This window comes from Clostridium sp. LS3, from assembly GCF_055330225.1.
This window is the reverse complement of sequence record NZ_CM143921.1, coordinates 2,251,685-2,367,027: the sequence shown is the minus strand read 5'-3', so window position 1 is coordinate 2,367,027 and position 115,343 is coordinate 2,251,685. Positions and strand designations below refer to the sequence as shown.

Annotated in this window: 132 protein-coding genes and 1 pseudogene (1 of these 133 cut by a window edge); 127 read left to right on the top strand and 6 right to left on the bottom strand. The window is 28.4% G+C overall.

Features of this window, described 5'->3' with window-relative positions; genetic code table 11:
• From ACZJV1_RS11115 to ACZJV1_RS11060, 12 genes and pseudogenes are all read left to right on the top strand, one after another.
• Positions 1-362, top strand: partial view of a carbohydrate ABC transporter permease gene (locus tag ACZJV1_RS11115; RefSeq protein ID WP_463650163.1) — the 3' portion only. It extends 541 nt beyond the left edge of the window; the window shows 362 of its 903 coding nt (coding positions 542-903); its start codon lies off the left edge, out of view; its stop codon occupies positions 360-362.
• Positions 363-1,106: 744 nt separating this feature from the next.
• Positions 1,107-6,242: an endo-alpha-N-acetylgalactosaminidase family protein gene (locus ACZJV1_RS11110; RefSeq protein WP_463650162.1), complete on the top strand. Its 5,136-nt coding sequence runs from the start codon at positions 1,107-1,109 to the stop codon at positions 6,240-6,242.
• Between the two features lie 261 nt (positions 6,243-6,503).
• Positions 6,504-9,542, top strand: coding sequence for a beta-galactosidase, LacZ type (lacZ, locus tag ACZJV1_RS11105; RefSeq protein WP_463650161.1), 3,039 nt, complete (start codon positions 6,504-6,506; stop codon positions 9,540-9,542).
• Positions 9,543-10,104: 562 nt separating this feature from the next.
• On the top strand, positions 10,105-11,622 hold the full coding sequence (locus ACZJV1_RS11100; protein ID WP_460287398.1) for a thiol-activated cytolysin family protein: 1,518 nt from the start codon (positions 10,105-10,107) through the stop codon (positions 11,620-11,622).
• A gap of 81 nt (positions 11,623-11,703) precedes the next feature.
• A pseudogene (locus ACZJV1_RS11095) lies at positions 11,704-11,850 on the top strand (transposase); the annotation flags it as partial.
• Between the two features lie 54 nt (positions 11,851-11,904).
• The gene (locus ACZJV1_RS11090; RefSeq protein ID WP_411167969.1) at positions 11,905-12,045 is read left to right on the top strand and encodes a hypothetical protein; all 141 of its coding nucleotides are present in this window, start codon (positions 11,905-11,907) and stop codon (positions 12,043-12,045) included.
• Between the two features lie 530 nt (positions 12,046-12,575).
• Positions 12,576-13,664 (top strand): tetratricopeptide repeat protein, encoded by a 1,089-nt coding sequence (locus ACZJV1_RS11085; RefSeq protein ID WP_460287397.1) that lies wholly within the window; start codon positions 12,576-12,578, stop codon positions 13,662-13,664.
• Positions 13,665-13,791: 127 nt separating this feature from the next.
• Positions 13,792-14,532, top strand: a complete 741-nt coding sequence (locus ACZJV1_RS11080; RefSeq protein ID WP_463650160.1) for a WecB/TagA/CpsF family glycosyltransferase — start codon at positions 13,792-13,794, stop codon at positions 14,530-14,532.
• Positions 14,519-16,051 carry a murein biosynthesis integral membrane protein MurJ gene (gene murJ, locus ACZJV1_RS11075; protein WP_460287395.1) on the top strand — a complete coding sequence of 511 codons (1,533 nt, stop codon included), beginning with the start codon at positions 14,519-14,521 and terminating at the stop codon, positions 16,049-16,051. Before ACZJV1_RS11080 ends, murJ begins: the two co-directional genes overlap by 14 nt.
• A gap of 9 nt (positions 16,052-16,060) precedes the next feature.
• Complete coding sequence (locus ACZJV1_RS11070; RefSeq protein WP_460287394.1) at positions 16,061-17,341, top strand: glycosyltransferase; 1,281 nt, start codon at positions 16,061-16,063, stop codon at positions 17,339-17,341.
• Positions 17,342-17,343: 2 nt separating this feature from the next.
• Complete coding sequence (locus tag ACZJV1_RS11065) at positions 17,344-18,492, top strand: glycosyltransferase (protein ID WP_460287392.1); 1,149 nt, start codon at positions 17,344-17,346, stop codon at positions 18,490-18,492.
• 2 nt (positions 18,493-18,494) lie between these two features.
• Positions 18,495-19,148, top strand: a complete 654-nt coding sequence (locus ACZJV1_RS11060; protein WP_460287391.1) for a cyclodeaminase/cyclohydrolase family protein — start codon at positions 18,495-18,497, stop codon at positions 19,146-19,148.
• 22 nt (positions 19,149-19,170) lie between these two features.
• Here ACZJV1_RS11060 and pdaA read toward each other — a convergent pair whose 3' ends face one another.
• Positions 19,171-19,953, bottom strand: coding sequence for a delta-lactam-biosynthetic de-N-acetylase (pdaA, locus tag ACZJV1_RS11055; protein ID WP_460287389.1), 783 nt, complete (start codon positions 19,951-19,953; stop codon positions 19,171-19,173).
• A gap of 325 nt (positions 19,954-20,278) precedes the next feature.
• On the opposite strand from pdaA, the gene ychF reads away from it, so the two are divergent.
• From ychF to ACZJV1_RS10950, 21 genes are all read left to right on the top strand, one after another.
• Positions 20,279-21,376: a redox-regulated ATPase YchF gene (gene ychF, locus ACZJV1_RS11050; RefSeq protein WP_460287388.1), complete on the top strand. Its 1,098-nt coding sequence runs from the start codon at positions 20,279-20,281 to the stop codon at positions 21,374-21,376.
• A 200-nt stretch (positions 21,377-21,576) separates the two neighbouring features.
• Positions 21,577-22,005, top strand: a complete 429-nt coding sequence (mraZ, locus tag ACZJV1_RS11045) for a division/cell wall cluster transcriptional repressor MraZ (RefSeq protein ID WP_411167959.1) — start codon at positions 21,577-21,579, stop codon at positions 22,003-22,005.
• A gap of 11 nt (positions 22,006-22,016) precedes the next feature.
• Positions 22,017-22,949 (top strand): 16S rRNA (cytosine(1402)-N(4))-methyltransferase RsmH, encoded by a 933-nt coding sequence (gene rsmH, locus ACZJV1_RS11040; protein WP_463650159.1) that lies wholly within the window; start codon positions 22,017-22,019, stop codon positions 22,947-22,949.
• A gap of 35 nt (positions 22,950-22,984) precedes the next feature.
• A complete protein-coding gene (locus ACZJV1_RS11035) occupies positions 22,985-23,422 on the top strand; it encodes a cell division protein FtsL (RefSeq protein WP_463650158.1) in 438 nt (145 codons plus the stop codon).
• A 90-nt stretch (positions 23,423-23,512) separates the two neighbouring features.
• Positions 23,513-25,708 (top strand): stage V sporulation protein D, encoded by a 2,196-nt coding sequence (locus ACZJV1_RS11030; RefSeq protein WP_463650157.1) that lies wholly within the window; start codon positions 23,513-23,515, stop codon positions 25,706-25,708.
• Between the two features lie 101 nt (positions 25,709-25,809).
• Entirely contained in the window at positions 25,810-27,261 is a 1,452-nt protein-coding gene (locus tag ACZJV1_RS11025) for a UDP-N-acetylmuramoyl-L-alanyl-D-glutamate--2,6-diaminopimelate ligase (protein WP_411167955.1), read from the top strand.
• 15 nt (positions 27,262-27,276) lie between these two features.
• Positions 27,277-28,638, top strand: a complete 1,362-nt coding sequence (locus tag ACZJV1_RS11020) for a UDP-N-acetylmuramoyl-tripeptide--D-alanyl-D-alanine ligase (RefSeq protein WP_460287384.1) — start codon at positions 27,277-27,279, stop codon at positions 28,636-28,638.
• A 34-nt stretch (positions 28,639-28,672) separates the two neighbouring features.
• A complete protein-coding gene (gene mraY, locus ACZJV1_RS11015) occupies positions 28,673-29,647 on the top strand; it encodes a phospho-N-acetylmuramoyl-pentapeptide-transferase (RefSeq protein ID WP_411167953.1) in 975 nt (324 codons plus the stop codon).
• A 22-nt stretch (positions 29,648-29,669) separates the two neighbouring features.
• On the top strand, positions 29,670-30,788 hold the full coding sequence (spoVE, locus tag ACZJV1_RS11010; RefSeq protein WP_411167952.1) for a stage V sporulation protein E: 1,119 nt from the start codon (positions 29,670-29,672) through the stop codon (positions 30,786-30,788).
• Positions 30,789-30,973: 185 nt separating this feature from the next.
• Positions 30,974-31,723 carry a cell division protein FtsQ/DivIB gene (locus ACZJV1_RS11005; protein WP_460287383.1) on the top strand — a complete coding sequence of 250 codons (750 nt, stop codon included), beginning with the start codon at positions 30,974-30,976 and terminating at the stop codon, positions 31,721-31,723.
• A gap of 16 nt (positions 31,724-31,739) precedes the next feature.
• Positions 31,740-32,459 carry a DUF881 domain-containing protein gene (locus ACZJV1_RS11000; protein WP_460287382.1) on the top strand — a complete coding sequence of 240 codons (720 nt, stop codon included), beginning with the start codon at positions 31,740-31,742 and terminating at the stop codon, positions 32,457-32,459.
• Between the two features lie 15 nt (positions 32,460-32,474).
• Positions 32,475-32,825 carry a small basic family protein gene (locus tag ACZJV1_RS10995; RefSeq protein WP_411167949.1) on the top strand — a complete coding sequence of 117 codons (351 nt, stop codon included), beginning with the start codon at positions 32,475-32,477 and terminating at the stop codon, positions 32,823-32,825.
• Entirely contained in the window at positions 32,826-33,560 is a 735-nt protein-coding gene (locus ACZJV1_RS10990) for a DUF881 domain-containing protein (RefSeq protein WP_460287381.1), read from the top strand.
• Between the two features lie 93 nt (positions 33,561-33,653).
• Positions 33,654-34,331 (top strand): YggS family pyridoxal phosphate-dependent enzyme, encoded by a 678-nt coding sequence (locus ACZJV1_RS10985; RefSeq protein WP_463650156.1) that lies wholly within the window; start codon positions 33,654-33,656, stop codon positions 34,329-34,331.
• Positions 34,324-34,773 (top strand): cell division protein SepF, encoded by a 450-nt coding sequence (locus ACZJV1_RS10980; protein ID WP_411167946.1) that lies wholly within the window; start codon positions 34,324-34,326, stop codon positions 34,771-34,773. Before ACZJV1_RS10985 ends, ACZJV1_RS10980 begins: the two co-directional genes overlap by 8 nt.
• Positions 34,774-34,779: 6 nt before the next feature.
• On the top strand, positions 34,780-35,034 hold the full coding sequence (locus ACZJV1_RS10975; RefSeq protein WP_460287686.1) for a YggT family protein: 255 nt from the start codon (positions 34,780-34,782) through the stop codon (positions 35,032-35,034).
• On the top strand, positions 35,034-35,804 hold the full coding sequence (locus tag ACZJV1_RS10970; protein ID WP_460287377.1) for a YlmH/Sll1252 family protein: 771 nt from the start codon (positions 35,034-35,036) through the stop codon (positions 35,802-35,804). Before ACZJV1_RS10975 ends, ACZJV1_RS10970 begins: the two co-directional genes overlap by 1 nt.
• Positions 35,805-35,819: 15 nt before the next feature.
• A complete protein-coding gene (locus tag ACZJV1_RS10965; protein WP_460287376.1) occupies positions 35,820-36,413 on the top strand; it encodes a DivIVA domain-containing protein in 594 nt (197 codons plus the stop codon).
• A gap of 118 nt (positions 36,414-36,531) precedes the next feature.
• Positions 36,532-37,446 (top strand): RluA family pseudouridine synthase, encoded by a 915-nt coding sequence (locus ACZJV1_RS10960; protein ID WP_460287375.1) that lies wholly within the window; start codon positions 36,532-36,534, stop codon positions 37,444-37,446.
• 11 nt (positions 37,447-37,457) lie between these two features.
• A complete protein-coding gene (gene pyrR, locus ACZJV1_RS10955) occupies positions 37,458-37,994 on the top strand; it encodes a bifunctional pyr operon transcriptional regulator/uracil phosphoribosyltransferase PyrR (protein ID WP_460287374.1) in 537 nt (178 codons plus the stop codon).
• A gap of 11 nt (positions 37,995-38,005) precedes the next feature.
• A complete protein-coding gene (locus ACZJV1_RS10950; RefSeq protein ID WP_460287373.1) occupies positions 38,006-39,163 on the top strand; it encodes a THUMP domain-containing class I SAM-dependent RNA methyltransferase in 1,158 nt (385 codons plus the stop codon).
• Between the two features lie 53 nt (positions 39,164-39,216).
• On the opposite strand, the gene ACZJV1_RS10945 is transcribed toward ACZJV1_RS10950, so the two are convergent.
• A complete protein-coding gene (locus tag ACZJV1_RS10945) occupies positions 39,217-40,962 on the bottom strand; it encodes an Rqc2 family fibronectin-binding protein (protein WP_460287372.1) in 1,746 nt (581 codons plus the stop codon).
• A gap of 278 nt (positions 40,963-41,240) precedes the next feature.
• Here ACZJV1_RS10945 and ACZJV1_RS10940 point away from each other — a divergent pair, with 278 nt between their 5' ends.
• Positions 41,241-42,227 carry a hypothetical protein gene (locus tag ACZJV1_RS10940; protein ID WP_460287371.1) on the top strand — a complete coding sequence of 329 codons (987 nt, stop codon included), beginning with the start codon at positions 41,241-41,243 and terminating at the stop codon, positions 42,225-42,227.
• Between the two features lie 192 nt (positions 42,228-42,419).
• Positions 42,420-42,878 (top strand): ATPase, T2SS/T4P/T4SS family, encoded by a 459-nt coding sequence (locus tag ACZJV1_RS10935; protein ID WP_463650155.1) that lies wholly within the window; start codon positions 42,420-42,422, stop codon positions 42,876-42,878.
• Positions 42,879-42,945: 67 nt separating this feature from the next.
• Here ACZJV1_RS10935 and ACZJV1_RS10930 read toward each other — a convergent pair whose 3' ends face one another.
• Genes ACZJV1_RS10930 through ACZJV1_RS10920 form a run of 3 tightly spaced genes read right to left on the bottom strand, consistent with a single transcriptional unit; the run spans position 42,946 to position 45,002 of the window.
• Positions 42,946-44,034, bottom strand: a complete 1,089-nt coding sequence (locus tag ACZJV1_RS10930) for a site-specific integrase (RefSeq protein ID WP_463650154.1) — start codon at positions 44,032-44,034, stop codon at positions 42,946-42,948.
• Positions 44,035-44,092: 58 nt separating this feature from the next.
• The gene (locus tag ACZJV1_RS10925; RefSeq protein WP_463650153.1) at positions 44,093-44,557 is read right to left on the bottom strand and encodes an ImmA/IrrE family metallo-endopeptidase; all 465 of its coding nucleotides are present in this window, start codon (positions 44,555-44,557) and stop codon (positions 44,093-44,095) included.
• A gap of 25 nt (positions 44,558-44,582) precedes the next feature.
• Complete coding sequence (locus ACZJV1_RS10920; protein ID WP_463650152.1) at positions 44,583-45,002, bottom strand: helix-turn-helix domain-containing protein; 420 nt, start codon at positions 45,000-45,002, stop codon at positions 44,583-44,585.
• A 236-nt stretch (positions 45,003-45,238) separates the two neighbouring features.
• Here ACZJV1_RS10920 and ACZJV1_RS10915 point away from each other — a divergent pair, with 236 nt between their 5' ends.
• From ACZJV1_RS10915 to ACZJV1_RS10460, 92 genes are all read left to right on the top strand, one after another.
• Positions 45,239-45,448, top strand: a complete 210-nt coding sequence (locus tag ACZJV1_RS10915; RefSeq protein WP_463650151.1) for a helix-turn-helix domain-containing protein — start codon at positions 45,239-45,241, stop codon at positions 45,446-45,448.
• Between the two features lie 8 nt (positions 45,449-45,456).
• The gene (locus ACZJV1_RS10910; protein WP_463650150.1) at positions 45,457-45,768 is read left to right on the top strand and encodes a transcription factor; all 312 of its coding nucleotides are present in this window, start codon (positions 45,457-45,459) and stop codon (positions 45,766-45,768) included.
• Between the two features lie 37 nt (positions 45,769-45,805).
• Positions 45,806-46,534: an ORF6C domain-containing protein gene (locus ACZJV1_RS10905; RefSeq protein WP_463650149.1), complete on the top strand. Its 729-nt coding sequence runs from the start codon at positions 45,806-45,808 to the stop codon at positions 46,532-46,534.
• Positions 46,535-46,699, top strand: a complete 165-nt coding sequence (locus ACZJV1_RS10900) for a hypothetical protein (protein ID WP_463650148.1) — start codon at positions 46,535-46,537, stop codon at positions 46,697-46,699. It abuts the gene before it with no gap.
• On the top strand, positions 46,677-46,874 hold the full coding sequence (locus tag ACZJV1_RS10895) for a hypothetical protein (RefSeq protein WP_463650147.1): 198 nt from the start codon (positions 46,677-46,679) through the stop codon (positions 46,872-46,874). Before ACZJV1_RS10900 ends, ACZJV1_RS10895 begins: the two co-directional genes overlap by 23 nt.
• Positions 46,846-47,094, top strand: a complete 249-nt coding sequence (locus ACZJV1_RS10890; RefSeq protein ID WP_463650146.1) for a hypothetical protein — start codon at positions 46,846-46,848, stop codon at positions 47,092-47,094. Before ACZJV1_RS10895 ends, ACZJV1_RS10890 begins: the two co-directional genes overlap by 29 nt.
• An 8-nt stretch (positions 47,095-47,102) precedes the next feature.
• Positions 47,103-47,270: a hypothetical protein gene (locus ACZJV1_RS10885; protein WP_463650145.1), complete on the top strand. Its 168-nt coding sequence runs from the start codon at positions 47,103-47,105 to the stop codon at positions 47,268-47,270.
• Positions 47,271-47,927, top strand: a complete 657-nt coding sequence (locus ACZJV1_RS10880; RefSeq protein WP_463650144.1) for an ERF family protein — start codon at positions 47,271-47,273, stop codon at positions 47,925-47,927.
• Positions 47,928-47,939: 12 nt separating this feature from the next.
• Positions 47,940-48,881, top strand: a complete 942-nt coding sequence (locus ACZJV1_RS10875) for a DUF1351 domain-containing protein (RefSeq protein ID WP_463650143.1) — start codon at positions 47,940-47,942, stop codon at positions 48,879-48,881.
• A gap of 11 nt (positions 48,882-48,892) precedes the next feature.
• Positions 48,893-49,642 (top strand): hypothetical protein, encoded by a 750-nt coding sequence (locus tag ACZJV1_RS10870; RefSeq protein WP_463650142.1) that lies wholly within the window; start codon positions 48,893-48,895, stop codon positions 49,640-49,642.
• Positions 49,635-50,048 carry a hypothetical protein gene (locus ACZJV1_RS10865; RefSeq protein ID WP_463650141.1) on the top strand — a complete coding sequence of 138 codons (414 nt, stop codon included), beginning with the start codon at positions 49,635-49,637 and terminating at the stop codon, positions 50,046-50,048. The genes ACZJV1_RS10870 and ACZJV1_RS10865 overlap by 8 nt, the downstream gene beginning before the upstream one ends.
• Positions 50,026-50,331, top strand: a complete 306-nt coding sequence (locus ACZJV1_RS10860) for a hypothetical protein (RefSeq protein WP_463650140.1) — start codon at positions 50,026-50,028, stop codon at positions 50,329-50,331. Before ACZJV1_RS10865 ends, ACZJV1_RS10860 begins: the two co-directional genes overlap by 23 nt.
• Positions 50,332-51,084, top strand: a complete 753-nt coding sequence (locus ACZJV1_RS10855) for a hypothetical protein (protein ID WP_463650139.1) — start codon at positions 50,332-50,334, stop codon at positions 51,082-51,084.
• A 17-nt stretch (positions 51,085-51,101) separates the two neighbouring features.
• Positions 51,102-51,275 (top strand): hypothetical protein, encoded by a 174-nt coding sequence (locus ACZJV1_RS10850; RefSeq protein WP_463650138.1) that lies wholly within the window; start codon positions 51,102-51,104, stop codon positions 51,273-51,275.
• Positions 51,276-51,301: 26 nt separating this feature from the next.
• Positions 51,302-51,616 (top strand): beta barrel domain-containing protein, encoded by a 315-nt coding sequence (locus tag ACZJV1_RS10845; protein WP_463650137.1) that lies wholly within the window; start codon positions 51,302-51,304, stop codon positions 51,614-51,616.
• A 417-nt stretch (positions 51,617-52,033) separates the two neighbouring features.
• Positions 52,034-52,363: a PDDEXK family nuclease gene (locus ACZJV1_RS10840; protein ID WP_463650136.1), complete on the top strand. Its 330-nt coding sequence runs from the start codon at positions 52,034-52,036 to the stop codon at positions 52,361-52,363.
• The gene (locus tag ACZJV1_RS10835) at positions 52,350-52,502 is read left to right on the top strand and encodes a hypothetical protein (RefSeq protein WP_463650135.1); all 153 of its coding nucleotides are present in this window, start codon (positions 52,350-52,352) and stop codon (positions 52,500-52,502) included. Before ACZJV1_RS10840 ends, ACZJV1_RS10835 begins: the two co-directional genes overlap by 14 nt.
• On the top strand, positions 52,492-52,800 hold the full coding sequence (locus ACZJV1_RS10830; RefSeq protein WP_463650134.1) for a hypothetical protein: 309 nt from the start codon (positions 52,492-52,494) through the stop codon (positions 52,798-52,800). Before ACZJV1_RS10835 ends, ACZJV1_RS10830 begins: the two co-directional genes overlap by 11 nt.
• Positions 52,800-53,207, top strand: a complete 408-nt coding sequence (locus ACZJV1_RS10825) for a single-stranded DNA-binding protein (RefSeq protein ID WP_463650133.1) — start codon at positions 52,800-52,802, stop codon at positions 53,205-53,207. The genes ACZJV1_RS10830 and ACZJV1_RS10825 overlap by 1 nt, the downstream gene beginning before the upstream one ends.
• A gap of 84 nt (positions 53,208-53,291) precedes the next feature.
• Complete coding sequence (locus ACZJV1_RS10820) at positions 53,292-54,089, top strand: adenine nucleotide alpha hydrolase family protein (protein ID WP_463650132.1); 798 nt, start codon at positions 53,292-53,294, stop codon at positions 54,087-54,089.
• A gap of 26 nt (positions 54,090-54,115) precedes the next feature.
• Positions 54,116-54,325 (top strand): hypothetical protein, encoded by a 210-nt coding sequence (locus ACZJV1_RS10815; protein WP_463650131.1) that lies wholly within the window; start codon positions 54,116-54,118, stop codon positions 54,323-54,325.
• Positions 54,326-54,491: 166 nt separating this feature from the next.
• Positions 54,492-55,046, top strand: a complete 555-nt coding sequence (locus tag ACZJV1_RS10810) for a hypothetical protein (RefSeq protein WP_463650130.1) — start codon at positions 54,492-54,494, stop codon at positions 55,044-55,046.
• 33 nt (positions 55,047-55,079) lie between these two features.
• Positions 55,080-55,256, top strand: a complete 177-nt coding sequence (locus ACZJV1_RS10805) for a hypothetical protein (protein ID WP_463650129.1) — start codon at positions 55,080-55,082, stop codon at positions 55,254-55,256.
• 99 nt (positions 55,257-55,355) lie between these two features.
• Positions 55,356-55,871 (top strand): transcriptional regulator, encoded by a 516-nt coding sequence (locus tag ACZJV1_RS10800; protein WP_463650128.1) that lies wholly within the window; start codon positions 55,356-55,358, stop codon positions 55,869-55,871.
• Between the two features lie 235 nt (positions 55,872-56,106).
• Positions 56,107-57,219, top strand: a complete 1,113-nt coding sequence (locus ACZJV1_RS10795) for an Ig-like domain-containing protein (RefSeq protein WP_463650127.1) — start codon at positions 56,107-56,109, stop codon at positions 57,217-57,219.
• Positions 57,220-57,363: 144 nt separating this feature from the next.
• On the top strand, positions 57,364-58,149 hold the full coding sequence (locus ACZJV1_RS10790) for a hypothetical protein (protein WP_463650126.1): 786 nt from the start codon (positions 57,364-57,366) through the stop codon (positions 58,147-58,149).
• 229 nt (positions 58,150-58,378) lie between these two features.
• A complete protein-coding gene (locus ACZJV1_RS10785) occupies positions 58,379-59,098 on the top strand; it encodes a hypothetical protein (protein WP_463650125.1) in 720 nt (239 codons plus the stop codon).
• A gap of 40 nt (positions 59,099-59,138) precedes the next feature.
• Positions 59,139-59,633, top strand: coding sequence for a terminase small subunit (locus tag ACZJV1_RS10780; RefSeq protein WP_463650124.1), 495 nt, complete (start codon positions 59,139-59,141; stop codon positions 59,631-59,633).
• Positions 59,626-60,909 (top strand): PBSX family phage terminase large subunit, encoded by a 1,284-nt coding sequence (locus tag ACZJV1_RS10775; protein WP_463650123.1) that lies wholly within the window; start codon positions 59,626-59,628, stop codon positions 60,907-60,909. Before ACZJV1_RS10780 ends, ACZJV1_RS10775 begins: the two co-directional genes overlap by 8 nt.
• A gap of 450 nt (positions 60,910-61,359) precedes the next feature.
• Positions 61,360-62,754, top strand: coding sequence for a phage portal protein (locus tag ACZJV1_RS10770; RefSeq protein WP_463650122.1), 1,395 nt, complete (start codon positions 61,360-61,362; stop codon positions 62,752-62,754).
• Positions 62,738-64,291, top strand: a complete 1,554-nt coding sequence (locus ACZJV1_RS10765) for a minor capsid protein (protein WP_463650121.1) — start codon at positions 62,738-62,740, stop codon at positions 64,289-64,291. The genes ACZJV1_RS10770 and ACZJV1_RS10765 overlap by 17 nt, the downstream gene beginning before the upstream one ends.
• Complete coding sequence (locus ACZJV1_RS10760; protein WP_463650120.1) at positions 64,284-64,550, top strand: hypothetical protein; 267 nt, start codon at positions 64,284-64,286, stop codon at positions 64,548-64,550. Before ACZJV1_RS10765 ends, ACZJV1_RS10760 begins: the two co-directional genes overlap by 8 nt.
• A gap of 105 nt (positions 64,551-64,655) precedes the next feature.
• Entirely contained in the window at positions 64,656-65,108 is a 453-nt protein-coding gene (locus ACZJV1_RS10755; protein ID WP_463650119.1) for a hypothetical protein, read from the top strand.
• Between the two features lie 92 nt (positions 65,109-65,200).
• Entirely contained in the window at positions 65,201-65,836 is a 636-nt protein-coding gene (locus ACZJV1_RS10750; protein WP_463650118.1) for a DUF4355 domain-containing protein, read from the top strand.
• Positions 65,837-65,853: 17 nt separating this feature from the next.
• The gene (locus ACZJV1_RS10745) at positions 65,854-66,948 is read left to right on the top strand and encodes a phage coat protein (RefSeq protein ID WP_463650117.1); all 1,095 of its coding nucleotides are present in this window, start codon (positions 65,854-65,856) and stop codon (positions 66,946-66,948) included.
• A 40-nt stretch (positions 66,949-66,988) separates the two neighbouring features.
• On the top strand, positions 66,989-67,318 hold the full coding sequence (locus ACZJV1_RS10740) for a phage head-tail connector protein (protein WP_463650116.1): 330 nt from the start codon (positions 66,989-66,991) through the stop codon (positions 67,316-67,318).
• Positions 67,302-67,616 (top strand): hypothetical protein, encoded by a 315-nt coding sequence (locus tag ACZJV1_RS10735; RefSeq protein ID WP_463650115.1) that lies wholly within the window; start codon positions 67,302-67,304, stop codon positions 67,614-67,616. The genes ACZJV1_RS10740 and ACZJV1_RS10735 overlap by 17 nt, the downstream gene beginning before the upstream one ends.
• 2 nt (positions 67,617-67,618) lie before the next feature.
• Positions 67,619-68,092 (top strand): HK97-gp10 family putative phage morphogenesis protein, encoded by a 474-nt coding sequence (locus ACZJV1_RS10730; RefSeq protein WP_463650114.1) that lies wholly within the window; start codon positions 67,619-67,621, stop codon positions 68,090-68,092.
• Entirely contained in the window at positions 68,089-68,445 is a 357-nt protein-coding gene (locus ACZJV1_RS10725) for a hypothetical protein (RefSeq protein ID WP_463650113.1), read from the top strand. Before ACZJV1_RS10730 ends, ACZJV1_RS10725 begins: the two co-directional genes overlap by 4 nt.
• Before the next feature lie 19 nt (positions 68,446-68,464).
• Complete coding sequence (locus tag ACZJV1_RS10720; RefSeq protein WP_463650112.1) at positions 68,465-68,887, top strand: phage tail tube protein; 423 nt, start codon at positions 68,465-68,467, stop codon at positions 68,885-68,887.
• A gap of 76 nt (positions 68,888-68,963) precedes the next feature.
• The gene (locus ACZJV1_RS10715) at positions 68,964-69,548 is read left to right on the top strand and encodes a hypothetical protein (RefSeq protein WP_463650111.1); all 585 of its coding nucleotides are present in this window, start codon (positions 68,964-68,966) and stop codon (positions 69,546-69,548) included.
• A 71-nt stretch (positions 69,549-69,619) separates the two neighbouring features.
• The gene (locus ACZJV1_RS10710; RefSeq protein WP_463650110.1) at positions 69,620-70,018 is read left to right on the top strand and encodes a DUF6096 family protein; all 399 of its coding nucleotides are present in this window, start codon (positions 69,620-69,622) and stop codon (positions 70,016-70,018) included.
• A 32-nt stretch (positions 70,019-70,050) separates the two neighbouring features.
• Complete coding sequence (locus ACZJV1_RS10705; RefSeq protein WP_463650109.1) at positions 70,051-70,428, top strand: hypothetical protein; 378 nt, start codon at positions 70,051-70,053, stop codon at positions 70,426-70,428.
• 20 nt (positions 70,429-70,448) lie between these two features.
• Positions 70,449-74,420 carry a hypothetical protein gene (locus ACZJV1_RS10700; RefSeq protein WP_463650108.1) on the top strand — a complete coding sequence of 1,324 codons (3,972 nt, stop codon included), beginning with the start codon at positions 70,449-70,451 and terminating at the stop codon, positions 74,418-74,420.
• Between the two features lie 11 nt (positions 74,421-74,431).
• Positions 74,432-74,776 (top strand): DUF6711 family protein, encoded by a 345-nt coding sequence (locus ACZJV1_RS10695; RefSeq protein ID WP_463650107.1) that lies wholly within the window; start codon positions 74,432-74,434, stop codon positions 74,774-74,776.
• A gap of 12 nt (positions 74,777-74,788) precedes the next feature.
• On the top strand, positions 74,789-74,980 hold the full coding sequence (locus ACZJV1_RS10690; RefSeq protein ID WP_463650106.1) for a hypothetical protein: 192 nt from the start codon (positions 74,789-74,791) through the stop codon (positions 74,978-74,980).
• 12 nt (positions 74,981-74,992) lie between these two features.
• Positions 74,993-78,871: a hypothetical protein gene (locus tag ACZJV1_RS10685; protein WP_463650105.1), complete on the top strand. Its 3,879-nt coding sequence runs from the start codon at positions 74,993-74,995 to the stop codon at positions 78,869-78,871.
• Between the two features lie 13 nt (positions 78,872-78,884).
• The gene (locus tag ACZJV1_RS10680; RefSeq protein WP_463650104.1) at positions 78,885-79,133 is read left to right on the top strand and encodes a hypothetical protein; all 249 of its coding nucleotides are present in this window, start codon (positions 78,885-78,887) and stop codon (positions 79,131-79,133) included.
• Between the two features lie 157 nt (positions 79,134-79,290).
• Entirely contained in the window at positions 79,291-79,500 is a 210-nt protein-coding gene (locus tag ACZJV1_RS10675) for a BhlA/UviB family holin-like peptide (RefSeq protein ID WP_463650103.1), read from the top strand.
• Positions 79,501-79,502: 2 nt separating this feature from the next.
• Positions 79,503-79,697, top strand: coding sequence for a hypothetical protein (locus ACZJV1_RS10670; protein ID WP_463650102.1), 195 nt, complete (start codon positions 79,503-79,505; stop codon positions 79,695-79,697).
• A gap of 34 nt (positions 79,698-79,731) precedes the next feature.
• Positions 79,732-80,553, top strand: a complete 822-nt coding sequence (locus tag ACZJV1_RS10665; protein WP_463650101.1) for an N-acetylmuramoyl-L-alanine amidase — start codon at positions 79,732-79,734, stop codon at positions 80,551-80,553.
• A 153-nt stretch (positions 80,554-80,706) separates the two neighbouring features.
• Positions 80,707-82,233 (top strand): NlpC/P60 family protein, encoded by a 1,527-nt coding sequence (locus tag ACZJV1_RS10660; RefSeq protein ID WP_463650100.1) that lies wholly within the window; start codon positions 80,707-80,709, stop codon positions 82,231-82,233.
• A gap of 164 nt (positions 82,234-82,397) precedes the next feature.
• Positions 82,398-83,300, top strand: a complete 903-nt coding sequence (locus tag ACZJV1_RS10655) for an NlpC/P60 family protein (protein ID WP_463650099.1) — start codon at positions 82,398-82,400, stop codon at positions 83,298-83,300.
• A 210-nt stretch (positions 83,301-83,510) separates the two neighbouring features.
• Positions 83,511-85,769, top strand: coding sequence for a triple tyrosine motif-containing protein (locus ACZJV1_RS10650; protein ID WP_463650098.1), 2,259 nt, complete (start codon positions 83,511-83,513; stop codon positions 85,767-85,769).
• Positions 85,770-86,043: 274 nt separating this feature from the next.
• Positions 86,044-86,220: a hypothetical protein gene (locus ACZJV1_RS10645; RefSeq protein WP_463650097.1), complete on the top strand. Its 177-nt coding sequence runs from the start codon at positions 86,044-86,046 to the stop codon at positions 86,218-86,220.
• A gap of 91 nt (positions 86,221-86,311) precedes the next feature.
• Positions 86,312-86,515, top strand: a complete 204-nt coding sequence (locus ACZJV1_RS10640; protein ID WP_463650096.1) for a DUF6290 family protein — start codon at positions 86,312-86,314, stop codon at positions 86,513-86,515.
• A gap of 440 nt (positions 86,516-86,955) precedes the next feature.
• Positions 86,956-87,924: a GspE/PulE family protein gene (locus tag ACZJV1_RS10635; protein WP_463650095.1), complete on the top strand. Its 969-nt coding sequence runs from the start codon at positions 86,956-86,958 to the stop codon at positions 87,922-87,924.
• A complete protein-coding gene (locus tag ACZJV1_RS10630; protein WP_460287369.1) occupies positions 87,899-88,951 on the top strand; it encodes a type II secretion system F family protein in 1,053 nt (350 codons plus the stop codon). Before ACZJV1_RS10635 ends, ACZJV1_RS10630 begins: the two co-directional genes overlap by 26 nt.
• Positions 88,952-89,413: a prepilin-type N-terminal cleavage/methylation domain-containing protein gene (locus ACZJV1_RS10625; RefSeq protein ID WP_460287367.1), complete on the top strand. Its 462-nt coding sequence runs from the start codon at positions 88,952-88,954 to the stop codon at positions 89,411-89,413.
• The gene (locus ACZJV1_RS10620) at positions 89,410-89,847 is read left to right on the top strand and encodes a type II secretion system protein (RefSeq protein WP_460287366.1); all 438 of its coding nucleotides are present in this window, start codon (positions 89,410-89,412) and stop codon (positions 89,845-89,847) included. The genes ACZJV1_RS10625 and ACZJV1_RS10620 overlap by 4 nt, the downstream gene beginning before the upstream one ends.
• Complete coding sequence (locus tag ACZJV1_RS10615; protein WP_460287365.1) at positions 89,807-90,322, top strand: prepilin-type cleavage/methylation domain-containing protein; 516 nt, start codon at positions 89,807-89,809, stop codon at positions 90,320-90,322. The genes ACZJV1_RS10620 and ACZJV1_RS10615 overlap by 41 nt, the downstream gene beginning before the upstream one ends.
• The gene (locus tag ACZJV1_RS10610) at positions 90,313-90,756 is read left to right on the top strand and encodes a hypothetical protein (protein ID WP_460287364.1); all 444 of its coding nucleotides are present in this window, start codon (positions 90,313-90,315) and stop codon (positions 90,754-90,756) included. Before ACZJV1_RS10615 ends, ACZJV1_RS10610 begins: the two co-directional genes overlap by 10 nt.
• Positions 90,757-90,767: 11 nt before the next feature.
• Positions 90,768-91,382 (top strand): hypothetical protein, encoded by a 615-nt coding sequence (locus tag ACZJV1_RS10605; protein WP_460287363.1) that lies wholly within the window; start codon positions 90,768-90,770, stop codon positions 91,380-91,382.
• Positions 91,360-91,758, top strand: a complete 399-nt coding sequence (locus ACZJV1_RS10600; protein ID WP_460287362.1) for a hypothetical protein — start codon at positions 91,360-91,362, stop codon at positions 91,756-91,758. The genes ACZJV1_RS10605 and ACZJV1_RS10600 overlap by 23 nt, the downstream gene beginning before the upstream one ends.
• Positions 91,755-92,123 carry a hypothetical protein gene (locus ACZJV1_RS10595; RefSeq protein ID WP_460287360.1) on the top strand — a complete coding sequence of 123 codons (369 nt, stop codon included), beginning with the start codon at positions 91,755-91,757 and terminating at the stop codon, positions 92,121-92,123. Before ACZJV1_RS10600 ends, ACZJV1_RS10595 begins: the two co-directional genes overlap by 4 nt.
• A 156-nt stretch (positions 92,124-92,279) precedes the next feature.
• Positions 92,280-92,837 carry an elongation factor P gene (gene efp / locus ACZJV1_RS10590; RefSeq protein ID WP_460287358.1) on the top strand — a complete coding sequence of 186 codons (558 nt, stop codon included), beginning with the start codon at positions 92,280-92,282 and terminating at the stop codon, positions 92,835-92,837.
• A 95-nt stretch (positions 92,838-92,932) separates the two neighbouring features.
• Complete coding sequence (locus tag ACZJV1_RS10585; protein ID WP_460287357.1) at positions 92,933-93,295, top strand: CD1247 N-terminal domain-containing protein; 363 nt, start codon at positions 92,933-92,935, stop codon at positions 93,293-93,295.
• Positions 93,296-93,449: 154 nt separating this feature from the next.
• Entirely contained in the window at positions 93,450-94,373 is a 924-nt protein-coding gene (gene spoIIIAA, locus ACZJV1_RS10580; RefSeq protein ID WP_460287356.1) for a stage III sporulation protein AA, read from the top strand.
• Positions 94,361-94,879 (top strand): stage III sporulation protein SpoIIIAB, encoded by a 519-nt coding sequence (spoIIIAB, locus tag ACZJV1_RS10575; RefSeq protein WP_460287354.1) that lies wholly within the window; start codon positions 94,361-94,363, stop codon positions 94,877-94,879. The genes spoIIIAA and spoIIIAB overlap by 13 nt, the downstream gene beginning before the upstream one ends.
• A gap of 14 nt (positions 94,880-94,893) precedes the next feature.
• Entirely contained in the window at positions 94,894-95,091 is a 198-nt protein-coding gene (gene spoIIIAC, locus ACZJV1_RS10570; protein ID WP_460287353.1) for a stage III sporulation protein AC, read from the top strand.
• A gap of 8 nt (positions 95,092-95,099) precedes the next feature.
• A complete protein-coding gene (gene spoIIIAD, locus ACZJV1_RS10565) occupies positions 95,100-95,483 on the top strand; it encodes a stage III sporulation protein AD (protein ID WP_463650094.1) in 384 nt (127 codons plus the stop codon).
• A 10-nt stretch (positions 95,484-95,493) separates the two neighbouring features.
• Positions 95,494-96,723 carry a stage III sporulation protein AE gene (gene spoIIIAE / locus ACZJV1_RS10560; RefSeq protein WP_460287350.1) on the top strand — a complete coding sequence of 410 codons (1,230 nt, stop codon included), beginning with the start codon at positions 95,494-95,496 and terminating at the stop codon, positions 96,721-96,723.
• Between the two features lie 8 nt (positions 96,724-96,731).
• On the top strand, positions 96,732-97,310 hold the full coding sequence (gene spoIIIAF / locus ACZJV1_RS10555; protein WP_460287349.1) for a stage III sporulation protein AF: 579 nt from the start codon (positions 96,732-96,734) through the stop codon (positions 97,308-97,310).
• A gap of 13 nt (positions 97,311-97,323) precedes the next feature.
• Positions 97,324-97,932: a stage III sporulation protein AG gene (gene spoIIIAG, locus ACZJV1_RS10550; RefSeq protein WP_460287348.1), complete on the top strand. Its 609-nt coding sequence runs from the start codon at positions 97,324-97,326 to the stop codon at positions 97,930-97,932.
• 38 nt (positions 97,933-97,970) lie between these two features.
• A complete protein-coding gene (locus tag ACZJV1_RS10545) occupies positions 97,971-98,501 on the top strand; it encodes a SpoIIIAH-like family protein (RefSeq protein ID WP_460287347.1) in 531 nt (176 codons plus the stop codon).
• An 84-nt stretch (positions 98,502-98,585) separates the two neighbouring features.
• Positions 98,586-98,972: an Asp23/Gls24 family envelope stress response protein gene (locus ACZJV1_RS10540; protein WP_460287346.1), complete on the top strand. Its 387-nt coding sequence runs from the start codon at positions 98,586-98,588 to the stop codon at positions 98,970-98,972.
• A 125-nt stretch (positions 98,973-99,097) separates the two neighbouring features.
• Positions 99,098-99,502, top strand: coding sequence for a transcription antitermination factor NusB (gene nusB / locus ACZJV1_RS10535; protein ID WP_460287345.1), 405 nt, complete (start codon positions 99,098-99,100; stop codon positions 99,500-99,502).
• 23 nt (positions 99,503-99,525) lie between these two features.
• Positions 99,526-100,374 (top strand): tetrahydrofolate dehydrogenase/cyclohydrolase catalytic domain-containing protein, encoded by an 849-nt coding sequence (locus ACZJV1_RS10530; protein WP_463650093.1) that lies wholly within the window; start codon positions 99,526-99,528, stop codon positions 100,372-100,374.
• The gene (gene xseA / locus ACZJV1_RS10525) at positions 100,364-101,563 is read left to right on the top strand and encodes an exodeoxyribonuclease VII large subunit (RefSeq protein ID WP_411167917.1); all 1,200 of its coding nucleotides are present in this window, start codon (positions 100,364-100,366) and stop codon (positions 101,561-101,563) included. Before ACZJV1_RS10530 ends, xseA begins: the two co-directional genes overlap by 11 nt.
• A 15-nt stretch (positions 101,564-101,578) precedes the next feature.
• Entirely contained in the window at positions 101,579-101,791 is a 213-nt protein-coding gene (xseB, locus tag ACZJV1_RS10520; protein WP_411167916.1) for an exodeoxyribonuclease VII small subunit, read from the top strand.
• Entirely contained in the window at positions 101,784-102,659 is an 876-nt protein-coding gene (locus ACZJV1_RS10515; protein ID WP_460287341.1) for a polyprenyl synthetase family protein, read from the top strand. The genes xseB and ACZJV1_RS10515 overlap by 8 nt, the downstream gene beginning before the upstream one ends.
• 19 nt (positions 102,660-102,678) lie before the next feature.
• Positions 102,679-104,535, top strand: a complete 1,857-nt coding sequence (dxs, locus tag ACZJV1_RS10510; protein ID WP_460287340.1) for a 1-deoxy-D-xylulose-5-phosphate synthase — start codon at positions 102,679-102,681, stop codon at positions 104,533-104,535.
• Positions 104,536-104,549: 14 nt separating this feature from the next.
• Positions 104,550-105,359: a TlyA family RNA methyltransferase gene (locus tag ACZJV1_RS10505; protein ID WP_463650092.1), complete on the top strand. Its 810-nt coding sequence runs from the start codon at positions 104,550-104,552 to the stop codon at positions 105,357-105,359.
• A 105-nt stretch (positions 105,360-105,464) separates the two neighbouring features.
• On the top strand, positions 105,465-106,316 hold the full coding sequence (locus ACZJV1_RS10500; RefSeq protein WP_463650091.1) for an NAD(+)/NADH kinase: 852 nt from the start codon (positions 105,465-105,467) through the stop codon (positions 106,314-106,316).
• A gap of 1 nt (position 106,317) precedes the next feature.
• On the top strand, positions 106,318-106,767 hold the full coding sequence (locus ACZJV1_RS10495) for an arginine repressor (RefSeq protein WP_411167911.1): 450 nt from the start codon (positions 106,318-106,320) through the stop codon (positions 106,765-106,767).
• 18 nt (positions 106,768-106,785) lie between these two features.
• Positions 106,786-108,486, top strand: coding sequence for a DNA repair protein RecN (gene recN, locus ACZJV1_RS10490; RefSeq protein ID WP_460287334.1), 1,701 nt, complete (start codon positions 106,786-106,788; stop codon positions 108,484-108,486).
• A gap of 181 nt (positions 108,487-108,667) precedes the next feature.
• Positions 108,668-109,858, top strand: coding sequence for a SpoIVB peptidase (spoIVB, locus tag ACZJV1_RS10485; protein ID WP_460287332.1), 1,191 nt, complete (start codon positions 108,668-108,670; stop codon positions 109,856-109,858).
• A gap of 340 nt (positions 109,859-110,198) precedes the next feature.
• Entirely contained in the window at positions 110,199-111,005 is an 807-nt protein-coding gene (gene spo0A, locus ACZJV1_RS10480; protein ID WP_460287331.1) for a sporulation transcription factor Spo0A, read from the top strand.
• Between the two features lie 172 nt (positions 111,006-111,177).
• Entirely contained in the window at positions 111,178-112,188 is a 1,011-nt protein-coding gene (locus ACZJV1_RS10475) for a tyrosine-type recombinase/integrase (RefSeq protein WP_463650090.1), read from the top strand.
• Between the two features lie 932 nt (positions 112,189-113,120).
• Positions 113,121-113,303: a hypothetical protein gene (locus ACZJV1_RS10470; protein ID WP_463650089.1), complete on the top strand. Its 183-nt coding sequence runs from the start codon at positions 113,121-113,123 to the stop codon at positions 113,301-113,303.
• Positions 113,293-114,222, top strand: a complete 930-nt coding sequence (locus tag ACZJV1_RS10465; RefSeq protein ID WP_463650088.1) for a hypothetical protein — start codon at positions 113,293-113,295, stop codon at positions 114,220-114,222. The genes ACZJV1_RS10470 and ACZJV1_RS10465 overlap by 11 nt, the downstream gene beginning before the upstream one ends.
• Positions 114,223-114,356: 134 nt before the next feature.
• On the top strand, positions 114,357-114,599 hold the full coding sequence (locus tag ACZJV1_RS10460) for a hypothetical protein (protein WP_463650087.1): 243 nt from the start codon (positions 114,357-114,359) through the stop codon (positions 114,597-114,599).
• Between the two features lie 542 nt (positions 114,600-115,141).
• Here the strand turns inward: ACZJV1_RS10460 and ACZJV1_RS10455 are convergent.
• A complete protein-coding gene (locus ACZJV1_RS10455; protein WP_463650086.1) occupies positions 115,142-115,285 on the bottom strand; it encodes a hypothetical protein in 144 nt (47 codons plus the stop codon).
• Between the last annotated feature and the right edge of the window lie 58 nt (positions 115,286-115,343).

Sequence of the window (115,343 nt, the reverse complement as noted above, 5' to 3'; positions counted from 1 at the left end):
ATCAATTTTTAGAGCAGATACCTCTTTCTATAGACGAAAGTGCTATGATTGATGGGGCATCATATTTTACTATATATTGGAAAATAATATTCCCTATGGTTATTCCAGCAACAGCAACACTTGGCATACTTAAGGCTGTTGATGTTTTAAATGACATGTATATTCCTTTCCTATATATGCCAGGGGTAGAGCACCGTACATTAAGTACTTTACTGTTTAATTATGTACAGAATCCTCAGACATCTTCTATGCCTAAGTTAAGTGCGGCAACAATAGTTGTTATGATTCCAACAGTAGTAATATATTTTATATTCCAAAAATATATTTTTAGCGGTGTTGCAGCTGGAGCGGTAAAGGAGTAATTAAAGAAAAATTATTTTAAGCTGAATCCTCTTAGATTTAAAGATGATTCAGCATTATTTTAAAATATCAATGTTAATTAATTCAGATTATGGGATATTATATAAAGTTAATATGTGTTAAAAACTTAATTAAAATAATTTTGGAGTATGTTGGATTTGCTAAAAATTAAAAAGAGTATCGATAGGAGGTGAATTAATTATTAAATACTCTTTTTGTATATTAGGATAAATTAAAGGGGTAATGAAATTTTAACTAAATGCCCCCTATGTAAAGAAATTTGCATAGAAAACCACTCTAATTGCTGGAAGTTCCTAAAGCTAACTAAACCACAACATGATTATGAAATAAGGGTGAGTGTGAAGGTTACGAAAGTAAAAAAAATTAGTTGGATGACATATGGTTAAATCCTAAGTGTTTTAATAATGGATAATCAGCAGCCAAGATCTGAATAGGATAAGGTTCAACGACTAGGTAGAAATACCGTACACTATAAGTTATTGGTAGTGGAAGTGGGTGGCTACCTAAACATAGTTTAAGATTAGTTATAAATTATGTTTAGGTAGGTGATATAGTCTGGACTCATGTGAAAGCATGAGAAGTTCATAAGAGAACTGTAAAGGTTTAGCTAACCTTTATGAACAAGGATAAGATATTATCAATATAGTGATAGTATAATATTATACGTGTTTTTAGTGCAAAAAAAATCAAAAAAAATATTTAAAAGGGTAAGGATACTTGGATTAGTGGTAGCATTTATAGTTACTCAAATTATACCGATATCAACATTATCAGTATTTGCAGAAGAACTTAATACTTATACTCAGAATTTTGATGATGGTAATGTAGGTGGATGGAAACCTGCTAAAGGTACACCAAAAGAACCGTTATCTGTGGTAGGTGGAAACTTAGTTTTTAAGAATAATGGAGATAATATTATAGTAGATGAAAATTCACCAGCTAAAGCAAATGGAGAATATGAATTTCAAATTACACTGCAAGGAGATGCCAGTAGAGTAGGATCAATCTTTAGATATACATCTAAAGACTCATGGGCATTTGCTGGATATAACAATACAGATGGGACATGGTTAATTGAGTGTCCAACTGGTTGGAAGGATGGTATACCGGGTCCAAAATTAGAAGCAGATAAACAATATACAATGAAGGTGAAATATGTAGGAACAAAAATCACAATGTTCCTTGATGGCACAGAAATATTTAATATTGATACATTCTCAGTAGATTCTTTGAAAAAATTTCCAACTGAAGCTGGGAAGATAGGCTTGAGATCGTGGTACAATAGTAAAACAATGCTTATAGATAATATTAAATATTCAGATGTAGCAAGTAATCCAGGTGGTGGTGTTACTAATGGGAGACCGATAACTGACACTGATGTTCTTTCATCAGGAGATATGAAGGTAACAATAGATAAGGATTTCCCTAATGTAGAGAAATATGAAAAAGACGGTAAAATAATGTATGGAACAGAGTACTCTTCAGATAAAGTGCTTATTAATGGAAAAGAATATACTCCTAAAGTAGAATATACAAATCTAGGAGAATATACACTTACTATTAATGAAATTAATGTTGTTATAAAAACAAAATTTACAGTTGATAAAAATATATTTACTATGAATATTATAGAAGTTCAGGAAAATGGAACTGATAAAGTAAAGAGTATAGAATTTGCTAATCAAAACTTATTATCAGTTCGTAGTACACAACCAGGAGCAAAGTTTGCTGGTTCTCGTATGAATAATAAAGTAAATGGTACAGGTGACGTTTTTGAAACTGTTACAGATAAAAGTGCTGTATCTAAGACTCCTACGAATTATTTATATGGTATGTTAAACACAGATGAACTTTCAGGAGCTATTTGGACAAATGCTTATTCAGATTATAGTTCAGATAATGATAATGATAGAATAAGAAAGCAAACAACAAATACTGGTGATTATACTCAAACATCACTTTGGAGTAGTTCATGGGTTTATAGAGCTGAAAATATGCCAACTACATTAGCGGAAGACAATATAATGAAAGAAATGCCAGTGGTTAAAGTTATAATAACAGAAGATGCTAATAAAGATAGTATTGTTGATTGGCAAGATGGAGCTGTAGCATTCCGTGAAATTATGAATGTTCCATTCCGTTCAGAAGATGTTCCAGATTTAGTTGTTATGCGTATTCCATTTAACTTTGCAAGTCAAGCTACAAATCCATTTTTAAAGACTCTTGATGAAACTAAGAAAATGTATCTTGCAACAGATGGATTAGGACAATGGGTAGAACTTAAAGGATATCAAGCAGAAGGACATGACCAAGCTCACTTAGATTATGGTAACCACATTGGAGAGAGACAAGGTGGGGTTGAGGATTTAAATACCTTAGTTAATGAAGGGCATAAATATGGTGGATACTTTGGTGTTCATATATCAGCTACAGGAGCAAATCCAGAAGCAAAGAATTTCTCAGAGGATGTTATAGATATTAAGAAACTAGGATGGGACTGGTTAGATGCTTCTTATGACTTTAATAAAGAAAAAATGAGAAAAGAAGCATCAGAAAATAACAGGTTAGAGAGATTAAAGGTATTAGAAGAGGCAGTACCTAATTTAGATTTTATTTATGCTGATGCATTCTTTGAGCAAGGATTCGATGCAAGAAGATTTGCTAAAGAAGTAAATTCATTAGGTTGGAATCTAACTACAGAATTTCCTTATGTATTAGAGAATGATTCTACATGGTATCATTGGTCAGTAGATTATAAGTATGGTGGCCAAGATATGAAAGGTTATAGTAGTAATATTGCAAGATTTATTAGAAATCATCAAAAGGATTCTTGGATTGTAAGACATCCACTTTTAGGTGGAACCGAGATGGATGATTATGAAGGATGGGTAGGAAGAACAAATTTTGATAATACTATTAAAATGACTTTCGATACTAATCTACCAACAAAATATATGCAACACTTCCCAATAATAAAATGGACAGAGGATACTATTAATTTTGAAAACAACATAACTGTATCAAATAAAACTGGTACAAGAGTTATGTTTAAAGATGGTATTACAATTTTAGATGGTAATAGCTACTTATTACCTTGGGATCCTAAGGAGGAAACTAAGTTATATCATTGGAATAGTGAAGGTGGAAGCACTACTTGGACATTACCAAATAGTTGGGCAGGATTAAGCACTGTTAAATTATATAAATTAACAGATACAGGACGTGTAGAAGCTGGAAATATAATTGTTAATAACAATCAAATTACTATTAATGCAGAGGCCAATGTACCATATGTTATTGATAAAGGTGAAGTAGCACCAAAGGTAATTAATGATTGGGGACAAGGTGGAATAGTTAAGAATCCTGGATTTGAAAGTTCAACATTAGATGGTTGGAATGCAGAAGGTAAGGATTTATCTATAGTAAGAAATGATAGAGGAAATTATGAGTTAAAAACTTCTGGTGAGAATACTTCAGTAGTAAGTCAAAAGCTTACAGGATTAGAACCAGGAACTTATGAAGCTTCTGTAGCTGTAGAAGTAATTGGAGATCGTAAAGCAACTATAGGTGTTAAAGATTATGGTAATGCTGATGTTTCCAATTATGCAGACATATCATTTGCTAAAAATTACATTGCTGCAGATTCGAAGCATGGAAGTTATATGCAAAGAATGTCAGTAGTTTTTGATGTTCCGGAAGGGAAAGATAATGCTACACTTTATTTAGAAGTAAATGATGGATCAGGGACTGTTGTATTTGATGATGTTAGGGTTACTAAGACAGAAAGATTTGCAAATCCTAATAATGTGTATTTCACTCAAGATTTTGAGAATGTTCAACATGGATTATATCCATTTGTAAAAGGTCCAGCTGGTGGAACAAATGATCCAAGAACACATTTATCAGAGTTACATGCACCTTATACTCAAAAGGGATGGAATGGAAAAGAAATTGATGATGTCATAAATGGACATTATTCCTTAAAGGCACACAAAGAGTCAGGTGGATTATTATATCAAACAATACCACAAACATTAAGATTTACCCCAGGAAGAAATTATAAAGTTTCATTCAAGTATGAAAATGCAATAAAAGGAGACTATGCTTTTGTAATTGGTGATGGTAAAAATCAACTTTCAATGCAAAGCTTTGACTTTGCTGATACACCTAAGGATTATATTGTTGAGTTTACAGCACCAGAATCAGGTAACTTATGGATTGGAACAATTGTATTAGGTGGACAGTCAGATTTAGTAATTGATGATCTTGTAGTAGAAGATCTTGGAGTAGGTGAATATATTGAAATACCAAAAGGTGATATAGATCCAGAAGCATCTATTGATCAATCAGATGATATAAGTTTAATACCTCAATCAGGCATGAAAGTTACTGCTTCAAGTGAAGAAACTAGTGGAGAATGGGCACCAGTAAGTAATGCTATCGATGGAGATAATGAGACTTTCTGGCACAGCAAGTGGTCAGGTAAGCCAGCAGTATTACCACATTCAATTACTCTTGATTTAGGGGATACTTATAATATTAATAAAGTAACGGTTGTACCAAGACAAGGTCAAGATAATGGAGTTATTACAAAGTATGAAATTTATACAAGTATGGATGGTGAAAATTATACTAAGGTTGCAGAAGGAGACTGGGTTGCTAATAAAGGGCTAAAGGTTGCAAGGTTTGAAACTACTGAAGCAAAATATGTTAAGCTTATTGCTTTGGAAGGTAAGAATGGATTTGCAACAATTGGGGAGTTGAATGTAGGTAAAGACATCAAAGTTGATTTAAGCAATGCTATAAAGGAAGCTTCTGATACATTGGAAAATGCTGAAATAGGTAATGAAAATGGTCAATATCCACAATCTGCAAAGGATGCTTTAGAGGAAGCTATAAAATTAGCACAAGCTGTTTTAGAAGGTGAAGGAGCAAAAGATAAGCAATTAAATGAGGCTATAGTTGAATTAAATAAGAGTATCGATATATTTAATAATAGCATTATAGAAAAGCCAGTTTACAAAAAGCATTTAGAAATAGCTGTAGAAGTTGCTGAAGAAGTAACTGAAGAAGAACTTAAGGATGTTGTCCCAGCTGTAGTGGAAGAATTCAAGGCTGCTTTAGAAGAAGCTAAGGGAATATTAGGTAATGAAAAAGTTACTCAAACTAAAGTAGATAATTCCTTTGATAGATTAAGTAAGGCTATGCAGATGTTATCATTCAAAAAAGGTGATAAAGCAGCGTTACAAGCTTTAATGGATAAAATAGCTACATTATCAGAAAATGAATTTATCTCTTCTACTTGGGTTAAGTTACAAACAGCTTTAGAAGCTGCAAACAAAGTTATGGCTGACGAAAATGCTATGGTGGAAGAAGTAAATGAAACTTATGATAACTTAATGAGAGCATTCCTAGCGTTAAGATTAAAACCAAATAAAGATATGTTAGAAGATCTAATCAATAAAGTAGAAAATATTGATAGAAATAAATATACTAATAAGAGTTTAAAATCTTTAGATAAGGCTTTAGCAAATGCAAGAACTATATTTGCTAATGAAGAAGCTACTGAAAAAGAAATTGATTCTGCAACTAAGTCTTTAGAATTAGCTTTAGCTAATTTAGAAGAAAAGGGTGGAAACAATAAGCCTGGTGAAGGAAACAAACCATCAGACGACGACAAAGAGCAAGGAGGAAAACCAACAAATGGAGGAAAGCCATCAAATGGAGGAAAACCAAGTGGATCACTTCCTAATACTGGTGGAGTTAATAGTAGCAATTTAGTTATTTTAGCTTTAGCTATAGTTGGAGTAGGCTTATTATTCTTTGTTAAGAGAAAAGATAGAAAGAAAATAAGTGAGTAAAAAGTTTAAAGTTTTTAGTAATTAGGGCAAATAATAAAAGGGATCTTCTTATATTTACTTTGTAAGAAGGTCTCTTTTCTTAATAGAAATATTAATAATAAATTAATATACAGATTGGAGAAGATTACAACATTAGTAAAAGTTAATATATATCAAAAAATACTAATAAAAATCATTCTTTTAATGGGATAAATTTATTAGAATTTAATAAAAGACTTATGAAAGTATAGAAAATTGCAAGTTGAGATAAAGGGGGATATTATGAATAACTTTGATTTGGAATGGTTAGAGGATCCAGAAATTTTTCAAGTGAATAGAATGAAATATCATTCTGATCACAAATATTTTAAAAATATGGAGGAAGCTACTTCTAATAAAACATATATGAAATCTTCATTAAATGGAAGCTGGAAGTTTAATTATGCGAACAATCTATATAATATGCAAAAGGACTTCTATAAAGAAGATTTTAGGGTTGATAACTGGGATACTATAGAGGTTCCAGGGCATATTCAATTACAAGGGTATGGTAAACCTCATTATGTAAATACAATGTATCCTTGGGATGGACATGAGAATCTTATACCTCCACAAATACCAAAGGACTTTAATCCTGTTGGTAGATATGCAAAGGATTTTTATATTAATAATGAATGGAAAGATAAACCTATTTATATATCCTTTCAAGGGGTAGAGTCAGCTTTTTATATATGGCTTAATGGAGAGTTTGTTGGATATAGTGAAGATAGTTTTACTCCAGCTGAATTTGATTTAACACCATATATAAAAGAAGGTAAAAATAGACTTGCTGTAATGGTAGTAAAATTTAGTACAGGTAGTTGGCTAGAAGATCAAGATTTTTGGAGGTTTTCAGGAATTTTTAGAGATGTATATCTTTATACAATACCTAAAACTCATATAAGAGATATGTTCATAAAGACAAGTCTAAAAAATAATTATAAGGATAGTGATCTTAATATACAATTAGATATTTTAGGCGGATTAAAAGGGTCATTAAGATTATCTTTAATAGATTCTAAAGATGCAACTTCTTTAATAAATTCTGAAAATATTATAAATATAGGTAAGAATATAGATAAATCTAAAGAAGACTGCAATTTAGAAATAAAATTTGAAGTAAACAATATAAAATTATGGAGTGCTGAAAAGCCTAATTTATATAATTTAATAATTGAAATTCTTGATGATAATAATGAAATAGTAGAAGTTGTAACTGAAAAAGTTGGGTTTAGAGAGTTTAAAATAATAAATAATATTATGCATATTAATGGAAGAAGAATAGTTTTTAAAGGTGTAAATAGACATGAATTTAGTATGTATAATGGAAGAAATATATCTAAAGAAGAAATGCTTTATGATGTTAAAACTATTAAGCAAAATAATATTAATGCAGTAAGAACATCACATTATCCAAATAACAGTTATTTCTATGAATTGTGTGATGAGTATGGTTTATATTTAATTGATGAAGCAAATTTAGAAACTCATGGAACTTGGCAAAACATTGGTAGAATAGATTATGTAAATGTTATTCCAGATGGGAAAAGTCAATGGCTAGAAGCTGTTCTTTCTAGAGCTAGTGCAATGCTTGAAAGGGATAAGAATCATCCATCAATATTAATTTGGTCCTGTGGTAATGAGTCCTTTGGTGGAGAAAATATATATAAAATGTCTCAGCTTTTTAAAGAAAGAGATGATTCAAGGTTAGTTCATTATGAGGGAGTATTTCAAGATAGAAGATTTAATGATACAAGTGATATGGAAAGCAGGATGTATGCTAAGGTTTGGGATATAGAAAAGTATTTAAATGATAATCCTAAAAAGCCTTTTATATTATGTGAATATACACATTCCATGGGAAATTCAAATGGCGGTATGCACAAATACACAGATCTTTCAGAAAAATATCTAATGTATCAAGGTGGATTTATTTGGGATTATATAGATCAAGGAATATTAACAAAAGATATATATGGAAAAGAATATATTGCTTTTGGTGGAGATTTTGGAGATAGACCAACAGATTATAATTTTTGCACCAATGGAATAGTATATGCAGATAGAAAGGTCTCACCTAAAATGCAAGAGGTTAAATATAATTACCAAAGCTTCATGGTAAATGTAGAGGAAACATCTGCTGTTATAAAAAATAATAATTTATTTATTGATATGAGCAAGTATAAATTAAAGTATTCATTATTAAAAAATGGTGAAGTAAAAGAAGAAGGCTATTTAGAAGTAGAATTATCACCACAAGAAGAAAAGAAAATTCAATTACCTATAAGCAAAGCTAAGGAGAAAGGTGAATATATTGTTAATGTATCTATAGTTTTAAAAGAAGATACATTATGGGCAAATAAAGGGCATGAAGTGGCTTATGGTCAATGTGTTTATAATGTTGAACAAGAAGAAGAGAATAAATTAGAAAAAATAGTAGTAAGTAATTGTGAATTTAATTTTGGAGTAAAGGGAGAATACTTCCAGATAATGTTCTCAAAGGCATATGGTGGGTTGATTTCTTATAAACATAGAGATGTAGAGCTTATAAGTTCAATTCCTAAACCGAATTTTTGGAGAGCTATAACAGATAATGATAACGGTAGTAAGATGGGATTTAAATCATCTATGTGGAAAGGTGCTAGTTTATATCAAAATATAATAGATATAGAAACAAAAATTAGTGATTATAATGCAAGTATATCATATACTTATGAGTTACCGACAATACCAACCACTAACTGTAAGCTTACTTATGTTGTTTATGGTGATGGAAAAATAGAGGTTGAATTAGAATATAAGGGAACTGAAAATTTACCTAATATGCTTGACTTTGGAATGATATTTAAGATTCCATGTTTATATGACAACTTAGAATATTATGGGTATGGAGCAGATGAGAATTATCAAGATAGAAATAAAGGAGCAAGACTCGATGTTTATAAAATAAAGGTTAGTGATAATGTGTCAAAGTATGTTGTACCACAAGAGTGCGGTAATAGAACAGGGGTTAGGTGGGCTAAAATTACTGATAACAAAGGCCATGGAGTAAAGATATTTGGAGATTCATTAGATTTTAGTGCATTGCCATTTACACCTCATGAACTAGATAATGCAAATCATCACTATGAATTGCCGAAAGTCTACAATACTGTTATAAAAGTATCATCAAAACAAACAGGGGTAGGTGGAGATGATAGTTGGGGGGCAACACCTCATGAAGAATATTTATTAAAGGCCAATGAAGATAGATGCTTAAAGTTTAATATAATAGCAATATAGTTTTTATTTAGGATGGTACTAATAAAAAATATTAATGGGATTATATAAAATAATATCAAAGACTTAGAGGTGTTATTTCGCTTCTAGGTCTTTATGTGTTTTAATAGTTATTATATCTGTTAAAAGATGAAATAATGGGATAGTACATACTTTTTAAAAATAGATGATTAATTTTATTGAATTTCTCAATAATTGTTAATTTTTTATTTAATAAAGATAATTTATTACATACTATTGGAGAATAAATTTTTAACTATTATACTCATTTTTTCTAGTTAATATAAATTATATTAATAAATATCATTTCAAATTTAAAAAATTTAATTTGAAATTGTATTAAATAAATAATATAAACAAAATAACAGTAAAATAATGGTAAATAATGCAGAGAAAATTATGAAGATATATAAAAAAATTCATAAAAAATTCAAAAATGGTAAATGAACAGTATTATTGTTAGCAAATGTAAAAATTTCTAAAAAACTATTTATTTTAATAAAGAAAATTGTTAAAATTAAGACAAAGGAGATGAATTTTTAATATTTTAAGGGGGAAATGAAAGATGGAATTCTTAAAACAAATTAATAAAAAAATGTTACTACTTTGCGCAATTTTTAGTTTAAGTATTGTATCTTATCCTGTAAAAGCGATAGACACAAATCTAGTAGCTAAGAATGATAATGCTAGTGATATCGATTTAGGGATATCAAATTTAGACTACAACAAATATGAAGTTTTAGCCTCTAATGGAGATAGGGTAGAAAGCTTTGTTCCAAAAGAAGGCCTATTTTCAAATGATAAATTTATAGTTGTAGAGAGAAATAAAAAATCAATAACAACATCTCCTGTAGACATTTCAATTATTGACTCAGTAACAGATAGAACATACCCAGGTGCATTACAACTTGTTAATGGTGATTTTGTAGATAATAAACCTAATTTATTAACTGCTAAAAGAAAACCATTAAACATAAGTATAGATTTACCAGGTATGGGAAAAGAGAAAATAACCACTGTTAACAATCCAACTTATGGAAATGTATCTGGAGCTATTGATGATTTAGTTTCTTTATGGAACAATAAGTATTCAAATTCACATACATTACCAGCTAGAACACAGTATTCAGAGTCTATGGTCTATAGTAAATCTCAAATAGCTAGTGCTCTTAATGTAAACGCCAATGTACTTAACAATTCTCTTGGAATCGATTTCGATGCAGTTAGTAATGGTGAAAAGAAGGTTATGGTAGCAGCATATAAGCAAATATTTTATACTGTAAGTGCAGAATTACCAAATAATCCTTCAGATCTTTTTGATGAGAGCGTTACATTTAATGAATTAACACGAAAAGGTGTAAGTAATCAAGCACCACCAGTTATGGTATCAAATGTAGCCTACGGTAGAACTATTTATGTAAAGTTAGAAACAAATTCAAAGAGTAAAGATGTACAAGCGGCTTTTAAGGCATTACTAAAAGATGGTAGTATTAATACTAACAATCAATATAAAGATATATATGATGATAGTTCTTTTACAGCTGTAGTTTTAGGTGGTGACTCAAGTGAGCATAATAAGATTATTACTAAGGATTTTGATGAAGTAAGAAATGTAATTAAAAATAATGCAGTGTTTAGTACTAGAAATCCGGGATATCCGATTTCTTATACAAGTGTTTTCTTAAGAGATAATTCAGTTGCAGCTGTTCATAATAAAACAGATTATGTAGAAACTACTTCTACAGAATATTCAAAAGGTAAAATTATTTTAGATCATTATGGAGCGTATGTTGCACAATTTGAAGTATCATGGGATGAAGTTTCTTATGATGAAAATGGAAAAGAGATATTAACACATAAAGAATGGGAAGGAAACGATAAAAATAAAACTGCTCATTTTAATACAGTAATACCATTGCCAGCTAATGCTAAAAATATAAAGATATTAGCTTGGGAATTAACTGGACTAGCATGGGAAGGCTGGAGAAATATAATTAATGAACAAAATGTTCCTTTAACAAATGAAATAAAAGTTACAATTGGAGGAACAACATTATACCCTAGTGCTAATGTTACTTTTTAACAAATAATATAAAGGTCATATTTTGAGAATGTACTCAAAATATGACTTTTTTGTTTTGATAACCACTGGCTATACCAGTAGACAAAATGGAGATGCCGATATCATATAGTATTTGCGTCAAAGTATAGAAGACAGATAATATATGGAAAGTACAAAGTTGAAACAGGTAAGATGTTAAGGGAAATATGCAAAAGAAATGGTGTGGAAATTATCAAAGCGAATGTATGCCTTTATAAGACTTAATCAAGCCACCAGCTCAGCTTTGGGGACTTTACTGGTCAAATGGCATCTCTTTTAAAGGTTGATACAATTGGATCGAATGAATTGGCGAAAGAGTATAGTGTAATTTATTCTATAGTAGCAAGATGTGGAGTTTTTGCTAAAACATATGTTCAGCATCTATTAAATGAAGAAGCTAATTGAATTATTAAATTGTTCTAAAATTTATATAGATAAATTGGTTAAAGAATATGATGGTAATAGCGACGTAAGAGAAGGGGCTTTAAAAAGATATAATTACTTGTTTTTATAGAAAATTGTCTTGTAAAATTATGAAAAGAAAAATATAATTAGAATTATCATGTAGACTTGCAATGATATTTAGAGTTGGGAATATAGAATAAGTAATATTGAAAGTATTATTACAAGAGATAAATGGGTATGTGTGAGTTATTTTAATAACAATGCAGAGGAAAATGAGAGTATTAGCAAATATATCTAAAAAGTCAATTTTAAAGGCGTATAGTTTTAATTAATAAACTTTAAAAGCTATAAACCTTTAAATTTTTAAAAAGCTATTTAAGGTTTTTTTGTCATGCAAATAATTATAAAATTTTATAAATTTATTTCTTACATTTATATATTTTTCAATATATAAAAATAAAAAATAAGTATATTGATTATAATGGGAGATTATCATTTATAATAAAGTTATTTTTAAGGAGGGATCTGTATTGGATTATAATGCAGCATTTAAAGAAAAGTTAGGTAAATTACTATTTTTAGAAATGAATAAAGAAGGATTTAAAGAAAGTATAAATATTCCTAGTTATGTAACTTTTAAAAATAAAGATTTATATTTACCTATATCCCCAGATTACATAACATCAAATGTAAATAATGAAATTAAAATAAAAAATTTACCTATATATTACTTTATAGAAGGAATGTTTTTTGCCTTAGGAGCAGATGAAAATCTGAAGTTTAATGAAGATTATGAAACAATATTAACTTATATAAAAGATACAGAGAATTGTATAAAAAGTATAGTTTCCAAAAAAATAAAAGATGATTTAATGATAGATGCTTACTTATTATTAAAAGGTTTTTACAGATATTCAAAAGATATTGATATTATGAAGAAACTATTATTAGTTGGGGAAAATATAAGAGAAAAGGATAGTACTTTTAAAGAAATGTTATTACAGGATATTGAATATTGTGAGACTAATTTGTTGAAAGTTCCAGAGGCTTATCTTTATAAGGCTTTAATATTAAAAGATGATGGAGATTTCAAAGGAGCAAAGGTTTCAATAAACGAGTATTTAAATAAGGGTGGAGAAGTAACAGAAAATATAAAGATAGTTATTGATGATATTACTAACGTTTCCAATTATGAAATTGCTATAGAGCATTTAAATGATAATCCTAGCAAAACAATAGAACTTCTTTTAAAATTGGTAGAAAAGTTTGAGAAAAATCCATTAATTTATTACTATTTAGGAGTTGCATATAGAAAAATAGAAAATTATGAAAAAGCTATATATTATTTAAATGAAAGCTTACAAAAAGAAAGTGGCATATATGAAGTGGTAGTTGAACTTGGAATAAATTATGCATGTATTAATGATTTCCAAAGCGCAATAAGATATTTTAAAAAGGCATTTGAGGTTACTAAAGAAGTAGAAGTATGTACTAATATAGTTATGTGCTATGTTAATTTAAATAATTTAGAGGAAGCTAAGTTACATTTAAATATAGCTAAAAAGTTAAATCCAGAAGATGAAGTAGTAAAAGATTTAGAGAAAATGTTAAATAAATAAAGTTGAATTGGGAGTTTAAATATTAAACTCCCAAATTTATATATACAATTTATTTCTTTAGTAAAGTAGATAAATATGGTATTATATTTATAAATAATTTTAATAAATATATTATTGAGGAGAAGAAATGAAAGATAATAATTTTATTGATGTCTTGGGATATAAAGTTTATAAAAACACCTTAATAGATGCTTTAAAATATATAGATAAATTTAATAAGGTGCATATTATATCAGGAAATCCCGAGGTGTTATACACAGGATTATACAATGAGGAATTATTAAATAATTTTAAATCTAATAAATCATTTATAATACCTGATGGTGTTGGATTGCAAATTGCAGCCAAGCGTTTAAAAACTCCTGTTAAAGAAAAAATTGCAGGAATAGATTTAATGAAGGAAATAATAAAAAGATGTGAAAGAGAAGATAAAGGAATATATCTTTTAGGAACATCTGATGAAAATATTAAAGCTTGTGTTGCAAATTTAATGGTTAAATATCCAAATATAAATATAGTAGGATATAGAAATGGATTTTTTGATATTAATAATTCTGATGAGATATTAAACGAAATAAAAGAAAAAAAGCCATATGCTATTTTTGTTGCAATGGGATGTCCAAGGCAAGAGAAATTTATAGTTAAATATATGGATGAGTTACCATGCAAAATATTTATGGGGGTTGGAGGAAGCTTTGATGTAATTGCAGAAAAAGTTAATAGAGCTCCTAAATGGATGATAAAACTTGGATTAGAATGGCTTTATAGAGTTGCAAAAGAGCCTTGGAGAATAAAGAGGCTTGTAAGTATTCCTAAATTTTTATTATTAGTATTTAAAAATAAAAAGGTGATGTATGAGCAAAAATAAGATATTTAAAGCAACTTTTATAGTTATGACTATGACTATATTAAGTAGAATAATAGGATTTGGTAGAGATATGCTTGCGGCATATCATTTTGGAGTTGGAGGACCATACGATATATACGTTGCATCAGTTGCAATACCTGAATCAGTTTTTATGATAGTTGGTCTTGCAATATCAACTACATTTATACCGATGCTAAGTGAAATAAGACATAATAAGAATAAGGATGAAATGTTTAAATTTTCAAATAATGTTGTTACTATTTTAGGTATAGCATCATTATTTATAGTATTATTGGGATTAATATTTACAAAGGATATAGTTAATGTATTTGTTCCTAAATTTACAAAAGAACAAATGGATTTAACCATATTTTTAACGAGAATAACTTTAATAAATATAGTATTACTATGTGTTAATGCATGCTTCGCTTCAATATTACAAGTATGTGAAGATTTTATAGTGCCATCATTGTTAGGGCTATTTTTTAATCTTCCTATAATTGTATATTTAGCTTTTTTTGGTGAAGTAAGTATTATTGGTCTTACAATAGCTAATGTTTTAGGAAATCTACTAAGAGTATTAGTTCAAATTCCTTCTCTATATAAGCAAGGATATAAATTTAAATTATATATAGATTTAAAAGATGAAAAACTAAAGACTATGATGATTTTAATAATTCCGGTTATAATTGGAGCGGGAGCAAATTCAATAAATATGCTAGTGGATAAAAGTTTAGCTTCTGGATTAAGTACAGGAAGTATGGCATCTTTAGAATATTCACAAAGAATAGTCCAATTTGCTAATACTGCTATAACAACTTCAATAGTATCAGTGGTTTATCCGTTAATGGCAAATAGGTTGAACTCTGGAGACAAAGAGGGATTTATTAAATATTTAACTAAGTCTATCGTAATTATATGTTTATTTTTAATTCCTATTACTTTTGGTATGTTATTTCTAAGAAAAGAAATAGTTGTAGCCTTTTATGCAAGAGGAAAATTTGATTCAGGAGCTGTTATTATAACATCTATGGCTCTTTTAGGATATTCAATACAACTACCCTTTGCAGGAATAAGAGATATATTGAATTCCTCTTTATTTTCTATGAAAAAGACAAAGGTAACAACGATAAATGGAGTTATTGGTGTTGTAATAAATATTATTTTAAGCATAATACTATCAAAATATATAGGCGTTTTAGGTATAGCTATAGCAACATCTATTTCATCTGGATTAATAGCAATACTCTTATTAAATTCAACTAAGAAAATAATTGGAAAATTTGATGTAAAAGATATGATTATAAAAATAATTAAAGTAACGTTAAGCTCAACTTTAATGCTAGTAGCATTGTATTTTATGAATAATTTATTTAAATTGGAGAATTCTTTTGCAATTATTTTATTAGATGGAATAGTTGGAGCAGTTTTCTTTGTAGTAATATGTAAGTTACTACAAATAGAAGAACTTAATGAAGCTTTAAGCATGATAAAAGGAAAAGTTAGAAGGGAGGTTTAGTTTAATAAAATGAAAATATTATTTATTGCATGTTATTCGCCATTAATAAATAATTCAGCATCTATAGAAACTCTTCAATATTTAAATAATTTAGCAAAAATTGAAGAAAACGAGATTCACTTATTAACTGTAAACTTTCCTGTAAATTCAGTTTATTATGATGAATATATTTTTAAAATGCTAGATAAAAGAATTAACTTACATATAATATCAGGAGGCAAGATATTTGAGCTAATTATGCCTAAAAAAGCTCAAGAAGGAAGTACCATTAAGAAAAATGTGAGCAAAGTTAAAATTAAAAGTGCTTTAAGAAGAGTGAAAAAAATATTTGCAGTTCCAGATATGTATTTGTATTGGGCATTTAAAGCAAGTGAATACGGAATAAAATTAATGGAGAAAGAAAACTTTGATGTTATGTTTTCTATGCATGAACCACCATCAAGTCACATTTGTGCATACAAGATTAAGAAAAAATATCCTAATTTAAAATGGATAACTTATTGGAGCGATCCTTGGCTTAAGGATTCTACTAGAGAAGGATCTAGCTCAATAAGAAGAAACTTTGAAGAAGGATATGAGAAAAATATTGTTGCTTTAGCAGATAAGTTTATTTTTGTAACTAATGCTAATAGAGATGATTATATGGACACATATAGTATTAAAAAGGAAGATACTTATATAATAACTAGGGGATATGATGAGAAAGTTTATAATGATATAAAAATAAATGAAAGACCTTTACTGATTGATAATAAAAAAATAAATATTATTTATACTGGAGAAATTTTTTCTAAGCTTAGGGATATAAAGCCCTTTATGGAAGCGATGAGAAGATTAAGTATAGAAAATATAGAACTTTATGAAAAGTTAAATATACTTTTCTTTGGAAATATAGACGATGAGAAAATTAAAAATGAGCTATGTCAAATAAGTAATGTTACAGTTTCAAATAGGATTCCTTATAGAGAAGCCTTAGGTTATATGGTAAATGCAGATGTTTTACTTCTATTTGGAAATAAAAAATCAAAACAAATACCTGCTAAGATATATGATTATTTTGGATGTGATGGATATATATTGGTAGTTTTAGGAGACGAAAATGATCCTATAATAGATGTGGTAAGTGGTTTAGAAAAGTGTGAAGTTTCATTAAACAGATTAGAGGAAATATTTGATGGGCTTATAGAGTTATCCAATAAAATATTAGAAGGTAAAAAGTCTAATCCAATTACAGAATATGAGTGGGAAAATATATCTAAAAAATTAAATTCTATTTTAAAGGGGGAGTAGTTATGCATGTTATGTTTATACCATCATGGTATCATAATAAAAGAAACCCTGTGCATGGAAGTTTTTTTAAAGAACAAGCATTAGCATTACAAAATAGAGGTATAAAAATTACTGTAGCTTATAATGAAATTTGGCCTTTGACTTTGGCTTTTAAGGTTAAAGAAAAAATAGGATTAAATTATAATATTGAAGAAGGGCTAAAAACCTATAGATATAAGAATTATAATTTTCTACCTAAAAATCCTATGATGTTTAAAATATTTAATAAAAGGCTAGAAAAGTTATATGAAGAAATAATAAAAAAAGAGGGAAAGATAGATATAATACATTGTCAATCTTCTTTTTGGGCTGGAATAAGTGCGAATTATATTTCAAAAAAATATAATATACCTTTAATAATAACAGAACATTCTTCATTGGAAAAAGCTATTTACATAAAGGAAAGTTATAAACCTTTAATAAAAAAATCTTATGTTGAAGCAGATAAACTTATAGCGGTAGGAAATGGATTAAAGCAAGAAATTTCTAAGTTTTCTGGTAGAAAAGATATAGGGGTTATACATAACTTAATACCTGTAGAGAATTTTCATATAAAAAAAGCTAAAAATAAAGATTTTACTTTTTTTTCTTTAGCTTTTCTAGAAGGTGAAAAAGGAATGGATATTCTTATAAAGGCTTTTAATAAATATTTTAAAGAAACTTCATCTAAACTTATTATAGGTGGAGATGGAAGCCAAAAAGAATATTTAATTAAGCTATGTGAGGATTTAGGAATAAGAAATCAAGTTGATTTTGTAGGAGCTTTATCTAGAGAAGAGGTTTCGGAATATATGAGTTCTTGTGATTCCTTTGTTTTAGCATCAAAATATGAAACTTTTGGAGTGGTTTATATAGAAGCACTTGCATCAGGTAAACCTATTATAGGAACTTATAATGGTGGTGCTGAGGATATTATAGATAGTAATAATGGGCAAATAGTTAAGGTAGATGATATTGATGAATTAGGAAAGGCTATGGAATATGTTAGAGATAACATAGAAAATTACAACTCAAATAAAATTAGAAATATGTGTATAGCTAAATTTTCTAAGGAAAAAATAACTAATGAAATAATAGAAGTTTACAATTTAGTATTAAATGAGAGAGGATAAATATGTTATTTAAAGATTATAGTATAGATAAATTTATAAGTGAATTATCTTCTAATGCTCCTTCACCAGGAGGTGGAAGTACTGCAGCCTTAGTTGCAGCTTTAGCATCTAGCTTGAATTCAATGGTCTATTCATTGACAGTAGGTAAAAAAGTCTTTGAAAAGCTAAATGATGAAGAAAAGAATATGATGATAAATTTACAAGAGGAAGCAGAAAAATTTACGAAAAGTGCTCAAAGTTTTATGGAAAGTGATAGAGAAGATTTTTTAAATCTTATGAATAGCTATAAATTGCCTAAAGAAACAGAGGTAGAACTTAAATTTAGAGAAGAGAAGATAAAGAAAAATACTTTTAAAGCAATGGAAACTCCGCTTTCTTTAGCAGAAGAATGTATTAAATTCTATGATAATATTGAATTTGCAATTAAGTATGGTAATAAAAACTTAATTTCAGATGCTGGTGTAGCAACAATTTTATTACATTCTGCAATAGAGAGTTCGGTACTTAATGTTAAAGTGAATTTAAATTTTTTAAGAGATGAAGATATTTGTGAGGAAATAGAAAATAAATGTAAATCAATAATAAATGAATCATACATAAAAAAACGTAATTTAATAAATAGTGTTGAAAATATTATATACCCTAAAAAAATATAGTCTCTTTAGAGACTATATTTTTTTAGGGTAGTTCATTTAATGATTTAAATTCATATCCTTCAGATTTAAGTTCTTTAATAACATCCTTTAATATTTTAGTATTTGTATTTGAAACTGCATGTAATAACATTATAGATCCTGGATGGGCTCCATTTAATATTTTCTTTATTGCAGCAGATTCTTCAGGTTGATTATCTACAAGCCAATCTTTATAAGCGAAACTCCAAAATATAGTTTTATATCCTAAGCCCTGTGTTTTCTTTAAAGAATTTTTAGAGTATTTACCCATAGGAGGCCTAAAGAATTTAGGCATATCTTGAGATGTTAAGGTCTTAAATTCCTCTTCAACTTCAGTAAATTCTTTATTAAATTTATCATTATCTAATATACTAGCCATTGATGGATGATGAGAGGTATGATTACATACTAAGTGTCCTTCCTCTACCATTCTTTTGACTATTTCAGGATGCTCCTTTACATATGGCTTAACTACAAAAAATGCAGCAGGAACTTGTTCATCTTTCAAAATATCTAAAATTTTTGGAGTGTTTCCATTTTCATAACCCTCATCAAATGTTAAATACAATACTTTTGAGTTTGTATCACCTACATAATAAGCGCCAAGTTCACTAAAGAAAGCTACTGATTCTTTTGGAGGCTCAGGGGTTTTTCCTTTTTCTCTATTAACAAAGTACCAATTTAGTTCTAAATCATCAGAAACAAGTACATTTGCATTTGTAAGAGAAGATGTGAAAATAAGAATTAAAGTTATTAATGAAGCTGTAAATACATTAAATTTTTTCATTATTTCACCACCTTTTTACTTATATATATTTAAATTTTTCGCTCTGTTAGACATTTCTCTCTAACACAGCCAAATTTTTATATAAGTTGTTATAATATTAGCTTTATTTGTAATACATTAAAGATAATATTCTTTAATAAATGTATAATCTTTATTACAACTTATATATAATCTTATTTTTATCTAAAATAATTCTTTTACACATAGAAATACAATGTATAAATGCTATTAATTGCCTTTCTATATTTCTTTAAATGTTGAAATTATTAATATTGTAGAGTATAATTTTAAAGATATGATTAAGATAAGAAAGGAATGTACATAGATGAATTTAGGAATAGTTGGTTTACCAAATGTAGGTAAAAGTACTTTATTTAATGCAATTACAAAAGCTGGAGCGGAGTCAGCAAACTATCCTTTTTGTACTATAGAACCAAATGTTGGAGTAGTTAGTGTACCAGATAAAAGATTAGATGTTTTAGAAAAGATGTATAATACTAAGAAGAAAGTCTATACTGCAGTTGAGTTTTACGATATAGCAGGTTTAGTAAAGGGAGCTTCAAAAGGTGAAGGCTTAGGAAATAAATTTTTATCCCATATAAGAGAAGTTTCTGCCATAGTACATGTAGTGAGATGTTTTGATGATGGAAATGTTGTTCATGTAGAAGGTTCAGTAGATCCAATAAGAGATATAGAAACTATAAACTTAGAGCTTATATTTGCTGATCTAGAAGTTTTAGAAAGAAGAATGGAAAGATCAATTAAGCAAGTAAGGTCTGGAGATAAAAAGGCAAAAGAAGAATATGCATTAATGGAAAAAGTTAAAGCACATTTAGAACAAAACTTACCAATAAGAACATTAGAAGTTACTGAAGAAGAAGAAGAATTAATAAAAGGATTATTCTTAATAACTTCAAAACCGGTTCTTTATGCATGTAATATATCAGAAGATGATATGATGGAAGGAAACACAAATAATGAATATGTTCAAAAAGTGAGAGCCCATGCTGAAAGTGAAAACTCAGAGGTTGTAGTTGTTTGTGCAAAATTAGAAGAAGAATTATCAGGTTTGGAGGAAGATGAGAAGCAAGAAATGTTAAGTGAATATGGCTTAACAGAGTCAGGTTTAGATCAGCTTATAAAAGGTAGTTATAAACTATTAGGATTAATAAGTTATTTAACAGCAGGAGTTCAAGAAGTAAGAGCTTGGACTATTAAAGAAGGCACAAAGGCACCACAAGCAGCTGGTAAGATACATTCAGATATAGAAAGAGGATTTATTAGAGCTGAAATAGTTTCATATGATGATTTAGTTGAATGTGGATCAGAAGCAGCTGCTAAAGAAAAAGGACTTTACAGATTAGAAGGTAAAGAATATGTTATGAAAGATGGAGATGTAGTTAACTTTAGATTTAATGTTTAATTATATCTTATAGAAAAGACTGAGTAATATCAGTCTTTTTTTATTGCACCAAATTTTATAACTTTTTATTAATTATGTAAATAAAATTCTTAAAAAATCAAATAAGCCTTGAAGATTTGCTTAAAATTCTATAAAATAATAGTATAAAGTGGTTAAAAGTGGTTAAAAGTGGAGCAAATTTATAAAAGGTAGGGGTAAAGATGTTTATAGGAGAATATCAACACGCGATAGATGCTAAGAATAGAATGATAGTCCCTGCAAAGCTGAGAGATGGGCTTGGTAATAATTTTGTTATTACAAAAGGCTTAGATGGATGTCTTTATGCTTATCCTATGGAAGAATGGAAAGCTCTTGAATTAAAATTAAAATCTTTACCACTTACAAATAGAGATGCACGAGCATTCGTAAGATTCTTTTTTTCAGGAGCCTGCGAAATTGAAGTAGATAAACAAGGAAGAGGTTTAATTCCTCAAAATTTAAAGGAATATGCGAATATAGAAAAGGAAATAGTAAGTATAGGAGTATTGACTAGGGTTGAAATTTGGAGCAAGGAAAAGTGGCAAGAATACAATGAGTCGGATATAGATTATGATTCTATTGCTGAAAAAATGAGCGATTTAGGAATATAAGGAGTAAGATTATGGATTTTAAACATGTTTCTGTACTTTTGAATGAGTGCATAGAGGGATTAAATATTAAAGAAGATGGAATATATGTGGATGGAACACTTGGCGGTGGAGGACATTCTTTAGAAATATTAAAAAATTTATCAGAAAGTGGAACTTTGATTGGAGTAGATCAGGATAAAGATGCATTAAAAGCAGCTGGTGAAAGGTTACAAAGTTTTAAAAATGTAAAGTTTGTCCATAGTAATTTTTATAATATTGATTCTATATTAAATAATTTAGATATTGAAAAAATTGATGGTATGCTTATGGATTTAGGAGTTTCTTCTTATCAATTAGATGAGGGGGATAGGGGCTTTAGTTACATGCAAGATGCTCCTTTAGATATGAGAATGAATAGAGAAAACTCACTATCTGCATATGAAGTTATAAATGAATATGAAGAAGAAGAGATATATAGGATAATTAGAGATTATGGTGAAGAAAAATTTGCAAAAAGAATTGCTAAATTCATAGTAGAAAACAGACAAAATAAGCCTATAGAAACAACTTTGGAATTAGTAGAAATAATAAAAGCTGCTATACCTGCAAAGGCTAGAAGAGAAGGACCACATCCTGCTAAAAGGACTTTTCAAGCGATAAGGATAGAAGTGAACAGTGAATTATCTATATTAAATAAGGCTATTGAAGATGGAGTAAATAGATTAAATAAAGGGGGAAGAATGGCAATAATAACATTCCACTCCTTAGAAGATAGAATAGTTAAAGTTAAGTTCAAGGAACTAGCTACTTCATGTACCTGTCCTAAGGAGTTTCCAATTTGTGTTTGTGGTGGAAAAGCTAAAGTGAAACTAATAAGTAGAAAGGCTATAGAGCCTACAAAAAATGAAGTAGAAGAAAATCCAAGAAGTAGAAGTGCTAAGTTGAGGGTTATAGAAAGAATTTAAAAAAATTAAGTAAAATGCAGAGGAGATGTAATAAAATGGTTGATAGAGAATATGATTATATAAGGGGTAATACAGCATTAAATCCAAAGAGAAAATATGATGAAATAGACAAAAGAATAGAGAAAGAAAATCAGGAGAGAAAACAAAGAGAGTCACAAAAAAAAGAAAGACAAGCGAAAAAGGCTACTGTAAAAAATATATTACAAGTGTCTTGTATTGCATTAGTTCTAGGTATTAGTAGCATAGCAAGAGATGGTAAGGTTTATAAAATGCAAAATGATCTTTCTAAAGTTAGAAATGAGATGAAGGTTGCTACAGAAGAAGGAAAAGCATTAAAAGTAAACTTATTAAAATATGAGCCGCTTTCAGATATAGTAGATGCAGCTAATAAAGAGGGAATGAAAATCCCAGGAAAAAATGATTCAGTAGTAGTAGACTTAACAAAAAACTTCTTTGCAAACTTAAGTGAATAAACATAAGTAATAAAATAGTACACTTGCCAAGATAAAGAGTACAAAATTAGTACTCTACATGTTTTTAATCAATTACATGGAGGCATTGATGTGAATAGAAAGAATTATAGGGATAAAGCGCTAATGAAAAAGAGAATGTCATTAGCGCTTACCGCATTAACCTGTTTATTTGCTCTTTTAATAATTAGATTGTCCTACATAATGATAGTTAAAAGAGGTGAGTACTCAGAAAGAGCTGAAGAGCAGTGGACGAGCGAAGTTAAAATTGATGCAAGAAGAGGTAGAATACTTGATAGAAATGGGGTAGAACTCGCTGTATCTGCAAATGTTTATAGAGTAGATTTTGACCTTAACTCAATAAGATCCCATTTAAGAAAAGAAAATTCAAGTAATGAAAATATAGCCCCTAAAATAGCAGAAGCTTTAGGAATGGATGTAGAAAAGGTTCTTAAGAAATTAAATACAAAGCTTCCAAGTGGAGCAGATGCAGGAGCTGCAACATTAGTAAGAAGAATAGAGAAAGAACCGGCTGATAAGGTTAAAAATTTAAACATACCAGGAGTAATAGTATCTCCAGATACAAAAAGATATTATCCAAGGGGAAATTTTTTAGCTCATGTATTAGGCAGTACTAATATTGATGGGCAAGGATTAACTGGTGTAGAATTACAATATAATGAGTATCTATCTGGCACTCCTGGACTTCGTATTTCTGAATTAGAGAAGTATAACGATGAATTACCATATACAATTTCAAAATTTACACCACCAGTAGATGGAAAGGATGTTACTTTAACTATAGATGCTAATTTACAAGCATTTGCTGAGAAAGTAGCAGAAAAGGGATATAAGGATAACCAAGCAAAGCAGGTTTCTATAATAATAATGAATCCTAGTAATGGCGAAATATTAGCAATGGTAAATAAGCCTGATTTTGACCCTAATAAACCATATGAAGGAATAGAAAATTATAGCGGAGAAAATACAGCTGAAAAGGTTCAAAAGATGTGGAGAAATCATTTAGTTAATGACACCTTTGAGCCAGGATCAATTTTTAAAGTTGTAACAATGATAGGTAATTTAGAAGAAGGATTAGTTAAAGAGTCAGATACTTTTACCTGTAATGGAAGCTTAAAAGTTGGACCTCATACAATAAAGTGTTGGAAGACATCAGGACATGGAACACAAATATTACCTGAAATTCTTGAAAATTCCTGCAATGTTGGTTTTATGGATATAGGTAAAAGAATAGGAAAAGAAAAACTAAATGAGTATATAAAAAAAATGGGCTTTGGAAAAGTGAGTGGTGTGGATTTACCAGGAGAAGCAAAAGGAATAACTAAAAAAACTGAAGATATTACAGAGGCTGACCTTGCAACGATTTCATTTGGACAAACGAATACTGTAAATGCTGTTCAATACATGACTGCATTTAATAGTATTGTAAACGGAGGGAAGCTTATTCAACCTCATATAATGAAGGAAGTAATTCATAAGGATGAGTATAATAATATTGTAACTGATAAAACTTTTGAACCAAATATAGTAGATATCTTAAGTGAAGAGAACACTGCTATTTTAAGAGATTATTTAGAAAGAACTGTAGCTCAAGGTGGTTCAAGTAAATCTTATGTTGAAGGATATCATATAGCAGCTAAAACAGGGACTGCTCAAAAGGTTAACCCAAATGGTGGAGGATATGAATCAGGAAAATATATATCTTCTTTGGCTGGTTTTGCGCCAGCTGATGATCCTAAGGTATCAGTGTTTATATCAATAGATGAACCTGGTACAGGAACCTATTATGCAGGTCAAATAGTTGCTCCTCTTGCGAATATTTTATTTACAGACATATTTAATTATATGAGTTCAGAAATATCGAAAGATAATATAGATAGCATAGTAAAAGAAGTAGTAATTCCTGAGATAAGAGGATTAGAAGTTAATGAAGCGAAAAAAATATTAAAAGAATACAATTTAGAGTATAATATTCAAGGAAATGGGTCTATAATAACAAATGTAAAACCTTATCCAGGATATACTGTTAAAGAAAATTCTAAGATTAATATAGACATAGGTGACTCAGAGTCTTATAATAAAAATGTCGTTATGCCAGATTTGAGGGGGTACTCATTAGAGTCTGCAACTAAAATTCTCGATGATTTAGGCATTAAATATACATCTGAGGGAATGGGGTCTATATTTAAACAAAGCATTCCAAAGGGTGAGATGATTACAAAAGGAACAAACGTAAAACTTATATTAAACGAAGAATATGGAGATTAATTTAGAATATCCCTTTACATTAGCATGTGGGAAACTCACATGCTAAATTTTTATACAAAAGATATGGGGAGTTCTTTTTAGAATATTAAGGAGATGGTGAAATGAAGTTATTAGATTTATTAAAGGGAGTAAATTATGAATTATTAGAAGGAACATTAGATAAAGAAGTAAACAGTATTCAGTATGATAGCAGAAAAGTAAATAAAAGTGACTTATTTGTATGCCTTACAGGATTTGAAGTTGACGGTCATAACTATGCAAATAAAGCAGTAGAAGCTGGAGCAAAGGTTATAGTTTGTGAAAAAAATATTGAAATTAAAGGGGAGGATATAACTGTTTTAGTTGTGAAAGAGGGTAGAAAAGCACTTGCTACTATGTCTTCTAACTATTATGGACATCCAACTAAGAATTTAAAACTAATTGGTGTTACAGGAACAAATGGAAAAACAACAACTGTATATATGTTAAAGTCAATGCTAGAAAAAGCAGGTAAAAAAGTTGGGTTAGTTGGTACTATAGCTAATTATATAGGAGATATTAAACTAAAATCAGAAAGAACTACTCCAGAGTCATTGGAGCTTCAAAAATTATTTAAGGATATGGTAGAGGCAAACTGTGAATATTGTGTTATGGAAGTTTCATCACATTCTTTATATTTAGATAGAGTTTATGGTTGTGAATTTGAAGTTGGAATATTTACAAATTTAACAAGAGATCATTTAGATTTCCATAAATCTTTTGATAATTACTATAATGCTAAATTCAAACTTTTTGAAAGAAGTAAAGCTTGTGTTATTAATGTTGATGATGATTATGGATATAGAGTGCTAAAGGATATTGAAAAATTAGGAAATAAAGTAGTAAAAACTTATTCAATAAGAAATAATAGTGATTTTAAAGCATCAGATCTTATGTTAAAAGAAGGAGATATACACTTTAAGATAAATGGAGAAGATTTTAACTCTATTTTACCAGGAGAATATAATGTTTATAATGCTTTAGGGACGGTTGGAGCAATGAGTATTTTAGATATAAACAAAGAGTTTATAAAAGAAGGTTTATTAGATATTATAGTACCAGGAAGATGTGAGAGAGTTGGATATAAATATAATATACCATACGAAGTAATAATAGATTTTGCACATACTCCAGACGGATTAAAAAATATACTAGAAACATTAAAAGGATTTGCTAAAAATAGATTAATTGCAGTATATGGATGTGGTGGAGACAGAGATAAAGTTAAACGAGCTGAACTTGGAAGAATAGGAACAGAAATTGCAGATTTAGCTGTTATAACATCTGATAATCCAAGAGAAGAGGATCCAATGGCTATTATAAAAGAAATAGTTGCAGGAATAACAAAGTCAAATTATCTAGCAATTGAAAATAGGGTTGAAGCTATAAAACTTGCATTAGGTATGGCTGAAGAAGGAGATGTAGTTGTTTTAGCTGGAAAAGGTCATGAGAATTACCAAATAACTAATGAAGGTGTAATTCATTTTGATGAAAGAGAAGTAATTGATGAAATTTTATCAAATAAAAAGAAATAATTAGAGGTGCATAAATTGGAATTATCGTTAGATGAACTTTTAGAAGCTGTACGAGGCGAAATAATAATTGAAGGAAAAACTAATTTTAACAATGTTTGTATAGATACAAGAAAGATAGAAGAAAACAATATATACTTTGCTATAAAAGGTGAAAATTTTAATGGAAATAAGTTTGTAAATGAAGCCTTTTTTAAAAAAGCATCTATAGCAGTAGTAGATGAAGTTTTATTTGATGTAAGCAAAATAGAGAATAATGGCACCATAATAAAGGTAGAAGACACTTCACAGGCTTTGTTAGATCTTGCTAATTTTTATAGAAATAAGTTAGGTTTAAAAGTTGTTGGTGTAACTGGTTCATGTGGAAAAACATCTACTAAAGATTTAATTGCAGCTTTCTTAAGCAAAAAATACAAGGTTTTTAAAACAAAAGGCAATTTTAACAATCAAATAGGATTACCTTTAATGATATTAGAGCTTGATAGCACAATAGATGTAGCTGTTTTAGAAATGGGAATGAGTGATTTAGGAGAGATAGATGTCTTGGCTAAGTGTGCTAGACCAGATATAGCGGTAATAACTAATATTGGATTATCTCATATAGAAAATTTGAAAACTCAAGATAACATTTTAAAAGCAAAATCAGAAATATTTAATTACTTTACCGAAAGTAATACTCTTGTAATAAATGGAGAAGATAAGAATTTATTAAGAATAAAAGATAAATGTTTTAAAATTGTAAAAATTGGATATAATCATGAATATGATCTTTATGCATTTAATATTATACTAGAGGAGAACAAAACAACATTTACTGTTAAGGATCAATATGAGGAAAGTACATTTATAATACCTATGGCTGGTAAGCACAACGTTTTAAATTCAATGCTTGCAATAGAAGTAGCTAAAATTTTAAATGTTTCTTTTTCTGAAATGAAAGAAGGGATTGAAAATTTAGAAGCTACATCTATGAGGTTACAAGTTTTAAAAAATGATAGATTAACAATTATAAATGATTGTTATAATGCTAGCCCAGATTCAATGAAATCCTCAATTGATGTACTAAGTACTTACAAGATAGGAAGAAAAATAGCTATACTTGGGACTATGAATGAACTAGGTGATGAAGCTGTAAAATCACATAAAGAAGTAGGAATTTATGCTTCAAATAAAGTAGATTTATTAATTGCTATAGGAGAATATAGAAGTTATTTTAAATCAGGATTTACAGGAGAAAATATCATTACTTTTGCTACTAAGGAAGAATTTATAGAAAATATAAATACTATGTTTAAAGAAAATGATGTAGTTTTAGTAAAGGCTTCAAGAGGTATGAAGTTTGAAGATATAGTTAGTTCATTAGAAGAAGTCTCAATATAACGAAGGAGGTGAACTGCCTATTTAGGCAGCTACAATGGGGGATAAATTAATAGACATAGTAACATCAAATCTAACTTTAGGATTAGTGTTAGCTTTTATAATATCGATAATACTAGGACCTATAACAATACCAATGCTTAGAAGATTAAAGTTTGGTCAAAATATAAGAAAAGAAGGGCCTCAGAGCCACCTTAAAAAAGCAGGAACTCCAACTATAGGAGGTATTATATTTATAATATCAACATTAATAGTTATGGTGGTTATGAGATTTAATCCAATGGACGAAGCGATGATTGCGCTTTATTCGCTACTTGCTTTCGGGTTTATAGGATTTTTAGATGATATTCTAAAAATCATAAAGAAACAAAATGAAGGATTAAAGGCTTGGCAAAAAATGGTGCTATTAATTATCTTTTCAACTGCAATTGCAGTTTATGGATATGTTAATTTAGGAACTGCTTTAAAAATACCTTTTATTGATACAAAAATACCACTAGGGATATTGTATATTCCTTTTGTAATAGTATATTATGCAGGTGCTACTAATGCTGTTAATTTAACAGATGGATTAGATGGATTAGCATCTACTGTCAGTGTTTTAGTATTAACATTTTTTGCAGTTGTGGCATTTACAATGAAACATGAATCATTAGCAGTATTTTCAGTCGTTTTAGCAGGAGGTTTGCTAGGATTCTTAAAATACAATGCTTACCCTGCAAAAGTATTTATGGGTGATACTGGTTCCCTTGCAATTGGAGGTGCTATAGCTACTATTGCATTAATTCTAGAATTACCATTAATACTATTTATTGTTGGTGGAATATATGTTTTTGAAACAATATCAGTAATTTTACAAGTTTCATCGTATAAATTAAGAGGAAAAAGATTATTTAAAATGGCACCTATTCATCATCATTTTGAGCAAGTAGGATGGAGTGAAACAAAAATTGTTACAGTTTTTTCTATAGTAACTGTAATATTATGCTTTATAGGATTTATAGCCCTTTAATCATTGAATTGGAGGAGCTTTTATGAGAGAAAAAAAGTCCAGTGTAAGAGTTGGCGAAATTGACTATGGTATATTTTATGCTGTTATATTTTTACTAGCAATAGGAGTAATTATGATATACTCAGCAAGTTCATACTATGCTATGTTTAAAGAGGGAGATAGCATGGTATATTTAAAAAAACAATTAATTTGGGCAATAACTGGGTTAGTAGCGATGGGGGTTATGGTTACTTTCGATTATCATAAGTTAAAAAAAATTACTCCACATCTTTTGATAATAACTGTTCCATTATTAGTAGCCGTATTTTTCTTTCCAGCAGTAAATGGAGCAAAGAGGTGGATTCAGTTAGGACCATTATCATTTCAACCTTCGGAACTTACTAAGTATGTAGTAGTTTTATTTTTAGCTATGAGTTTAGATTTAAAGGGAGATGGGGTGAAAAAATTTTGGTCAGGAATAGTACCCTATCTAGGTGTATCAGGGTTCTTCTCAGCTATGATATTAGCAGAAAAGAACCTGAGTATAGCAGCAATTATTATGATTGTTACTTTTATAATGCTTTTCGTTGCAGGCGGACGAATTAAAGATTTGTTTGGTAAGGTTGCACCAGTGTTATTAGTAGCAGTTATGGTATTCATATTTGGGGAAGATTATAGAAGGGCTAGAATGCTGAATTTCCTAAACCCATGGAAAGACCCAGCTGGAGATGGATATCAATTAATTCAATCTTTTTATGCACTAGGAGCTGGAGGAGTAACTGGATTAGGACTTGGTCAATCTAGACAAAAAACTTTATATATGCCTGAGCCACATAATGATTTTATATTTTCCATAATAGGAGAAGAACTTGGGTTAATTGGATGCCTTTTTATTATTGCGCTTTTTGTATTCTTTGTATGGAGAGGAATAAAGGTAGCAATGAAAGCAAAAGATACTTATGGAACACTACTAGCAATAGGAATAACTTCAATAATTGCAGTTCAAGCTATTATTAATATTGCAGTTGTAACAGGGTCTATGCCTGTAACAGGAGTTCCAATGCCATTCATAAGCTATGGAGGTACATCATTAGTAATTAATATGATGGCAATGGGAATACTTTTAAACATATCAAGACAAACACAAGGGAAAGAGTTATAAATTTTATTAAAAAGAGTGGGTTTTTCTTTATTATTCACTCTTTTTTCTTTGTAAAATTTTAAGATATATCTTTTTTAAATAAATTATTATAAAAAATTTAAATTTAGTAAAAATAATAATGAAAAAATACCCATAAAGTGATATTATTATAGTATATAATTATATTATGTAAAAGTAGGAGAATTATGAATAACAAAACAAATCAATTTATAAGAAAAAAGAAGAGAAAAAAAGTATTAAAGAAATTAATTTTAGGGGTATTTGTTTTTATAATAGGAATAATAATATTTGTATATAAATCTCCAGTATTTAATTTGAAAAAAATAACTATAAGTGGATTAGTTACATTAACTGATGAAAGGCTACAAGAAAAATTAAAATATAATATAGGTCAAAATATATTTACTATAGATTATAAGGAGATGGAAAAAGTACTAAAAGAAAATCCATATATAAATGAAGTGAAAATAACTAAAAAAGGAATAAATAATTTGCATATAAATGTAAATGAAAATAAAATTGCATTTTATTTTGATGATGGAAATAAAATAAAGGTTATTAATAATAATGGAGTTATTGTTGAGGAGTTAGTCAGTTTAGAAGATAGAAAATTAGTAAAACTTATAGGAATGGATATATCAGATAAAACTATAGGAAATAAAGTTTCTGAGGAGAGTAATTTTTCAGATACATTAGATAAATTTTATAAAATAGTTGAGGCTATGCCAGATGAGTATGTTTTTTCTCAAATAGATGTTGAAGACTTAAATAACATAATATGTTATATCGGAAATATAAAAATAATGATTGGAGACAGCAATGACTTAGTAGATAAAATGAACTTATCACTTAATGCTATAGAACAAGGCGTTATTTCAAAAGGATATATAGATATGAGTTTTGATGGTCTACCAGTTATAAAGCAAGAAAATTAGAGAAGGGGGAAGCTATATGAAGCGAGCTACATCACAAATATTTGTTGCTATTGTATGTGCACTTTTAGGATTTTTGCTAGCACATCAATTTAAGTTACTTAACGAAAAAAACAAAATCAATACAGCTACTCAAAATTTAGATATAATTGCAGAAATAGATGACTTAAAAAAGCAAAAAGAAGAATTATTAAAGTCAAACAATAGTTTGTCAGAGGAGTTAAAGAAGCTAGAAGAAACAGCAGCTAAAGAAGGTGCTGTTGAAGCAGAAATAAAGAAGCAATTGGATAATTCTAGAATGAATCTAGGGTTAGTGGATGTAAAGGGACCTGGAATAGCTATAACTATAACACCAAAAACTGATATATTTGGTTCTAGTAATACTGGTAATTCTAGAAGTATAAGTGAAGATGAAATAGTACATATAGTTAATACTTTAAGGTATGCTAGAGCTGAAGCTATATCAGTAAATGATTTTAGAGTAACTCCTCAAAGTGGAATAAAGGTTTCTGGTGATGGAATTTGGATAGGTACAGCAGGTAGAATCAATCCAAAAGACAAAATAGTTATAAAGGCTATAGGTGATAATAAAGCATTAAGTGTAGAAGTTAATTTTATAGGAGTATTAGACTATGGAGCATTGCCAAACTACAATGTTGAAGTAAAAGAAAGTGATGAAATAATAATAAATAAAACAACACAATCTTTAAAAACTGAATTTATTAAACCTGTAAATTAGTTAGGGGGGATTTTTATGATAGCATTTATAGGACTTTTAATAGGCATACTTTTAGGATTATTATTAGATATAAATATACCAAATACTTTATCTCCCTATATGTCTGTTGCAATATTAGCGTGTTTAGATTCTGTGTTTGGAGCTGTAAGGGCATCATTATCAAAAAACTTTAAAGCAGATATTTTTATTTCAGGTTTCTTTGGAAATGCAATATTAGCAGCAGGTTTAGCCTATTTAGGAGATAAACTTGGAATACCAGTATATATAGCAGCTGTTATAGTCTTTGGAGGTAGAATATTTGATAACTTTGCAGTTATAAGAAGATTATTAATTGAAAAGCTAAAGTCTCATAAACGAGGTGATTAAATGAAAAATTTGAAAGGGAAAATTTTTATTTTAATAGCTTCAATTATAACAGGGATTCTTATAATGATTAATATAGACTTAAATAAAACTAGTTATAGTATATCTCTGAATGCAGTTGAATATAAAAAAGCCTTGGAAGAAAGAAATAAGCTATACAAGGAAATAGAAAGTATAAAAAGTGAAAACATAGATTATAGATATAAAATAAGTAAATATGAAGGAAATGATCCAGAAAAAAATAAAAAACTTGTAGAGGATATGAAAAGCCAGTTACTTGATTATGGAAAATTAAGTGGAGTTACTGCAGTAAAAGGAGCTGGATTAGTTATAAAAGTACAAGATGGAGATATAGATAAAGTATTAGATACAGAAGGTGACATAATGAGAAAAATATTTCACCAAGAGGATATGGCATTAATAGTAAATGAAGCTAGAAAAGCAGGTGCAGAGGCTATAGCTATAAAGGGACATAGAGTTTTACCTAATACAGGGGTAACTTGTAATTCGGCGTTTATAGGGTTTGAAGATCATTCATGGGAATCAGCACCATTTTATATATATATGATAGGTGATCCAGAGAAAATGAAAGCTTCATTATTATCTGAAAATAGTCATATGCAAAAATTGATCTTAAGAAAGATTAAAGTTGATATAGAGCAAAAAGATGAAATAATTATTCCAGCAACGAGTCAAAATACTGAAGCAAGGTTTATGCAAAGGTATGAAGGAAAATAAAATTTTATTAAAAAAAATTTTAAAATTGAAGGAATTTAAGTTTTTTTGAAGAATATTTACATTGTATAAATAACTTCTTTAGGAGGAAATGTCTTGATTATAGAAGAAAATATAACTAAAATCAAAAATGCTTTACCTAAAGATGTCACATTAGTAGCAGTTTCGAAAACTAAACCTATAGAAGATATAGAAATAGCATATAGAACTGGTCAAAGAGACTTTGGAGAAAATAAAGTTCAAGAACTTATTAATAAAGAAGAAATCCTTGAAAAAGATATAAGATGGCATTTTATAGGTAGTTTGCAAACTAATAAAGTTAAGTATTTAGTTGGAAAAGTTCATTTAATACATTCCTTATCAAGCAGTAAGTTGTTAAAAAAGATAGAAAGTGAATTTTCTAAGCAAAATTGCATAGCTAATCTTTTAATACAGATAAATATTGGAAGAGAAGACAGTAAAAGTGGGATTTTTGAAGAAGAACTAAATGACTTAATAAATGAAATAGAGCTATGTAATAATTGTAAAATAAAAGGATTAATGACCATAATTCCAAAAGGAAATGATAATAAAAATAAATATTATTTTGAAAAAATGAAAAGTATATATGATGAATTAAGCAAGAATTCATATAAAAACATTTCTATGGAGATTCTATCTATGGGAATGACAAATGATTATAAGATAGCAATTGAAGAAGGAGCCAACTTAATAAGAGTTGGCGAAGGAATATTTGGTAAAAGAAATACGTTAGGAGGAGTAAAGAATGGGTAATATGTTTGGAAAATTTAAAGAAATAATTGGGCTAGGTGAGTATGAGGATGATTTTGAAGAATTAGAAGATGTAGAAGTTGAAGAAGAAATACAAGAAGAAATAGAACCAATTATATCAAAACAAAAAGGCAATAAAGTAGTTAATATTCATACTTCATCAACAGCGAAGGTAATGGTAACTAAACCAACTAATTATGATGATGCTAGAGAAATTGCTGATGCTATAAAAGCAAGAAAAATAGTTTTAGTAAATGCTACTACTTTAGAAACAAAGGTAGCTCAAAGATTAGTAGATTTTATAAGTGGATCTTGCTATGTTTTAGGTGCCACACTACAAGAAATAGAGCAAAGAGTTTACTTACTGTCACCTTCTAATGTAGAAGTTACTAACGAATTAAAAAATGAATTAAGTTCAAAGGCTTTATTTAATTGGAATAAATAGGGGGAGATTTATATAGGAATAATATTTACAGCAATAAAGTTATTATCTAGAGTTTTAGAAATAACTATTATTATGGAAGCCTTTATGTCTATTTTACCAAATGTTAGGCAAAGTTCTTTTTATGAATTAATTACATCATTCAATAACCCTATATTAAAACCATTTAGAATTTTACAAGAGAAAATTATAGGTAATAGTATGCTTGACTTTTCACCTTTATTTGCAATTATATTATTGTCAACTATTAGGATGTATTTTTAATGTTAAAAAAAGAAACTATACTTAAAAGTTTTACTGAGGATGATGTGAAAGAGGCTATAAAAATATATGAAAAGTATAAGTTAGCCTATGAAAGAGATATAACTATTTTTAGCAATGGTTTTTATTCACCTAATATTTGGAGCTTTTTTGAGAAAAATTGTAATACTAATACTTTTTTAGTTGAAAGTAATGGTTTTTTTGATGAATCTGAAAGAAGAATGATATCTTTTAATAATAGTTATAATATTGAATATCCAATTAAAATTTTAGAAATTATTAATAAATCGAATTTTTCAGCTTTAGAGCATAGAGACTATTTAGGAGCTGTATTGTCTCTAGGAATTGATAGAAATAAATTAGGAGACATATTAGTTAGAGAAAATAAGGCATATTTACCGGTTTTAGAAGAAATATCTGATTATATATTAAATAATCTTATTTCGATAGGAAAATCTCCTGTGGAAATAAAAATAATAGAGAATATAGATGATATTCCATCTGTAAAGTTTGAAGAGATAATTATAAATATTTCTTCATTAAGAGCAGATAGCATTGTTGCAAAAATTGCTAATTTATCTAGGGCAAAAGCTATTGAGCTTATAGATAGTGGTAAAGTTTTAATAAATTATGTTAAAGCAAAAGATAAAAGTCAAGACATTTTGAAAGATACTAGAATTACAATTAGAGGAATTGGAAAGTTTATTGTTGGAGATGTTATTGGCGGAACTAGAAGTGGTAAACAGAGAGTTATAATAAAAAAATATATATAATGTAGAGGTGATTTTATGAAGCTTACTCCAATGGATATAAGTAATAAAGAATTTAAAAAGGGATTTAGAGGATATGATAGTGAAGAGGTTGATGAATTTATAAATGAAATTATAGAGAACTATGAAGAGCTTTATAAAGAAAATTCAAGATTAAAAGAAAATTTATCTAGAGTTAATGAAAAATTAGAGCATTATGTAAAAATAGAAAATACTATTCAAAATACATTATTGTTAGCACAAAATGCAGCTGAACAAGCTAGAGAAACATCTCAAAGAGAATCAGATCTAATAATAAAAAATGCTAATGATGTAGCTCAAAAGGTTTTAGATAAAGCCCATAATGATGTAATTGAAATAAATGATGAATATGAGAAAGTTAAGCAAGAATTTATTAAGTTTAGAGCTAAATTTAGAAACTTTATGAATGCACAAACTCAAACTTTTGATGAATTAGAAAGAGATTTAACTAAAAATTATAGCGTTTCTGAACCTTTAGAAGAAGTAGCTAGTGAAAGAAGTATAGAGTTATCAAATAAGAACATAGAAGAAATAGAAGAAGTTTATACTGAAGATATGGACGAGATAAAAAGCTTTTTCGCTAAAAATTAATACATAAAATCCGTTTAATACGGATTTTTTATTTTTAATAAATCTTTAACTATTGAGTGCAAGGTTTTAATGTATTATAATGTGTTAAGAATTATAAAGAAAGTGGAGATTCATATCAATGGATGAATTAGTATTTAAAATAACTGAAGAGAACAATATAGGAGCAAGAATAGATAAGTATTTGTCTAATATGATAGAAGGAAAGTCTAGATCATTTATACAAGGATTGATAGATTCAGGTTCAGTATTAGTAAATGGTAAATATGTAAAAAGTAATTATAAATTAAGAGAAAAAGATGAGATTACCGTAATCATGCCAGAGCCTATAGAACTTGATGTAGTTCCAGAAGATATAGATCTTAATATAGTCTATGAAGATGAGGATGTAATAGTTTTAAATAAGGCACAGGGGATAGTTGTACATCCTGCACCTGGAAATTATAGTGGTACATTAGTAAATGGATTGCTATTTCATTGTAAAGATTTATCTGGAATAAACGGAGTTATAAGGCCAGGAATAGTACATAGGATAGATAAAGATACATCAGGAATATTAGTTATAGCTAAAAATGATGAGTCTCATAATAAGCTAGCAAAGCAATTTAAAGATCATACAATTAAAAGAGAATATTATGCTTTAGTAGAAGGAAAGTTTAGTAAACTAGAAGGTACTGTAGATAAGCCTATTGGGAGAAATAAAAAAGATAGATTAAAAATGGCTATTGTTGAGGATGGAAAAAGAGCTGTAACGCACTATAATGTTTTAGAACAGTACAACAATGGAACATCTTTAGTAAAATGTACTTTAGAAACTGGAAGAACACATCAAATAAGAGTTCATATGGCATCTATAGGTCATCCTTTAGTTGGAGATCCTCTTTATGGGAATAAAAAACAAAAGTTTAAGCTAGAAGGTCAAGTATTACATGCAAAAACCTTAGGATTTATTCATCCAAGAACTAATGAATATATAGAATTTAATTCAGACTTACCTAAATATTATTTAGAACTATTAGAGAATATAAGAAGATAGAGGTGTATTTAATGAAGTTAAAAGCAAATTTATTAGATGATAAAGGGATTAAAAGAACTTTAATAAGAATATCACATGAAATAATTGAAAAAAATAAAGGTGTTGAAAATATAGTTTTAGTAGGGATTAAAAGAAGAGGTTATCCTTTAGCGAATAGAATTGCAAAAAATATTGAAAATATAGAAGGGGTAAAAGTACCAGTAGGATATGTTGATATAACTTTGTATAGAGATGATATAACAGAAATAAAGGATAGTCCAAGAGTAAATAATATTGATTTAGGTGTAGAAGTCATTGGTAAAAAAGTAATATTAGTAGATGACGTTTTATATACATGTAGAACTGTAAGGGCAGCAATTGATGCGATAATTGATTCAGGTAGACCACAACAAATACAACTTGCAGTTTTAATAGATAGAGGTCATAAGGAGCTACCTATAAGAGCTGATTATGTTGGAAAAAACATACCTACATCAAAAAGTGAAATAATAGGAGTTGAAATAGAAGAAATTGATGGAGTAGACTCAGTAAAAATATTCGAAGGATAAAGGAGAGTAATATGGAATATAATTTAATTGCCACCACTACCTTTGGGCTAGAAGGCATTACAGCTAAAGAGTTAAAAGCATTGGGTTATGAAGACTTAAAAACAGAAAATGGTAAAGTTTATTTTACTGGTGATGAAATGGATATAGCTATCGCTAATGTTCATTTAAGAACTGCAGATAGAATTTTAATAAATATGGCAGAGTTTGAAGCTAAGAGTTTTGAGGAATTGTTTCAAGGTACAAAGAATGTTAAGTGGAGTGATATAATTCCTAAAGATGGGATTATGCATGTAAATGGTAAGTCTGTTAAATCTACATTACATAGTGTTCCAGATTGTCAATCTATAGTAAAAAAAGCTATAGTCGATAGCATGACTAATTCTTATGGAATAAGTCAATTTGAAGAAAATGGTCCCTTATATAAGATTGAAGTATCAATTTTAAAGGATGTTGTCACATTAACTATAGATACTTCAGGACCAGGATTACATAAAAGAGGGTATAGAGAAGAAGCAGGAGCAGCACCACTTAAAGAAACTTTAGCAGCTGCAATGGTACTTATATCAAGATGGAAAGAAGATTTTGTTTTAGTAGATCCATTTTGTGGTTCAGGTACTATTCTTATAGAGGCAGCTATGATTATGCAAAATATTGCACCTGGAATGTGTAGAAGCTTTACATGTGAAACTTGGCCTACAATGGATTCTGATATTTTTGAACAAGTTAGAGAAGGTGCAGAAAGAGCGATAAAAAATAAGGATATAAAACTTATTGGATATGATATAGATGGAAGAATACTTAAGGTTGCAAGAAGTAATGCTGAAAAGGCAGGAGTTTCAAAGTACATTGAATTCCAAAGAAGAGACTTTAAGGATTTTTCAAATAGCAGTAGATATGGATTTATAGTTTCTAATCCTCCATATGGAGAAAGATTAGGAGAAAAGAAAGAAGTAGAACAGCTATATAAAACTTTTGGAAGTTTTAAAAAGAAGTTTTTCAATTGGGATTATAATATTCTTACATCCTATGAAGGATTTGAAGGACCTTTTGGAAGAAAGTCAACTAAAAATAGAAAGTTATATAATGGTAAGTTAAAGTGCTATTACTACCAATATTTTGATAATGAACTTATAAAAAATAATGGAGATATGCTTATAAATCATATATAAAAATTAGAAACCATATTTTGTGATTATACAATAATATGGTTTCTACTTTTTTATTATTTAATAATTTTATTATTTTCAATTTTTAAATTGCTATATAGTGATGGTTCAGTGTATAAAGTATAATTTGTATGATATATAACCATTCCTGGTTTAGAGCCATTAGGCTTTTTTAAGTTTTTTACTTTAGTATAGTCTACTGGAACCTTTGTAGAATTCTTTGCTTTACTATAATAAGCAGCAAGGATTCCAGCTTCCTCTAAAGCTATATCAGACGGATTATCACTACAAAGTATAACATGTGAACCAGGTATGTTTTTAGTATGAAGCCATATGTGATTTTTATTAGCAAACTTCAAGGTTAAATAATCATTTTGAATATTATTTTTACCAATATAAATATCTATTCCACCAGAGGAAATTAAATGTATAGGCTTAGAGGATTTATCTTTTTTATTGTTTTTACTTGTATTTTTAAATTTTAAGTACCCAGTTTCAACTAATTCTTTTTTTATATCATCTATTTCTATATAGCTTTCACAATTTAAGATATTTGTCATAACTGAGTTTAAGTATAGGAGTTCCTCTTCATTTTTCTCTAGCTGCTCTAAAGCAGCTTCTTCAGATTTTTTTAGTTTATTATATTTTTTATATAAGGATTGTATATTTTCTGATGGTGTCTTATTTTCATCTAATTTTATAGTTACATATTCCTCGTTATCGCTATAAAAGTTTAATAATGATATTTCTTTTAAGCCTTTTTTAATCATATATATATAAGAAGTTAATAAATCACCATTAATTTTATATTTTTCTTTTTCTTCACATTCTTTAAGTATATTTTTTAATTTCTTAGCCTTATTATTGCATCTATCTATATTATTTAAAATTAATCTTTGTAAATCTACAGACCTATTTAATAATCTATCTTGTTTGTCTTTTACAGTGAAAAATTCATCAAGCAAAGAACTTGGATTATTAAAAGATAATGATGAATATATAGCTTCTAAATTTTCTAACTCTACACAATGAAAATCTTTAAAAATATCCTTATCCATATAAATCTTAAATTTGAAATTATTTTCTAAATTTTTTATGAAGATTTTAAAGAAATTAAAAATTAATTCTATATTTATGGTATTATTATCTTGTGAAATATTTTTATATATACTTTTAGATAGAGATTTACCTATACCAGTAAATACATTTGAGAATATATTTTCATCAATAGTTACATTATTAGTATCTAAATATAGGTTTAAATCATCTATTGAGAAATTAAAGGGATTTAATTTGTTAGAGCTCGGAGGATATACATAATTTATACCAGGATATAAAACTCTATAGGTATTTATATCGGCAGAAATATGCTTAATACATTCCATAATTTTATTATCTCTTTCTCTAACAAGAGTTATATTGCTATGTCTTCCCATAATTTCAACTATTAAAATATATTTACTGTTAAATCCTAATTCATCTGTAGATTCTATGTGTAATTGAAGGATTCTATCTCCATTTAATTGGGAAATATCAGTTATTCTTCCTCCAATTAAATATTTTCTCATAACCATAGTAAACATAGGTGCTTGTAATGGGTTAGGTTTACTTATATTAGTTAAGTGAATTCTAGGGAATTTAGAAGAAGCTGAAATTAATAACTTAATATTTTGTCTATCTTTCCTTAGGGTTAAAATTACTTCATCTTTTTCTGGTTGATTAATTTTATCTATTTTACAATTTAATATTGATTTTTTTAAATCATATACTAAACTATATAAGTAGATACCATCCAAAGCCATAAGTATCATCCTTTCTTTGGTAATAAGATAAGGATAGTATAACATTTAATTAGTGTAATTATCAATGGTGGTTATAAAGCTAGAAATAAGAGTTTTTAAAGAAAATAAATATAATCAGGTATAATTTTGGAAATACTTAGATTATAATTAAATAAAGTTAGTGGATTTAACTTTATGAGGAAATTAATTAGTTAAAATAATAGATAATGAAATATATATGATTGAATCAACAGATTTTATTTGTAAAGTTGAATTATATTAATTAGAAGAGGTAAAAAATGAATAAAAAAAGAAGGAGAATAAATTTCCTTGTAAGTCTAATTTTATTAATAAGTATGTTTTTATATGGATGCAATAATAAGCAAGAAGAAGAGCAAAAAATAGATATAAAGAGCGGAGCTATAGCTTTGGAAAACTTAGGTGAGTACAAAATATATAATTTAACAAATGACAAATATGAAAAAATAGATACTGAATATTTAATTACAGCCTATGATTTGAAAAGTGGAAATTTTATTTATAATGAAAATGGGCAAAATAAAGTTAACTATTTAGGTAAAGAAGAGTTAATAGAAGAAGGAAAAACTGTAATATCACCTAAGTTATCTATAGGTGGAGATTATTTAGCTTACTTTATAAGAGAAGATTATTTAGAATTAAAATTAAAAGATTTATCAAAAAGTAAGGAAATACAAATAAATAGTAATGTATCAATTTCTGGAGAATTAATTGATTGGTTAGATGAAGATACATTAGTTTATTATGGAATAGATAATGATAAGAATAATGGAATATTTATTTATAATATTATAGATAAAGAAGAAAAACTTCTATATAAGCTTGATTTAGGATATGTAGAATTTTTAAAGGTTTTAGATAATGAAATAGTATTAGTTCAAGACAAGGGAGGAAAACAAAAGCTAGTAAAAGTTATAAATAAAAATGGAGAAGTTACAGAAACAATAAAAAATATTTCAGATGTTAGTGATATAGAATCAAATTCAGATGGTATATTTATTTTAGGAAAATTACAAGATAATAATTATTCCTTATATAAATATAAAGAAGGAACTATAAAAAGATTAGTTTTTGATTTTCCTAAGTTTATAAATTTAGAAAAAGGACTTTCTAAAGATAAGGATGGCAATATAACTTTTAGTGGAGGAGAAGATCATAAACAGGAAAAGATATACAAATGTTCAGATGACGCTATTAGTATGGTTAATGGGGATTCTGGATCATATCATTTTATTAGATTCAGATAGAGATATTTATAAGTAAAATTATAAATATCTCTTTTTTTATCTAAGAAAATATATGAATTAAATATATTATAATTTTCTTAGATGTTTAAACTAGCGTCTATTATAGAAGGTGTTTATAAAATATATTAAAATCTAAAAAAAGAATTGTATAAATTTTCCTTGATGGGACAATAATTTAAATGGTGATGTTATATGAATATTTTAGAGTTTGATATATCAAAAGTTGATATAAGTATATCTAGAAAGTTGAATAAAAATAAAGCTTTAGAAAATAAATCTTTGCCGATTATGGTTAAAGAGGATTCTATAATTATGTTAGCATCAAGGGACGAACTAAATAATAAGGATGAAATAGAATTTTTATTTTCAAAAAGGTTACAAGTACACAAAGTAAGTGAAGAGTTTATACAAGATCTTATTGAAAAAATATTTTTGGGAGAAAAAGAAAATCTATTTGAAGTTATATTAAACAAGGCAATAAAATTAAAAGCTTCAGATATTCACTTTGAACCACAAAAAGAAGATATATTAATAAGATTTAGAGTTGATGGAGTTTTAATAGCAATCACTAAAATAAGAACTGAAGAATATCAAAAATTACTATCTAAAATAAAAGTTAGTGGAAATATGGATATAACCGAGATATCCTGATATAAACTAAGATATGGCTTATATTAAGGGATTGAAGAATTTCGTCAAAAAAAACGTCAAAAAATTTTTAGAAAATATTTTCAATTTTCAAAGCTGCATTTTTTATCATTTCATCTGTAACATGACTATATGTCTTTATTGTCATTTCTACTGTATGCCCTAGAAATTTAGCAGTAGTTTTAAAATCAACGCCATTAGCGATTAGCAGAGTAGCATAACTATGTCTTAAACCATGCACAGTTGTTCCGCAGATTCTTAATAGAGTTGGATTAAATCTTTTTGTTATTGTTCCAACACCAAAAGGCGCAACTCTATTACTAATAGTTATAAGATGTGTTTCTTTATATTGTTTTAATACAGATACTATTTCAGTTGATATTGGAACATCTCTATATGAATTTTTAGTTTTTAGCTGACCATATCCTATAGTACCATCTTTTAAGTGTTTCCATTGCTTAGTTACATGTATTACTTTGTTTTTTAAATCTATATCATTCCATGTAAGTCCGAGTATTTCACTGCATCTTAGTCCACAAGTACCAGCTATATAAGCTACTAAAAAATAATTATTATTTTCTTTAAGTAATTGTTTAAATAATAAATCCATTTCTTTTTTAGATATAGCTTTTCGTTCAAAATTTGTTTTATCATTTGGCAGAGTGATATTTAACGCTGGATTTACATAATTGTTATTATAGTTTTCAATGTAGTAATTGATACATATCTTTAAATGACTAATATAAATCGAAATAGTATTATTTTTAATTTTATTTCTAATAAGATTATTAACGCATTTCATTATGTCCCCACGTTTTATATTTTCAACTTTTAAATCTTTTAAATCTTTAAAAGCATGAAAAGAATATCCATACGCTCTAACAGTATTTGGCTCTTTATATAATTTACTGTATTCTAAATATTCATCTTGCAAATTCTTTAAAGTAAGTTCTTTAAACTTAGAATTTACAATTGCATTTCTATTTAAATATTCTTTTTTTATTTCTTTTAACATTTTTTCTGCAGTTGGTTTAGCATCTTTTTTAGTTTTAAAGCCTTGTTTGCTTTTTACTTGTTTCCATTTACCATTTTCCTCCTTTCTAGAAATAATAAATTGCCATCCTTTATCTTTCTGTCTATAAGTTATATTGTAGTCCATAGATTATACCTCCTTTTAGAACTTATGTTCTTTTTATAATAAAAATAAATAACTTCATTTAAGTAGAAATTAATAATTTTTTATATAGTCTTTTAAGTTTGTATTCTATAATTTCTAAATTAACTCCAAAATAATCTGAAAGTTGATTTATAGTATATAGATTATTTTCTAATAAATCTTTAAATTCATCATCATTTATTATAAGATCTATAGCAAATTGATTAGCTTCCATTTCTAGTTTATTAACAGAAAAAAGTGTTCCTTTTCTTAAAAATGGGGTATTAGAATTAGGGTGCATTATGGCGTGCCCTAATTCATGAGCACATGTAAAAATTTGAGTTCTGTAATCTAAATTATTATTTATATGTATAAATTTTTGCCTAACATAGGAATTATAATATCCATTTATCTCACCTAAATCTTCAAAAATAACAATAATATTTAATTGGTTTGCTAATTCAAAAGGATTTTTAGTATTATATCTTTTTTTTAACTTAATAACTTTTTCTTTTATATAGTCCATTCTCATCCCACCATATCATTCGTGCTTATTTATATTTGTTTGGAGTATATTTTTTAGCTATTTGCTTAGCTAATCTCATAGAATTTTCTAAACTTATTTTCAATAATTCTCTAGTTTCGTCATCTAAAGGTTCACCACTAAACATTAACCCGTCTTGAGAGTTTTCTAAATCTTCTAATGTTTGTTCTAGTGCTTTTGCGATATCTTTTTCTGCTTTTTTAGATAACATTGGTTTAATTTCTTGCTCTATAGAATCATTAGATAGCAAATTATCAACAGTTGTATTTAACGCTTTAGCTAATTTTAATAACGTATCATTACTAGCACCTTGCTTATTTCCCTCAATCATTCCAATCGTAGACTGGCTAACACCTATAGTTGTAGCTAGTTCCTTTTGTGTAATTTTTAAAGCTTTTCTAATACTTTTAACTTTATCACCTAACATAACAAATTCACCTCATACGATAATATTATCATAATTACCGATAAAATCAATAGTAATTATAAGAAAAATAAAGAAAATAAAAGAAATAACGATATAAACTTCATTAATACCGATATTAATAATGCGATATCAGTTTACTAATATCGGTATTACTGATAATATGTAAACATAACAAGATAATTGATTCACCTAACATAACAACTTTATCTTGTATTTCAAGAAAGGAGGACAAGCTTATGAAAATAACACCGATAAGAGTGAGAAGAATTAACGCAGGAATAGAACTTAATGATGCAGTTGAAAAGCTAAAGATTAGTAAGAGCACATTTTATAAGCTAGAGCAAGGATGGGGAGGAACGCCATCAGCACAACTGATTAAGAGAATGTCAGAAGTTTATGGATGTACTACAGATGATATATTCAAAGATTTAAAAATCACAAGTTAGGAGGAAATATGAAACAAACTTTGATAAGTAGAAAAGATCTTGCTGAAAGATGGGGAGTTACAACTAGAACAATTATCAATTATGAGGAAAGTGGCATCATAACAAGAAATTTGAATTTTGATAAACCGTATTATTACTTAGAAGAAATTCAATCCATCGATAATTACAAACCTAATCCACTATCTCATTTCGAAAGAAAGAGGTTAGAAAATGAAAATAAAGAACTAAGAGATAGAATAAATATTCTTGAAAACACACTTGTTAAAGTTGTTAATGTTGGTACTGAAAGTATGAATATACTTTCAAGTATAAAATTATAGAAACACTTTATAGAATAAAAATTAAGGAGGACAAGCTATGAATAAAATTATAAACATTTTAAAACAAGATGGACAACTTGTAGTAACTAGTAGACAAATTGCAGAAGATTTTGGGAAAAGAAATTCTCATGTAGTAGAAGCTATAGAAAATAAAATTGAAAGTTTAACTGCCCAAAATTCGGAGGTTAAAACTGAGAAGTTATTTATACCAACAACATATAACCATAATGGAAATGAGTATAAAGAGTATTTATTAACTAGGGATGGATTTACTTTTATAGTTATGGGATTTACAGGAGCAAAAGCTGATGCTTGGAAACTTAAATATATAGAAGCATTTAATAATATGGAGGAATCATTAAAGAATAAAACTAAATCATTAAGTCCCATGGATCAATTAAGACTTCAATATCAAGTCATAGAAGAACATGAAGAAAGAGTAACTAAAATAGAGGACCAACTTGAAAGATTAGAAGTAAGTCCAAGCCAAAGAAAGGCTATTCAAAATGCTAGACATAAAAGAGTATCTGAATTACTAGGAGGAAAGAAATCAATAGCTTATAAAGATTCAAGTTTTAGAGGGAAAGTTTATTCGGAAATGGGACGAGCATTTAATAACTATTTTGATGTACCAGCTTATGATTGTACTCCAAAGAATAGATTTAAAGAAGCATTAAAATTAATAGAATCTTATAACTTAAGTGTTGATTTAAGTATGGAATTAAAGAGAATAAATAATCAAGTAGATTTCAAGGAGGTAATCTAAATGTCTACACAAGAAATGCTAGAGGAAGCAATAAATATATTTGGATTAAATGATATAGTAACAAAAATGTTAAGTGTAAAAAGAGATAAAGAGATAGTTGAGGAACAAAAGGAAATTTATAAATCATATAAGGAGAAAAGTTATGTATCTACTGTATGTAACTAGAATCTATCTATTAACTTTACTTAAGATGTCTTATGTATTTGCAAGTTGCTTTGTAGCTTTATTAAGTGTAATGGCTTTAATTACTCTTATTAAAGGAGATAAAGCTGTATTTACAAAAGTATTATTAAAAATTAAGGAGGAATTGTATGGGATTAATTTTAGACATTGTAAATAATGTTGTTCCAAGAACTCTTGAAAGACTAGAAAAAGAGGGTGGAATGCTCAAAGAAATTTTATCTGAAGAGTTAGAAAAAGAAATAGCTCATTACTCCACCGACCAAAGTAAGAGTTATGAGCATGTAAAACTAATCAATGACATTATAGCAGATGATGAAGATATAGACAATGGAGAAGTGTTCGACATAAAGAGCGGACAAACTATAAGAGATTTATAGGAGGGCTTATGAGTGCTTTAGAAGTTTTAATAAATAGCTTAAATGCTCAAATTAAAGAATTAAACAATGCTGAGTATAAAATATACGATGCTGAAAATAGAGATTACTTTATAGATACAGTTAGTTATTGCAGTGAAAAAGATAAATTAATAGTGAATTTTAAGGAGGATAAGTAAATGGCAGCGGAAGTTAAAAAGCTTAATATATATCAGAAAATACAAAAAGCTAGAGTTGATCTACAAAAAAGGGAAATTAAGAAAACTGGATACAACAAATATTCAAACTACTATTACTTTGAATTAGGAGATTTCTTACCCGATATTAATGAGATTTGTTTTGAAGTTGGATTATATACAGAGTTTAAATATACAAATGAGCAGGCATGGCTATATGTAAGAGATACAGATAGTAATGAAATAAGAGAATGGTCTACCCCTGTTGATGTAGCAGCACTTAAAGGCTGTAGCATGATACAAAATATAGGAGGTACACAAAGCTTTGCTAGAAGATATCTTTACATGATGGCATTTGAAATTGCAGAAGGTGATGCAATAGATAACGGAAATATTGATGAAGATGCAGAGTTAGGAAAGCAAAAAATTAATAAAGCAAGTGTACTAACTATAAATGGATTAATTGATGAAACTAATACTAATAAAGCTAAATTCTTAGAATGGGCAGGAGTTACTAAGGTTGAAGAGATAACTAATGCAGCACTTGGAACTTGTATTAATATGCTTAATAAAAAGAAAAAGGATTTAGAAAAAGAGTTAACTAAAAAAAGACAAGAAGAAAATAAAAATAATGTAAGCGAAGAAGACTTACCATTATAGGGGGATTTAAGAATGAGAGATTTAATAGTAAAAACAACAAACGCTGTAGTTAATGTGAATTTTGAGGAAGTTAAAGCATCTTTAACTGAGAATTTAGAAAAGTACAAAGGAATAGTTGTTACTGATGATAACTTAAAGGATTGTAAGGATATCCAAAAGGATTTAAGCAGATTAAAGAAGGATATAGATTCTAATCGTAAGGAGATTAAGAAGCAGTTAGAAGCACCAATCAAGAATTTTGAGGGTCAATGCAAAGAACTAGTAGACTTAATATCTGAGGTTGATGCACCAATAAAGGAAGGTATCGCAATTTTTGATGAAATGAAGAGAGAAGAAAAGAGAGAGTATGCTAGAGAAATGATTAAGGAAGCTTTAGTAGAATATCCTTTAGATAATAAATACTCTAATTCACTTACTGTATTAGATAGATATACTTTAGTAGCTACAAGTAAGAAAGTAATAAAGGAAGATGTATTTAACAGGGCAGAAGATCTCTATAAAGCACAAGAAGATGAAAAAAGAATTTATCAAGAAAACTTAATAATAATTAAGGAGTCTATAGATCAAGCAAATGCAAATATCATCTCTAAGCTTAATTCAGATTTATATATAAAGAAATTAGAAGATGGGGTAAATCCTACATTCATTATAAAAGAGATAAATAATACAGCAAATAATTTAAGACTAGCAGAAGAAAGAGCAGCTAAAGTAGCTGAAGAGAAAGCTAAAAGAGAGCAAGAGAAATTAGAGAAGAAAGAAGGAGTTAAGGAAGTAATTAAAGAGCAATCACCACAAGAAAATACACCATCTACAAAAGATGTAAAAAAAGACAATACTCAATTATTTGAAGTTAAAATTGCATTTGAATTAACACTAGATGAAGCAATCTCTCTTAATGAATTTTTAGAAAATAATAATATTAAATTTAACACTATTTCAAAGAAAAAATTATAGGGGGTAAGTAAATGTCTGAAGGGTGGTTTAAGCTTCATAGATGCTTATTTGAAAAAGCTATATGGCAACAATCTACTCCCGAACAGAAAGTTATATTAATAACCCTTCTAGGTATGGCCAATCATAAAGGCAGAGAATGGGAGTGGAAAGGGAAACAATTTAAAGCTGAACCAGGTATGTTAGTAACTTCACTTGAGAGCATAACTGCAAGGTGTGGCAAAGGAATTTCAATACAAAATGTTAGAAGTGCATTAACTAAATTTAAAAAATATGAATTTCTAACAGAGGAAGTAACAAAGACAGGAAGGCTCATAACAGTACTAAATTGGGGACTTTACCAAGGTAGTGAATATGTAACTAACAAAGATACTAACAATCAAGTAACAAACGACCAACAAAGCACTAACAAAGAGGTAACAAAGAGCCAACAAAGAGGTAACAAAGAGCTAACACCTAACAAGAATGATAAGAATATTAAGAATGATAAAGAAGGAGAAGAAAGGGAAGAAGGAAAAGAAAAAGAAGCTGTACTTCCACCCCTTTCATTCCCCAATAAGATACATGAATTAATTTTTAATAGACTAGGTGAAGTTACTTATAGAACTTGGTTTATAGATACAGAGATAAGAGAAGATGAAAAAGAAATAGTAATAACTGCAGAGGATAACTTTAGAAAGCAGATTATAGAGAGTAAGTTCAAGGATAATTTAAAAATGCTTACTAGAAAAGACATTGTTGTTAAGGAGGAATTACATGAGTGAAATAAAGTTATGTGAAATATGCAGTTCTAACCACTTAGTAGAAACACACCATATTATCAAAAGAAAACAAGCTAAGTATTTAGAAAATTGCAATCTTAATTTAATAAATTTGTGCTGGAATCATCATCATGGCACTTATGGAGTTCATGGAAAGCATGGGCATAACCTGGACCAAAAATTGAAAGTAGATTTGCAAAGAAAATTCAAAACTGTATTTGGATATAAAGAAGAATTTACAAGAGAAAATATAAGAAAGCTTTTAGAAATAAGCGTAAATGATGTAGACAAGCTTTGTAGGACTTTAAAAAGCTATGGAGGTATATTTTATCAAGAAGATATTATAAGGGCAGCAATGGGTGGTAAATTAGTTTTGGAGAAGGAATATGAATTACAAAGAACAATATAAGCAAGACATAATTCTTTATAGCAGCATAGTAACTAGATATAGAAATCTAAAAGAAAATGACATAATGGGAGCCTATCAGCTTATGAAGGATTCTCATATAGTATCTGAAAGATGGAGTGTTATTAGAGAAGAGTATAGGAAGCTTTTAAGACGTGGAGAAAAGAGCGAAGAAAAAGACAGATTAGAAGATATGTATAGATTCTTGAAAGAAGTACACACAGATGCAAGAATGATTTGGAAGCAAGGTAAAGAAGATTTAAGAAATAATAGGGAGGATATATAAATGAGTAATTTAGAAAATAGTATAAAGGATTGTATAACAAGAGAGTTAGAAAAAGGGATTATAGAAAAGGTTATAACAGAAAAATTAGAGGATTGTATAGAATCGTCATTAAAGGATTTATTTGAATGGAATGGAGCTATAAAGAAAGTAGTTGAAGAAAAAGTAAAGGGAGTAATGATTCCTTACTTAGAGAATTATGATTACTCTGAATATATAACAAAATTAGATCATGTGTTAGTTGAAGTATTAAAAAATACAACAATTGATAATAAAAAAATGTTAGAGAACTTCAAGGAATTAATGATTGTAGATACAGATATAAAAGTTATAAAGGTATCAGACTTATTTTCAAAATGGTGTGACTATGTAAGTGAGGAAGTAAAGACAGATGATTTAGAGGTTGAATATGATGATGGTCCATCATATGAAACTGTAGAAGTAAGTTACGAATTTGAACAAACAGAAGAAAGAGATTGGTTAAAACATGAAAAAGGAAGAGTATTATTTGAATGTGAACATGATGAAGAAATGAATTTCTGTATTGATGTTTACAGATGGACTGATATTAACAAACAAGATCAATGGAATTTTAATTTTAAAAATAGATGCGAATTATCTTCATTAAGACACTTAGATAAATTTTCATTATATCTTATGTCATTAAGTCAAGCGGGAGTTGAAATAGAGTTAGATAAGACATATGACAGTGAAGATGTAAGACCGGAAAAAGAACCAGAAGCATATTTCGAATAAGAGTTTGGAGGATTAATATGGAAAAGTTAACTCCAGAGCAATGGAGAGATAAAACCATAAGTGACTTAAAAAGAAGGCAAGAACTAAGAGAAAAAGGAAAGAAAGATGCAGAGCAGTACGGATATGATGCAAGGCTTAAGTCTTTTAGAAAAATGAGTAAGATAAGGTGTAAATCTTATAGAGGGAAGTAATATTTAAGGAGAAGTAAAGGAGAGTTATGAAAAATATTAAAAAAGGTCAAAAAATATGGATTTGGGTGGATAGAAGATTTGGTAGTAGTTTTATAGAAACTACTGTAAAAACTATAGGTTCAAAGTATATTACAACTTCTTATGGAATTAAATATCATGTAGATACTTTAAGAGAAGTAAATGCTCATGGTGCTGCATCATATATAATTTTAGATTTAGAGGAACATGAAAGAGAAGAAGATTATAAAAGAAAAATAGGAGTTATTGAAAAAGTAAAATGGAATTGCATAGAGAGTGAGGACATTGACAAGATATTTGATATTTTAAGGGATTATATATAACTAAAAATAATATAGGAGAATAGGAGTAAATCCAGCAACAGTCATATATTCCTATTCTCATATGAAAATCAATTAATATTAAAAGAAAATATTAATAAATATGTATGAAATTAAATTGATTAATACCCCTAAAGATAAATCATAAAGAATTTTTTTTGAATTCATATTATACCTCCTAAATTTGTTTAACTTATTATCCGTATGAGGGTTATTAAATGTAAAAATAGAATTTTTAAAATCCACAGAACTCATAAATAACCATTCACATTATGTAATACAAAAAACTTTTAACACTTGTTACAACAATTAAATTAAAGATAGAAATAATATTGTGACTAATATTAAAAATTTTTTGTAAGTTATTATATGCAACTAGTATTTAAAACGTAAAAATTACCGAAGAGAGGAGTGATATCATTGACAAATAGTAAACAAAAAGGAGCGAGAGGAGAAAGAGAATTATCTTCTAAGCTAAAAGAATACGGATACTCTACAAGGAGAGGACAACAATATTGTGGTGCTAATGGAGATGCAGACGTAGTTGGATTACCTGGTATTCATATTGAATGTAAGAGAGTAGAAAGACTTAATATATATGATGCTATAAGCCAAGCTAAGGCAGATAAAAAAGAAAATGAACTAGGAGCAGTATTTCATAGGAAAGATAGGTCAGAGTGGCTTGTAACTATGACTATGGAGGAATGGATGAAATTATATAAGGGAAGTGAATTAGATGTTATCAGATGAAATAAAGGAAGAGTTAAACAATGTTGATTGTGATGAATGCAGCTTAAGGAAAGCTTGCGATATGGTAGAAGTATTAACGTTAGAAACTATATGTTGGTTAGTTTCAGTGACTGCGGAGGAAAAAGAAGATGAAAATTAATATAGGAGATTACTTAATAGAAAGTGATGAAAGACAGTTCATAGTAAAAAGAAAAAAGGTAGTAGAAGAAAGTAAATTAACTAAAAAAGAAAATATAGGTAAAGAATACTGGCAACCAATAGCTTATTGTACAACGCTTGATTCTGCTTTGAAATTCGTACCACAACAGGCTTTAAGGAGTAATGACGATATAAGTGTCATAATAGAAAAACTAGAGCAAATAGAGCGTGATATAAAGGGTATGTATGAGTATTTAGAAATAGGAATGGAATGTATGAAAGTAAAGGAGGGAAAGTAATGAATAAATGGGTAGGTATAGGGAGATTAACTTATGATCCGGAGTTAAATTATGCAGCAGGAACAGGCACACCAGTAACGAGGTTTAGATTAGCAGTAACAAGACCTTTTAAGAAGGATGAAACAGATTTTATAAATTGTATTGCTTTTGGAAAGACTGGAGAAACAATAGCACAATATCTTACAAAGGGTAGACAACTAGCAGTTACTGGAAGTATAAGAACTGGCAGTTATGATGCTAAGGATGGAACTAAGAGATACACTACTGATGTAGTTGTAGATAGCTTTGAGTTTATAGGAAGTAACGGAAATAACAATAATCAAGGCGGACCATCATGTCAAGATAACGGTGGGATGAATTTTGAGGAAGATATGACACCGGTGGATGATGGGGATATGCCTTTCTGATAATTAATAAGTAAAAATAGAAGCTAATAGGAGTAATTCTAGATAAAATGTACGGCCGTACCTCTTGACGAGGAGGAATGTAAAATGAAGAATTTTTTAAGTTTTGGTGGGGGAGTAAATAGTGTGGCTTTATACCTTTATATGATAGAAAAGGGAATAGATTTTGAAGCAGTATTTAGTAATCATGGAGCAGATCATCCAGACACATATAGATATATGGATTATTTTAATAAAGAAGTTGTTAAGAGAGGTTGGAAACCAGTAACTATAGTTGATGGTAAGGTTAAAGAAAAATATATGGACAAGCCGTTAAATCTATTTCAATATTGCTTAGAAAAAAGTGTGGTTCCTAGTAGGATGTTAAGATGGTGTACTGAAAAATTTAAAATAGTACCAACAAATTTATATATTAACTCCCAATTAGAGGGTGGAGAAAATGAAAAATGCTATATGCATTTAGGAATAGCGTATGATGAAGCACATAGAGCTAGACCGCCAAAGAATCCACCTAAATATTTAGCTAATAAAGAATTTAGGTACTTATTTGTTGAAGATGGAATTGATAGACAAGGGAATATAGATATTATAAAGAAACATGGGTTTGAAATACCAAGAAAAAGTGGTTGTTACTTCTGCCCTTATGCAAAGAAAAATGAATTTATAGAACTATATAAGAATGATCCATGCTTATATGAAAAGGCTAAGTTATTAGAACACAAAGTAAATGAAAAGAGAGTAGCAGACAATAAAAAACCACTTTATATAAGTTCAAAGCCTATAGAGGTAATAGTTGGAGAGGGACAGATCGAAATGTTCTTTGACGATGACGGGCTATTAGATCATATAGGGGAAAGAGAAAGACCTTGTAATTGTGGATTATAAATAAGAAATATGAGGAGGATTTAAATATGAAAAAATATGGAGTTAGCGTTCCGATAGCAGGATATATTTACAAAGAAGTTGAGGCGGAATCAAAAGAAGAAGCCTTAGAAATGGTGCTTGAGCAAGACTGGAAAGACGAAGATGTTCAAGAAATAGATATGTATAAAAAGCTAGTTGAAGGAAACGTATGTCATATTTATAACACTAGAGCGGAAGTAGAAGAATTAGAAGATTAATACGCAATTCTAATAAATGAGTGGACTACATAAGTAATCCACTCTATATAAAATATGATCTTTGAAAATTGAATAGTACGGTATTGAAATATATGTAAATATATTAATATTAGTGTATAATTGTATTATATTGTTAGATGTTTGCAGAAGTAAAAAGGAGAAAACAATGAAAAAAAAATCATTTAGTTTAATTTTAGTTGGCATATTAACTCTTACTTTATCAATATTTGCTTTATATTCGAGAGTCTATAATACATCAGATGATATAATAGAATTAGAGAACAACATAAAGAAATTTATGAATACATCTATTAGTAAACTTGAAATTAAACAGGTGTTAAATCTTGATAATAAAAAGTATGTTTTATTAATAGTTAATAATTCTTTAGGTGAATCTGAATTAACTAAGGGCATAAATAATAAATACAAAATAGAAACTACAGGACATGGAAGTGGATCTTTTAGACATGGGATATATAAGACTAATAAAGGTAATTATCTTGTTTTAAAGGGAAGAAATTATAAAATGAAAATATCATATATTAATGTAATGATAGATGATAGAGAATATACAATTAATATATCGACAAAAGACGAATATTTTATTGCTTATTGTACATTGCCGGATAATATACAAAGCAGCTATTCAGAAATTAATAAAATGAAGTTTTTTGATGAGAATGATGTTGATATCACTGAGAATATATACAACTTAATTTAATAGAGTTAATATGCTATAAGGAGGTTGAGGGGAATGATCTTATTAGTATTAGCTATTGGAATTATATGTATAATACTTCTTGTAAATAATATTATATCTATTATGTATAAATTTAGGAACGGAAAGGAAGATACAATTAAAAATACATTTGTTTGTTGTATAACATTGATATATCTATGGATTAGCACAATATTTTTATCTGGTATATGATTAACAAATAAATTTAATATATTATGAAGATAAACTTTAGAATACCGTATTATTCAGAAATGAGTATGCGGTATTTTTTTATTATTAAGGAGGGATAGAATGGATAAAGAACTATTTAGAAAGACAGAAGGAAAGTTATATAGATATTATCAAACTAAAAAATCATTATTTGGATTAAATGAAAAGATAGTAAGGTTAGAATACCATAAAGAAGTTATAGAATATGATATAAGACATACTAACATAAGAGTAGATCCTTATCAAAATGGAGCTGGAATAAATGAGAGAGTACAAACATCATCTAATGGTACAAGTTATGCAGAACAGGAAATGATAAAAGAAATAGAGAAACTAGAGAAAGAAAGAGTAAGGATAACTAAACAACTATTAAAGACAAAAGCTAAAAAGAGAGATATGGAGAACTATATAAGCAATATGGAATTTAATATAAATATGCTTAATGAAGAAAGTAAAAGATTCCTAGAATTAAAATATAGTGATAAAGCTAAAGTAATTTCAATAGCTCAAAAGATGAATATGGCAGTAGCTACAGTCTATAGAATAAGAGAAGAAATAGTAGAGAATGTAGCTAACTTTATGAATATTATAAAATAGTGAGAAGGTTTTGAGAAAAAAATGAGAAAATTTCAATAGTAACAAGGCTTATAATAGTATTGTGGACATGGTGAAAGACATCTCATAAATTCTCAATACCCTTTATATTTAAAAGACACTTGTAGAAATATAGGTGTCTTTTATTTAGTTATATGTAAAATAATATAAATATTGCAAAATAATAAGATATTTGATAATATTATACACGGAAAAAATAAATAAGGGGATGTATAGAATGGACATAATTAAAACTACTAAAAAGAAATTTAAGATTATAGGATGCGTTATTGCAGCATTACTAGTTAGCTTTATCGGGATTGGAGCTTTATCAACAAGTGCTTTGGATAAAGATTATAAGATAGGCACTTCAAATCTAAATAGTACAGAAAATAATAGTGCGAAATTAGGATCAATATTAGAATCACCTGAAAAGGGGTGGGCAAGAGTAAAGTATGACAATAAGAACATTGAATATGGAACGGCGGCATGGAAATATGATAGCGAACATACAAAGTCGTATTTTAATGCTTGGGCTGATAAAAGTGCATATGTAAAATTTAATTTTACTGGTGATAAGATAAGGATTATTTCTCATACGTGGGATAGCGGAAGTAGAAAAATAAATGTAACTATTGATGGTAAGGATGAAGGTTTATTTTCTTGTCAAGGAAATAGTGACGATAGAGCTACATTACTTTATGAAAAGAAAGGATTAGAATATAAAGAGCACAGTATAGTTATACAAGCTACTAAAGCGGATGGTAGTAATTACATATTTATAAAAGGTTATGATATAGATGAAAATAGTGAAATTAAGCCTTATAGTGAAGAGGTTTCTAAAGATATAGTAGCAACAAGCGTATCTTTAGATAAAACATCAATGGATTTATTAGAAGGTAGCTCAGATAAATTAAATGCTAAAGTATTACCAGAAGATGCTACGAATAAGAAAGTTATATGGTCATCAAGTAATAATGACATAGCTACAGTAGACGAAAATGGTAATGTAACAGCAGTAAAAGAAGGACAAGCCACTATAATGGCAAAAGTAGAAGGAACTGAATTAACAGCTACTTGTGTAGTAAGTGTTACAAAGCCACAAGTTCCAGAAGAGACAGGAAATGCAATATTAAGTATATCATTAGTAAATGGAAGTACTAAGGAATATGATGTAAGCATGGAAGAAGTAAATAAATTTATACAATGGTATGAAACAAGAACTAAAGGAGAAGGATCAAATATATATGCTTTCTCAAAGAAGGGAAATCCATATAAGGAAATAAAGGAATATATAGCACAAGATAAGATTGCTTCTTTTGAAGTAAAAGAATATGTAAGTTCTAATTAATAGAGTGAAGAACCTTAGAAATGGGGTTCTTTTTTATTTATATAAATATTAATTATTAATCTATTTTTTATAGTTAGTTAATATTAGATAGTTTTATGAAGGAATTAACAATTTAATGTAGAATTTTAAGTTATAGGTGATGAAATGGATAAGAGTAAAAAAACATTTAAGTGGCTAGATTGGAAATTTATATTTGGTATCACTGTTATTACGATTTGTATTATATTTATCTTTAAGTTTTCTAAGTATGGAGATCAACTAGATATTAAAGATTATTTTCAATTTATTGCATCATTTGGAGGAGCAATATTAGGAGCAATAGTATCATTTAGAATCTTGAGTATAACAGTAGATAAGCAGAGAGAAGATTTTGAGGTTAAAAGAAAAATAGATGAGGAAAGATGGAAAACTACAATAAATCAATTCGATACTCAAGTTAGGATACAAGGCATTAATGATAAAATCAATGATTTTAATCTAGCTATAAATTCTTTACAAGATTTACAAGATTCAATAGAAGCTTATTGTATAAGTATTCAAAAAGAAGCAAATTTTAAATGGGAAAGCATGATGGTTGAAAAAACACAACAGCTAGATTATTCAGAGTTAATGGCTCAAGCACATGTTGAAGTTTTAAGAACTATGAAATATGCTCATTTAAAGCTTCGATGCTTCGAAGAAGAGCCAATAATAGATATACTCAATTTAGTAGGGAAAAAAATTACTAGTGATGATAAATACTTTAAAGAAATAAAAAGTTTCCCAAAGAGCATTGGTGAAGGATTTGATATTAATGAATACAGAAAAGTATGTAAAGAGTATATTGACTATTTAATATCTATAATTTCTATTATATTAGAATTAAATAGAAAAATTGGAGAAAGTATAGGTAATCTATATAATGAGAAATATAAGTTAACTGGCATATAAAGGGACTCTAGAAATAGGGTTCTTTTTTATTTATATAAATAGCCTGCAGGAGCCAGTAGAAAAAATAATATACAACAAATAATAAAAAGAAAAGGTAGGTGAAAGACCTCCCGCTATATAATATATTTATTTAATACTAACTCTACTGGCTTTTAACAATATAAAGATAGAAAGTTTCTATACGATAATTACTTAAATATAAGTTTTATGGAATTATTAGGGGGATATAATGTCACAGTATAGAAAAAGAAAAGTAAAAGAAAAAAATGAATATAATTATTTATTTATTGAACACCAAAGATTTTTACATTACGAAGAGTTATTAATAAGAAAAATAGAAAAAATAGAAGAAAGATATGAAAATAAATTAGATAGCAATAAAGTGCTATTTTACATTTCAATATTGATTCCAATTCTAGGATATAATAATGATGTAATTGGAATGAAAATACTAAGGAGTATTCCAAATTATAAAGAAGTTATCTTATACGTAGTATTATTATTACCAAGCATTATGTTATTACGATCTACTATTAGTTTAGCAAAATTAAAGAAAAGGATTAATATCTATGGTATGAAGAGCGGATATGGTCAAAATATAGTATTTTATAATTATATAAGAAAAAAGATAAGGGAAGATAAGGATTTATATAATAGGATAAATAATTCAAGTAGTAGAAAATCAGATTTTAATATGAAGATGTTTGAATACTATTTGAAGTTTGATACTAAAGACAAGATAATTTTCAGAAAATCAGAATTTAAAATGTTCATTTATGAATACTTAAGAAAATTAGATAAAAATGGATTTACAGAAATAGATAATTATTTATATGAGGTTATTATATCAAGGCATATGATAGATGGAAGTTTAAGAAAAGGTAAAGGAGCCGAAGAATTTATATTTACTGTAGATAGTAGAAATTCATATTCTATCGGTACTCTTTAAAGTATGAAATAATAATTATAAATTAGGGGAGGTGGCATTAATGGCCAAGTTAACACCAAAACAAGAAAGATTTGTAGAAGAGTATTTAATAGACCTTAATGCTACACAAGCAGCTATAAGAGCAGGTTATAGTTCTAAAACAGCGAATGAAATAGGGAATGAGAACCTAACAAAACCTAGTATTCGTACACGTATAGATGAAGCTCTTGCAGAGAGGTCAAAACGTACTGGAATAAATCAAGACAGAGTAATAAGAGAGCTAGCAAGATTAGCCTTTGTTAATGCAAATGATGTAATAGATCTAGAAGAAGCAACATTAAAGAATGGAGCTACAGAAGATGATACAGCTGCTATTGCATCAGTAAAGGTTAAAACTATTCCAACTAAAGAAGGTGAGGGAGTAGAAAGAGAAATAAGATTAACAGATAAATTAAAAGCGTTGGAGTTATTAGGTAAGCATCTAGGAATGTTTACTGACAAAGTAAAAATTGAAGGTTCCATTCCAGTTCAAATAGTAGATGATATAGATGATTAAAGTAAAATTAAAATCAATAATAGCAGAAAGCTTTTATGAAGCTCATAAAGATATAAAGAGAGGACTTCACACTCACTACTGGTTTAAAGGTGGTAGAGGTAGTACGAAGTCTTCTTTTATTTCTATAGAAATTGTCTTAGGGATAATGAAAGATGCACAAGAAGGTATAATTTCAAATGCTTTAATTTTCAGAAGGGTTAAAGATACTTTATCTGAATCGGTAAGAGACCAGATTAAATGGGCGATAGATGTATTAGGAGTTGCAGATGAATGGCATGTACCAGAAGCTAAGTTAACAATAACATATAAGCCTACTGGTCAAGTAATAAGGTTTAAAGGTGCTGATAATCCTAAGAAAGCTAAATCTACAAAAGTACCTAAAGGATATATTAAGTATCTATGGTATGAGGAAGTAGATGAATTCGAAAGCAAATCTAAGATAGATACTATTAATCAATCTATTCTAAGAGGCGGCCCTAAGTTCTATGTGTTCTATTCTTTTAACCCTCCAGAATCACAAAGAAATTGGTGTAATCAAGAAGTAGTTGAAACTAGAAATGATAAATACATTCATCATAGCGATTATAGAACAGTACCTAAAGAATGGCTTGGAGAACAATTTATTATAGAAGCTGAACACATGAAGAAAGTTAATCCCACTAAGTATGAGCATGATTACTTAGGAGCTGTAACTGGTACTGGTGGAGAAGTATTTAGAAACTTAACTATTAGACAAATACTTGGTGAAGAAATAAGGATATTTGATAGATTAAAGAATGGATTAGACTTTGGATATGCTGCTGATCCACTAGCCTATTTATTAATGCATTATGATAAGACTAGAAAGAAATTATATATATTCGGTGAAGTGTATAAGGTTCAATTAAGTAATAGTAAAGCAGTAGAGGAAATAAAGAAAATTAATACGCTAAATAAAAGAGTTACAGCAGATAGTGCAGAGCCTAGAACAATAAATGAATTTAAGAAACTAGGATTAAATATAATAGGAGCTAAGAAAGGTCCAGATTCAGTTGAACATGGTCTTAAGTTCTTAAGTGAAGAGATAGAAGAAATAATAATAGATCCAGTAAGATGTCCTAACACTAAAAGGGAATTTGTAGGATATGAAATAGAAAAAGATAAAGATGGAAACTTAAAAGGAGAATATCCAGATAAAGATAATCATACTATAGATGCTTGCAGATATGGCATGGAAGATGAAATTAATTCTAATAAGATTAAAGTTAAGAGTAAAGCTAAGTTGGGATTAAGATAATTAAAAAATAAAAAAGGGGATTATACCCCTTTTTAGCTAATATGATTATTGTCGCCAATAACCACTACGATTTTAAAACCACCTTCGAGAAGTTTTAAAATCATTTTTACTATGGATTTTATCATAGTAGTATCCTCCCATCAGAATAATAGTTTCCTTATACTTTTAATAATAAACGTAGTAAGGAAAGATCAACTTCAGCATAGTTTTTATTACTATGATTTAATTATCTGAAGGTAGGATTACATAATTATACCATATTATGTATCTATAGAAAATATTATTTGTAAATTTCGCTAAATTTAGGTTTAATGAAGTTTAATTAAATAACGTATTTAAGCCATTTATAGCCATTAAAAATAATAAAATGTGTTTACTAAAACTAAACAATTAATATAAAAATTACTATTTCGTATGTAGGGATGCGAAATAACTAAAGAGGTGATACAAATGCCAATAATTAAAGATAGAGATTTATTAAATGAAGATGGAAGTATTCCGGTAGAGTTAATAAAGAAATGCATAGATAATCATAAAGCTATGATTGATAGATATAAGAAACTAGATTCATATTATGATGGAGAGCATAAAATACTCAGTAGAACTTTATCAAGTGAATTACTACCTAATAATAAATTAGTATGTAATCATGCAGAGTATATAACAGATATGGCAACAGGATATGTTTTTGGTTGTCCAGTTAGTTATTCTGGAGAAGGTTCAGAAGAGTTAAATATAATCTTTACTAATATTGATGAAGATAGCCATAATAATGAATTAGCATTAGATATGTCTATATTTGGAGTAGGATATGAATTATTATTTATGAATGATGAAGAAGTACCATATCCAGAGTTAGCTACATCTAGTCCTTTAAATTCTTTTCAAGTAGTAGATAATACAGTAAAAAATAAACCATTGTTTGCAGTAACCTATTACGAAAAGCATGATATAGATGATAAATTAAAGGGATATGATATAAATGTTTATACAGAAGATAAAATATATCATTACTTTTCTGAGGATTTAAATAGTAATTCTATTGAGTTGAAAGATGAAGAGGAACATTTCTTTAATGGAATACCATTAATAGAATATAAAAACAACAAAAGACTTAAGGGGGATTATGAAGGAGTTATAACTATTATAGATGCCTATAATCTTTTACAATCTGATAGGATTAATGATAAGGAACAGGTTGTTGATGCTTTACTTGCAGTTATAGGGGCAAGTCTAGGAGATAATGAGGAAGAAGTATTAACTACAGCTAAGTTATTGAAGGAAATGAAGATTTTAGAATTGGACCAGGGTGGAGATGCTAAATGGTTAGTTAAAAATCTTAATGAAACTGAGATAGAAGTTTTAAAGAACTCATTAAAAGATGATATACATGAGTTTTCTAAAGTACCTTGTTTAACAGATGAAAACTTTGTTGGTAATGCAAGTGGTGTTGCTATGAAGTACAAGCTCATAGGATTTGAACAGCTTGGAAGAACGAAAGAAAGATATTTTAAAAGAGGAGTAAAGCAAAGATTAAAATTAATGACCAATATAGAGAATATTAGAGCAAAGAATATTGACCCTAGTAAGATAGATATAACTATGAAACGTTCTTTACCTGTAGATGATGAATTAGCAGCTAAAATAGCACAAGAAACAGAAGGGTTTATAAGCTGGGAAACTAGAATAAAGAGATTTGATGGCGAGATAGATGTTGAAGAAGAAAGAAAAAGGCTTGAGGAAGAAAAGAAAAAGAATATAGAGCAACAACAATTAGCATTTGGTAGTTATGACTTTAAGAATACTAATCCAAAAGATGGTGAGGTAGATGAAGAAACGAAGTAATGCTTATTGGAAAAGAAGATCTAACTTAAGAATGGAAAGCTATCATAAGGATAGTGATGAAACTATTCATAAAATTAATAATGCTTATGATATAGCTATAAAAGATATTAATGAGGATATAAATAAAATATTCTATAAATATCAAGTAGATAGTGACTTAAGCATAACAGAAGCAAGGCAATTATTAAATTCTAATATACCTAAGAAAGAGTTAGATAGTATTAGGGCGAGAATACATGGAATACAAGATGTAGAACTTAAAAATTATATGATGGCTCAACTTAATGCCAATGCTTATAAAGCTAGAATAACAAGATTAGAAGCATTAAAAGAAAGTATCTATATTAACTCTAAGACAGCAGCAGATGTTGAAATTAAGCAGAGTACAAGACTATATACAGATAACATAAAGAAAGCCTATTATACTAACCTATTTGATGTTCAAAAAGGATTAGGGATAGGCTTTAATGTTGCGGAAATGCCACTAGAAAGCATACAAGAGATACTTAAGAATAATTGGAGTGGCAAACATTACAGTAAGCGTGTATGGCACAATACAGATGTGTTAGCACAAAAGCTAGAAGAAGTAATAACAAGTGGACTAATGAGTGGTAAGAGTTCTAGAAGAATGGCTTTAGAGTTAGAGGAATTAACTAACTATGGCAAGTTTGCAGCTGAAAGAATTATAAGAACAGAAACTACTTATATATCTAATATGGCTGAAATAGAAAGCTATGAGGAATGTGGAATAGATAAATATATATTTGTAGCAACATTAGACTTAAGAACTTCTAGCGTGTGTAGAGAGCATGATAGAAAAGTATATAAAAGAGAAAAAGCAGAAGTTGGGGTAAATCTACCACCACTTCACCCCCATTGTAGAAGTACAACTAGAGCATATCTGGGAAAAGGAACATTAGAAGGAATACAACGTAGAGCAAGAGATCCGGAAACAGGTAAGACTTATTTAGTACCTGGAGATATGAATTATCAAGATTGGTATGATAAGTTTGTAGTTGATAAGTATGGAAAAGAAAAAGCAGAAGTATTCGAGAAAATGGCAAATAACAAAGCTTCTGATAGACAACAATTTAATAATTATAAGGAAGTTTTAGGAAAAGAATCACCAAAGACATTGAAAGACTTCCAGGACTTGAAGTATAATAAGATTGAGGAATGGAACATAAAACAAAGAGAGTATAGTACTATTAATTCTATAAACAATAAAGAATGGAATAATAGTTATAAAGAGAAGGTTAAATCAACCTATTATGATTTTAGAAAAGATAAGATCGAGTTATCTTGGCATGGATCCCAAAGATTTGTTGATAGAAATATAGATAAGAAAGGTAATGTTGTATTTAACCAAAAAGATATTGTTGATAGTTTTAATAGCAAACCTGATTATATGCAGCAAGATGGTAGATTAGTAAACTTTAAAAATGGAATAGCTATTATTAGGAATAATGAAACAAATGAAATTGTAAGTATTGTAGTTAGGAAGAATCCAAAGGAAGGGTGGATAAAGAATGATTAAAAAAGTTTTTGATATTATTGAATCATATTTAGATGGGAAGTATGAAGAAGATAAAAATTATCCGTTCTATCTTGAACTAGAACAGGAACTTTTATTTGATAATTATGATGAAATGTATAAAGAGGATAAAGAAATAACCAAGTTATTAAATGAAGAAATTCCAGATATTTGTGCAGCGGTTGGAGAAATAGATATTGAGGAGTTTAAAAGACTTTTAAGAGTTGAATTCTTGAAAGCTAAAGAACTATATAACAAATAAAAAGCACTTACTAAGTAAATGGTAGGTGCTTTTAATGTATTATAGTAAAATAAATAATGATATAATTTATTTATGTAAATTTAATTACATAAGGGGGGGGATTTAATGAGCGAAATAGATAAAATATTGCTCACAGTTATATTAACGACATTTGCAAATTTTGTAGCTTTTTTATCTTCAAAAGTTTATTATAAGCCGATAGAAAAATATAGAGATTTAAAATCACGTACAAGTTATGCACTTACCTATTATGCAAATATATATAGCAATCCAATAGACATAGCTAAAACTGATAATAAGTTACCAGAAAATTACAAGGTGGCAAGTGTTGACTTAAGAAAGCTAGCTGCTGAGTGGAGAGCATTTATTTATTTGAAGAGTTTTCCTGGATTATTTGTACTAAGTAATAAAAATATAATACAAGTATCACAAAACCTAATTGGATTATCCAACTCTTTAACACTACCTTATAACACAAATGATAGTTTTAGGGAAGAAGTTGATAATACAAGGATACTCATTAAAGAAATAAGAATAATACTGAAATTAAAGTCTTAGGAAACTAAGGCTTTTTATTATGCCCAAAACTTGCTTAAGGCTTTAAACTGCGCATGGAATTTAGTCATACGGACGTTAAACGGGAGGTATTTATGTTTATAACAAATTGTAATCTTAGAAAAAGATTAGGAATGAGTAGATTAATGGAAGCTGATACAGGAGTTAATAGTGGAGGAAATACCGGTACTGAAACTACAACAGATGTTGAAACAACTTCCGAAGAGCAGGCAGAATCAACTCAAACAGAAAAAACTTTTACCCAAAAAGATGTTGATAAGCTAATTCAAGATAGGATAGCAAGAGAACAGACTAAATGGGAAAAGAAAGTCCAAGAAGAAAGGACAGAAGCTGAAAAATTAGCAAAAATGAACGCTGAACAGAAAGCTAAATATGCAGAAGAAAAAAGACTAGAAGATCTAGAAAAAAGAGAAAAAGACATAACTACTAGGGAACTAAGAGCAACAGCTTATGAAACTCTAGCAGAAAGAAATTTACCTAAGGAGTTAGTCGATATTCTTAACTATTCAGATGCAGAACAATGCAATAAAAGTATTGAAGCAGTAGAGAAAGCTTTCCAATCTGCAGTAGAGAAAGCTGTAAATGATAAGTTGAGGGGTGGAAATCCGCCTAAAGGTGGTCAAGGCAAAGGGGCAGTTGATACTGGCAAAATGACATATACAGAATTATGCGAATATATGGCTGCTAATCCAGGAATAGAAATTAAATAGAAAAGAGGTAATAAAATATGGGAAACACAAAATTTGATTCAAAAAGTTTTAATTCAGAAGCATTTGGAAGATATGTTGAAAGGATACCAAAGTTAAGAAGAAATGAATTAATTAAATCTAGAGCATTAAAAGGAAATACTGAGATAAGAGATGCATTTAGTTCTCAGACAGGTACTCATTATGCAATACTACCTATGTATGGAACACTAGATGGTGAAGCACTAAACTATGATGGAAAGACAGATATTGTTGCAACTAGCACAACAACATTCGAAAGAGGAGTCATAGTAGTAGGACGTTCTAAAGCATGGGTAGAGACAGACTTCTCAGAAGATATAACAGGTGGAGTTAAGTTTATGGATAACGTAGCAGCTCAAGTATCTGGTTATTGGGAAGATATAGATCAAGACACATTATTAAGTATATTAAAAGGTATCTTCTCGATGACAGGTGCTAAGAACTTAGAATTTGTTAATGGACATACATTAGATATAACTGAGCTTACTGGTGAGGATAGAGATGGTAATCCTAAATCATATGCTGGTGCTACAACATTAAATACAGCTATACAAAAAGCAAGTGGTGATAATAAATCTAAATTTACAATGGCAATTATGCATAGTTCAATAGCTACTAATCTTGAAAATCTTAAGTTATTTGCATATTTAAAGTACACTGATGAAAATGGAATACAAAGAGATTTAACAATGGGTACTTGGAATGGAAGAATAGTATTAGTAGATGATAATATGCCAACAGAAGAAGTTGCTGAAAGTGCTTCTGGAGCTGGTGATGGATATACTAAATATACTACTTATGTTTTAGGTGATGGTGCTTTTGATTATGAAGATATAGGAGCAAAAGTCCCTTATGAAATGGGTAGAGATCCAAAGACTAATGGGGGACAAGATACTCTTTATAGCAGACAACGTAAATGTTTTGCACCTTACGGTATTTCATTTACCAAGAAAAGTTGTTCAAGCCTGTCACCTACAAATGCAGAACTTGAAACATCTTCGAACTGGGAGCTTGTTAATGATGGGGCATCTTCAAATAAAAAATATATTAATCATAAATCTATTGCAATAGCAAGAATAATTAGTAGAGGATAGAGATGTTTTATCATCTCTTTTTAATAAGTGAGGTGTTGTTATGACACAATTAGAAAAATTAAAAGTAAGGCTTGAAATAAGGAAAGAAGATACATCTAAAGATGAGCTATTAAATATGCTTTTAGAAGATGCAGAAAGAGAAGTATTAGATTACTGTAACAGAGCTATACTATTGCCTAAAATGGAAGGCTTACAAAGGGAATTAGCTATTATCTACTATAGTAGGCAAGGAAGTGAAGGAGAAGCTTCTAGAAGTGAAGGAGGGGTATCTGTTAGTTATATTACAGATATACCCGATAGTATTAAAAGTAGGTTAAATGCTTTCAAAAGATTAAAGGCGGTGGGTATCGCAAATGAGAATAAAGAATAAAAAGACTTATTATCTTAAGAGAAAAACAATAGTTGAAGATGATGAAGGCGGTAAGTATCCAGGATATTCAGAGCCTATAGAAATAAAAGCTAATATAAGTCCTGCATCTGGAAAATTACAAGCGGAGATATATGGACAGAGATTAAACTATATTCTTAATATGCTATATGATGAAGATGTACAAATGGTTGAAGACGATGGAATATGTGTATATGTTTCTAAAGATAGTGATCCAGACTATAAAATTATAAGTATTAAAAGATATTTACATCTAGTTATTGAATTGGAGAAGATATAGAAATGAGCAAGAGCGTTGTTGGTTTAGATAGTCTTCTTAAAAAATTAAGTAAATTAGGTGGGAATGTTGAAGAAACTTTATATAAGAGTATGCAGAAGCAAGGGGAATTAGTTAAGGGTGATGCAAAAGACTTATGTCCTGTTGATACTGGAGATTTAAGAAGCAACATAAAAAGAGAAACTAAAAGATATAAAGGCAAAATAGTAGCTAGAATTCATACTAATTCAGACCATGCAGCATATGTTGAATTTGGAACTGGTAGAGTTGGAGAAAGGACTAATAAAAATACTAAGGTTAATGTTAGTTATAAACAAGATAAATGGTTAGCTAATATTCCTGATGTAGGTACAAGATGGGTTGAAGGGCAACCGGCTCAACCATATCTCTATCCAGCACTTAAAAATAACGAAGAAAGAATAATAGAAAATATAAAAGAAGATGTAAGAAAAGCAATAAAGGAGGTAGCTAAGAAGTGATAAACATTAAACCAATAATAAAAAAAGAACTTGATAAGGTTAGTAAAAATGTTAATGATACTTATCCATCTGATTGGACTACCTTCCCAGTGATACAGTATGTTGAAGAAGATAATAAAATATATACCAAAACAGATGATAAGGAACAAGAATCTTATATAAGATATAAAATTGATATATGGAATGATAGAAGTACTTCAAATATTGCAGTAGCAGTTGATGAAGTACTTTCTTCTTTAGGATTAGTAAGAATACAATGCCTAGATACTCCAGAACCTAGTCAACTTAAACATAAGGTTATGAGATACGAGGGCGTAATTGATGTAAATAGTATGAGAGTTTATAACTCTTAAGAAGAAAGGATGATAATTAATGTTAGCAAATGGAATTACATTAAGTTATAAAACTACAGGAACAACATATATAAATTTAGTAGGATTAAAAGAAGTACCAGAGATGGGTAATGATCCAGAAAAAGTGGAGAATACAACTTTAGCAGATACAACAAAGCAATATGAATATGGAATAGGAGATTATGGTGACTTAGCATATAAGTTTAAATATGTTAATAATGCGGCAGATAGTCCATATAGAGTATTAAGAAAATTAGCAGATGAAAAAAAGGTTGTTGACTTTGAACAAGCTTATCCAGATGGAACTAAGTTTACATTTAAAGCTCAATGCAGTGTAAAACTTGGTGGTGGTGGAGTTAATGGTGCAATTGATTTTACATTATCTCTAGCATTACAAAGTGATATAGCAGTAATAGATCCAGTTGCAGGTACTGGAGAATAAAATATCAAACAGAAGACTTTCATTATTTCCATAATTATTATATTATTATAGTAATAGGTAATTGAGGTGAAGTAGAGTGAAGGTTGATAAAAAGAAATTTAAGGAACTAAAAAAAGAAGATGGTGGATTATTTGGATCTGAGTGTAGTTGTATGGGAAAAATTAAGAATTTATCTTATCTTCAAGATTGCACAGTAGAAGTCAGAAAGAAAGGAATATTTTTAAATGTTTCTTCAACATGGAAAGAATATTTTCCTATAGAATCTTTACAAAATGTAGAACACGGTCCCGATACAGTTACAATATATTTCGAAAATGACGGCTCAAGGGAAATTATATTAGATAATAACTCAAATTTTAATAAATTATATAATGCTTTAAGAGGAAAGCTTAATTTAGATAATGAAATATTGAACATAAGAAAAGTAGTTCATACTAAACCAAGTGATTCATCTAGAAAAGCAGAGAAAAATAATATAGTTAAATGCCCTAAGTGTGGAAGTACTTCCATAACAGCTAATAAAAAAGGTTTTAGTTTAGCTAAGGGAGCTGTAGGTGTTGTTGCTGTAGGAGCATTAGGAGCAGTTGCAGCAGGACATGGAAAAAATAAAGTAATAGTAACATGTTTAAATTGTGGGCAACAATGGAATCCTGGGAAATAGAATATTAAAATTATAAAGCACTTACTTATGTAGGTGCTTTTATTATGAGTAAAATTAGGAGGAATGATTAAATGGCAGCATATAAATTATTCGTAGTAGGTGAAAAGGAATATAAATTAAAATTAAACACAAATGCAACTATATTAATAGAGGATAAGCTAGGAGAAAATATCTTAAATGAAGTACTTGGATTACAAAGTGTAGCATCTAAAGCTGTAGATTCTAAAGGTAATATAAAGGTTGAATCCATGAATAAGATGCCTATCCCATCTATTAAGTACTGTGTAACTATAATATGGGGAGCATTACAAAAGTATCATCATGGAATGACTTTTGCAAAGACTTGTGATCTAATAGATGAATATATTGAGGGTGGTAAAACACAGTTAGACTTATTCGGTGAGGTTATGGAACTACTAACTGAAAGTGGGACATTAGGTACTCCAGAAAAAACTGAAAATTTAAAGTAGGGGAAGATGGCGAAAATGCTACTTCCCCATTTTTGAATAATAAAGTACCTGAAACATATACAGAGTTTATTGAGGAATATTTACTACATGATGCTCTAGATTGCGGAATAAGTGTAGGTGATTTTTATGATATGACTATAACAGAGATAACAAATATTAGAGATTCTTTTCTAAGAAGGAGAGAAATAAAGAGAAAAGATACAGCAGATATGGTTTATAGATTATCTACATTAATTGCTAATGGTACAGCTTGTGTAATGAATAAAGATAATAAACCTATTCAATTTTTAGAGATATTTGCAGACTTATTTGAGGAAGAAAGTAAGGTTAATCAAGAAAATAAAATAAAGGCGCAAATGGAAATAAATAAGCAGCATATGAAAGAATTTGCACAAAGAATAAACTCATAAAGGATTGGAGGTGAGAATAAGTGACATTAGAAGAATTAGAGGTTGTCATTAATGCTAATTCTAAACAGTTTAATACCCAAGTGGCGCAAGTACAAAGCAAAGTTGATAGTATGGCTAGTAGAGTTAATAATAGCGTAGATAGAATGAGTGGTACATTTGATAAACTTGGCAGAATGTTAGCCAGTGTATTTGCAATTGGAGCAATAACTAAGTTTACAAAGTCATGTTTAGATTTAGGATCTAATCTTACGGAAGTACAAAACGTAGTTGATGTTACATTTGGTAATATGAGCGAAAAGGTTAATGAGTTTGCGAAGAACGCATGGAAAACAGTAGGGCTTAGTGAAACTATGGCTAAGCAGTATATGGGTAACTTCGGAGCTATGAGCAAATCAATGGGTTTTACAGTTGGTGAGGCTGAAAAAATGGCAGAAACGCTTACTAATATTTCTGGAGATGTAGCATCTTTTTATAATATTGAACAAAGTGAAGCTTATACAAAATTAAAGAGCATATTTACTGGTGAAACTGAAAGTTTAAAAGAACTTGGTGTTGTAATGACACAAGAAAATTTAAATCAATATGCTCTAGCAAATGGTTATGGTAAAACTACAGAGAAGATGAATCAACAGGAGAAAGTTGCTTTAAGACTTGCTTATGTTACACAAACATTGAGTGCAGCAAATGGTGACTTCGCAAGGACATCTAATACATGGGCAAACCAAGTAAGGTTATTAATCTTACAATATCAATCTCTAAAAGCTAGCATAGGACAAGGGTTAATTGCAGTATTAACCCCAGTTATTAATGTTATAAATACTGTTATGGCTAAGTTAGTGCAAATGGCTAATACATTTAATTCAGTTCTTAGTGCAATAGGCTTTAATATAAGCAGTGGGGGAAGCAACAGCTTTTTCGGAGATACAGCAAGCGGAATAGGTAATTCTACAAATGCAATGAATGATTTAAGTAATGCTACAGATGGAGTAGGAAAATCTGCTGATAAGGCCAAGAAAAAAGTAGAAGCATTAATGGGAATTGATGAAATTAACAAAGTTAATTCAAATAATGATTCTGGGAGTAGTGGTTCTGGCGGAACGGGAAGTATTGCATCACCTGCAATAAATACAACAGCAACAGAAAACTCATTATCGGAGTTTAATGATAGGGTAAATAAGATCTTATCTGAATTATTAAGTCCGCTAAAAAAAGCATGGGATAACTATGGAGATTGGTTTTTATCTAAATGGGATTACTTTAAAAGAGCATTTGGATATAGCTGTGATGAATTAAAGAATTTCTTAATTAGTGTATGGAATCATGGTGGTAAAGAGTTTGTTCAGCATATGGCCGAAATAGGAATAGTAATAGGTGGCGTAGCTTTACAAATAGGTGGAGATATATTAGTTGCATTAGGAAGGCTATGGAATCATCTTAACCCAGATAATAATCCTTATACTAGAAAGTTTATAAATGCTATGAATAGCCTAGCAATAGCAGCAAGAGATTTTATTATATCTGTAGGTAATTGGTTTGGTAAGTTCCTAGATCTAGGAGGCCAAGCTTTTATTAACGTAATAGGTGATATTATAGTATTAGTTGGAACTATATTAGCTAAAGTTATGGCGGATGCAACTAATTTTGTAACTGCTTTTATGAACAGCTGGGCCGGAAGTTTGATTATTGGCACTGTAGCTATGACACTAGATATTGTTGCTACAGCTATTAAAGCTGTACTGATAGTAATAGAAAAGTGTCATATAGTATTAGAAGCTTTCTTAGTTTTATGGGGAGCATGGAAGTTCAACAATATAATAGCAGGAATAGGAGATACAACTACCAAGTTAGGAGGACTTGCGTACAAGTTATATGGAGTAGGTGTTAATTTATTAGATAATATAACTCAATTTAAAAAATGGGCAATATCATTAAGCAAAAATGCAATTGAATCAATAACTAAATTTGGAGATTCTATAGAAAGGAATATAAAATCTTTAAAAACCTGGGCAACAGAAATGGGTGTAAAAGCCATAACCTCATTAAAAAACTTCTTAGCAAGTATTGGAGCAAACATAGCGGGATTATTTGGACTAACAGCAGCAGAAGGAGCAGCAACAGCAGGGGCAACAGCATTGAATATAGCATTAGGAGCTATGGGAATAGGAGTAATTATTGCAGCTGTAGCAGGATTAGTTGTTGTAGTTAAAAAGATTGGAGACAAATTTGGATGGTGGGCTGATATATCTAATGCCTTAGGTAAAGTATTAGGTTGGATAGGTGAGAAAGTAGGATGGCTATGGGATAAAATAAAATCATTCTTTGGTTGGGATGAAACTCCAGCGGTTGAAGAAAATATTGAAGGAATTGGAACTACAGCAGAAGAAGCTGCTAAGACTACTGATAATGCATTTGGAACAGCTACATCTAATGTAAATAAATACTTAGATAGTATTCATTTTAATGCTACTAGACTTGCACAAGAAGTAGATGAAGCTACTAAAGCTGCAAGTGAAAAGTTTGGTATGTTATCTCAAAGTGCGCAAGATTACTTAAATGCTATAGTGAATAATGATGCTGAAAGACTATTACAAATGGGAGAAAATCAAACTCTTTACAATGAAGAAGTAAAAGCTATGTATGCTGATTTAACAGAATCGGAAAAGAATGAGTTCATGAAAAGATATGGAATTGTCACTGGTATTAATGATGATATGCTTAATTATGAAGGATTAACTTATGATGAAAGAGTTGCTAGACATGCAGCTTATTTATCTACTATAGAAGCAGATGAAAGTTTATCATATCAAGAAAAGAAAGCGAAGATGGATCAAGCGAATTTAGATTTTAAAACTAGCTTAGATCAAGAAATACAGAGATACCAACAATCTATAGATTCTAAACAACAAGCCCTAGACGAATTATTAGCTACTCATGGGAATACTACTGAACAAGGACAGGTTTATGAACAACAATTAAGAACAGTTATAGAAGCTGAAAGGCAAGCTATTGAGAAATTAACCAAAACTAGTTATGACAATCAAGTGGCTACAGCAGAAGAAGCTACAGGAGCTATGGCAAAAGCTAATGAAGATAATGTAACAGCACAAGAAGAAGCCTATAATAATTTAACTACTACAGTTGACGAATCTATGACAAAAGTAAATGAAAGCCTAAAAGGAGCTAGAGAAAATATAGAATCATTTACTAAGGATTCTAAAGATTTATCAAATAAGTTAAAGAGCTCATTTGAGGGAGTTGGTAATAAAATATCTAGTGAATTTATTAAAGCAGGAATTGCAATAAGTAATACTGTAAATCAGATACAAGCTATAGTTGGTAGTGCAACATCTAGTATAAGAAATATAATAAATATTGCTTTTTCTAGTATATTTCAAATTACGGTTAGTATGCTTAATAGTATTTTATCTATATATCAATCCTCAACTATGAATATGGTTAACATTACAAATAATTTAGTTACGTTAGTACTAAGAGGATTTGACATGATAAGAATATCATCAAGCAACTCTTTTGAAAATATAAGAAATAATATAACCAATAATATGAGTTTAGCATATAGAAATGTAGCTAACTATATAAGTAATATTAAATCTTTATTTGATAACTTTGACGCAACTCTTAGAGTTAAAGTTCCTCATTTTTATATGGAAGGTAATTTCAACGCGGAAACTAAAGAAGTACCTAGGGTTGGGGCTAATTATTTTGCAAAAGGTGGAATAGTTGATAGAGCAACATTAGGTATAGTTGGAGAAGCTGGAAGAGAAGCTATAATGCCATTAGAAAATAATACTGGATGGATAACTGATTTAGCTGAAAAAGTAGCAAATAGGATGCCTAAAGGAAGTACAGATAATGGGTTTGGAGATGGAGATTTAACTTTAATTATAGATGGCTCTGTAATAGGTAAAGTAGCATTAAAGCAACTTAGAAAAATGCAAAGACAAGGGAATATAACATTAATACCGACATAAGGAGGGGTAGTATGATTAGTATAAATGGGGTACAAGTAGCTACCCCCAAAATTTATGAAGTAGCAGTAAGTGATTTAGATGGTGAATCTAATAGAAATGCAAATGGAGATTTAATAAGAGATAGGATAGCAGTTAAAAGAAAAATAAATCTAGAATGGGGTCCACTATCCCAATCAGAAATAGCTCCGATATTAAATGCAGTATCAGGAGTTTTTTTTACGGTTACTTTTCCGGATCCAATGAGTGGAGTAATAACTAAAACCATGTATGTTGGAGATAGAACAGCTCCAGCATATCAATTCATTAATGGGGAAGTAAAGTGGCAAGGTCTTAAAATGAATTTTATAGAGAAGTAGGAGGAAATAACTATGGAAGATGAAAAGATTATAGAAGTAGATTCTACACAAGTCGTAGAAGAAAATAAACCAACAATAGATAAAGGTAATTATATTATAGAGGTAATTAGTGATGGAAATGTAATAAAGAAAATAGCTATTGCTAATAGTTCTATTAATATTATTAAGTTAGTAGATGGAGGTCTTACAATAGACCTTAAATAGGGAGGTAAGACTATGTATAATACAAGTACAGCATATAAAGAGGAAATAAAAAAGCCTACTAGGTCTTTTGAATGTAGGATAACAATAGGGGATAGAATTTTTTGCAATGAGGATATAGTAGATATTATTATAGATGGGAATATACAACCACAAGAAGGGTTTAGTATAGGAAATACAGTATCCCAAACACTTGATTTAACACTTCTAAATAAAGGTGATACTATTTTCTCTACTAATCAAATTAAGGTTGAAATAGGGCTTAAAATAGGCAATACAATAGAGTATATTCTTATGGGGCATTACAATATTGATGATGTAGAAAAAACTGACTATACAATTAAGTTCACAGCCTTTGATAATATGATAAAATTTGAAACTCCTTATTTTAGTAATTTAGGGGATATACCAACTCTTACACAAGTGGTTAATGAATTAACTATTAAAACAGGAGTACAATTTACCGGGAGCCTTCCATCTTATACAGTTAAGAAATTGGAAGGCTTTACTTGTAGGGAAATATTATCTTATGTAGCTTCTGTATGTGGTGGGAATGCTGTTATAACTAGAGATGGAAAGTTTACAATGGCATATCCTAAAGACATTAATTACTCTATTACTGCAGACAACTATATAGATTATAAAAGAGAAGAAGTTAAATATAAAATAGGGAAAGTTACTTGCCAAGTAAAGGAGAAAGAAACTATCTCTAAAGGTAGTTTAGGAACTGATAGTATGGAACTTCTTTTTGAAAATCCTTGGGTAACAGAAACTATATTGACAGATATTTATAATAAGTTAAACGGATTTGAATATCTAGGTTACAACATGAAATGGCAAGGTGATATAAGCTTAGATGTAGGAGATATTAGTACTTGTATAGATAAAAAAGGAGTAGTTAGAAAGTTACATATACTATCACAAAAATTAACTTATACTGGTGGACTTACAGCAGAAATAGCAGCAAAAGGAGAATCTAAGAATAAAAATAGCTTCTCTAGTAGTGGATCTATAGGAAATAAGGTAAATAGAGTAGTAACAGAAGTTGCATTAATAAATAAAGCTTTTATAGATTATGCACATATTAATGATGCAGATATAGTTAATTTAAAAGCTCAAACTGCTAAGATTCATGATTTAGAGGTAGAGACAGCTAATATAAACAACTTGCTAGCTGGGAACATTAGTGCTGGATCAACACAAACCATACACCTTACAAGTAAGAATGTTGTTATAGATAATGCAGTAATAAAAGATTTAATAGCAGCTAATTTAAGTGTTGGGGATTTAAAAGCAAGTGATATTTCTACTAATAAATTTAGAATAGTAAGCGATAGTGGAAAGATGCTTATAGCAGATAACACTATACAAATAAAAGATGCTAATAGAACTAGAGTACAAATAGGGAAAGATGCATCTAATGACTATAATATGTATGTTTGGGATTCTGCAGGAAAATTAATGTTTGATGCAACTGGCTTAAAAGCTGATGGTATTAAATCTAAAATTATTAGAGATGATATGGTAAGTGATACAGCTAATATAAATGGTTCTAAGATTAATATTAGTAGCTTAGTTACAGAAGTTAATAAAGATACTAATACACAACTTATAAAGGCTAGTAAAGTTGCATTAGATACAACGGGGCAGAGTTTAGAATTAAGTTTTAATTCTCTTAAGTCTAATGTAGATGAAATACAAATTGGTGGGAGAAATTTAGCTAGAAATACAGGTAACTTTGCTGTTATGGATAACTGGGCATCTAATGCTAATTTAACAATAAGTATAGAGGATAAATGTATAAAAGGTACTACAAGTATAAAGCATGAACTAACAGATTTAGAGCCTGGTAAATCTTATATGATTACAATTGTATTTAAAACTGATTCTGAATTACTTATAGTTAACGATGGTTGGGGTGGTCATTTTCATGTTATGGTAGATGGGCAAACGGATGTTCACTATGGTAAAAAATCATGCATTTTAGTATCTGCTGAGCCATACGAAAAAAATATCTTTAAAAAATATGTGTATAAGATAGTTGTTAAGGATGGAGTAACTAATCCTAAGTTAAGATGTATGGTTTATCAGCCTACTTATCTTAATGGTAAAACTATATGGTTAAAAAGTTTAAAGGTAGAAGAAGGTACAAAAGCTACAGATTGGACACCTGCTCCAGAAGATATAACAAAAGAAATACAAGCTAATACAACATCTATAAATATAATAAATGGACAAATAGATACACTAATTAAAGATACTACAATAGAAGAAAACGGAACTACAGTTAAATTAAAAGATAGCTATAGTAGTTTAAAACAAACTGTAAATGGAATTAGTTCTACAGTAGAAAGCCATACAACGAATATAAATAATGCACAAACTACAGCCAATAATGCTAATACTCTTGCAGATAGTAAAGCTAAGGTATTTACCTCAATTCCAACAACGCCATACAAAGTGGGAGATATTTGGACAAGTGGACCATCTGGAGATATTATGAAATGTAAGGTTGCGAGGGCAAGTGGAGCATATGTTACGAGTGATTGGGAAAAAGCATCTAAATACACAGATGATACAAAAGCTAATGCGGTAGAAGGAAATTTAAATACTCTTAGTGGAAAATTTACAACTGTAGAAAGTAAACAATCTACCTTAGAACAAAGTCTAGATGGCTTTAAGACTACAGTAGCAAGCACTTATTCTACTAAATCAGAATTAAATACTACTAATGGAAATATAACGAGCCTACAAACTCGTATGTCTAGTGCAGAACAAAAAATAACATCTAGTGCTATTATATCTACTGTGCAATCTACGATAAACAATTCTAAAACGGAAGCTATAAATAGTGCTAATAGTGCTACAGATAGTAAATTACAAAGTTATGCAACCAAAGCAAGTATGGAATTAACTTCTACTCAATTAAGACTAGAGTTTAAGTCTTTGGGTGGTGGAAATTTACTAAAGAATGGTAGACCAATTAGAGGAAAAAGAGAAATGGCTAATTGGTTCACTTCAATATTTAATAGTACCGCAACATTGTTAATGAATGAAGGCGGTGAAAACTGGAATGGAGAAGTTTATAAAAGTGGTATTTGGTGGAAAGGCACAAGAGGAGTAAGCGATACATGGTGTTGTTTGTTCAATAATTCGATAGAAAATTATAAATTTAATACAAATAAGATTTATTATGTAAGTTTAATTATTTATAGTGATGTAAATGGAAAAAACGTAAATATAAATATAATAGATTCAAATGGATATAATTCTGTTGCAGGATATAATACAACTCTAAATGCGGGATATCAATTAGTTCAATTTCATTTTACTCCAGCTCAATCTGGCAATAAGCCTTGTTTAGGTATTTATTTAAATACTCCAGGCGCCTATTATTTTTATATACCTTGGGTTGTAGTTGGAGAAGGCTATCCAGTTGATAACTGGATTCCGAATAGCAATGAAATAGAAGAAGGTAATACTATTATAGATGCAAAAGGTGTGACTATAAGTAATGGGGCATTAACAGTTAAAAATAATAATAATGTAATTACAATAGATGGACAGAGTAATATGTTTAAAATACATTCTGTTATAGATTTTAATATAGATGCAGGAGGGAATTTAGAACATAATCAAGCAATATATCATGGTTTGGGATATACCCCAGCCTTTTGTGCATTTCAAGTAGATCCACAGAATCAGCCTGGAAGAAATGTTCAATTACCTGCTTTTTCTGTAGGTGGCGTTGGAACCGGGAATTTAAACTTTAATACTATATTAAGAGCGTGGGCTGATGGCGGATATATTTATATAACATATATAAGAGGAAGTTTATCAGTAACACAATATACAAGATGTAGAGTTTTTATATATAAAGAAGCATTAATTTAGAAGGAGAAATAGAATGGTTATATTTTATAGTATGGAAGGAAATACAAAAAGAGAAATAGTAAGAGCAGAGCATAATGTTATGCTACCAACTATACCAGCTAACATGACATTTGATGAAAAAAAGAAATATTATAGAGAAGAAGAAAAATTAGAATTTATAGCAATACCACAAGAAATGGGAGGCTACATTTTTAGTTTTGATGCATGTGTAGATTCTAATAATAATTTTGCAGGATTGCAACCAAAGACTATACAAAATTAATAAAAAACTAGGTGGATTAAGGATATAAAGTATGTGTTAATGTAATCCACCTAGTAAAATAGTTAACTACCATAAAAAATAATAAATTAAATATACATTTTAGTCAAATAGAACTTACTATAGTAGGTTCTTTTTTTATTGGAAAGAAAGGTGAATTATGGATGGATTAATGCAAGCAGCAATAGGACAAGGATTAGGATATGCATTATTTGTATTCCTATTACTTTATGTTCTTAAAACAACAGGGGAAAGGGAGAAGAGATACCAGGATCTATTAGATACACTTGCAGAAAAATTTAATGTTGTAGAGGACATAAAAGAGGATGTTAAGGAAATTAAGAATAAGTTTGAATATGAAAGGAAGTAGCAATGGAAACATTAAAAAAACTATTACAAATTAAGAAGATAATAGCTTTAATACTAACTATAGTATTTTCTGTATTAGCTTTAAAAGGACAGATAGGAGCTACAGAATTTTTAACTATTTTTAGTATGGTTATAGCTTTCTACTTTGGACAAAGTTCTACTAGACAAGCTATTAAAGAGACCAAGGAGCAGGAGTAAATCTTGCTCTTTTTAATTTAAGGAGGAATGTTTTATGAAAATAGCAGTAAGGGGAGGACATAACTTTCTAGCAAAAGGAGCTTCAGCTTTAATTGATGAAACTATAGAAGATAGAAAAGTAAAAGATAGTGTTATTAAATACTTAAACCAATTAGGTCATACTGTTTTAGATGTTACACCAGGTAATATGGATAGTGATAATGATTTAGTGTATGGAGTTTCAAGAGCTAATGACTGGGGCGCGGATTTATTTATTTCTATACACTTTAATAAAGCGTACAACTACTATGAAGGGAATATAGGAACAGAAACTTGGGTTTACTCTAAGACAGATAATACTAAGCTAGATGAAGAAGTAGCTTCAAGAATAGTAAATGCTATAGGTGGTTTAGGGTTTGTAAATAGGGGAGTAAAGGAAAGAACCGACTTATATGAATTAAAAGCAACTAAAATGGCTTCTGTAATTGTAGAAGTATGTTTTGTAGAAGCAACTGAAGATGTAGAACTTTATAGAAGACGTGGAAGTGATTTAATAGGAAAAGTAATTGCAGAAGCAATAAGCAATAAAAAAATTAATAATTTAGTAGAGGAGAGAAAATACGATATGAAAAATTTAGTTTGTTATTGTAATCAAGTAGATAAAAGAGCTGCAGAGTATTTAGCAGATTATTTACAATGTCCTTGTATAGATGCAACTTTACCATTCAGCTACAATGGAGTAGCAGAAAATATAATTGCAGTAGGTGGTAATTCTAATGGGCAAATTGGATTTAGCGGATATACTACTAAATATTTAAAAGGTACTAATAGATATGAAACAATAAAAGAAGTATTAAAGTTTATAGGTAAGTTATAAAAGGAAGGTGTACTTGGGAGTAATATTCTAGGTGTATTTTTTTATATAAACAATAATTAATCCATAATATGTAAAATATCATAATACATTAATTGACATATTAGGGATAAAATGATATTATGTAAATGAAGTATATTAAGAGGAGATGGGATTATGGAAAGAAAAGGATTAAACAAAATCAATAAGGTAATAGCTACAATGTTAAGTCTTGTTTTATTACTTGGAATTACTTCTCCAATTAAAGCAAAAGCAGCCACAGTAACTGGACAAGATGTAGTTGCTGTAGCAAAGAAGTACTTAGGAGTGCCGTATGTCTGGGGAGGAACTACACCAAATGGATTTGATTGTTCTGGTTTTACGCAATATGTATATCGTGAAGCAGCAGGAATCAGTTTACCTAGAATGATAGCACCATATTCTCCAAGTCAAAGAGACGTTGGAACAAAAGTATCAAATATAAATGACTTAAGGCCAGGAGATTTAGTTATAACTGAGGGTTATTGGCATGTTGGAATATATGTAGGTAATGGACAGATGATTCATTCACCAGATGTAGGAGATGTTGTTAAAATTTCTAATATTTATAATTTCAACGAAGGTAGAAGAGTTATAGCTGATACACCTATTGACCCATTTATTAAAGAACTGATAGTTACAAGACCAACAGAATATAGGGAAAGTCCAAATCTTAATTCACCTGTTAAGGGATCATGGAAAGTAGGAGATCAAATCACTGCAAGAGATGAATCAGGGGATTGGTGGAAAACAAGTGCTGGCTGGGTAAAGAAAAATGACACAAAACCAAAAGACCATCCATATAAATATTGCATTGAGTTATATCTAGTAAAAGAAACACAATATAGAAGTGGTCCTGGAACTGAATATTCAGTAAATGGAACATGGAAAGCAGGAGATTTAATAACAGCTTATGATGAATCTGGAGATTGGTGGAAAACAAGTGTTGGTTGGCTACCAAAGGCAAATGCAAGGGAAAGATGGCAAAAGTATTCTATATCTAAAGAGTTAATAGTAACAAGACCTGCTGAATATAAAGAAGGAGCTGATATAAATTCAGCAACAAGAGGTTCATGGAAGGTTGGAGATCAAATTACTGCAATAGATGAAATAGATAGTTGGTACTTAACAACAGAAGGTTGGATAAAGAAAAATGATACAAAGCCAAAAGGTCATCCATATAAATATTGCATAGAGTTAATGGTGATTAATGATACTCAATATAGGAGTGGTCCAGGAACACAATATGCAGTTAACGGTACTTGGAAATCAGGAGATCAAATTACAGCTTATGATGAATCAGGAGATTGGTGGCAAACAAGCGTTGGATGGATTAAAAAGAGTGATACGATTGAAAGATGCTTGTATGGAGTATATATCCCTTCTAAACTAACTGATTTTACTGTTACAGGAGATAAAATTGTTAATAGCAACTTGTTGATGAAGGCAAATGCAACACCTTCATATGATACATTGTACAAGTTTTGGGTATGTGACCAAAGTACAGAACAGTGGACTGACTTAACAGGATATACTGCTAGTAATCAAGTTAATTGGAAGCCAACAAAAGCAGGAAATTATAGGTTGGTTATTCACGTTAAAAATAAATATAGTACTAATACAACACAAGATGATTATAAATATATCGATATAAATATAAAATAATTTTAAAGGTAGCACTTGGGATTATTATCCTAGGTACTACTTTTTATTTCAAAAGATACCTATTTATTTATAAAATGTATTAAAACATATTTTAATACATTTATTGACAAACTATGCATTAAATGATATTATGTAAACGAAATACAATAAGAGGGGATGACAAAATGAGAAAAAAATATTCTTTACTAAAAATTATGGGACTTTTAAGTCTTCTATTGATTTTCTCACCAAAAATCAATGCTTCCGCTGCACCAGCTTATGCAGGAACAACTAATACAAATGTATGGTATAAAGGACATGTGCAAGATGTTGGCTGGCAAGAAACTGTTTCAAATGGGGATACTGCAGGTACAATAGGGAGAGTGCTTAGATTAGAAGCGTTACAAATAGATGTATCAGATTCAGCTCCATTTTCAATTGAGTATAATGCATATGTTAACACACTTAAATGGGTAGGAGTTTCAAGAGATGGACAAACAGTTGGAACAGAAGGCAAATCACTTCCAATGAATGGGATATGTATAGCTATTAAAGATAAAGCTACTGGACAGGACTCACAAAGCTATGATGTTTACTACAGAGTTCATGTTAGAAATGTAGGTTGGGAATCATGGACTAAAAATGGTAACCTAGCTGGAGATACATATAATGGACAGCCAATAGAAGCTATAGAAATTCAAATTAGACCTAAAGGTGAAGGTCCAATAACAGGAGGACAAACTCAAGCCGATAAAGTAATTGCTGAAGCTAGAGCGCATACGCCTCTTGTAACATATGTGTATGGTGCAGATAATGCAGCAAGTCATATATTTGATTGTTCGTCATTTACAAAACATATTTTTGCACATCAAGGAATATCGTTAGGAAGAACTACTTGGAATCAAATGGACCAGGGAGTCGTAGTTTCACAAGCTAATCTTAGAGCAGGAGACTTAGTATTTACATTAGGCGGAGATCACGTTGGTATATACACGTCGAATGGTAAGATGATTCATAATTCTAGGGAAGGTGTTAATGTAATCGAAAGTAATATAACTGATTTCTATACTGCAAGAAGAGTATTATAATTTACTGATTATAATATTAACTATAATAAAAAGTACTTAGAGTAAAATCTAAGTACTTTCTTTTATATTTATAAAATTTATAGGTAAATTATAATTTAAAAGGTAGCACTTGGAAATAATATCCTAGGTACTACCCATTTTATTAATGTATTGTAAATAATGTGAAAATATTATAATATATTGTTGCAAAAGATGATAGGGGGATACAAAATGAAAAGAAAATTAAAAGTACTTGTAATGAGTATAATTGCAGTAATATTTATAGCAACAAACATAAATATTGTTAATGCAGCGACTACAAATTATAACGATGTTTTAGTAGGAGTTAAAAATTTAAATGGAACAGCAAATAATAGTGCTAAATTAGGGAATCGTTTAACTGAACCAGAAATTGGATGGAAAAGATATGATGAAACAAATACAATGATTAAGTATGAAGGAGTAGATTGGGAAAATGTAACATCCGATGTACTTTATAGAGGAACTCAAAGTCAGACATATAGGGCTGGAGATAAAGTTACATTTTATTTTAAAGGTAGTAAATTTAGAATAATATCTGAAGTACATGATCCTAATATTGGTACTAATGGGAATGAGGATAAATATAATATAGCTAGTGTTACTGGAGATGGGAAGTTCTTAGGGAAGTTCAGTGAGACATATAAAGCACAAACCGATAATGAATACAGACAAGTTTTAGTATATGAATATAAGTTTCCAAGTTATGGGGTTCATAAAGTAGAAATAGAGAGAATCAGTTCACGTTATATTACAGAACTTGATGCTATTGATGTAGATGGTGAATTATTAAAGTCTCCAAATGATGATACGCCATCTAATCCAAAGGAGTACACTCCATCTAAAATTATAGATTTTCAAGTATTAGGAAATAAGTTAGTAAATAATGCTATAACTTTAAAAGGAGATGCTACTCCATCAAATGATACATTATATAAATTCTGGGTATGTGATAGAAGTACAGAAACATGGACAGATTTAACAGGTTATACTACTAATAAACAGGTAAATTGGACACCAACAAAACCAGGAAAGTATACTTTAGTGCTTCATGTTAAACATATACTTAGTCCTAATGAAACTCAGGATGATTATAGGGGAATAGATTTAGATGTAACATATTCACCATCAAAATTAATAGATTTTAATCTTACTGGTAATAGAGTTGTTAATAATACTTTAGAATTGAGCGCAAATGCAACACCATCAAGTGAAACTTTATATAAATTTTATGTATGTGACAGAAGTACAGAAAAGTGGACAGATTTAACGCAGTTCTCAGCACAAAATCAAGTTAACTGGAAACCAACAAAGCCGGGTAAATACACGGTGGTTGTACATGCAAAAAGTAAATACAGTAATAAAACAGTTGAAGATGATTATAAATCCATTGATGTTGTAGTTAATGATTATACACCATCAAAATTAATTGATTTTAATTTTAAAGGAAATAAAGTGGTTAATAATATATTACAATTAAGTGCAAATGCGACACCTTCAAGCGAAGTATTATATAAATTTTATGCGTGCGATAGAAGTACAGAAAAATGGACAGACTTAACACAATTTTCTACGCTAAATCAAGTCAGTTGGAAACCAACAAAGCCGGGTAAATACACGGTAGTCGTACATGTAAAAAGTAAATACAGCAATAAAACAGTTCAAGATGATTATAGATCAATTGATTTAATAATTAATGATTATGTACCTTCAAAGTTAAGCGAATTTAATGTAATAGGTAGTAATACTGTTAATAGTGTTATAACTATGAGTGCAAAGGCAACACCTACAAGTGAAACATTATATAAATTCTGGATTGGTGATAGAAGTACAGAAACATGGACAGATTTGACCGGATATACAACTAATAGTAAAGTGACTTGGAAGCCAACAAAGCCAGGAACATATAGCCTGGTAGTTCATGCGAAAAGTAAGTATAGTACTAAAGAAACAGAAGATGATTACAAATATTTTGATATAGTAGTTTCTGAAGGAAATGCAGTAGTTAATGAGGCTTTATATTGGGTAGAGAAAATACCATATTATATTGATTCATTAATAATTACTCAAAAATTAGATAAAAATAATCCACCTAAGTATATGGATTGCGCAGACTTTACCTCATCAGTTTATTATACAGTTAATGATATAAAAATAGGAACTAATACAGGGGATCAAAAAAAATATGGAACCGCTGTAGATATTAGCGGAGTTAAGAATGGAGACTACAGTAAGTTAGTACCAGGAGATTTAATATTCTTTACATGGCCAGGAGGAGACTCTACTAATGGAGATCATGTAGCTATGTATATAGGAAATGGACAAATTGTACATGAATCTGGTGATAACATCTCTAGTGTGGATTTTGAGAAAAATGGAAATGTTAAAAAAAGTTCTCTTAATGATGGAATTTTAAGAAGTAGTATTATTTCTATCAGAAGAGTAATATAATATTTAATTTGTAAATAAAGAAAGTACTTAGAGTAAAATCTAGGTACTTTCTTATTTAAATATTAATCCTAATGCTAAAGATACAAGGCATAAAAACATTAAAGTTATACTTAAATCTATTCTTATAAAACTCCTATTTTTAGCTACCAACTAAACCACCTCATTAAATTCATGCCCAACTGCAAAAATTTTAAACAATGTATAATAAATAAGTTCTACAAAGGAATATCTAGGCATACAATGTACTACTAAGAAATATTTAGGAGGTGCAAGTATGGCAGAAAGATTAAGAATAATAATAGAGTTCTCTAAAAATAAAGAAAGGGAATTAAAGCTTTATAGTAAGTTATTAGAGTACTCTGTCCCACCTGTAGCTGTTAAAGATATGTTACTAGGTTTAATTCCTTTACCAGATATAAAGAATACCAATGTAACCATAAAGGAAGAATAATAGCAGTAGAGTATGTCCGTACAGTACGGATGTGTACGGACAAGCCCTTTAAAAGCATTAGAAAAGAGTGTAATAGAAGTGGGGGAGAGTAGTGAGTAAGATAATAGAGTTAATAAGTTCTATATTTAAAAAAGAAAGTGAAGTTATATTAGATGATAGAATTGAATTTAGATTAAACAAAAAAGAAAAAGAATTGATAAAGAAATATTGCCAATTAAAACATACAGATCCAAGCAAGTTTCTAAGAAATTTAGCTATGAAAGAAATAGATAGCTTTATAAAATTTAACAGGTAGGTAATGTATATGTGTAAAGATAAAAAGAGCCAGTATAAAAATAGAATTATGAGTATGGCTGCACACCATTAAATTCTTAATTAATATACTGACTAATTTAATTATATATTATATAAGGTTATAGAGTAAAGTTTATCTTTACTCTATTTTTTATTAGAGATATATTTTAAAAAATTCCTTCCTATATATACGTTAATTTTATGGTTAACAAAAGTATATATATAAAGAAGTAAAAAGAGTCGGCATAATAGAGAAGTTAATGTATAGTTAAAAGAATTCTACATTATATATATTGACTAATTTAATTATGGTTTAATAAATGACATTCGTCAAAAATTCGTCAAAAATTTATTTCAATTTAATTCAAAAAATTTCTACATGTATTTACTAAAAACTCTATAAAGCCGTTTAAATACGCTATTTTATAAAAAATATAAATAGTGTTTCAATTTTTAAAAGATATAACCGAGAAAAGAAGGCCTCAAGATGGAAAAAGTTTTATAAAAATTAATGAAAAAAATTATGACTTAAGATTATCTACTATACCAATTACATATGGTGAAAAGTTGGTAATTAGAATACTATACGGAGAAATGTTTAATTACAATATAAAGAATCTAAATATGAATGAAAAGCAATCTTCAAAATTGAAAAAAATAATGTCTTTTAAAAATGGGTTGGTAATCATAAATGGACCAACTGGTAGTGGAAAATCTAGTACTCTTTATTGCATTTTACAAGAAATAAATAAAAAAGATATAAATATAACTACATTAGAAGATCCAGTAGAAGTAATAATAAGAGGAATTAACCAGGTAAGCTTAAATAGAAAAGCTAATATAACATTTTCTACTGGTCTTAGAAGTATATTAAGACAAGATCCTGATGTTCTTATGATTGGTGAAATAAGAGATGAAGAAACAGCGGCAATGGCAGTTACAGCATCTTTAACTGGGCATAAGGTATATTCTACTATTCACACTAAGACTCCTCAAGAAGTATACCTTAGACTTGAAGATATGGGGGTAAAGCCATATCTTATTAAGGATTCTTTAGTTGGAATAATATCACAAAGATTAATTAGAGTTCTTTGTAATAACTGTAAGGTGAAAGAAAAGAAAAATATTTTTAAAGGTACAGAAATAGTTAATTATAAAAGTGCTGGGTGTAATAATTGCAACTTTACAGGATATAAAGGAAGAAAAGCTGTTAGTTCAGTTGTTCTAATAGATAGTTCTATAAAAAAGATTGTTTCAAATATTTTCCAGGAAATAAAAGAGCTAAGTAATGAAGAAATGATAGATAATTTAAAGGATTTATTACTTAAAGGAGATATATCTATTCGGGATTATAATAATTTTTTAATTGAAGAAGGTTTAGATTATGAAGAAAATAAAATCAGTATATAAGAAAGTAGACTACGATAGCTTATCTTTAATAGCAGGAAATATGGGAAGTTTACATGAAGAAGGTATCTCTCTTTTAGTTATGATGGATTTGTTAATGGAGTTACCAATTAAAAGGTATTATAAAGAAAGTATAAGAAAAATAAAGTTTTTTATTAAAGAAGGAAAATCTTTAGAACAATGTTTTAGATATTTTTCCGAAATATACCCAGAATTATTTATAGGAATGGTTTCAATAGGAGAAAAAAGTGGAAACTTATCACAAGTACTAAAAGGATTAGAAAAGCATTATAGCAATATGAAGTTTATTATATCTACAGCAAAAAATATATTAACATATCCAGTTATCTTATTATTATCTATTATCGTACTATTACTATTTATAGTTTTTATAATAATACCAAACCTTTATGATTTCTATGTTAATTTAAATGTTGAAATCCCTTTTATTTGTAAAAGTATTAATAATTTAATGAATTATACAAAGGAAAATCCTATTATATTCTTGATATATTTAACTTCATGGGGAATATTAGTTCCATATATAATATTTAAGTTATTTATAAAAGATGTAATTAAAAATTTATTTAGTAAATTTTTAATTGTAAAAGAGTTTCATGAGTTTATATTTATTTCTTTACTTACAATAATAATTAAAAGTGGAGTAAATATATCTAAAGGATTAGAATATTCAGCTTCAAGTTTTAGAAGTTCCATACTAAAAAAAAGATTTGTAAGTTTAAACAATGGTATATTGTTAGGAAAAAGTATATCAGAAACCTTATCTGAAAGTGGAAGTTGCAGCAAATATACTATAGCGATTATAAAGTTAGGTGAAGAAGGAGGCGCCATGGAAGAAAGGCTAAATTCTCTTTCAACATATTTAGAGAAAAAATTTCTAGGAGTTATGAATAAATATATATCATTTTTACAACCTGCTATGGTTTTGATAATGGGTGCTTTAGTTATAAACTTTATAATGATATTTATATTGCCTCTTTTTAATTCATTATTAGAAAGCGGTTTTTAAATGAAGAAGCGCGGATTTACATTAATAGAATTAATAGTAGTATTGTCAATAATAACTATTTTGTTCACTTTCTCTTATGGATTTATTAAATCTTTTAAGAACAGGGAAGAAAAGTTAACAATAGATAGCTCTGTTTATGAAGTTAAAGCTTTATTAAGTTATGGTAAAAGTTATTGTAGAAAAAATAAAGTTAGTGGAAAAGTAGTTATTGATAAAAATAGAAAGTATTTATCTTTTACTGTAAGCAATTCATATAATCCAATAACACGAACTGTGAAAATGGATTCAGATATAGAAGTAGGTAGTAATTTTTCCTTAGGATATACGGAAATAAATGAAGAAGGGTTTATTAAAAACTCAGGAACAATAAAGCTTTCATATAAGGATAAAATCTTTAAAGAAATAAGAATTGGAGTTGGAAATGATATTATTGGAATAAATGAAGGTGATTTAATAGAATGATTAAGAGAAAAAGAAAGGGAAGCCTTTTACTTGAAGTAGTAATAAGTATTATGATTTTATTAATAGCAACTACCTTAGCACTTAAGCTTTCTTTAGCTGGAGCCAAGTCATTTAATGAGAGAGGGGAAAAAGAGGAGGCTAACAGAATAGCATATGCTATAGAAAACGAAATTAAATATAATGTAAAAATACCTAGTTTAATAGAAAAATTTAATAATAACACAACTATAAAGTATGAGTACACAAAAAACCTTTTAAATAATTTAACTAATACATCATTGTTAGATTTAAATTCAGGAAATGGTATAGAGATTAATAAGGTTTTATCAAGTAGCAATGATTCAATTATTAAGATAAAAGTTACTATTAAGAATAATAATAAGGAGATTCTATGTGAAAGGGAATTTATTAAGTCGGATTGGATGGATAAATAATAAAAAGAAAAAAAGAGGATTTACTTTGCTTGAAATCACTATAACTATTTCAATACAAATTATACTTATAGGTTTGTCCTATAGAACTGTACTTGTAGCTTGTAATAGTTATAAGACTTTAAAGGATAAAGCCATAAGGGAAGATGCTTTTGATGATGGATTATTAACCATTGATAGATTATTAAAAGCAAAAATGATAAAAGATATTGAGATTAAAGAAGGTAATCTAAATCAAGAATGTGAAATAGTAATTAATATAAAAGAAAATCATAATGAAGATGGGTTAGTTCAAAAGAAAATAAAACTAGATAAGTTTAACCAGAAAATAGTTTTAGAGACATATAAAAATAATTACAAAAGAAGTACAAATGTAATTATGAGAGATGTTTCAGAATTTAATATAGTAAAAAAGAAAAAATTGTACTATTTAAAAATAAAAAATTCATATGGTGAGGAAAAGATACAATGCATATAAAATCATGTAGCAAAAGAGCATATGTTTTGCTAGAAACTATGATTATACTTATGTTTATATCATTTATAGTTACACTTGCTTTAAAGGTTATACAAAACAACTATTTAAAATCTAACAATTTTTATATATATGAGGAAACAAAAAGTTTAACATTGGTTGAAAGTGAATTATTATATTTAACTAATGATTTTATAAATAAAAATAAAGAGGAATATAGAAAGCTAATTAATGATGGGATTTTAGAAAAGAAAGAAAAAAAGATTTATTCAAATAGTAATTATAAAAACCTATCTGTTGTCTTTAATGGAAAAGATTATTTTATGATTGAGGAAAAGGAAAATGGTAGAAGGTTCATTGGATTGAAAGAAACAGCAAGTCAGGAAAATATTATTTTGACACCTAACCATTATAAAACTAATTATATTGTGAAATAGGAGATATTTTTATGCAGTCAGTTGCTATTATGAAAAATATATATTTATATAAGGGAAATGAATACAATACTTTTAATATAGATACTTTAATAAAAAAATTAGGAAGAAAAAGAAATATTATAATACTTTCTGAACAATTATTTATAAAAAAATATGATATAGAAGAAAAAACTAATATAGAAAGGTTTATTGATAACAAAATATTAGAAGATTTTTCTAATAAAGATGATCTTCTTTTCCATTATGAATATGTTAAAAAGTATAATTGTGTATATTTGTACTCAATAAGATGTATTGGATTAAATAGATTTTATAGTAATATAGAAAGCTTAACAGTAAAGCCAATTCAATTTTTAATTAAAGATTTAATATTAAAAACAAAGAATAAATTTAAAAGCTTTATAGCTATATACAAGCTTAAAGAGTTATACTATGTAGTTGATATAAATGAAGAAATTATAATAAATTCTCATATTCTTAATAAAGAAGAAGAGGTTAAGGAAATAATACAAGAAATTAATAAAACAATAGTAATAGATAATAACTTAAAGGAGTTAGATTTAATAAAAGAAAAGGTTTATATTAATATAGGAGATAAAATAAATGAAAGATTATTTATTAAATAAAGATTTTATACCAATAGAATATATAAAACAAAGAAATGACAAAATTAATAAAATAAATAAAAGATCAATATTAATTTTAATATTACTTAACATAATGATATTTCCAAGCTGTCTTAATAAACTAATGCCTAAGGAAGAGACTGTTAAAATAGATAAGGACTTAAATAAAGAAGTTAGAATAAAAACAGATAATATAGAAAAATGTATAAATATTATAAATCCAGATATATTAAGTATGCAAATTCAAAATAATAAGGGTGTTATTGAAATTAAAACAAAAAATAAAATTTATGAAATAGAATCTACAGAAGAAATAAAAATTAATTCTATGACAAAAGGAGAAAAAGACACTTTTATATTAGGAGTAAATTTATGATGAAATTAAAATCATTTTACTTAAAAGTAATTTATTTTGTCGTTATTGCTATAACATTTATCCAAGTTAGTATCTTTATTTTTAGCAAAGAAAAATCTAATAAAGAGGAAATACAATGTATAACAGAAGTAAAAAATGTTAAATATATTAAGGATATAGAAAATGAGCTAAGTAGCATGAATAATTCCAGAATATTAAGTTATAATAAAAAAGAGAATGATTGGAATATACGATGTATATTAAAAGGAAATAAGGAAGAAATAATAAGTAATTTAAAGAAAATAGATAATTATTATATACTTAATTATAATTTAAATTATAAGGAGAACAGCATAGAATTAGAAATGGAATTAATAAGTAAATAATGACAATATTTTTTATATCTTTTTATAAGTAATTGCATTTATTTGTGAATTTTGATAAAATATTTTTGTTATGTCATAAACATTGTTTAAGTTATGACTATTTAGTTAACGCAGTGTTACACTAAGTATGGAATAAAGTTTTTGGAGGGATATTTAATGATATCAGCAGGAGATTTAAGAAAAGGTACTACTTTCGAGCATGAAGGACAAGTTTATACAGTAATAGAGTTCTTACATGTAAAGCCAGGTAAGGGTGCAGCTTTTGTAAGAACAAAGCTTAGAAATGTTATTTCAGGTGGTGTTACTGATACTACTTTTAACCCAACAACTAAATTACAAGAAGCAGTAATTGAAAGAAAAGAAATGCAATACCTTTATTCAGATGGAGAACTATACTACTTCATGGATCAAGAAACTTTTGAACAAATCCCATTAAACTATGAAAAAGTGGAAGATGCTATAAAGTTCATAAAAGAAAATATGTTTGCTGTAATAAAGTTCTATAAAGGAGAAGCTTTCTCAGTAGAAGCTCCAAACTTTGTTGAATTACTAATAACTCAAGCAGATCCAGGAATTAAAGGAAATACTGCTACAAATGCAATGAAACCTGCTACATTAGAAACAGGAGCAGTTGTAAATGTTCCTATGTTCGTTAATGAAGGGGATGTAATTAGAGTAGACACTAGAACTAGTGAATACATGGAAAGAGTATAATAACAAAAGCTAAGTTTTTACTTAGCTTTTTTATTATACATATATGTTATAATTTAAATAAGAGGATATATTTATATTTAAAAGGAAGTGAAGATGTGAAGGATATAAAAAATAAAATAGAAAATATCAAAACTAATATTGAAAATGTTAGTGATGATAAATATAAGAACCTCTTTAATAGTATTTCCTCAGTTTTAGATGATATGTTAAATGTAATTGAAGATATGAGTAACAGACAAGATTACTTAGAGGAAAATGTACAATATATAGATGAAGATCTTACAGGATTGCAAGATGAATTATTTCAAGAAGTTTCTATTGAAGACCTTATAGAAATGGATGATGAATATATAGAAATAAGCTGCAAAAATTGTGAAAAGCCTTTGTTTGTAGAGAAAGAATCTATAGATTATAATAAAACTATACCGTGTCCCTTCTGTAATAGAGATGCAATTTAATTTTATAACAAGTTTTTATACCTATCAGTATTTAGCTGATAGGTATTTTTTTATTTAATAATAAAAATATTTTACATATTTAATTATAAGTATGAATATTATTTGATAGAAAGAAATAAGTTTAAATATAACCTTAGAAAAGGAAGTGATAAAAGTGAGAAATGAGGAAGAAATTTTAAAGGTCTTACCTTTAAAAATAAGTAATGAACTTAGGGAAATATTACTAAAGGAGCCTGTACAAGAAATAAGAATAAAAGTTCATAAGCCTATAATAGTTAATTTGGCATATAAAGAAATAATATTAAAATATGTAACTACAATTGATGATATAAAACAAATTTTAGTTAAAATATCAAATTATTCATTATATGCATATGAAGAAGAAATAAAGCAAGGATATATAACTATTAGAGGAGGACACAGAATAGGCATAGCTGGGGAATGTGTATTAGTAAATGGTGAAGTAAGAACTATAAGAAATATATCTTCTTTAAATATAAGAATATGTAGAGAGGTAATAGGATGTTCTAATGAAATAATGAAATACATAACTAAGGATGATAGAGTTTTTAATACATTGATAGTATCTCCACCTAAATGTGGTAAAACAACAATTTTAAGAGACATAGCAAAAAATATTTCATCAGGTATGCCAATTGTAAAGTTAAAGGGTAAAAAGGTTTCTGTTATAGATGAAAGAAGTGAAATAGCTGCGTGTTTTAATGGGGTGCCACAATTAGATGTTGGAATTAGAAGTGATGTTTTAGATAATTGCTTAAAAAAAGATGGAATGATTATGGCTATAAGAAGTCTTTCACCTGACATACTTATTTGTGATGAAATTGGTACAGATGGAGATATAGAAGCTCTTCATATGGCGTTTAACTCGGGTGTAAACATAATAGTTACTATTCATGGATATAGTATAGAAGATGTTTATAAAAGAAAAGTTTTTAAGGATTTGTTGGAAAATTCAATTTTAGATAGGATAGTGATTTTAAGTAATAGAAATGGGGTTGGAACAATAGAGCAAATATATTTAATAGAAGCAGAGGGGGAGTTTAAATGCTTAAGATAACAGCTGTTGTAATTATTTTCTTATCTTGCACCTATATAGGGTTTTATTATGGTGAAAACTTTAAAAGGAGAAGCAAGCAACTTAATTCAATATTAAAATCAATTCTGTTTTTAAATAATGAAGTAATATATGCAAATACTCCTTTGCCGGAAGCTTTAAAATATATTTCATTAAAGGTAGATCCTCCTATAAATGCTATTTTATCTAAAGTTTCAGATAAGCTCTTAATGGGAGAAAGCACAAGTGTATATGAAGCTTTTGAAAATGAATATAAAAATAATAAGTCAGAAATTTATATATATGAAGAAGATAGAAGAATAGTTAAAGATTTTCTAAGGGCATTAGGAGAAACAGGGGTTTATGGACAAGATAAATTATTTAACTTAACAATAGAAAATATAAAGTTAAACTGTAAATCAGCAGAAGAATTAGCAAAAAAAAATATAAAAATGTATAGAGCTATAGGTGTATGTATAGGTGCTATGATTTCAATTTTTTTAATTTGATAGGAGGGTAATATATGCTAGATGTAAGTATTATATTTAAAATAGGGGCTATGGGTGTTCTTCTTGTAGTCTTGGAGAAAGTATTAAAAAGTAGCGGCAAAGAAGAAATAGCAACAATAGCTAACATTGTAGGAATAGTTATAATTCTTATTACAGTAATAGGACTGATAAGCAATCTATTTAATACTGTAAAGACTATGTTTATGTTATAGGTGCTATTATGGATATTATAAAGATAGTTGCCTTTGCTTTTGCAGCATTATTTATGTTTCTTCTATTTAAAGATAAAAGAAGTGATATATCAATATTAATATCATTATCAGCAGGAGTTATAATTTTTCTACTTATTATTACACAGCTCAATGAAGTAATACATTTTATTAAGGAAATAGCAGACAAAGCCAATATTGATATGGTTTATATTGGAGTTGTTATAAAAATATTAGCTATAGCATATTTAGCAACTTTTTGCAGCGAGATATGTAAAGATGCAGGTGCTGGTAGCATAGCAAGTAAGGTTGAATTCTCAGCTAAAGTATTAATTTTAACATTAGCAATACCAATACTTATGGCTGTACTTCAATCAATTTTACAAATATTGTAGGTGTTTTATGTTGAAAAAATATATTTTTACAAAAAGATTTGTATTAGTTATTAGCATGATTATTTTAACTTTTATAATTCTTCCAAGAAAAAGTGCTTTAGCTAATGATAAAAATATTAACAATATAAATATTAATAATGAATTAACTACAGAAGAGGTTTTATTAGATGATGAAAAGGTAAATAATCAGTTAGATTCCCTATATAACTATATAAATAATATGAAATCAGATATTGAAATAATGAACGATTTAGATCCAGTTGAATATATAAAAGGATATATAAAAAATGGAGAAGGGAACTTGTCATTTAAAACTATTAGTAATGCAGTTATAAGCTTTTTATTTAAAGAAGTAAAAACTGTACTAGCTTTATCGGTAAGTATAATAGTTATTGCAATAATATGCTCTTTACTTAAGAATTTACAATCAGCTTTTTCAAATGAAGGTTTGTCTAACGTAGCATTTTTTGCATGTTACGCTCTATTAATAATAATTCTATCTAAAAGCTTTATAGTTTCTATAAATATAGCAGTTAATATAATAAATGAATTAACAAATTTTATGGCAGCTATACTACCAGTATTAGTCACAATGATTGCAACAATTGGTGGTTTTACACAAGCTGCAACAATGGATCCTATAGTTATAGGAGCTACACTAATTATTCCAAGAATATATATTAATATAATAATACCATTAATACTTATAACATTTGTTTTAGAATTTACGAATAATATTTCAACTGAAAATAAAATAAGTAATTTTTGCAAGTTAACAAAGCAAATTACTATATGGCTTCAGGGAATAATTTTAACTGTTTTTATAGGATTATTAACTGTTAGAGGAATTACATCATCAACTATAGATGCAGTTACATTAAAGACTGCAAAGTTTGCTATAGATAATTTTATTCCTATAGTGGGAAAGGCCTTTTCAGATGCAATAGCGTCAGTTGCAGGATATTCATTAATTATAAAAAATGCAATAAGTTCAGTTGGATTAATCATAATAATACTTATGATGCTGTACCCTATAATAAAGTTAGTTTTAATTTCATTTGTCTATAAATTAACTGCAGCTTTAATAGAGCCAATAAGTGATAAAAGAATTACTAATTCAATTGCATCAGCAGGAGATTCTTTAATATTAATAATGTCTTGTGTATTGTCAGTAAGCTTAATGTTTTTTGTACTATTAGCAATTATGGCATCAGCAGGAAAATTTGTTATAGGAGGATAGAAAGATATATGGAAGAAATAAAAGGATTTGTTATAACCCTTGTTTCTATGCTTATATTGATGACAGCAATAGAATTGATAGCTCCAGATAACAATATGAAAAAATACTTAAAGTTTGTTTTGGGGTTAATACTTATAACAGTTATGTTATCTCCTATAATCTCAGTATTTTCAAAAGGTGAAGAAGATATTTCTTTAGAGATACAAAGATATTTAGATATAAATGAAAATAAAAGTATAGAAACAAGTAAAAACTATAGTAACAATGGAGAGTCTGTTTTTAAGCGTAATTTAGAAGAAAATTGCAATAGACTTTTAAAAGAGAAATTTACAAATAATGAATTCATTAGTGAGATAGATTGCAAAGTTGATATGGATAACATTAACTACTCTATAAATAAAGTTGAAGTAGGAGTTAAAAATAAAGAGGTTTCAAAGATACAAAAGATTATTGTAAATACAAAAGAAAGTAGTAAAACTGTGTCTTCACAAGATGAAAAAGTAGATAACAAAGATGAAATAGTAAGTTACTTAGCAGAAGTGTTTAATGTACCAAAAGATAAAATAGAGGTATATAAAGTTAATTGATGGGAGTGAGAAAATGGGGAAAGGTGATTGGAAAAAGGAAATAGCTAAGATTGTAAACGATAAAAAGTTCTTAAATGCAGTATGCATTGCATTAGTACTAGCATTTGTCTTATTAGCTATTAGTTTTTTAACTACAGGAAGAAAAAAAGAAACAAAACCAACAAGTGTAGAAAATACTACACAAAGTTCATCTAATTTAGAAAATAAAGCTAAAGAAGTAGTAGATAACTATGAAGAGCAACAGAAAAAAGAGCTGAGAAATCTTTTAACTAAAATAGAGAATGTAGGACAAGTTGAAGTAATGATTTATTTTAAAAGCGGTGAGGTAAAAATTCCTGCAACAGAAAAGACTAATCAACAAGCAGTAACAGAGGAAACTGATAAAGATGGTGGAAAGAGAGTTAATAATCAAAAAACTGATGGAAGTAAAGTAGTTATGGCTGGAGATGGAAGTAAAAATCAGCCATATATTTTACAAACTAATAAACCAGAGATAACAGGAGTTGTAATAGTAGCAGAAGGGGCTAGTAGTAGTAAGGTTAAATATGATATTCAAATAGCTGTATCTAGTCTATATGGAATTTCTATAGACAAGGTTAATGTATATCCTATGAAAAATTAGCATATAATTAAATGAAAAATAGATGGGGGGAAATCAAAATGACAAAAAAACAATTTGGAATTATTTTCACACTGATGGCTCTTATAGTATGTGTAGGAGTCATAGCAGCAAAACTAAACAAGACAGGGCTAAATGATCCAACAGACTTTAGTCAAGTAATATCACAAGGAACAAATGAAAATAAAGATGATGAAAAGAAAAAGGATGATAAAGAAACTTTAGGAGCACAAGATTATTTTTATAGTATAAGAAGTGACAGAGAGAAAAATACTGCAGTAACTATTGAATCATTAAATACAATAATAAATGATACAAAAACATCTCAAGAGCAAAAGGATCTTGCAAGTAATGAATTAAGAGAAAAAACTATGCTTGCAGATAAAGAAAGTACAATTGAAGTAAATGTTAAAAGCAAAGGATTTGAAGATGCATTATGTTCTATAGATGGAAACAAAGTTAGAATATTTGTTAGATCAGATGACCTTTCAGAAGCAGATGCTTCTATGCTTCAGGAAATAGTAGAAAATGTTTCAGGAATTAGCGATGTCATAATAGAAGTAAAGAAATAATACGTTGTAATATAATTACTGCTTTGATATAATGAACATAAGAAAAAAAGAGTTTTGTTTATAAAACCCTTAGGAGGTAATTAGATGGACAATAAAAATTATGATGATAATTTAGGAATAGTAAAAATTTCTGATGAAGTTGTTTGTGTAATAGCAGGTATTGCTGCTGAAGAAGTTAAAGGTGTAGAAGACTTACAACAATTAGGTGGTAACAACATATCACAATTGCTAAAAGGTAAGAAAAGTGTAGGAAAAAATGTTAAAGTTACTTTAAATGAAGATAGTGCCGTAATAGAATTAAGTTTAGCAGTAGAATATGGCGTAAAAATACCTGAAGTAGTAAGTGCGGTTCAAGAGAATGTTAAAAAGACTGTTGAAGCAATGACAGGACTAAAGGTTGATTCAGTAAACATAAACGTTCAAAGCATTTACTTGAAAAAAACTGAAAAAGAAGAAAGTAAGGAAAATTAATTTCACCCTCTGATTTTTCAGAGGGTGTTTTCCTTGTGCTTTAAATAATTTTGTTGTAGTATATTTATGATTAGAAAGTTTTAGAAGGTTAATAATAATAGTATTAGAATACTTAGGAGGATAAAATGAATAGAAAAAAATCTAGAGAAATAGCTATGGAGTTACTTTTTGGTATGACTTTAAGTAAAAATACATTAGAGGAAACTATTGAAACATTTATTGAAGATTATGAAATGAATTTAAAAACTATAGATTTAGAATATATAAGAGGGATTTTAGCTAAGGTTGAAGAAAATATTAATGTAATAGATAAAAAGATAGAAGAAGCATTAACAAACTGGAAATTAGATAGAGTTTCAAAAGTGAATATTTCAATACTTAGATTAGCAATTGGAGAAATGCTTTATTTAGATGATGTTCCAGAGAAAGTTGCTATAAATGAAGCAATTGAATTAACAAAGAAGTATTCAGATGAAAAAAGTGTTTCATTTGTAAATGGAGTTTTAGATAAAGCCTTTAAAACTTTATAAAATTAGTTAAGGGGGAATTACTAATGGGGCAAATTATAAATGGTAGAGAAATTGCAAATAATATAAAAGAAGAAATAAAAGAATACATATTAAAAAGAAAAGAAATAGGTTTAAGAGCACCTAAAATAGTATCAATATTAGTAGGAAATGATGGAGGTTCTATTTATTATATAAATAACCAAGAAAAGCTTGCCCTTTCATTAGGATGCAACTTCCAAAAGCTATTACTAGATGAGGAAGTTTTAGAAGATGAATTAATAAGAAAAATAGAATTATTAAACTCTGATAATGATGTTGATGGAATAATACTTCAATTACCACTTCCAAAAGCGTTAAATGAGAAAAGAGTAACTAATTCTATTTCCCCTGAAAAAGACATAGATTGTTTAACATATATTAATCAAGGAAAATTATATTGCAATGAAAAAGTATTTTTACCATGTACACCTAGTTCTATAATGACATTATTAGAAAAATCTAAAGTTGATTTAGAGGGTAAAAATGTGGTAGTAATAGGACGAAGCAATATAGTAGGAAAACCAGTAGCTCAATTACTTTTAAATAAAAATGCTACAGTTACAATTTGTCATTCTAGAACAAAAAATTTAAAAGAAGTATGTAAAAATGCAGATATAATTGTAGTTGCAATAGGTAAACCTAAATTTTTAACGGAAGAGTTTGTAAATAATAATTCTATAATAATTGATGTAGGAACATCCTCTTTAAATGGAAAAATTACTGGAGATGTAGATTTTGACAAAGTTATTGATAGAGTGCAAATGATAACACCAGTGCCAGGTGGTGTTGGAGCTTTAACAACAACATTACTTATAAAAAATGCATGTGAGGCGTTAGATAAAAATGAAAATTAAAACTTTAACTGTTAGTGAACTTAATAATTATATAAAAAAAACACTAGATAATGATTTTATATTAAATAATCTTTTAGTTAAAGGAGAAATATCTAATTTAAAATACCATAGTAGCGGACATATTTATTTTTCTTTAAAAGATTCTATAAGCAAAATAAATTGTGTTATGTTTAAAAGCAATAAAGCTGAACTTGATTTTAAGTTAGAAGAAGGAATGGAAGTTATAGCTAATGGAAGATGCTCAATTTATCAAGGAACAGGTTCTCTTCAGTTTTATATTGATAAGTTGCAGAAGGAAGGTATTGGTGAACTTCATATAAAGTTTGAAAAACTTAAGCAAAAGCTTTTAGAAGAGGGATATTTCGATGAAAGGTATAAAAAAGAAATACCTAATATGCCAACAAGGATAGGAGTTGTAACATCTGAAACAGGAGCAGTAATAAGAGATATAATAAATGTATCAAGAAGAAGAAGCAGCTTAGTTGATATAGTATTATACCCAGCATTAGTTCAAGGTGAGAATGCTTATATTACAATAATAGATGGAATAAAATTCTTTAATCAAAATAAAAGTGTTGATGTTATAATTATCGGTAGAGGCGGGGGATCCATAGAGGAGCTATGGAATTTTAATGAAGAGAAATTAGCAAAGGCAATATTTAATTCTAAAATTCCAATAATTTCTGCAGTTGGACACGAGGTTGATTATACAATATCTGATTTTGTAAGTGATTTTAGAGCCTCGACTCCATCACAAGCAGCTGAAATAGCTGTTCCATTAGAAAGCGAAATCTTAAGTAAAATAGATGACTATAAAAAAAGAATAAATGAAATATCTTTTACTAAGTTAAATTATGAAAAGGAAAAGATAATAAACTATAAAAAAATACTATCATTAAATAGTCCTGAGGTAGTATTATCAAATTCATATTTAGAGTTAGATAGAATACAAGACAGAATGAAAAGCATATTAAATAATAAAATAGAAAAAGAAAAATTAAGAATAAAGTCTTTAAATGATATTTTAGAAGCTCACAATCCCATTAATGTATTGAAAAAGGGATATACAATTATTGAAGATAATAACAGCAATGTAATTTCATCTAAAGAAAAAATTAAGGATTTAAATGAGTTTAATATAATATTTAAAGATGGAAAAGTAAAAGGAAAAATTCTTTCCATAGATTAAGGAGTTGATGAATTTATGGCGAAAAAAGAATCTTATGAAGATATGGTTAAGAGCTTACAAGATGTTTTGAATAATATGGAAAATAATGAGCTTCCTCTAGAGGAATTGATGAAAGAATATGAAAATGGTGTTAAGATTGTTAATAAATTATATAAGACTTTAAATTCTTTAGAAGGAAAATTAATAACAATAAAAGAAAATATGGAAGTGGAGCTAAAGAATGAGTAGTAAGGTAGAAATTAATAGAAATTTTATTAATGATTATTTAAGTATATATTTTAATAACAAAGGAAGTTATAATAAAATTATATATGATTCAGCAAGTTATAGTTTAAATATAGGAGGTAAAAGAATAAGACCTATATTATTTTTATTAACTTATGGATTATATAAAGAAAATTATAAAGACGTAATAGAAATGGCTTCAGCAATAGAAATGATTCATACTTATTCTCTAATTCATGATGATTTACCTTGTATGGATAACGATGACTTAAGAAGGGGAATGCCAACTAATCACAAAAAGTTCGGAGAAGATATTGCCGTATTAGCAGGAGATATGTTATTAAATGAAGCAATGAGTTTAATGATGAAATTTTCTATAAAGTATGGCGAAAGGGCTTTACTAGCTTCAAGAGAAATAGCAGAAGCAGCCGGCCCAGAAGGAATGATAGGTGGCCAAATTGTAGATATTATAAATGAAGGAAAAGATATATCTAAACAAGAACTTCTTTATATGCATAGTAAAAAAACTGGGGAATTAATAAGAGCATCTATTGTAGCTGCTGGTATAATTGCAGAAGCTTCAAAAAATGATTTAGAAATTTTAAATGAGTTTGGAATAAAACTTGGTTTAGCATTTCAAATTAAAGATGATATTTTAGATATAATAGGTGATGTTTCAAAGCTTGGAAAAAATACTAAAAGTGATGAAAATAATAATAAATCTAATTTTATATCTATATTTGGTTTAGAATATTGTGAAAGAGAATGTGAAACATTAACTAAAGAGTGCATTCAATTGTTGAAAGGCCTTTCTGTAGAATCTATAGATTTAGAAGAAATAACTTTAGAGTTATTGAATAGGGAATTTTAACAGAAGGAAAGGTTTGATTATGGGTAAAATATTAGATAAGATTACTTCTCCAGAAGAAGTTAAGAAGTTATCAAATGTTGAACTAGAAGTATTAGCTGGAGAAGTTAGAGAATTTTTAATAGATAGTGTTTCTAAAACGGGGGGACATTTAGCTTCTAATTTAGGAGTAGTAGATTTAACTATAAGCTTATTTAAAAGCTTTAATTTAGAAAATGACAAGATAGTTTGGGATGTTGGGCATCAAAGCTATGTTCATAAAATATTAACTGGAAGAAAAGATAGATTTGACACTTTAAGAAAACATAATGGATTAAGTGGATTTCCAAAAAGATGTGAAAGTAAATATGATACATTTGATACAGGTCATAGTAGCACCTCTATTTCAGCAGCTTTAGGAATGGCAAGAGCTAGAGATATTAAAAAAGAGAATAATGAAGTTATCGCTGTAATTGGCGATGGAGCTTTAACAGGTGGAATGGCTTTAGAGGCATTAAATGATGTAGGATTTAATAAAACTAAAATGATTATAATATTAAATGATAACCAAATGTCTATAGCGGATAATGTTGGAGGGTTATCAACTCATCTAAGTAATTTAAGGATGGAACCCAAATATAATAAACTAAAATCTAACGTAAATGCAACGTTAAACAATTCAAGAGCTGGAAAAAAATTAGCAAGCTGTATATCAAGGTTTAAAGATAGTATTAAGCAATTTGTTGTACCATCAATGATTTTTGAAGAGATGGGTTTAAAATATATAGGACCTATAGATGGACATGATATAGAGACGATGACTGAGGTATTAGAAAAAGCAAAGAAAATTGATGAACCTGTTATAATACATGTAGTAACAAGTAAAGGAAAAGGCTATGAGCTTGCAGAGAAAAACCCAAATAAGTTTCATGGAGTTAATCCATTTGATTTAGAAAGTGGTGAAGCGTATATTCCGAGTGAAAAAACTTATTCCAAAGCTTTTGGTGATGCAATTATAGATTTAGCAAAGAATGATGATAGAATAGTAGCAATAACAGCTGCTATGCCAGATGGTACAGGACTTAAAAACTTTGCAAAAGAATTTCCAGATAGATTTTTTGATGTAGGAATTGCAGAGGCACATGCAACAACACTTGCTGCAGGTCTAGCAAGTGCAAACATGAGACCTGTTTTTGCAGTGTACTCTACCTTTTTACAAAGAGCTTTTGATCAATTAATTCATGATGTATGTATACAAAATATGCCAGTTGTATTTGCAATAGATAGAGCTGGTTTAGTAGGGGAAGATGGTGAAACTCATCAAGGAATACTTGATTTATCTTATTTAACACAAGTTCCTAATATGACAGTATTAGCTCCAAAGCATTTAGATGAAGTAAAGGTCATGTTAAATTGGGCTCTTACACAAGATGGACCTGTAGCTTTAAGATATCCAAGAGGAGCAGATTGTTGTAAAGAAATGAAGCCACTAACAGAAATTAAATACGGAAAATGGGAAAAAGTTATAAGTGGAGAAAAGATAGCTATAATAGCAGTAGGAAAAATGCTTCAACATGTATTACTGGCAAGAGAAGTTTTATTAGCTAATGGTATAAATCCAACTATAATAAATGCAACATTTGTAAAACCATTAGATACTGATATGTTAAAAGAGTTAGTGGAAGAAGGCTATGATATAGTTACTATAGAAGACAACATAACTAATGGAGGATTTGGTAGCTATGTTTTAATGGAGTTATCAGAATTATTATTTAAAAATAAATTTAAGGCACTAGGATTTAAGGATAAATTTGTATCACAGGGTGATGTAAATTTATTATATAAAGAAAATAAATTAGATCCAGAAGGAATAGCAGAATCTATTATAGAACTTAAATAATAAAGGAGATAAAGATGTCTGGAAAGAAAGAGAGACTGGATATACTATTAGTAGATAAAGGTATATTTACATCAAGAGAAAGAGCTAAAGCAAGCATAATGGCAGGAAAAATATTTGTAGAGGGTAGAAGAGTTGATAAGGCTGGAGAAAAGGTTAGTATTGACTCAGAGATAATCTTTAAAGGGGAAGAAATACCTTACGTAAGTAGAGGTGGATTAAAGCTTGAAAAAGCTATAAAGGAATTTGGCGTTAATTTAGAAGATAAAGTATGTATGGATATAGGGGCATCTACAGGAGGCTTTACAGACTGTATGCTACAAAATAACGCAAAAAAGGTGTTTTCTATAGATGTTGGCTATGGTCAATTTGCTTGGAAGTTAAGAACAGATCCTAGAGTTGTATGTATGGAGCGAACTAATATTAGATATGTAACCCCAGAAGACATAGGTGAGAAGGTAGATTTTGCATCTATAGACGTTTCATTTATTTCATTAAAGAAAATAATGCCTGCAACCATTAACTTATTAAATGATAAAGGTGAAGTTGTAGCTTTAATAAAACCTCAATTTGAGGCTGGCAAAGAAAAAGTAGGGAAAAAAGGTGTAGTAAGAGATATAAATGTTCATAAAGAAGTAGTTCTAGGTATAGCTGAATTTTTAATTAATAAAAATTTAAATATTCTTTCTATAGGTTACTCTCCTATTAAGGGGCCAGAAGGAAATATTGAATACTTAGTTTATTTTACTAAAGATATAAATAAAGAGTCTACATTTTCTCTAGAAGACATAGATAATATAGTAAATGATTCTCATCAGTTATTATAAAAATTTATCATATAAATTTAATTTAAGACTTCAAGTTTTATCTTGAAGTCTTAAGTAGAATTTATATGATTTACTATTTGTTAAGAGGAGCATATAGGGGGTATTATGAAGAAAGTTGCTATTGCAATAAATCCATCTAAAGATAAGAATAATGAGATAGCCATGGAAGTTAAGAAAAAGCTTTATAAGTATTTTAATAACTTAGAAATAATTATGTTAGATAGTTATGATATAATAAATTATAAGTTTAAGGAATTGCTTGATCTTATAATCGTATTAGGTGGAGATGGGACAATATTAAGCGTTGCTAGAGGAATAAATGGGAAATTGAATGTACCTATTTTAGGAATCAATATTGGAAATTTAGGCTTTTTATCAAGCATAGAAGTTTCTGAAATGGATAAAGCTTTTATAAAACTAAAAGAAGGGAATTATATTTCTCAAAAGAGAATGCTTTTAACATGCGATTTACCTTTAGAAGGCATAAAAAATGAATCATTAGCCCTAAATGATATAGTTGTAGCAAGAGGAACATTATCAAGAATGGTAAAGTTTCAAATATTTATAGATGGTAAAAGATATTATAACTTCAAAGGTGATGGATTAATTATCGCAACACCTACTGGATCAACTGCATATTCATTTTCAGCTGGAGGTCCATTTATTTATCCAGATGTAGATGTAATTACATTGACTCCAATATGTCCTCATCCAAAGGGGATGCAAACTATTGTTTTAAATAGTAGTAGTGAAATTGAAGTTAAAGCAGAAAATGAAGATGAAGAAGTATATATAACTTTTGATGGTCAAAAAGCAATAAAAACAACAAATCAAACTATAATAAAGATAAAAAAAGCAAAAGAATATGCAAACATAGTTTTGTTTGATGATTATGATTATTTTAAAGTACTACGGGCAAAAATTCTAAATAACTGGAAAGAATGTGAAGGTGATTAATTTGAAATCAAAGAGGCATAACAAAATCTTAGAGATAATTAGTGAAAAGGATATAGAAACACAAGAGGAACTTGCAGAAGAGCTTAAAATGGCTGGATTTGACGTAACTCAAGCAACTGTATCTAGAGATATTAAAATACTAAAGCTAATAAAGATGCAAGGTGCTTCAGGAAATTATAGATATGTTGCATCATCGAAAGAATCAAAGGATATAAATGATAAATTATCTAGCATATTATCTAATGCTGCTGTATCGGTTGAAAATGTAGATAAGTTTGTTGTTGTAAAGACACTTACTGGATCTGCTATGGCAGTTGCTGAAGCAATAGATACACTATTTGACACAGAAGTTGCAGGAACAATTGCTGGAGATAATACAATATTTATATTAGTAAGAAGTTTAGATAAAGCTGAAGAATTAGTAGATAAAGTTAGAAAAATGATTTTGTAAAATTAAAGGTGATATAATATGTTATTGCAATTAAATATAAAAAATTTCGCTTTAATTCAAGATTTATCAGTTGAATTTAAAGAAGGGTTTAATATCTTGTCAGGAGAAACAGGAGCTGGTAAATCTATACTTATAGACACTATAGATTATGTTCTAGGCGGAAAGTTCTCAAAAGATTTAATAAGATATGGTGAATGTAAAACTGTTGTAGAAGCAATATTTTCAATAGAAAATGAGGAAATTTTAGATGTTTTAAAGGAATTAGATATTGAAGATGAAGATATACTAATAATTTCAAGAGAAACAACTTTATCAGGTAAAAGTATAATAAAAGTAAATGGAAAATCAGTAGTACTTTCATATTTAAAGAAAATAAGAGAAAAGTTATTAGATATACATGGACAGCATCAAAATCAAAATCTATTAAATAGGGCATTCCATATTTATTATTTAGATGAATTTATAGGAGAAGAATTAAAGCCGTATCTAGATAAATTTGATGAGTTAAGAAAAGAGCAAAATATAATTTTAGAAAAAATAAAAGAATTAAATGGTAATGCAGATAGAGACAAACTCACAGATTATATAAAGTTTCAAATAGAAGATATAGAAAAAGCAAAGCTGAAAATTGGAGAAGAAGAAACTTTAAACGAGGAATTCAATCTCTTATCTAATGCTGAAAAAATATCACTAGCTTTAGGTAAAACTTATTCAATACTAGATAGTCCAATTGAAGGTATTTCAGTTATAGAAGGTTTATCAAAAGCTGTTAATGAGCTATCTTTAGTTGAAAATCATTTTGAAAAATTAAAAGATAAAAGAGAAAGAATAGAAGAGGCATTATACGCTTTAGAAGAAGTATCTAGAGAAGTAAGAGATTTATCATCTGAAATTTATTATGATGAGTTTGAACTTGAAAAAATAAACTCTAGAATATATGAGATTAGCTTATATAAGAAAAAATATGGAGAATCTGTTGAAGAAATTTTAAACTATTTAGAAAAATTAAAAATTCAATATGAAGAGTTAATTAATTCAGAAGAGATAATTAAAGAATTAAATTTAAAACAAGAAAATATAGAAACTTTAATGAGAGAAATATCAGAACAAATGCATATTATTAGAGAAAAAAATGCAGTTAATCTTGAAGAAAAAATAAAATATGAATTATCATATATAGGAATGGAAAAATCAAAAATTAAAATACTAATAGAAAAAAATGAATCCTTTAATTCAAGAGGGTTTGATGAAGTTATTTTTCTTATATCAACAAACCCAGGAGAACCTTTAAAACCCTTAGAAAAGGTTCTTTCAGGAGGCGAACTTTCAAGAATTATGCTAGCTCTTAAATGTGTATTTGTTGATAAGGATAAAATACCTACATTAATATTCGATGAAATTGATACAGGTATAAGTGGGACTATAGCAAAAAGAGTTGGAGAAAAAATGTATGAAGTTTCTACTAAACATCAAGTTTTATGTATAACACATTTACCTCAAATTGCAGCACTTTCTGATTGTCATTATTTTGTATCAAAAAAAGTTGAAAATGAAAAAACATTTACACAAATTAGAACTTTGGATAAATATGATAAAATTAAAGAAATTGCAAAGATGACCAGCGGAGATGAAGTAAGTGATGTTACTTTAGAAAATGCTTCAGAAATGGTAGCATTTGCAGAATTAAAAAAACAAGAAATATTAAAAACTTATTCTTAAATCACATACATAAGTATATAAAAAATGAACACACTAAAATCATGGTTATTTACCATGATTTTATTTTTTTATATTTTTAAAGTTATATATTTAAAATTTTTAACGCTTTTAACAAACTTAATACAGCATATATGATTAAGGATGAGGGCAAGTTAAATACAGAAGCAAAGGAGGAGATAGTATGAGAATGAAAAAATTAAAATATTTAGGTATAATAATAACTCCAATGTTGATTCTGGGTTTACTTACGTTCCTTAGTTTAAATAGTATTCCAGAAAGAATATATATAAATGAAGCTGTTCCAACTTCAGATATATTACTATCAAAGAATATATTGGTTAAAAATGGTGAGATAAACAAGGATAAGCTTGAAGTAAAATTTTTAGGATTGATTCCTATAAAGTCAGTAGCAGTTTCTAAAGTGAATGATTTAGAATTATATCCAGGAGGAACAAGTGTAGGAATAAAGTTATCAACTAAGGGTGTGTTAGTAGTAGGTCATTCTGATATAGATTCTATAGAAGGAAAGGTTGAGAGCCCTGCCAAAGCTTCAGGAATAGAATTAGGAGATGTTATTACAAAGATAAATGGTGAAGAAATAGAAAGCTCTAAAGATTTATCTAAAAAAATAAAAAATCTTACAAACTCCAAAGTAAGTGTAGATTATCTTAGAAATAATAGTACTCAAAGTAAGGAAATCGATTTGGGAAAGGAAGATAATGAGTATAAGTTAGGACTTTGGGTAAGAGATTCAACAGCAGGTATAGGAACATTAACATTTTATGATAAAAATAGTTCTATATTTGGTGCTTTAGGTCATCCAATAACAGATGGCGATACTAATAAACCTTTTACAATTAGAAATGGTGATTTATTGAATTCTTCTGTAATAAGTGTCAGAAAAGGAGAAAAAGGTTCTCCAGGAGAATTAAAGGGACTATTTGTTAATGAAAAGGAAAGCTTAGCAAAGATAGAAAAAAATACAGAATCCGGAATATTTGGAGAGGCAAGCAAAGAGCTAATTAATAAAACCTTCTGTAAACCACTTAAAGTAGGATTTAGAAATGAAATAAAAGAAGGAGAAGCTAAAATAATAACTACTATAGATGAAAATGGACCTAAAATGTATGATGTAGAAATAATAAAGTTATTGCCTCAAGAAGAGCCTGGACCTAAAAGCATGATTATTAAAGTAACAGATGAAGAGCTTTTAGCAAAAACAGGAGGAATAGTTCAGGGAATGAGCGGAAGTCCTATTATTCAAAATAATAAGATAGTTGGTGCAGTAACACACGTATTAATTAATAAACCCGATGTAGGTTATGGAATATACATTGAATGGATGCTAAAAGATGCAGGAGTTATAGAATAGCAAGAATATATACTATTATTTTAGACTGCTGATAAAATATCAGTAGTCTCTATTTTTATATATAATTATGATAAAATTTTATAATTATAAATTATGTAATCATAGGGATGTTATAAGAGAAGAAATAAATTTTACCATAAAATTTTGAAAAAATTGTAAAAAAACTATTGAAATTAAATAAATTGTGTTATAATGATATTAAATAAATCTTGTATAAGATTCTTTTTTTATGTTATGTCTATATATAATATTTATAGATGAATTTTAAAAATGAATGAAGAATAAGTTTATGATTAACTTAAGGTGATTGGAGTATTTTGGGAAAATGGGGGAGAAAAGTATGAACGATTCAAAAATTTCAGTTTTAATAGCTGATGACAACAAGGAGTTTTGTAGTATCTTAAATGATTATTTATTAAATCAGAGAGATATAGTAGTTACTGCTGTTGCTAAGGATGGAAGGGAAGCCTTGGCTCTTATTGAGGAAAAAAATCCAGATTTAGTAGTTTTGGATATTATTATGCCTCACTTAGATGGACTAGGAGTATTAGAAAGGCTTAATTCTATGAATTTAGAAAAAATGCCTAGAATAATAGTTTTATCAGCAGTAGGTCAAGATAAAATTACTCAAAGAGCTATAACATTAGGTGCAGATTATTATGTAGTTAAACCTTTTGATATGGATGTTTTTACAAAGAGAATAAGAGAAATGTTTAGTGGATCTTCTAATGAAATTGTTAGAAAACAATCTACTGTAGTTGAGACAGAAGTAAAACAACAACCAAAGGGACCTATTGATTTAGAAACAGAAATAACTAATATTATACATGAAATTGGTGTACCTGCTCATATAAAGGGATATATGTATTTAAGAGAAGCAATTACAATGGTTGTTAACGATATGGAATTATTGTCTGCTGTAACAAAGGAATTGTATCCGTCTATAGCTAAAAAGTACAATACTACAGCCTCTAGAGTTGAAAGAGCTATAAGACATGCAATAGAAGTAGCTTGGGGAAGAGGTCAAGTTGATGCTATAAATAAGTTATTTGGATATACAATCCACAATGAAAAAGGTAAGCCAACAAATAGTGAATTTATAGCTATAATAGCTGATAAGCTGAGGTTGAAAAACAAGGTAAGCTAAGAGCAGAAGAAAGTCAGTAAAATGGCTGTTGAACAAGTAATTTGAAAAAGTCAAATCTATGTTGTTTATAGCAACAAAGTGATTTTTATACCAATAAATAAATATTAAATAAGTAGATAGAACACTTTCTATCAGTTGGGTTTATTCCATACTGTTTAGGAGGTGTTTTTTTATGCCTAAAATTCTTAAATCTAAAAGAAATTTTAATTTTTATATTGAAGATTTTATGGAGTATTGCAAATTAAAAGGATTAAGTAAAAAGACAATGAAATCTTATGAAGCTTCTTTGATGTTATTTTCAAAATACATAGAAGATGAATTTCAGTTGTCAAGAATTGAAGAAATAAAAGGTAATCATACAAGTGAATATGTTAAATTTACAAAAGAAAGGGGGAAATATTCTTATGTTTCTGATGATAAGACAATTTTACTAAACAATCCAACTATAAGAAAAGATTTTGGTAAAGCTGTATCACCAGCAACAATTAATAACTATATAAGAAATCTAAAAGTATTTTTTACATGGGCTGTAGATAACAAAATAATAAAGTCCAGCCCAATGGCTAAGATTCAGTTTATTAAGGTTAAAAGAAAACCAAAAGACAATATATCAGATTCTGATTTTACAACATTAATTAAGTCAATTGATGTTACAAAATACTTTGAATATAGGGATTATGTTGTAATTCAAATGATTATGGATACAGGTATGAGATTAGGAGAAACATTGTCATTAATAGTTGATGATGTTGATTTAGATAGAAGGGCTGTCTTAATTCCATCTGATATAACAAAAAGCAAAAAAGAAAGATATGTGTTTTTTAGTAATACAATGGCTGGAATATTAAGAAGGTGGCTTCAATTTAAAGATAGATATATAGATAATGATTCATTGATGTTTCCTACAACTAGAGGAACAAAATTAGGGATTCCACACTTTGAAAGAAATTTTAGAATTTACAAAGAAAGAGCTGGATTATCTCAAAATATTACACCACATTCATTAAGAAATAACTTTGCTAAAAGATGTTTAATGTCAGGAATGGACATATATACATTGTCAAGAATACTTGGACATAGTTCAGTTACTGTAACAGAAAAAGCATATTTAGATTTAACAGTAACAGATATAAGAAAGAATTATCAAAGGTTTAGTCCTTTGGAAAATATGCAAAGAAAATAAAAGAACAGGTGGCTAGACCTGTTCAAGCTGAAATAGTTTAGCACACACAAATTAAAAATTAATATTGTATAACTATCTCTTGAACTAATTATATTTCAAAATAAATAGACTTTCAAGGGCTTAGTTTCCTATTGTAAAAAATAGGTTACTTGTAAAAGCAATAGAGCAAGTGTAAATAAGTCTATAGGTCAGTTGTGCCAATGCAAAAAGACAACTATCACATGAAGCAAGTGAATTATTATCTTTGTTAGATTCCTTGGAAGGTGTTTATGTGTTGTAAGGAGGTGCTTTCCTATACCCTTTAAATAAAGTGCAGGAGGTTATTTGGTGATATAGTTATCAGGTAAACATAGTCAATCATGTTGGACAAGTAAGTCATGGAAAAAGGCTATGTGTAGAAATACAGTAATAACAAAGATTTTGAAAGATGAAGGGACAAATATACTTCATATTAAATTCAATAATTACTTTACTTATGACATATTATTTTTTTATATGTTGTAGGTAAAATAATTTTATATTGAATCAGCTAACAAAAACCTTCATATTAAGAATTTAGCACTAGAAGTCAAGTAGTTACTTAATTAAAGATAAGAAAGAAAAAAATTAAAGGGGTGTTAGTATGTATCATGGAAAAGCCAAAGAAGAAAAAACTATTCAATAATGTTGCTTTTATAAAGTTTTTTGATGTGATTGAAATTTTAAGATAAACTAAAATATTTTATACAGATAGATTGGATTGTTTTGAAGCAATTTAGCTTTTTTATTTATGTTTGTTTCAACTTTTTAATTTGACAATTTATTTTAAAAATATCTTTCAAAAGTTAGTAATTATTTAAAAAAAGCTGTCACAATATCAATTTGTTTTTGTATTTAATTACTTGAATTGGCTGGGCTGATTCAGACATTAAAGAAAGAAAGGAATTGATATTGTGTTTACATTTGAACAATTAAGCAAGGGATTCAATATTTCAATGAAAGCAATTAACACCCTGAAACTTAAAAATAATAAGCCTGTTTTTATTGATATTTACAGGGTAGCAATAACAAACAAGTTAGAAAAGTTTACTTTTAAATTAAACTTTTTAAAGGGGATGGCTGAATATGTGGAATAATCCAACTAAAACTAATTTATTATATGGTGTTGATGCTGATGGGGTTGCAATACCCTTTGAAGAAGTAAAAACATCTATAAGGATTGAAATATTAGAGGAATTAAAAGAAGGTAAAAGGATTTCAGATAAACAAAGTGAAGCATATAAAAAGATTAAAAGTAAAGAAACTTTTAAAATGTTAGTTGATGATGCTTTAGGGGGCTTTGTATTCTCACATTATGAAGAAGTATTAAATATAATTGTAGATGATAAAGGATTATTTGATGGGGCTTTAGCTTTTAGATTTATATATTTAACCACCTTTATGGACTATGATAATAAATTAAGGTTTGGGGCTTCTTACAGGCTTAAAGATAGGGGTTATATGATGGAAAAGGATCTAAAAGAAGTTTTAGGGCTTTCAAAAAAACAGGTTTGGGAATTTAAGAATAAGGCAATTAATTTAGGACTGTTGACTATAAGTGAAGATAACACCTTAACTATAAATATAAAATACTGTCATAAAGGAGCAATTAAAAACAGTTTAAAAGGTGATTCAATAAGGATATTTGAAGAAGGCATACAACAGTTATATAGAAATAGTTTGCCTAAAGAACATAAAAGGCTGGGAATGTTTATTAAATTAATTCCATATTTGAATAAACAGCATAATATTTTATGTTTTAATATTGAAGAAGAAAAACCATTAAATATATTACCTTTAAGTATTCAAGATATTTGTAATGTAGTTGCTCATGCTGTTAAAAATGCAAGAAGGTTGGAAGGTGAATTACTTAAAATTACTGTTGGTGGTCAGCCTTTAATGATGAAGCACAGCAAATTTAATTCTATGATATATTCAATCAATCCCAAATTGTTCTATAAAGGGGATAACATAGAATCATTACAAGCATTAATAAACTTATTCTATATAAAATAAAGAACTTGATTTTTAACCATGCTGGGGCTTTTGCTTCAGCTTTTTTATTTGTAAGATTTGTTGGAAAAACTTGCACTTCTAAACTATACTAGAGATAAGAATTAATATAAATTAATGTAAAGTGTGGTGATTTTTTGTTACATGATTCAGATGGATTTTTTGATAAATTTCCAAAGGAAATAGAAGAAAATAAATTTGTTTTAATAGAGAATAAGGGGACAATTGCAGAAAGATTATTACTTGCCTATGATTCAGAAATTGAAGCTTATAGGACATTAAAAAAGGCTTCAAGTAAATGTAAGGTAGTAAAAGCAAATGTTATCTATATAAATTTAGAAGGATTAAAAGTTTTATATGGGTATGAAGAAATACAATAAAATAAAGTTATTTATACAAGTAAGGTTGAATTGTTATTAAGTACAGTTCAGCCTTTTTTTGTTTATAGAAATGTTGCATTTGTCTTCATTTTAGAAACCTTTACCAAAAAAAACTCCTCATTTCAGAAACTATACTTTGGGGCTATTACTGGGATAAGGGCTTACTTGCATTATTAGTATATGTACCACTTAAAAAGATTAGCTAATATTAAACAAAATAACAGTTATAAAAAAGGACTAATTTATCTATCATGTAACATTCTTAAAAGGAGGTAATGTTATATGCAAGAAATTATTTTTATTTGTACTGTTATTAATACTGTAATAAACATATATAAATTATTTAAAAAGTAGTATAGCCCCATTAGGGGCTGGGGCTTTGCCCCACAACATAAATAAACTACTAATATTAATAATTGATTTTGTTATATAAACAAGGATAAAAATATATATAGCATATTTAATAAAAGTAGTGCCTGAAGGGATTACCCCTGAAGGCTGGGCTTTAGCCCAAAATAATAGTTTATAAAGATTTAAGGGCTTTATATTACAGTAATAACAACAGTAAATATAATAAATACTATTGTTGTTGCTCCTGATAAAGCTATTAATTTATTTAGTTCTATTTTACTTGATTTTTTAGTATTCATTTTAAATAAATTAGTTTGTTTTAATATTTTATACACTTCATTTATACCCCCTACTATAATATTTAAATTTTAATTATTGCCTTATTACTTGTTA

What these genes read in the sequence shown, in the direction of transcription:
- lacZ (WP_463650161.1), top strand. Translation starts at nt 6,504, where the DNA reads ATGAATAACTTTGATTTGGAATGGTTAGAGGATCCAGAAATTTTTCAA.
- ACZJV1_RS11100 (WP_460287398.1), top strand. Translation starts at nt 10,105, where the DNA reads ATGGAATTCTTAAAACAAATTAATAAAAAAATGTTACTACTTTGCGCA.
- ACZJV1_RS11090 (WP_411167969.1), top strand. Translation starts at nt 11,905, where the DNA reads ATGGCATCTCTTTTAAAGGTTGATACAATTGGATCGAATGAATTGGCG.
- ACZJV1_RS11080 (WP_463650160.1), top strand. Translation starts at nt 13,792, where the DNA reads ATGAAAGATAATAATTTTATTGATGTCTTGGGATATAAAGTTTATAAA.
- murJ (WP_460287395.1), top strand. Translation starts at nt 14,519, where the DNA reads ATGAGCAAAAATAAGATATTTAAAGCAACTTTTATAGTTATGACTATG.
- ACZJV1_RS11070 (WP_460287394.1), top strand. Translation starts at nt 16,061, where the DNA reads ATGAAAATATTATTTATTGCATGTTATTCGCCATTAATAAATAATTCA.
- ACZJV1_RS11065 (WP_460287392.1), top strand. Translation starts at nt 17,344, where the DNA reads ATGCATGTTATGTTTATACCATCATGGTATCATAATAAAAGAAACCCT.
- ACZJV1_RS11060 (WP_460287391.1), top strand. Translation starts at nt 18,495, where the DNA reads ATGTTATTTAAAGATTATAGTATAGATAAATTTATAAGTGAATTATCT.
- pdaA (WP_460287389.1), bottom strand. Translation starts at nt 19,953, where the DNA reads ATGAAAAAATTTAATGTATTTACAGCTTCATTAATAACTTTAATTCTT.
- ychF (WP_460287388.1), top strand. Translation starts at nt 20,279, where the DNA reads ATGAATTTAGGAATAGTTGGTTTACCAAATGTAGGTAAAAGTACTTTA.
- mraZ (WP_411167959.1), top strand. Translation starts at nt 21,577, where the DNA reads ATGTTTATAGGAGAATATCAACACGCGATAGATGCTAAGAATAGAATG.
- rsmH (WP_463650159.1), top strand. Translation starts at nt 22,017, where the DNA reads ATGGATTTTAAACATGTTTCTGTACTTTTGAATGAGTGCATAGAGGGA.
- ACZJV1_RS11035 (WP_463650158.1), top strand. Translation starts at nt 22,985, where the DNA reads ATGGTTGATAGAGAATATGATTATATAAGGGGTAATACAGCATTAAAT.
- ACZJV1_RS11025 (WP_411167955.1), top strand. Translation starts at nt 25,810, where the DNA reads ATGAAGTTATTAGATTTATTAAAGGGAGTAAATTATGAATTATTAGAA.
- mraY (WP_411167953.1), top strand. Translation starts at nt 28,673, where the DNA reads ATGGGGGATAAATTAATAGACATAGTAACATCAAATCTAACTTTAGGA.
- spoVE (WP_411167952.1), top strand. Translation starts at nt 29,670, where the DNA reads ATGAGAGAAAAAAAGTCCAGTGTAAGAGTTGGCGAAATTGACTATGGT.
- ACZJV1_RS11005 (WP_460287383.1), top strand. Translation starts at nt 30,974, where the DNA reads ATGAATAACAAAACAAATCAATTTATAAGAAAAAAGAAGAGAAAAAAA.
- ACZJV1_RS11000 (WP_460287382.1), top strand. Translation starts at nt 31,740, where the DNA reads ATGAAGCGAGCTACATCACAAATATTTGTTGCTATTGTATGTGCACTT.
- ACZJV1_RS10995 (WP_411167949.1), top strand. Translation starts at nt 32,475, where the DNA reads ATGATAGCATTTATAGGACTTTTAATAGGCATACTTTTAGGATTATTA.
- ACZJV1_RS10990 (WP_460287381.1), top strand. Translation starts at nt 32,826, where the DNA reads ATGAAAAATTTGAAAGGGAAAATTTTTATTTTAATAGCTTCAATTATA.
- ACZJV1_RS10980 (WP_411167946.1), top strand. Translation starts at nt 34,324, where the DNA reads ATGGGTAATATGTTTGGAAAATTTAAAGAAATAATTGGGCTAGGTGAG.
- ACZJV1_RS10970 (WP_460287377.1), top strand. Translation starts at nt 35,034, where the DNA reads ATGTTAAAAAAAGAAACTATACTTAAAAGTTTTACTGAGGATGATGTG.
- ACZJV1_RS10965 (WP_460287376.1), top strand. Translation starts at nt 35,820, where the DNA reads ATGAAGCTTACTCCAATGGATATAAGTAATAAAGAATTTAAAAAGGGA.
- ACZJV1_RS10960 (WP_460287375.1), top strand. Translation starts at nt 36,532, where the DNA reads ATGGATGAATTAGTATTTAAAATAACTGAAGAGAACAATATAGGAGCA.
- pyrR (WP_460287374.1), top strand. Translation starts at nt 37,458, where the DNA reads ATGAAGTTAAAAGCAAATTTATTAGATGATAAAGGGATTAAAAGAACT.
- ACZJV1_RS10950 (WP_460287373.1), top strand. Translation starts at nt 38,006, where the DNA reads ATGGAATATAATTTAATTGCCACCACTACCTTTGGGCTAGAAGGCATT.
- ACZJV1_RS10945 (WP_460287372.1), bottom strand. Translation starts at nt 40,962, where the DNA reads ATGGCTTTGGATGGTATCTACTTATATAGTTTAGTATATGATTTAAAA.
- ACZJV1_RS10940 (WP_460287371.1), top strand. Translation starts at nt 41,241, where the DNA reads ATGAATAAAAAAAGAAGGAGAATAAATTTCCTTGTAAGTCTAATTTTA.
- ACZJV1_RS10935 (WP_463650155.1), top strand. Translation starts at nt 42,420, where the DNA reads ATGAATATTTTAGAGTTTGATATATCAAAAGTTGATATAAGTATATCT.
- ACZJV1_RS10930 (WP_463650154.1), bottom strand. Translation starts at nt 44,034, where the DNA reads ATGGACTACAATATAACTTATAGACAGAAAGATAAAGGATGGCAATTT.
- ACZJV1_RS10925 (WP_463650153.1), bottom strand. Translation starts at nt 44,557, where the DNA reads ATGGACTATATAAAAGAAAAAGTTATTAAGTTAAAAAAAAGATATAAT.
- ACZJV1_RS10920 (WP_463650152.1), bottom strand. Translation starts at nt 45,002, where the DNA reads ATGTTAGGTGATAAAGTTAAAAGTATTAGAAAAGCTTTAAAAATTACA.
- ACZJV1_RS10915 (WP_463650151.1), top strand. Translation starts at nt 45,239, where the DNA reads ATGAAAATAACACCGATAAGAGTGAGAAGAATTAACGCAGGAATAGAA.
- ACZJV1_RS10910 (WP_463650150.1), top strand. Translation starts at nt 45,457, where the DNA reads ATGAAACAAACTTTGATAAGTAGAAAAGATCTTGCTGAAAGATGGGGA.
- ACZJV1_RS10905 (WP_463650149.1), top strand. Translation starts at nt 45,806, where the DNA reads ATGAATAAAATTATAAACATTTTAAAACAAGATGGACAACTTGTAGTA.
- ACZJV1_RS10900 (WP_463650148.1), top strand. Translation starts at nt 46,535, where the DNA reads ATGTCTACACAAGAAATGCTAGAGGAAGCAATAAATATATTTGGATTA.
- ACZJV1_RS10895 (WP_463650147.1), top strand. Translation starts at nt 46,677, where the DNA reads ATGTATCTACTGTATGTAACTAGAATCTATCTATTAACTTTACTTAAG.
- ACZJV1_RS10890 (WP_463650146.1), top strand. Translation starts at nt 46,846, where the DNA reads ATGGGATTAATTTTAGACATTGTAAATAATGTTGTTCCAAGAACTCTT.
- ACZJV1_RS10885 (WP_463650145.1), top strand. Translation starts at nt 47,103, where the DNA reads ATGAGTGCTTTAGAAGTTTTAATAAATAGCTTAAATGCTCAAATTAAA.
- ACZJV1_RS10880 (WP_463650144.1), top strand. Translation starts at nt 47,271, where the DNA reads ATGGCAGCGGAAGTTAAAAAGCTTAATATATATCAGAAAATACAAAAA.
- ACZJV1_RS10875 (WP_463650143.1), top strand. Translation starts at nt 47,940, where the DNA reads ATGAGAGATTTAATAGTAAAAACAACAAACGCTGTAGTTAATGTGAAT.
- ACZJV1_RS10870 (WP_463650142.1), top strand. Translation starts at nt 48,893, where the DNA reads ATGTCTGAAGGGTGGTTTAAGCTTCATAGATGCTTATTTGAAAAAGCT.
- ACZJV1_RS10865 (WP_463650141.1), top strand. Translation starts at nt 49,635, where the DNA reads ATGAGTGAAATAAAGTTATGTGAAATATGCAGTTCTAACCACTTAGTA.
- ACZJV1_RS10860 (WP_463650140.1), top strand. Translation starts at nt 50,026, where the DNA reads ATGAATTACAAAGAACAATATAAGCAAGACATAATTCTTTATAGCAGC.
- ACZJV1_RS10855 (WP_463650139.1), top strand. Translation starts at nt 50,332, where the DNA reads ATGAGTAATTTAGAAAATAGTATAAAGGATTGTATAACAAGAGAGTTA.
- ACZJV1_RS10850 (WP_463650138.1), top strand. Translation starts at nt 51,102, where the DNA reads ATGGAAAAGTTAACTCCAGAGCAATGGAGAGATAAAACCATAAGTGAC.
- ACZJV1_RS10845 (WP_463650137.1), top strand. Translation starts at nt 51,302, where the DNA reads ATGAAAAATATTAAAAAAGGTCAAAAAATATGGATTTGGGTGGATAGA.
- ACZJV1_RS10835 (WP_463650135.1), top strand. Translation starts at nt 52,350, where the DNA reads ATGTTATCAGATGAAATAAAGGAAGAGTTAAACAATGTTGATTGTGAT.
- ACZJV1_RS10830 (WP_463650134.1), top strand. Translation starts at nt 52,492, where the DNA reads ATGAAAATTAATATAGGAGATTACTTAATAGAAAGTGATGAAAGACAG.
- ACZJV1_RS10825 (WP_463650133.1), top strand. Translation starts at nt 52,800, where the DNA reads ATGAATAAATGGGTAGGTATAGGGAGATTAACTTATGATCCGGAGTTA.
- ACZJV1_RS10820 (WP_463650132.1), top strand. Translation starts at nt 53,292, where the DNA reads ATGAAGAATTTTTTAAGTTTTGGTGGGGGAGTAAATAGTGTGGCTTTA.
- ACZJV1_RS10815 (WP_463650131.1), top strand. Translation starts at nt 54,116, where the DNA reads ATGAAAAAATATGGAGTTAGCGTTCCGATAGCAGGATATATTTACAAA.
- ACZJV1_RS10810 (WP_463650130.1), top strand. Translation starts at nt 54,492, where the DNA reads ATGAAAAAAAAATCATTTAGTTTAATTTTAGTTGGCATATTAACTCTT.
- ACZJV1_RS10805 (WP_463650129.1), top strand. Translation starts at nt 55,080, where the DNA reads ATGATCTTATTAGTATTAGCTATTGGAATTATATGTATAATACTTCTT.
- ACZJV1_RS10800 (WP_463650128.1), top strand. Translation starts at nt 55,356, where the DNA reads ATGGATAAAGAACTATTTAGAAAGACAGAAGGAAAGTTATATAGATAT.
- ACZJV1_RS10795 (WP_463650127.1), top strand. Translation starts at nt 56,107, where the DNA reads ATGGACATAATTAAAACTACTAAAAAGAAATTTAAGATTATAGGATGC.
- ACZJV1_RS10790 (WP_463650126.1), top strand. Translation starts at nt 57,364, where the DNA reads ATGGATAAGAGTAAAAAAACATTTAAGTGGCTAGATTGGAAATTTATA.
- ACZJV1_RS10785 (WP_463650125.1), top strand. Translation starts at nt 58,379, where the DNA reads ATGTCACAGTATAGAAAAAGAAAAGTAAAAGAAAAAAATGAATATAAT.
- ACZJV1_RS10780 (WP_463650124.1), top strand. Translation starts at nt 59,139, where the DNA reads ATGGCCAAGTTAACACCAAAACAAGAAAGATTTGTAGAAGAGTATTTA.
- ACZJV1_RS10775 (WP_463650123.1), top strand. Translation starts at nt 59,626, where the DNA reads ATGATTAAAGTAAAATTAAAATCAATAATAGCAGAAAGCTTTTATGAA.
- ACZJV1_RS10770 (WP_463650122.1), top strand. Translation starts at nt 61,360, where the DNA reads ATGCCAATAATTAAAGATAGAGATTTATTAAATGAAGATGGAAGTATT.
- ACZJV1_RS10765 (WP_463650121.1), top strand. Translation starts at nt 62,738, where the DNA reads ATGAAGAAACGAAGTAATGCTTATTGGAAAAGAAGATCTAACTTAAGA.
- ACZJV1_RS10760 (WP_463650120.1), top strand. Translation starts at nt 64,284, where the DNA reads ATGATTAAAAAAGTTTTTGATATTATTGAATCATATTTAGATGGGAAG.
- ACZJV1_RS10755 (WP_463650119.1), top strand. Translation starts at nt 64,656, where the DNA reads ATGAGCGAAATAGATAAAATATTGCTCACAGTTATATTAACGACATTT.
- ACZJV1_RS10750 (WP_463650118.1), top strand. Translation starts at nt 65,201, where the DNA reads ATGTTTATAACAAATTGTAATCTTAGAAAAAGATTAGGAATGAGTAGA.
- ACZJV1_RS10745 (WP_463650117.1), top strand. Translation starts at nt 65,854, where the DNA reads ATGGGAAACACAAAATTTGATTCAAAAAGTTTTAATTCAGAAGCATTT.
- ACZJV1_RS10740 (WP_463650116.1), top strand. Translation starts at nt 66,989, where the DNA reads ATGACACAATTAGAAAAATTAAAAGTAAGGCTTGAAATAAGGAAAGAA.
- ACZJV1_RS10735 (WP_463650115.1), top strand. Translation starts at nt 67,302, where the DNA reads ATGAGAATAAAGAATAAAAAGACTTATTATCTTAAGAGAAAAACAATA.
- ACZJV1_RS10730 (WP_463650114.1), top strand. Translation starts at nt 67,619, where the DNA reads ATGAGCAAGAGCGTTGTTGGTTTAGATAGTCTTCTTAAAAAATTAAGT.
- ACZJV1_RS10720 (WP_463650112.1), top strand. Translation starts at nt 68,465, where the DNA reads ATGTTAGCAAATGGAATTACATTAAGTTATAAAACTACAGGAACAACA.
- ACZJV1_RS10710 (WP_463650110.1), top strand. Translation starts at nt 69,620, where the DNA reads ATGGCAGCATATAAATTATTCGTAGTAGGTGAAAAGGAATATAAATTA.
- ACZJV1_RS10695 (WP_463650107.1), top strand. Translation starts at nt 74,432, where the DNA reads ATGATTAGTATAAATGGGGTACAAGTAGCTACCCCCAAAATTTATGAA.
- ACZJV1_RS10690 (WP_463650106.1), top strand. Translation starts at nt 74,789, where the DNA reads ATGGAAGATGAAAAGATTATAGAAGTAGATTCTACACAAGTCGTAGAA.
- ACZJV1_RS10685 (WP_463650105.1), top strand. Translation starts at nt 74,993, where the DNA reads ATGTATAATACAAGTACAGCATATAAAGAGGAAATAAAAAAGCCTACT.
- ACZJV1_RS10680 (WP_463650104.1), top strand. Translation starts at nt 78,885, where the DNA reads ATGGTTATATTTTATAGTATGGAAGGAAATACAAAAAGAGAAATAGTA.
- ACZJV1_RS10675 (WP_463650103.1), top strand. Translation starts at nt 79,291, where the DNA reads ATGGATGGATTAATGCAAGCAGCAATAGGACAAGGATTAGGATATGCA.
- ACZJV1_RS10670 (WP_463650102.1), top strand. Translation starts at nt 79,503, where the DNA reads ATGGAAACATTAAAAAAACTATTACAAATTAAGAAGATAATAGCTTTA.
- ACZJV1_RS10665 (WP_463650101.1), top strand. Translation starts at nt 79,732, where the DNA reads ATGAAAATAGCAGTAAGGGGAGGACATAACTTTCTAGCAAAAGGAGCT.
- ACZJV1_RS10660 (WP_463650100.1), top strand. Translation starts at nt 80,707, where the DNA reads ATGGAAAGAAAAGGATTAAACAAAATCAATAAGGTAATAGCTACAATG.
- ACZJV1_RS10655 (WP_463650099.1), top strand. Translation starts at nt 82,398, where the DNA reads ATGAGAAAAAAATATTCTTTACTAAAAATTATGGGACTTTTAAGTCTT.
- ACZJV1_RS10650 (WP_463650098.1), top strand. Translation starts at nt 83,511, where the DNA reads ATGAAAAGAAAATTAAAAGTACTTGTAATGAGTATAATTGCAGTAATA.
- ACZJV1_RS10645 (WP_463650097.1), top strand. Translation starts at nt 86,044, where the DNA reads ATGGCAGAAAGATTAAGAATAATAATAGAGTTCTCTAAAAATAAAGAA.
- ACZJV1_RS10630 (WP_460287369.1), top strand. Translation starts at nt 87,899, where the DNA reads ATGAAGAAAATAAAATCAGTATATAAGAAAGTAGACTACGATAGCTTA.
- ACZJV1_RS10625 (WP_460287367.1), top strand. Translation starts at nt 88,952, where the DNA reads ATGAAGAAGCGCGGATTTACATTAATAGAATTAATAGTAGTATTGTCA.
- ACZJV1_RS10620 (WP_460287366.1), top strand. Translation starts at nt 89,410, where the DNA reads ATGATTAAGAGAAAAAGAAAGGGAAGCCTTTTACTTGAAGTAGTAATA.
- ACZJV1_RS10610 (WP_460287364.1), top strand. Translation starts at nt 90,313, where the DNA reads ATGCATATAAAATCATGTAGCAAAAGAGCATATGTTTTGCTAGAAACT.
- ACZJV1_RS10605 (WP_460287363.1), top strand. Translation starts at nt 90,768, where the DNA reads ATGCAGTCAGTTGCTATTATGAAAAATATATATTTATATAAGGGAAAT.
- ACZJV1_RS10600 (WP_460287362.1), top strand. Translation starts at nt 91,360, where the DNA reads ATGAAAGATTATTTATTAAATAAAGATTTTATACCAATAGAATATATA.
- ACZJV1_RS10595 (WP_460287360.1), top strand. Translation starts at nt 91,755, where the DNA reads ATGATGAAATTAAAATCATTTTACTTAAAAGTAATTTATTTTGTCGTT.
- efp (WP_460287358.1), top strand. Translation starts at nt 92,280, where the DNA reads ATGATATCAGCAGGAGATTTAAGAAAAGGTACTACTTTCGAGCATGAA.
- spoIIIAB (WP_460287354.1), top strand. Translation starts at nt 94,361, where the DNA reads ATGCTTAAGATAACAGCTGTTGTAATTATTTTCTTATCTTGCACCTAT.
- spoIIIAC (WP_460287353.1), top strand. Translation starts at nt 94,894, where the DNA reads ATGCTAGATGTAAGTATTATATTTAAAATAGGGGCTATGGGTGTTCTT.
- spoIIIAD (WP_463650094.1), top strand. Translation starts at nt 95,100, where the DNA reads ATGGATATTATAAAGATAGTTGCCTTTGCTTTTGCAGCATTATTTATG.
- spoIIIAF (WP_460287349.1), top strand. Translation starts at nt 96,732, where the DNA reads ATGGAAGAAATAAAAGGATTTGTTATAACCCTTGTTTCTATGCTTATA.
- spoIIIAG (WP_460287348.1), top strand. Translation starts at nt 97,324, where the DNA reads ATGGGGAAAGGTGATTGGAAAAAGGAAATAGCTAAGATTGTAAACGAT.
- ACZJV1_RS10545 (WP_460287347.1), top strand. Translation starts at nt 97,971, where the DNA reads ATGACAAAAAAACAATTTGGAATTATTTTCACACTGATGGCTCTTATA.
- ACZJV1_RS10540 (WP_460287346.1), top strand. Translation starts at nt 98,586, where the DNA reads ATGGACAATAAAAATTATGATGATAATTTAGGAATAGTAAAAATTTCT.
- nusB (WP_460287345.1), top strand. Translation starts at nt 99,098, where the DNA reads ATGAATAGAAAAAAATCTAGAGAAATAGCTATGGAGTTACTTTTTGGT.
- ACZJV1_RS10530 (WP_463650093.1), top strand. Translation starts at nt 99,526, where the DNA reads ATGGGGCAAATTATAAATGGTAGAGAAATTGCAAATAATATAAAAGAA.
- xseA (WP_411167917.1), top strand. Translation starts at nt 100,364, where the DNA reads ATGAAAATTAAAACTTTAACTGTTAGTGAACTTAATAATTATATAAAA.
- xseB (WP_411167916.1), top strand. Translation starts at nt 101,579, where the DNA reads ATGGCGAAAAAAGAATCTTATGAAGATATGGTTAAGAGCTTACAAGAT.
- ACZJV1_RS10515 (WP_460287341.1), top strand. Translation starts at nt 101,784, where the DNA reads ATGAGTAGTAAGGTAGAAATTAATAGAAATTTTATTAATGATTATTTA.
- dxs (WP_460287340.1), top strand. Translation starts at nt 102,679, where the DNA reads ATGGGTAAAATATTAGATAAGATTACTTCTCCAGAAGAAGTTAAGAAG.
- ACZJV1_RS10505 (WP_463650092.1), top strand. Translation starts at nt 104,550, where the DNA reads ATGTCTGGAAAGAAAGAGAGACTGGATATACTATTAGTAGATAAAGGT.
- ACZJV1_RS10500 (WP_463650091.1), top strand. Translation starts at nt 105,465, where the DNA reads ATGAAGAAAGTTGCTATTGCAATAAATCCATCTAAAGATAAGAATAAT.
- recN (WP_460287334.1), top strand. Translation starts at nt 106,786, where the DNA reads ATGTTATTGCAATTAAATATAAAAAATTTCGCTTTAATTCAAGATTTA.
- spoIVB (WP_460287332.1), top strand. Translation starts at nt 108,668, where the DNA reads ATGAGAATGAAAAAATTAAAATATTTAGGTATAATAATAACTCCAATG.
- spo0A (WP_460287331.1), top strand. Translation starts at nt 110,199, where the DNA reads ATGAACGATTCAAAAATTTCAGTTTTAATAGCTGATGACAACAAGGAG.
- ACZJV1_RS10475 (WP_463650090.1), top strand. Translation starts at nt 111,178, where the DNA reads ATGCCTAAAATTCTTAAATCTAAAAGAAATTTTAATTTTTATATTGAA.
- ACZJV1_RS10465 (WP_463650088.1), top strand. Translation starts at nt 113,293, where the DNA reads ATGTGGAATAATCCAACTAAAACTAATTTATTATATGGTGTTGATGCT.